The 112,104-nt window shown below is 71.5% G+C and carries 110 protein-coding genes and 3 pseudogenes (2 of these 113 running past the window's edge); 46 read left to right on the top strand and 67 right to left on the bottom strand.

Annotated elements, in window-relative coordinates; genetic code table 11:
• Positions 1–314, top strand: partial view of a hypothetical protein gene (locus AB0J21_RS17680; protein ID WP_363146902.1) — the 3' portion only. Its footprint begins 157 nt before the window's first position; the window shows 314 of its 471 coding nt (coding positions 158–471); its start codon lies off the left edge, out of view; its stop codon occupies positions 312–314.
• 140 nt (positions 315–454) lie between these two features.
• Here AB0J21_RS17680 and AB0J21_RS17675 read toward each other — a convergent pair whose 3' ends face one another.
• Together AB0J21_RS17675 and AB0J21_RS17670 are read right to left on the bottom strand one after the other, a co-directional pair.
• Positions 455–784, bottom strand: a complete 330-nt coding sequence (locus AB0J21_RS17675) for a hypothetical protein (protein ID WP_363146901.1) — start codon at positions 782–784, stop codon at positions 455–457.
• A gap of 61 nt (positions 785–845) precedes the next feature.
• A complete protein-coding gene (locus tag AB0J21_RS17670; RefSeq protein ID WP_363146900.1) occupies positions 846–1,568 on the bottom strand; it encodes a winged helix-turn-helix domain-containing protein in 723 nt (240 codons plus the stop codon).
• Positions 1,569–1,805: 237 nt separating this feature from the next.
• Here AB0J21_RS17670 and AB0J21_RS17665 point away from each other — a divergent pair, with 237 nt between their 5' ends.
• Together AB0J21_RS17665 and AB0J21_RS17660 are read left to right on the top strand one after the other, a co-directional pair.
• Positions 1,806–2,306 carry a GNAT family N-acetyltransferase gene (locus tag AB0J21_RS17665; protein WP_363146899.1) on the top strand — a complete coding sequence of 167 codons (501 nt, stop codon included), beginning with the start codon at positions 1,806–1,808 and terminating at the stop codon, positions 2,304–2,306.
• A gap of 290 nt (positions 2,307–2,596) precedes the next feature.
• A complete protein-coding gene (locus tag AB0J21_RS17660) occupies positions 2,597–3,100 on the top strand; it encodes a DinB family protein (protein WP_363146898.1) in 504 nt (167 codons plus the stop codon).
• A 112-nt stretch (positions 3,101–3,212) separates the two neighbouring features.
• Here the strand turns inward: AB0J21_RS17660 and AB0J21_RS17655 are convergent, their stop codons facing one another.
• Positions 3,213–3,713 carry an ATP-binding protein gene (locus AB0J21_RS17655; protein WP_363146897.1) on the bottom strand — a complete coding sequence of 167 codons (501 nt, stop codon included), beginning with the start codon at positions 3,711–3,713 and terminating at the stop codon, positions 3,213–3,215.
• Between the two features lie 194 nt (positions 3,714–3,907).
• On the opposite strand from AB0J21_RS17655, the gene AB0J21_RS17650 reads away from it, so the two are divergent.
• From AB0J21_RS17650 to AB0J21_RS17635, 4 genes are all read left to right on the top strand, one after another.
• Positions 3,908–4,810, top strand: coding sequence for a helix-turn-helix transcriptional regulator (locus tag AB0J21_RS17650; RefSeq protein ID WP_363147218.1), 903 nt, complete (start codon positions 3,908–3,910; stop codon positions 4,808–4,810).
• A gap of 10 nt (positions 4,811–4,820) precedes the next feature.
• Positions 4,821–5,024: a DUF397 domain-containing protein gene (locus tag AB0J21_RS17645; protein ID WP_363146896.1), complete on the top strand. Its 204-nt coding sequence runs from the start codon at positions 4,821–4,823 to the stop codon at positions 5,022–5,024.
• A gap of 251 nt (positions 5,025–5,275) precedes the next feature.
• Positions 5,276–5,488, top strand: a complete 213-nt coding sequence (locus tag AB0J21_RS17640) for a hypothetical protein (protein WP_363146895.1) — start codon at positions 5,276–5,278, stop codon at positions 5,486–5,488.
• Between the two features lie 157 nt (positions 5,489–5,645).
• The gene (locus AB0J21_RS17635) at positions 5,646–6,176 is read left to right on the top strand and encodes a hypothetical protein (RefSeq protein WP_363146894.1); all 531 of its coding nucleotides are present in this window, start codon (positions 5,646–5,648) and stop codon (positions 6,174–6,176) included.
• Between the two features lie 20 nt (positions 6,177–6,196).
• Here the strand turns inward: AB0J21_RS17635 and AB0J21_RS17630 are convergent, their stop codons facing one another.
• A complete protein-coding gene (locus tag AB0J21_RS17630) occupies positions 6,197–6,910 on the bottom strand; it encodes a TetR/AcrR family transcriptional regulator C-terminal domain-containing protein (protein WP_363146893.1) in 714 nt (237 codons plus the stop codon).
• 79 nt (positions 6,911–6,989) lie between these two features.
• Between AB0J21_RS17630 and AB0J21_RS17625 the strand changes: the two genes are divergently transcribed.
• Positions 6,990–8,507 carry an MFS transporter gene (locus tag AB0J21_RS17625; protein WP_363146892.1) on the top strand — a complete coding sequence of 506 codons (1,518 nt, stop codon included), beginning with the start codon at positions 6,990–6,992 and terminating at the stop codon, positions 8,505–8,507.
• Positions 8,470–8,970: a cupin gene (locus AB0J21_RS17620; RefSeq protein ID WP_363146891.1), complete on the top strand. Its 501-nt coding sequence runs from the start codon at positions 8,470–8,472 to the stop codon at positions 8,968–8,970. Before AB0J21_RS17625 ends, AB0J21_RS17620 begins: the two co-directional genes overlap by 38 nt.
• Before the next feature lie 92 nt (positions 8,971–9,062).
• On the opposite strand, the gene AB0J21_RS17615 is transcribed toward AB0J21_RS17620, so the two are convergent.
• Both AB0J21_RS17615 and AB0J21_RS17610 read right to left on the bottom strand, forming a co-directional pair.
• Positions 9,063–10,313 (bottom strand): MFS transporter, encoded by a 1,251-nt coding sequence (locus tag AB0J21_RS17615; protein ID WP_363146890.1) that lies wholly within the window; start codon positions 10,311–10,313, stop codon positions 9,063–9,065.
• Between the two features lie 484 nt (positions 10,314–10,797).
• On the bottom strand, positions 10,798–12,084 hold the full coding sequence (locus tag AB0J21_RS17610) for a geranylgeranyl reductase family protein (protein WP_363146889.1): 1,287 nt from the start codon (positions 12,082–12,084) through the stop codon (positions 10,798–10,800).
• Between the two features lie 98 nt (positions 12,085–12,182).
• On the opposite strand from AB0J21_RS17610, the gene AB0J21_RS17605 reads away from it, so the two are divergent.
• Positions 12,183–12,743, top strand: a complete 561-nt coding sequence (locus tag AB0J21_RS17605; protein WP_363146888.1) for a GNAT family N-acetyltransferase — start codon at positions 12,183–12,185, stop codon at positions 12,741–12,743.
• 122 nt (positions 12,744–12,865) lie between these two features.
• On the top strand, positions 12,866–13,228 hold the full coding sequence (locus AB0J21_RS17600; RefSeq protein WP_363146887.1) for a PASTA domain-containing protein: 363 nt from the start codon (positions 12,866–12,868) through the stop codon (positions 13,226–13,228).
• A gap of 65 nt (positions 13,229–13,293) precedes the next feature.
• On the opposite strand, the gene AB0J21_RS17595 is transcribed toward AB0J21_RS17600, so the two are convergent.
• Positions 13,294–14,001, bottom strand: coding sequence for a demethylmenaquinone methyltransferase (locus AB0J21_RS17595; RefSeq protein ID WP_363146886.1), 708 nt, complete (start codon positions 13,999–14,001; stop codon positions 13,294–13,296).
• A 212-nt stretch (positions 14,002–14,213) separates the two neighbouring features.
• Between AB0J21_RS17595 and AB0J21_RS17590 the strand changes: the two genes are divergently transcribed.
• On the top strand, positions 14,214–15,221 hold the full coding sequence (locus tag AB0J21_RS17590) for a chitinase (RefSeq protein ID WP_363146885.1): 1,008 nt from the start codon (positions 14,214–14,216) through the stop codon (positions 15,219–15,221).
• A 321-nt stretch (positions 15,222–15,542) separates the two neighbouring features.
• Here the strand turns inward: AB0J21_RS17590 and AB0J21_RS17585 are convergent, their stop codons facing one another.
• The 6 genes from AB0J21_RS17585 to AB0J21_RS17560 all read right to left on the bottom strand — a co-directional run bounded on the left by AB0J21_RS17585 (position 15,543) and on the right by AB0J21_RS17560 (position 21,413).
• Complete coding sequence (locus tag AB0J21_RS17585; RefSeq protein ID WP_363146884.1) at positions 15,543–15,983, bottom strand: MarR family winged helix-turn-helix transcriptional regulator; 441 nt, start codon at positions 15,981–15,983, stop codon at positions 15,543–15,545.
• 612 nt (positions 15,984–16,595) lie between these two features.
• On the bottom strand, positions 16,596–18,236 hold the full coding sequence (locus AB0J21_RS17580; RefSeq protein ID WP_363146883.1) for a tannase/feruloyl esterase family alpha/beta hydrolase: 1,641 nt from the start codon (positions 18,234–18,236) through the stop codon (positions 16,596–16,598).
• A gap of 431 nt (positions 18,237–18,667) precedes the next feature.
• Positions 18,668–19,564, bottom strand: coding sequence for a fumarylacetoacetate hydrolase family protein (locus AB0J21_RS17575; protein ID WP_363146882.1), 897 nt, complete (start codon positions 19,562–19,564; stop codon positions 18,668–18,670).
• A 443-nt stretch (positions 19,565–20,007) separates the two neighbouring features.
• Positions 20,008–20,406: a YciI family protein gene (locus tag AB0J21_RS17570; RefSeq protein WP_363146881.1), complete on the bottom strand. Its 399-nt coding sequence runs from the start codon at positions 20,404–20,406 to the stop codon at positions 20,008–20,010.
• Positions 20,407–20,499: 93 nt separating this feature from the next.
• Entirely contained in the window at positions 20,500–20,886 is a 387-nt protein-coding gene (locus tag AB0J21_RS17565) for a YciI family protein (protein ID WP_363146880.1), read from the bottom strand.
• A gap of 26 nt (positions 20,887–20,912) precedes the next feature.
• A complete protein-coding gene (locus tag AB0J21_RS17560; RefSeq protein ID WP_363146879.1) occupies positions 20,913–21,413 on the bottom strand; it encodes an OsmC family protein in 501 nt (166 codons plus the stop codon).
• A gap of 123 nt (positions 21,414–21,536) precedes the next feature.
• On the opposite strand from AB0J21_RS17560, the gene AB0J21_RS17555 reads away from it, so the two are divergent.
• Complete coding sequence (locus AB0J21_RS17555) at positions 21,537–21,848, top strand: winged helix-turn-helix domain-containing protein (RefSeq protein ID WP_363146878.1); 312 nt, start codon at positions 21,537–21,539, stop codon at positions 21,846–21,848.
• Positions 21,849–22,127: 279 nt separating this feature from the next.
• Here AB0J21_RS17555 and AB0J21_RS17550 read toward each other — a convergent pair whose 3' ends face one another.
• On the bottom strand, positions 22,128–22,268 hold the full coding sequence (locus AB0J21_RS17550; protein ID WP_363146877.1) for a hypothetical protein: 141 nt from the start codon (positions 22,266–22,268) through the stop codon (positions 22,128–22,130).
• Between the two features lie 186 nt (positions 22,269–22,454).
• Here AB0J21_RS17550 and AB0J21_RS17545 point away from each other — a divergent pair, with 186 nt between their 5' ends.
• The 3 genes from AB0J21_RS17545 (at position 22,455) to AB0J21_RS17535 (ending at position 25,960) form a co-directional block, all read left to right on the top strand.
• Entirely contained in the window at positions 22,455–24,056 is a 1,602-nt protein-coding gene (locus AB0J21_RS17545; protein ID WP_363146876.1) for an FAD-dependent monooxygenase, read from the top strand.
• Between the two features lie 144 nt (positions 24,057–24,200).
• Complete coding sequence (locus AB0J21_RS17540) at positions 24,201–25,076, top strand: cyclase family protein (protein WP_363146874.1); 876 nt, start codon at positions 24,201–24,203, stop codon at positions 25,074–25,076.
• A gap of 260 nt (positions 25,077–25,336) precedes the next feature.
• The gene (locus AB0J21_RS17535) at positions 25,337–25,960 is read left to right on the top strand and encodes a hypothetical protein (RefSeq protein ID WP_363146873.1); all 624 of its coding nucleotides are present in this window, start codon (positions 25,337–25,339) and stop codon (positions 25,958–25,960) included.
• Here AB0J21_RS17535 and AB0J21_RS17530 read toward each other — a convergent pair.
• From AB0J21_RS17530 to AB0J21_RS17515, 4 genes are all read right to left on the bottom strand, one after another.
• Positions 25,890–26,333 (bottom strand): hypothetical protein, encoded by a 444-nt coding sequence (locus tag AB0J21_RS17530; RefSeq protein WP_363146872.1) that lies wholly within the window; start codon positions 26,331–26,333, stop codon positions 25,890–25,892. The two genes, AB0J21_RS17535 and AB0J21_RS17530, sit on opposite strands and share 71 nt — an antisense overlap.
• A gap of 7 nt (positions 26,334–26,340) precedes the next feature.
• Positions 26,341–27,540, bottom strand: coding sequence for a cyclic dehypoxanthinyl futalosine synthase (gene mqnC, locus AB0J21_RS17525; RefSeq protein ID WP_363146871.1), 1,200 nt, complete (start codon positions 27,538–27,540; stop codon positions 26,341–26,343).
• Positions 27,541–27,772: 232 nt separating this feature from the next.
• Positions 27,773–28,516, bottom strand: a complete 744-nt coding sequence (locus AB0J21_RS17520; RefSeq protein ID WP_363146870.1) for an A24 family peptidase — start codon at positions 28,514–28,516, stop codon at positions 27,773–27,775.
• 107 nt (positions 28,517–28,623) lie between these two features.
• The gene (locus AB0J21_RS17515) at positions 28,624–31,659 is read right to left on the bottom strand and encodes a BTAD domain-containing putative transcriptional regulator (protein WP_363146869.1); all 3,036 of its coding nucleotides are present in this window, start codon (positions 31,657–31,659) and stop codon (positions 28,624–28,626) included.
• A gap of 317 nt (positions 31,660–31,976) precedes the next feature.
• On the opposite strand from AB0J21_RS17515, the gene AB0J21_RS17510 reads away from it, so the two are divergent.
• A complete protein-coding gene (locus AB0J21_RS17510; RefSeq protein ID WP_363146868.1) occupies positions 31,977–32,255 on the top strand; it encodes a hypothetical protein in 279 nt (92 codons plus the stop codon).
• Positions 32,256–32,355: 100 nt separating this feature from the next.
• The gene (locus tag AB0J21_RS17505) at positions 32,356–34,635 is read left to right on the top strand and encodes an ABC transporter permease (RefSeq protein WP_363146867.1); all 2,280 of its coding nucleotides are present in this window, start codon (positions 32,356–32,358) and stop codon (positions 34,633–34,635) included.
• Positions 34,636–34,752: 117 nt separating this feature from the next.
• Here the strand turns inward: AB0J21_RS17505 and AB0J21_RS17500 are convergent, their stop codons facing one another.
• The 4 genes from AB0J21_RS17500 to AB0J21_RS17485 form a co-directional block, all read right to left on the bottom strand.
• Positions 34,753–35,808 carry an iron-siderophore ABC transporter substrate-binding protein gene (locus tag AB0J21_RS17500; protein WP_363146866.1) on the bottom strand — a complete coding sequence of 352 codons (1,056 nt, stop codon included), beginning with the start codon at positions 35,806–35,808 and terminating at the stop codon, positions 34,753–34,755.
• A gap of 50 nt (positions 35,809–35,858) precedes the next feature.
• The gene (locus tag AB0J21_RS17495; protein WP_363147217.1) at positions 35,859–36,659 is read right to left on the bottom strand and encodes an ABC transporter ATP-binding protein; all 801 of its coding nucleotides are present in this window, start codon (positions 36,657–36,659) and stop codon (positions 35,859–35,861) included.
• Between the two features lie 160 nt (positions 36,660–36,819).
• Positions 36,820–37,842 (bottom strand): iron chelate uptake ABC transporter family permease subunit, encoded by a 1,023-nt coding sequence (locus tag AB0J21_RS17490; RefSeq protein WP_363147216.1) that lies wholly within the window; start codon positions 37,840–37,842, stop codon positions 36,820–36,822.
• Positions 37,843–37,910: 68 nt separating this feature from the next.
• Complete coding sequence (locus AB0J21_RS17485) at positions 37,911–38,894, bottom strand: iron ABC transporter permease (RefSeq protein ID WP_363147215.1); 984 nt, start codon at positions 38,892–38,894, stop codon at positions 37,911–37,913.
• Between the two features lie 402 nt (positions 38,895–39,296).
• Here AB0J21_RS17485 and AB0J21_RS17480 point away from each other — a divergent pair, with 402 nt between their 5' ends.
• Together AB0J21_RS17480 and AB0J21_RS17475 are read left to right on the top strand one after the other, a co-directional pair.
• Positions 39,297–39,926: a hypothetical protein gene (locus AB0J21_RS17480; protein ID WP_363146865.1), complete on the top strand. Its 630-nt coding sequence runs from the start codon at positions 39,297–39,299 to the stop codon at positions 39,924–39,926.
• A gap of 58 nt (positions 39,927–39,984) precedes the next feature.
• Complete coding sequence (locus AB0J21_RS17475) at positions 39,985–40,359, top strand: hypothetical protein (RefSeq protein ID WP_363146864.1); 375 nt, start codon at positions 39,985–39,987, stop codon at positions 40,357–40,359.
• 41 nt (positions 40,360–40,400) lie between these two features.
• Here the strand turns inward: AB0J21_RS17475 and AB0J21_RS17470 are convergent, their stop codons facing one another.
• From AB0J21_RS17470 to AB0J21_RS17415, 12 genes are all read right to left on the bottom strand, one after another.
• Complete coding sequence (locus AB0J21_RS17470) at positions 40,401–41,426, bottom strand: hypothetical protein (protein ID WP_363146863.1); 1,026 nt, start codon at positions 41,424–41,426, stop codon at positions 40,401–40,403.
• Positions 41,423–41,893: a hypothetical protein gene (locus tag AB0J21_RS17465; protein WP_363146862.1), complete on the bottom strand. Its 471-nt coding sequence runs from the start codon at positions 41,891–41,893 to the stop codon at positions 41,423–41,425. Before AB0J21_RS17465 ends, AB0J21_RS17470 begins: the two co-directional genes overlap by 4 nt.
• Positions 41,894–42,257: 364 nt before the next feature.
• On the bottom strand, positions 42,258–42,725 hold the full coding sequence (locus AB0J21_RS17460) for a pilus assembly protein TadG-related protein (protein ID WP_363146861.1): 468 nt from the start codon (positions 42,723–42,725) through the stop codon (positions 42,258–42,260).
• Positions 42,722–43,210, bottom strand: a complete 489-nt coding sequence (locus AB0J21_RS17455) for a TadE family protein (RefSeq protein WP_363146860.1) — start codon at positions 43,208–43,210, stop codon at positions 42,722–42,724. The genes AB0J21_RS17460 and AB0J21_RS17455 overlap by 4 nt, the downstream gene beginning before the upstream one ends.
• The gene (locus tag AB0J21_RS17450; RefSeq protein ID WP_363146859.1) at positions 43,207–43,695 is read right to left on the bottom strand and encodes a TadE family protein; all 489 of its coding nucleotides are present in this window, start codon (positions 43,693–43,695) and stop codon (positions 43,207–43,209) included. Before AB0J21_RS17450 ends, AB0J21_RS17455 begins: the two co-directional genes overlap by 4 nt.
• A 127-nt stretch (positions 43,696–43,822) precedes the next feature.
• Positions 43,823–44,077, bottom strand: a complete 255-nt coding sequence (locus tag AB0J21_RS17445) for a hypothetical protein (RefSeq protein WP_363147214.1) — start codon at positions 44,075–44,077, stop codon at positions 43,823–43,825.
• 181 nt (positions 44,078–44,258) lie between these two features.
• Positions 44,259–45,185, bottom strand: a complete 927-nt coding sequence (locus AB0J21_RS17440; protein WP_363146858.1) for a type II secretion system F family protein — start codon at positions 45,183–45,185, stop codon at positions 44,259–44,261.
• Entirely contained in the window at positions 45,182–46,267 is a 1,086-nt protein-coding gene (locus tag AB0J21_RS17435) for a type II secretion system F family protein (protein WP_363146857.1), read from the bottom strand. The genes AB0J21_RS17440 and AB0J21_RS17435 overlap by 4 nt, the downstream gene beginning before the upstream one ends.
• Complete coding sequence (locus tag AB0J21_RS17430) at positions 46,264–47,565, bottom strand: ATPase, T2SS/T4P/T4SS family (RefSeq protein WP_363146856.1); 1,302 nt, start codon at positions 47,563–47,565, stop codon at positions 46,264–46,266. Before AB0J21_RS17430 ends, AB0J21_RS17435 begins: the two co-directional genes overlap by 4 nt.
• Complete coding sequence (locus tag AB0J21_RS17425; protein ID WP_363146855.1) at positions 47,562–48,464, bottom strand: hypothetical protein; 903 nt, start codon at positions 48,462–48,464, stop codon at positions 47,562–47,564. Before AB0J21_RS17425 ends, AB0J21_RS17430 begins: the two co-directional genes overlap by 4 nt.
• Before the next feature lie 21 nt (positions 48,465–48,485).
• Positions 48,486–49,226: a hypothetical protein gene (locus tag AB0J21_RS17420; RefSeq protein WP_363146854.1), complete on the bottom strand. Its 741-nt coding sequence runs from the start codon at positions 49,224–49,226 to the stop codon at positions 48,486–48,488.
• Between the two features lie 620 nt (positions 49,227–49,846).
• Positions 49,847–50,155 (bottom strand): WXG100 family type VII secretion target, encoded by a 309-nt coding sequence (locus AB0J21_RS17415; protein ID WP_363146853.1) that lies wholly within the window; start codon positions 50,153–50,155, stop codon positions 49,847–49,849.
• A gap of 437 nt (positions 50,156–50,592) precedes the next feature.
• On the opposite strand from AB0J21_RS17415, the gene AB0J21_RS17410 reads away from it, so the two are divergent.
• The 4 genes from AB0J21_RS17410 to AB0J21_RS17395 all read left to right on the top strand — a co-directional run bounded on the left by AB0J21_RS17410 (position 50,593) and on the right by AB0J21_RS17395 (position 58,435).
• Positions 50,593–51,849 carry an enoyl-CoA hydratase/isomerase family protein gene (locus tag AB0J21_RS17410; RefSeq protein WP_363146852.1) on the top strand — a complete coding sequence of 419 codons (1,257 nt, stop codon included), beginning with the start codon at positions 50,593–50,595 and terminating at the stop codon, positions 51,847–51,849.
• 66 nt (positions 51,850–51,915) lie between these two features.
• Complete coding sequence (locus AB0J21_RS17405; protein WP_363146851.1) at positions 51,916–52,818, top strand: hypothetical protein; 903 nt, start codon at positions 51,916–51,918, stop codon at positions 52,816–52,818.
• Positions 52,819–52,829: 11 nt separating this feature from the next.
• Positions 52,830–53,531, top strand: coding sequence for a hypothetical protein (locus tag AB0J21_RS17400; RefSeq protein ID WP_363146850.1), 702 nt, complete (start codon positions 52,830–52,832; stop codon positions 53,529–53,531).
• A gap of 218 nt (positions 53,532–53,749) precedes the next feature.
• Entirely contained in the window at positions 53,750–58,435 is a 4,686-nt protein-coding gene (locus AB0J21_RS17395; protein ID WP_363146849.1) for an FtsK/SpoIIIE domain-containing protein, read from the top strand.
• A gap of 512 nt (positions 58,436–58,947) precedes the next feature.
• Here the strand turns inward: AB0J21_RS17395 and AB0J21_RS17390 are convergent.
• Positions 58,948–59,835, bottom strand: a complete 888-nt coding sequence (locus tag AB0J21_RS17390) for a menaquinone biosynthesis protein (RefSeq protein WP_363146848.1) — start codon at positions 59,833–59,835, stop codon at positions 58,948–58,950.
• A gap of 286 nt (positions 59,836–60,121) precedes the next feature.
• Between AB0J21_RS17390 and AB0J21_RS17385 the strand changes: the two genes are divergently transcribed.
• Positions 60,122–60,325 (top strand): cold-shock protein, encoded by a 204-nt coding sequence (locus AB0J21_RS17385; RefSeq protein WP_018528239.1) that lies wholly within the window; start codon positions 60,122–60,124, stop codon positions 60,323–60,325.
• 332 nt (positions 60,326–60,657) lie between these two features.
• Entirely contained in the window at positions 60,658–62,673 is a 2,016-nt protein-coding gene (locus AB0J21_RS17380) for a glycoside hydrolase family 6 protein (protein WP_363146847.1), read from the top strand.
• A gap of 117 nt (positions 62,674–62,790) precedes the next feature.
• Here the strand turns inward: AB0J21_RS17380 and AB0J21_RS17375 are convergent, their stop codons facing one another.
• The 3 genes from AB0J21_RS17375 to AB0J21_RS17365 all read right to left on the bottom strand — a co-directional run bounded on the left by AB0J21_RS17375 (position 62,791) and on the right by AB0J21_RS17365 (position 64,744).
• Complete coding sequence (locus tag AB0J21_RS17375; protein ID WP_363146846.1) at positions 62,791–63,864, bottom strand: hypothetical protein; 1,074 nt, start codon at positions 63,862–63,864, stop codon at positions 62,791–62,793.
• Positions 63,865–64,052: 188 nt separating this feature from the next.
• Positions 64,053–64,283: a hypothetical protein gene (locus AB0J21_RS17370; protein WP_363146845.1), complete on the bottom strand. Its 231-nt coding sequence runs from the start codon at positions 64,281–64,283 to the stop codon at positions 64,053–64,055.
• Positions 64,271–64,744 carry an ATP-binding protein gene (locus tag AB0J21_RS17365; RefSeq protein WP_363146844.1) on the bottom strand — a complete coding sequence of 158 codons (474 nt, stop codon included), beginning with the start codon at positions 64,742–64,744 and terminating at the stop codon, positions 64,271–64,273. The genes AB0J21_RS17370 and AB0J21_RS17365 overlap by 13 nt, the downstream gene beginning before the upstream one ends.
• 203 nt (positions 64,745–64,947) lie before the next feature.
• On the opposite strand from AB0J21_RS17365, the gene AB0J21_RS17360 reads away from it, so the two are divergent.
• Both AB0J21_RS17360 and AB0J21_RS17355 read left to right on the top strand, forming a co-directional pair.
• On the top strand, positions 64,948–65,853 hold the full coding sequence (locus AB0J21_RS17360) for a helix-turn-helix transcriptional regulator (protein WP_363146843.1): 906 nt from the start codon (positions 64,948–64,950) through the stop codon (positions 65,851–65,853).
• Positions 65,850–66,050 carry a DUF397 domain-containing protein gene (locus AB0J21_RS17355; RefSeq protein WP_363146842.1) on the top strand — a complete coding sequence of 67 codons (201 nt, stop codon included), beginning with the start codon at positions 65,850–65,852 and terminating at the stop codon, positions 66,048–66,050. The genes AB0J21_RS17360 and AB0J21_RS17355 overlap by 4 nt, the downstream gene beginning before the upstream one ends.
• An 82-nt stretch (positions 66,051–66,132) precedes the next feature.
• Here the strand turns inward: AB0J21_RS17355 and AB0J21_RS17350 are convergent, their stop codons facing one another.
• The 5 genes from AB0J21_RS17350 to AB0J21_RS17330 form a co-directional block, all read right to left on the bottom strand.
• Positions 66,133–66,750, bottom strand: a complete 618-nt coding sequence (locus tag AB0J21_RS17350; protein WP_363147213.1) for a TetR/AcrR family transcriptional regulator — start codon at positions 66,748–66,750, stop codon at positions 66,133–66,135.
• Between the two features lie 192 nt (positions 66,751–66,942).
• Positions 66,943–68,325 carry a dicarboxylate/amino acid:cation symporter gene (locus AB0J21_RS17345; protein ID WP_363146841.1) on the bottom strand — a complete coding sequence of 461 codons (1,383 nt, stop codon included), beginning with the start codon at positions 68,323–68,325 and terminating at the stop codon, positions 66,943–66,945.
• A 405-nt stretch (positions 68,326–68,730) separates the two neighbouring features.
• Positions 68,731–69,069, bottom strand: coding sequence for a DUF4229 domain-containing protein (locus AB0J21_RS17340; RefSeq protein WP_363146840.1), 339 nt, complete (start codon positions 69,067–69,069; stop codon positions 68,731–68,733).
• Between the two features lie 187 nt (positions 69,070–69,256).
• Positions 69,257–69,778 (bottom strand): GNAT family N-acetyltransferase, encoded by a 522-nt coding sequence (locus AB0J21_RS17335; protein WP_363146839.1) that lies wholly within the window; start codon positions 69,776–69,778, stop codon positions 69,257–69,259.
• Positions 69,779–69,940: 162 nt separating this feature from the next.
• Positions 69,941–70,303 carry a nuclear transport factor 2 family protein gene (locus AB0J21_RS17330; protein WP_363146838.1) on the bottom strand — a complete coding sequence of 121 codons (363 nt, stop codon included), beginning with the start codon at positions 70,301–70,303 and terminating at the stop codon, positions 69,941–69,943.
• 150 nt (positions 70,304–70,453) lie between these two features.
• Here AB0J21_RS17330 and AB0J21_RS17325 point away from each other — a divergent pair, with 150 nt between their 5' ends.
• Positions 70,454–70,981, top strand: coding sequence for a helix-turn-helix domain-containing protein (locus AB0J21_RS17325; protein WP_363146837.1), 528 nt, complete (start codon positions 70,454–70,456; stop codon positions 70,979–70,981).
• 138 nt (positions 70,982–71,119) lie between these two features.
• Here the strand turns inward: AB0J21_RS17325 and mqnE are convergent, their stop codons facing one another.
• The 3 genes from mqnE to AB0J21_RS17310 all read right to left on the bottom strand — a co-directional run bounded on the left by mqnE (position 71,120) and on the right by AB0J21_RS17310 (position 73,680).
• Complete coding sequence (gene mqnE, locus AB0J21_RS17320) at positions 71,120–72,286, bottom strand: aminofutalosine synthase MqnE (protein WP_363146836.1); 1,167 nt, start codon at positions 72,284–72,286, stop codon at positions 71,120–71,122.
• 98 nt (positions 72,287–72,384) lie between these two features.
• Positions 72,385–72,846 carry an Lrp/AsnC family transcriptional regulator gene (locus AB0J21_RS17315; RefSeq protein ID WP_363146835.1) on the bottom strand — a complete coding sequence of 154 codons (462 nt, stop codon included), beginning with the start codon at positions 72,844–72,846 and terminating at the stop codon, positions 72,385–72,387.
• Positions 72,847–73,002: 156 nt separating this feature from the next.
• The gene (locus AB0J21_RS17310; protein WP_363147212.1) at positions 73,003–73,680 is read right to left on the bottom strand and encodes a UbiX family flavin prenyltransferase; all 678 of its coding nucleotides are present in this window, start codon (positions 73,678–73,680) and stop codon (positions 73,003–73,005) included.
• Positions 73,681–73,826: 146 nt separating this feature from the next.
• Here AB0J21_RS17310 and AB0J21_RS17305 point away from each other — a divergent pair, with 146 nt between their 5' ends.
• Both AB0J21_RS17305 and AB0J21_RS17300 read left to right on the top strand, forming a co-directional pair.
• Positions 73,827–74,444 (top strand): rhomboid family intramembrane serine protease, encoded by a 618-nt coding sequence (locus AB0J21_RS17305; protein ID WP_363146834.1) that lies wholly within the window; start codon positions 73,827–73,829, stop codon positions 74,442–74,444.
• A gap of 143 nt (positions 74,445–74,587) precedes the next feature.
• Complete coding sequence (locus AB0J21_RS17300; RefSeq protein ID WP_363146833.1) at positions 74,588–74,995, top strand: hypothetical protein; 408 nt, start codon at positions 74,588–74,590, stop codon at positions 74,993–74,995.
• Positions 74,996–75,058: 63 nt separating this feature from the next.
• Here the strand turns inward: AB0J21_RS17300 and AB0J21_RS17295 are convergent, their stop codons facing one another.
• The 4 genes from AB0J21_RS17295 to AB0J21_RS17280 form a co-directional block, all read right to left on the bottom strand.
• Positions 75,059–76,129, bottom strand: a complete 1,071-nt coding sequence (locus tag AB0J21_RS17295) for a glycoside hydrolase family 43 protein (protein WP_363146830.1) — start codon at positions 76,127–76,129, stop codon at positions 75,059–75,061.
• A 290-nt stretch (positions 76,130–76,419) separates the two neighbouring features.
• Positions 76,420–76,980: a Uma2 family endonuclease gene (locus AB0J21_RS17290; protein WP_363146829.1), complete on the bottom strand. Its 561-nt coding sequence runs from the start codon at positions 76,978–76,980 to the stop codon at positions 76,420–76,422.
• Between the two features lie 45 nt (positions 76,981–77,025).
• Entirely contained in the window at positions 77,026–77,952 is a 927-nt protein-coding gene (gene mqnP, locus AB0J21_RS17285) for a menaquinone biosynthesis prenyltransferase MqnP (protein WP_363146828.1), read from the bottom strand.
• Entirely contained in the window at positions 77,949–79,400 is a 1,452-nt protein-coding gene (locus tag AB0J21_RS17280; protein ID WP_363146827.1) for a menaquinone biosynthesis decarboxylase, read from the bottom strand. The genes mqnP and AB0J21_RS17280 overlap by 4 nt, the downstream gene beginning before the upstream one ends.
• 87 nt (positions 79,401–79,487) lie before the next feature.
• Here AB0J21_RS17280 and AB0J21_RS17275 point away from each other — a divergent pair, with 87 nt between their 5' ends.
• The 6 genes from AB0J21_RS17275 (at position 79,488) to AB0J21_RS17250 (ending at position 85,154) form a co-directional block, all read left to right on the top strand.
• A complete protein-coding gene (locus AB0J21_RS17275; RefSeq protein ID WP_363146826.1) occupies positions 79,488–79,934 on the top strand; it encodes a PLDc N-terminal domain-containing protein in 447 nt (148 codons plus the stop codon).
• A gap of 188 nt (positions 79,935–80,122) precedes the next feature.
• Positions 80,123–81,535 (top strand): cytosine permease, encoded by a 1,413-nt coding sequence (locus AB0J21_RS17270; RefSeq protein ID WP_363146824.1) that lies wholly within the window; start codon positions 80,123–80,125, stop codon positions 81,533–81,535.
• Positions 81,532–82,044 carry a nucleoside deaminase gene (locus AB0J21_RS17265; protein ID WP_363146823.1) on the top strand — a complete coding sequence of 171 codons (513 nt, stop codon included), beginning with the start codon at positions 81,532–81,534 and terminating at the stop codon, positions 82,042–82,044. Before AB0J21_RS17270 ends, AB0J21_RS17265 begins: the two co-directional genes overlap by 4 nt.
• Positions 82,045–82,073: 29 nt before the next feature.
• A complete protein-coding gene (locus tag AB0J21_RS17260) occupies positions 82,074–82,550 on the top strand; it encodes an NUDIX domain-containing protein (RefSeq protein WP_363146822.1) in 477 nt (158 codons plus the stop codon).
• A 58-nt stretch (positions 82,551–82,608) separates the two neighbouring features.
• Positions 82,609–83,433 (top strand): class I SAM-dependent methyltransferase, encoded by an 825-nt coding sequence (locus AB0J21_RS17255; RefSeq protein WP_363146821.1) that lies wholly within the window; start codon positions 82,609–82,611, stop codon positions 83,431–83,433.
• 290 nt (positions 83,434–83,723) lie between these two features.
• Complete coding sequence (locus AB0J21_RS17250; protein WP_363146820.1) at positions 83,724–85,154, top strand: alkaline phosphatase family protein; 1,431 nt, start codon at positions 83,724–83,726, stop codon at positions 85,152–85,154.
• An 81-nt stretch (positions 85,155–85,235) separates the two neighbouring features.
• Here AB0J21_RS17250 and ccsB read toward each other — a convergent pair whose 3' ends face one another.
• From ccsB to hemL, 7 genes are all read right to left on the bottom strand, one after another.
• A complete protein-coding gene (ccsB, locus tag AB0J21_RS17245; RefSeq protein ID WP_363146819.1) occupies positions 85,236–86,315 on the bottom strand; it encodes a c-type cytochrome biogenesis protein CcsB in 1,080 nt (359 codons plus the stop codon).
• Positions 86,312–88,189 (bottom strand): cytochrome c biogenesis protein ResB, encoded by a 1,878-nt coding sequence (locus AB0J21_RS17240; protein ID WP_363146818.1) that lies wholly within the window; start codon positions 88,187–88,189, stop codon positions 86,312–86,314. Before AB0J21_RS17240 ends, ccsB begins: the two co-directional genes overlap by 4 nt.
• Positions 88,190–88,192: 3 nt before the next feature.
• A complete protein-coding gene (locus tag AB0J21_RS17235; protein ID WP_363146817.1) occupies positions 88,193–88,966 on the bottom strand; it encodes a cytochrome c biogenesis protein CcdA in 774 nt (257 codons plus the stop codon).
• On the bottom strand, positions 88,966–89,592 hold the full coding sequence (locus AB0J21_RS17230) for a TlpA disulfide reductase family protein (RefSeq protein ID WP_363146816.1): 627 nt from the start codon (positions 89,590–89,592) through the stop codon (positions 88,966–88,968). Before AB0J21_RS17230 ends, AB0J21_RS17235 begins: the two co-directional genes overlap by 1 nt.
• A gap of 66 nt (positions 89,593–89,658) precedes the next feature.
• Positions 89,659–91,071 (bottom strand): hypothetical protein, encoded by a 1,413-nt coding sequence (locus AB0J21_RS17225; protein WP_363146815.1) that lies wholly within the window; start codon positions 91,069–91,071, stop codon positions 89,659–89,661.
• Between the two features lie 251 nt (positions 91,072–91,322).
• Positions 91,323–91,988, bottom strand: a complete 666-nt coding sequence (locus AB0J21_RS17220) for a histidine phosphatase family protein (RefSeq protein WP_363147211.1) — start codon at positions 91,986–91,988, stop codon at positions 91,323–91,325.
• 107 nt (positions 91,989–92,095) lie between these two features.
• The gene (gene hemL, locus AB0J21_RS17215) at positions 92,096–93,415 is read right to left on the bottom strand and encodes a glutamate-1-semialdehyde 2,1-aminomutase (protein ID WP_363147210.1); all 1,320 of its coding nucleotides are present in this window, start codon (positions 93,413–93,415) and stop codon (positions 92,096–92,098) included.
• A gap of 367 nt (positions 93,416–93,782) precedes the next feature.
• On the opposite strand from hemL, the gene AB0J21_RS17210 reads away from it, so the two are divergent.
• On the top strand, positions 93,783–94,391 hold the full coding sequence (locus AB0J21_RS17210; protein ID WP_363146813.1) for a hypothetical protein: 609 nt from the start codon (positions 93,783–93,785) through the stop codon (positions 94,389–94,391).
• A 67-nt stretch (positions 94,392–94,458) separates the two neighbouring features.
• Here AB0J21_RS17210 and AB0J21_RS17205 read toward each other — a convergent pair.
• Positions 94,459–95,281 (bottom strand): annotated as a pseudogene (locus AB0J21_RS17205) (site-specific integrase); the annotation flags it as partial.
• Here AB0J21_RS17205 and AB0J21_RS17200 point away from each other — a divergent pair.
• The 3 genes and pseudogenes from AB0J21_RS17200 to AB0J21_RS17190 form a co-directional block, all read left to right on the top strand.
• Positions 95,282–95,989, top strand: a pseudogene (locus tag AB0J21_RS17200) (mobilization protein); the annotation flags it as partial.
• 157 nt (positions 95,990–96,146) lie between these two features.
• Entirely contained in the window at positions 96,147–96,947 is an 801-nt protein-coding gene (locus AB0J21_RS17195) for a hypothetical protein (RefSeq protein ID WP_363146812.1), read from the top strand.
• Positions 96,934–98,103 carry an XRE family transcriptional regulator gene (locus tag AB0J21_RS17190; RefSeq protein ID WP_363146811.1) on the top strand — a complete coding sequence of 390 codons (1,170 nt, stop codon included), beginning with the start codon at positions 96,934–96,936 and terminating at the stop codon, positions 98,101–98,103. Before AB0J21_RS17195 ends, AB0J21_RS17190 begins: the two co-directional genes overlap by 14 nt.
• A gap of 153 nt (positions 98,104–98,256) precedes the next feature.
• On the opposite strand, the gene AB0J21_RS17185 is transcribed toward AB0J21_RS17190, so the two are convergent.
• Genes AB0J21_RS17185 through AB0J21_RS17170 form a run of 4 tightly spaced genes read right to left on the bottom strand, consistent with a single transcriptional unit; the run spans position 98,257 to position 102,519 of the window.
• Entirely contained in the window at positions 98,257–98,694 is a 438-nt protein-coding gene (locus AB0J21_RS17185; protein WP_363146810.1) for an NUDIX domain-containing protein, read from the bottom strand.
• Between the two features lie 30 nt (positions 98,695–98,724).
• Positions 98,725–99,516 carry a 3-oxoacyl-ACP reductase FabG gene (gene fabG, locus AB0J21_RS17180; protein ID WP_363146808.1) on the bottom strand — a complete coding sequence of 264 codons (792 nt, stop codon included), beginning with the start codon at positions 99,514–99,516 and terminating at the stop codon, positions 98,725–98,727.
• Positions 99,497–100,561 carry a hypothetical protein gene (locus AB0J21_RS17175; protein ID WP_363146807.1) on the bottom strand — a complete coding sequence of 355 codons (1,065 nt, stop codon included), beginning with the start codon at positions 100,559–100,561 and terminating at the stop codon, positions 99,497–99,499. Before AB0J21_RS17175 ends, fabG begins: the two co-directional genes overlap by 20 nt.
• Positions 100,562–100,611: 50 nt before the next feature.
• Positions 100,612–102,519: a nucleotidyltransferase domain-containing protein gene (locus AB0J21_RS17170; RefSeq protein ID WP_363146806.1), complete on the bottom strand. Its 1,908-nt coding sequence runs from the start codon at positions 102,517–102,519 to the stop codon at positions 100,612–100,614.
• Between the two features lie 869 nt (positions 102,520–103,388).
• On the opposite strand from AB0J21_RS17170, the gene AB0J21_RS17165 reads away from it, so the two are divergent.
• From AB0J21_RS17165 to AB0J21_RS17150, 4 genes and pseudogenes are all read left to right on the top strand, one after another.
• Positions 103,389–104,492, top strand: coding sequence for a tetratricopeptide repeat protein (locus AB0J21_RS17165; protein WP_363146805.1), 1,104 nt, complete (start codon positions 103,389–103,391; stop codon positions 104,490–104,492).
• Between the two features lie 164 nt (positions 104,493–104,656).
• Positions 104,657–105,893 (top strand): annotated as a pseudogene (locus AB0J21_RS17160) (IS701 family transposase).
• Positions 105,894–106,026: 133 nt separating this feature from the next.
• The gene (locus AB0J21_RS17155; RefSeq protein WP_363146804.1) at positions 106,027–106,251 is read left to right on the top strand and encodes a hypothetical protein; all 225 of its coding nucleotides are present in this window, start codon (positions 106,027–106,029) and stop codon (positions 106,249–106,251) included.
• Entirely contained in the window at positions 106,244–106,996 is a 753-nt protein-coding gene (locus AB0J21_RS17150; RefSeq protein WP_363146803.1) for a hypothetical protein, read from the top strand. Before AB0J21_RS17155 ends, AB0J21_RS17150 begins: the two co-directional genes overlap by 8 nt.
• Positions 106,997–107,170: 174 nt before the next feature.
• Here AB0J21_RS17150 and AB0J21_RS17145 read toward each other — a convergent pair whose 3' ends face one another.
• Positions 107,171–107,548, bottom strand: a complete 378-nt coding sequence (locus AB0J21_RS17145; RefSeq protein WP_363146802.1) for an ArsR family transcriptional regulator — start codon at positions 107,546–107,548, stop codon at positions 107,171–107,173.
• A 150-nt stretch (positions 107,549–107,698) separates the two neighbouring features.
• Here AB0J21_RS17145 and AB0J21_RS17140 point away from each other — a divergent pair, with 150 nt between their 5' ends.
• Positions 107,699–109,021 carry an MFS transporter gene (locus tag AB0J21_RS17140; protein WP_363146801.1) on the top strand — a complete coding sequence of 441 codons (1,323 nt, stop codon included), beginning with the start codon at positions 107,699–107,701 and terminating at the stop codon, positions 109,019–109,021.
• 16 nt (positions 109,022–109,037) lie between these two features.
• Here the strand turns inward: AB0J21_RS17140 and AB0J21_RS17135 are convergent, their stop codons facing one another.
• The 4 genes from AB0J21_RS17135 to AB0J21_RS17120 all read right to left on the bottom strand — a co-directional run.
• Positions 109,038–109,475, bottom strand: coding sequence for a cupin (locus tag AB0J21_RS17135; protein ID WP_363146800.1), 438 nt, complete (start codon positions 109,473–109,475; stop codon positions 109,038–109,040).
• Between the two features lie 207 nt (positions 109,476–109,682).
• Entirely contained in the window at positions 109,683–110,357 is a 675-nt protein-coding gene (locus AB0J21_RS17130; protein ID WP_363146799.1) for an FMN reductase, read from the bottom strand.
• Positions 110,354–111,505, bottom strand: coding sequence for an LLM class flavin-dependent oxidoreductase (locus tag AB0J21_RS17125; RefSeq protein WP_363147209.1), 1,152 nt, complete (start codon positions 111,503–111,505; stop codon positions 110,354–110,356). Before AB0J21_RS17125 ends, AB0J21_RS17130 begins: the two co-directional genes overlap by 4 nt.
• Before the next feature lie 230 nt (positions 111,506–111,735).
• On the bottom strand, positions 111,736–112,104 hold the 3' portion of the coding sequence (locus AB0J21_RS17120) for a TIGR03086 family metal-binding protein (RefSeq protein ID WP_363146798.1). 279 nt of this gene lie beyond the right edge of the window; only the last 369 of its 648 coding nucleotides appear in the window; its start codon lies beyond the right edge, outside the window; its stop codon occupies positions 111,736–111,738.

The following is a 112,104-nucleotide window of genomic DNA, read 5'->3' as shown; positions in this document are numbered from 1 at the left end:
GTTCCGACCATCGTCGGGCCCTGTTGATGCGCGCGGAGGCTCGGCTTCGCGACGCCGGCAACGAGGAGCTGGAGAGACTGCGGGCCGAATCCCACATCACCCGCTCAGCCATCACCCGCCCCTTGGTCACGTTGCGGCTCCTCGTGCCCGACACGACTGTCCACAACACCGCACAGGCGATGGTCGTCGCCACATACGACATGGTCGATGCCGTCACGAGTACCGAAGATCTCACCGCCGCGCAGGAAACCGCCCGGGCCGCACACGACCGCTTCATCGACGCTGCCGCCGCGTTCTTCAGAGCCAATACTTAAGAATTCACTGCCCGCCGCCTGGAGCGGCGGCACAGCAGTGCCGCTTTCCTCACCTCACCGACAGCAGCGAGGCCGCGTACCCGTCGCGCAGGGTGCAACGGCCGGCATCCAGCGAGGCAATCCCTTCGGAGAGGGAATCGTCAGTTCGGGACTCTTCCGAGTGCCGTGATCCTGAACGTGCTGCCGTTCGCCGGACCGAGCCGCGCGGTCAGGCCGACGCGCCGGTCAGCAGGTGCGACGGTGATGTCGACGCTCGACTCCCCGAGGCGCGCCGTTCGCCGCACCCGGTAACGGAAGTACACCGCGACGCGGTGCGCACCCGGGGTCAGCGGGATCTCCCAGGTCCCCCAGCGCCCCTCGTATGCGGCGCCGTCCACCTCGACCACCGGGCGGGTGAGGAGCTGGTGAAAGAGAGCGGCGAAAGCCGACGGCTTGACGGTCACGACAGCAACTACCGCTTCTGCACTCACCAGTTGACCATAATCTGGGACACGTCCCCTATCCAAGGAGCCGGAGGGAGGGACCGCGAGGTCAGAGGTCGGCCGGTGGCAGGCCGAGGTGGTCGTGCCACGCCCGGCGACCGGCAGAGGTCACGACGAGGGCACGTGTCGTGCCGACGCGCGCCATCCATCCCGCGCCGAGGGCGTGGGCGCACAAGGCGGCACCTACCGCACCGGCCAGGTGGGGGCGCCGCTCGGTCCAGTCGAGGCAGGCGCGCACCGGCGGCCGTCGTGAGCCGTCCGGCACCGCGATCCCGGCTTCGGCGAGCCACTGGGCACCCTTACTGGTCAGGCCCGGCTGAGGACCCCATTCCAGCAGGCCCCGCCCGACCATGGCATCGGTGATCGCCAACGCCACGGCGCCGGCCAGGTGGTCGTAGCACAGCCGCGCCCGGGCCAGGGCCTGCTGACGCCCGGAGGCCGACAGCGAACGCGGCCGGGGGCTGTCCTGCGGGGCCAGCGCGGCAAGGCTCTCGATCAGCTCGACCACCCTGCGGTCGGCCACCCGGACGTACCGGTGACGTCCGTGCCGTTCCTCGACGAGGAGTCCGCCACTGACGAGCAGGTTGAGATGCGAGGTCGCGGTCGACGGTGCGACCCCGGCATAACGCGCGAGCTCGTTCGCCGTCCACGCCCGCCCGTCGAGCAGCGCCACGCAGAAAGCGGCCCGGGTCCCGTCAGCCAGCAGCCTGGCCACGTGAGCCAGGTCCACGCCCACATCCCGACCTGCGCGTTCGACGTCCACGTGGCCCATTGTCGCCGACCTCGCTCCGCCACCGGCCTCCCCCGACTCGTCGCCGACGTCCCTACGACTCGTCGCCGACGTCCCTACGACTCGTCGCCGACGTCCCTCCGACTCCTCACCGACGTCCCTTCGATGCCCGTCGAAGCGTCCCGGGTCTAGCGTCACCACGTGCGCCGGGCATATCGGCCCCGCGTCTGCGCCCGCCCGCGAGGTCGCACCACCCCCACTCCCGCACCGGAGCACTTCATGGCCACGTCCGACACGTCTGCCACCGCGTCCCCGCGTCCTGTACCCCGGACGGACCTCGTGGTCACCGACGCCCCCGCGCGGGCGGACCTCACGGTGATCTCCGATGCGCTGGACCGCTTCAACACGGAGGAGACGGGGGTCGCCGACCGCAGGCCGCTCGCCGTCCTGATCCGTGATCCCGAGACGCACCAGGTGATCGGCGGACTGACCGGACGCACCTCGCTCGGGCTGTTCTTCGTCGATCTCTTCTACCTGCCGCCTCACCTGCGCGGCGGCGGGCTGGGGAGCGAGATCCTGCGGCGGGCCGAGGACGAGGCCCGCACCCGTGGTTGCCGCGCGGCCGTGCTCTACACCATCAGCTTCCAGGCCCCCGGCTTCTACCGGAAACAGGGGTGGGAGCGGATGGGTGAGGTCCCCTGCGATCCACCGGGCACCAGCCGCGTCTTCATGACCAAGGAACTCACCGCACCGACCGGCGATCCGGGCCGGCCTCGGTAGGTCGCCGTGCGCCACGGCCCGGAGCGTCGTTCCGGAGCGTCACGGCCACCTCACCCGCACACTCCAGCGTTCTCGTGTCATCAGCACAGGACGGCTCATGGGTCGTTCTCGTCATGGACGGAGTACGGGAATCGTGGGGACTCGCCCCGCCACCCCAGTCGGGGCCCAGGGCGCCCTGCAAGCGGTCCACTGCCACAGCGGTGGCGAAACCCGTGTGCCTCGCGTGCCGTTTCCTGTCCACTCCCCGGACCTGGCGACCTCCCCAACCGGGCCTTTGCCATGATGACTTGATGACGGAAGACCAGCGGGTACTCCCTTCCACGGTGGCCGACGACCGGACGTCGCTCACCTCGTTCCTCGACTATCAGCGCGCCACTCTGGCCATGAAGTGCCAGGGGCTGACCAGCGACCAGCTGAAGCGAGAAGCCGTCGCGACCTCAAGCCTGACCCTCCTGGGCCTCGTCCGGCACGCGGCCGAGGCGGAGACCAGCTGGTTCCGTTGTGTGCTGAATCAAGAACGACTCACGCCTCGATGGCCTGCGGTCGACGGCGTCCTCGGCGAGTTCCTCGTTGCCGACGCGGACGTGGACGAGGCGTTCACGCTCTGGCGACAGTCCTGCGAAGAATCCCGCACCGTGACGGACGCCTTCGAGGCCCTCGACGACACGGTGGACTTCCGGGGCGAGACCATCTCGCTGCGCTACGTCCTGACGCACATGATCGAGGAGTACGCGCGTCACAACGGCCATGCCGACCTGTTGCGGGAAGCGATCGACGGGGCGGTCGGCGAGTAGGGCGCCCACAGGCCGGACCCGGCGCGATCTGCGGATCCGGTCCGGAGCAGTACGGGACGAACACACCGCGGCTGGTGTCATCACGCGCCGGGGCCTTCGTGGACAGCCCCCTTCAACGGGTTGAGTCCACCCCCGACACGGGCCGGCCGCCCTTCAGCACGAACCACACCGTCTTCTCGTACGGCCGCCCGTCCCGCGTGTGCACGCGGTGGCCGGTGCGGTGCGCGAGTGCCCGTACGAGGGCCAGTCCCCGGCCGTGTTCCGCGTACGGCTGTCCGTCGCGCCGCGCGGGGAGCGCCGAGGGGGCGCCGTCCGTGACGGCGACGAGGACGCGGTCGCGCCGCACCGCGATGTACAGCCGGACCTGTCCGGCACCCGTATGCCGGTACGCGTTGCTGACGATCTCGCTCAGACACACTTTGGCGTCCGCGACGAGGCCGTCCTCACCGGCGAGTCGCAGCACGGCTGCGAGGAAGTCGCGCAACAGCCGTGGAGCGGCGGCGTCGTTGGGGACCGTGAGGCGATAGCCGGCCGGGGGCCGGGGGTGGTGGGGAGCGAGTGATTCCGGCGCCCTGGGGCCGGGCGGGTTTCCCGCAGCGATCGAGACGGCCATGACGTGCGTCAGCCTCTCCAGTACGGAGTCGTTGGAGTGCGCGGCGAACGAAGGCCCGTGTCCCTGGCCACCGGTTGCTTCGCAAGGGCCTTGCGAGTGGCTGCACTTCGGACCAGAAGCGTTCGCTGTGCGTGACCAGCAAGCTAGGGCACAATATTGGTACGGCGCAACCGTGGTACGGCAGTCCCACTCGTATGGGTGGAACGTGGCACAGTGGTCCCGCCGCGCCCGCCACGCAAGGAGAAGGCATGCCACCAAGGCCGTATCCCACCGCCCGCCAACGGCGCCTCGGCGCGGAGTTGCGCAAACTGAGGGAGCAAGCGGGGCTTTCTGGTAGCCAAGTGGCAGCATTTCTGGGCGGCGAGCGTGCCCAAGTGAGCCACTTGGAGTCGGGCCGCTACGGAGTGAGCGCGGAACGCGTACGCCGGATCGCCGCATACTGCTCAGCTTCTGACAAGCACCTCGTGGACGCACTCGCGGGCATGGCGGAGGAACGCGGCAAAGGCTGGTGGGAGGAATATCGCGGAATGCTCTCGCCAGGCTTCCTTGACCTTTCGGAGCTTGAGTACTACGCGACATACATGCGGGCCATCCAAATGCTGCACGTGCCAGGTATCTTCCAGACGGCCGCCTACGCCAAGGAACTGATACTGAGCGGAATTTCCACACTCCCCGCCAACGAGGTAGCAGCGAGAGTCGAACACCGGATGCGGCGTCGCGAGGTGTTCGACCGCCCGGCGCCGCCGAGGTTCGAGGCGTACATCCACGAAGCCGCACTACGCATGCGGTACTGCTCGGCGGACGTCATGATCGAGCAGCTCGATTACCTGCGCGAGATCTCTCGATGGCCGAGCGTATCCATCAAAGTGATCCCCTTTGACGTCCAGATCAGCGGGTCCGTGCATTCCATGCTGTACGCGGGTGCGTCGATCCCCAAGCTGGACACCGTTCAGCTGGACAGCGCTTTCGACGGCGGTTTTCTCGACGCGGAGGCCCAGTTGACCAAGTACCGGGAACTACTTGACTCAGTGGGGCACATCTCGCTGAGCGAGACCGAATCGCGGGCATTCATCCGAAACATCGCACAGGAAATGTGAGTTCATCGGCATGACCGAATCCATCGTCTGGCAGAAGTCCTCGTTCTCCGGAGCCGACAACAATCAGAACTGCGTAGAACTGGCGGAGGTGAACGGAGAGATCAGGATGCGCGAGGGTGAGGCCCCCGAGGCCGTCGTCACTACCTCGCGCGCCAACCTCGCCGCCTTCCTCAAGGGAGTGAAGGCGGGAGAGTTCGACCACTTGGCCGACTGATCAACCCCAGCAACCCCCAACCAACGAGCGCCCCCGTTCACGCGGGGGCGCTCACTCCTTTCCGGCACACCTTTGGGACGTACCACTGTTGCGCCCAGGGCTGGAGTAACGCTACGTTCACTCTGCGTCGCACAGTCGGTCCGCGCTGCGGCCGGCCTATGCGCTGCGAGGCAATGCACTACGCCCTGAGCGGGCTTCGGTTCCGCCAGCGGTCCTCTCACACCCTCTCGCCCCACGGCAGGACAGTGACCATGCATCTCCCTCACGCCCTCTCCTTCGGCTTCCGGTTCGAAGCCTCGCTGGCATCCCCTCGCAGCAGCAGTCGTCATCCTCGATCCCAGCCCCGAGACTTACGGGTCCTCCCCTCCCCCCAGGAAGCCCTTCGCCTCGTGCGCCACCAGGTGCGGGACAACAAGCTGTTCGCCCTCAACGAGCGGGAGTTGGGCCGGGCCACCGCGCCCTGAACCGAGGCGGCACCGTCCCCGCGCTCGCCGCTCTCCTGCGGGGTGAGCCCTGCGGGTTCTCCGTCCGGCTGGACGACGGGACCCGGGCCGAGTGGCGGGTGCGGCCCGTTCAGGTGCTGGTCCTGGGGTGCCTGTGCGAACCCGGGCCAGGTGGCCCGTGAACGGCCCGGACGGTCAGGTCGGCCAGGGCGGACAGGTCGGCCAGGGAGACCAGGTCAGCGAGGTCGGCCCGTGCGACGTGGCCGGTCTCGGCGCCTGGACCTGGGTTACCTTCACCGCGCGCGGGCCCGTCCCGCATCTTCTCCTCGCCCCGCATCCCACGCACGAGACCTCCGATCAAGTCGATTTCCGCATGCGGCTGTTGTGCCATCGGATCAGGCTCGGCCCGCTGCTCGACGGCCGGCCGTCCCCCGTCCCGCTGCCCGACTGCCGCGTCTCCCTCGGCACCGGGCCCACCCCGGAGGCCGTCCTCCGCCTCGGGAACGGCGAGGCCCCCGTACCGCTCTCCGTCGGCTCCACCTGGTTCGCCTGCGCGAGCATCGGCGCCCCCGTCCTCGTACTCGCCGGCCTCGACGCCCTCCCGGCAGGTTCCGCACAACGGCACGTCGATCGCTACATCGCCGCACGCGGGCCGTGCGGACGGCTACGCGGCGGACTGACCCGCGCCGGAGTCCCGAAGGGCGTCTGACTGCGGGGACAGATGCCGCGTCACCCCCCGGCGACGCGCCGTCCCAGCCGTCCGGCCAGCAGGTCCCGCAGGCCGTCCTCGTACGTGTCCTGGGCCGTCAGCTCCTGCCAGCGGGGGGCGACCGCCGCCAGACGCGGGTGGGTCGCGCAGTCCTCGGCCAGTTCCGCGAACACCTGGTCGCGGTGGCTGGGGGCCTGGTCGGCGCGGCGGCGTGCGGCGGTGGCGCGGACCTGGAGTTCGCCCACCGTGAAGTACCAGAGCTGACGGTAGAGCCGCACCGCCTCCTCCGGCGGCAGTCCGCACGCGGCGGCCGAGTCCAGCACCGCCTCCACGAACCACAGCGCGCGCCGTGCCATCAACGCGTCCGTGGCCAGCACCTCCACGGTCCACGCGTGGGCCGCCAAGTGGTCGCGCAGGGCGGTGAAGAGAGTCACGACGCGCTCCCCGGGCTCCGTCGGCAGCACCGGTCTCGGCATGGACGCCGCCACGTCGTCCAGCAGGCGCAGCAACAGGTCGTCCCGGTCCCGTACGTGGTGGTACAGGGCCATCGGTGTGGAGCCGACCTCCTTGGCCAGGCGCCGCATCGTCAGCTTCGACGCGTCGTCCCGCGCGAGCAAGTGGTGCGCGGCCGCCACGATGCGCTCCAGGGAGAGCCGGGGCGGGCGGCCGGTGCGCGCCGGCGCCTCCCCCGGCTCGTGCGGGGTGGGGGACGGCGTCGGCTCGCTGCTCGGCATGCCCCCATGAAAGCACCGCGCAGGGCTCGCCCCCGGCCCTCCCCTCGACAAAGGGATCGCCCGCGTCTAGTTTTCTTACATGTATAAAAACTTAGTCGGGCGGCCGGGTGCCGTCCTGGCCGCCGTGTGCGTCGCGCAGTTCATGGTCTCGCTGGACGTCGCGGTGGTGAACGTCGCGCTGCCCTCGGTGCGCTCCGCGCTGGGATTCGCACCGCTGGACCTGTCGTGGGTCGTGCACGTCTACGCGCTGACCTTCGGCGGCTTCCTGTTGCTGGGCGGTCGCCTCTGCGACGCGTGGGGCCGCCGACTCCCGTTCACCGGCGGGCTCCTCGTGTTCGGCCTGGCCTCCCTCGCGGGCGGACTGGCCGCACACCCCTGGCAGTTGATCGCCGCGCGGGCCGTCCAGGGTGCGGCCGGCGCCGCGCTCGCCCCGGCGGCGCTGTCCGCTCTGACCGACGCCTTCCCGCCCGGCCCGGGCCGGGTCCGCGCGCTGGGGGCCTGGAGCGGGGTCACCGGCGCGGGCGGGGCGTTCGGGGTCCTGCTCGGCGGGCTCCTCACGGAGTACGCGGGCTGGCGGTGGGTCATGCTGGTCAACGTCCCCGTCGCGGCCCTCGCGCTCGTCCTCGGCCTGCTCGCGCTGGACCGGCGTGAGCCGCGTGGACCGGGGCGGCCCGCAGGCGGGGCGTCCCGGATCGACCTGCCCGGCGCGGTCCTCGTGACCGGTGGGCTCGGGCTGTTCGTCCTCGGCGTCGTCCGGACCGACCGGGCCGGATGGGGCTCGGCCACCACGCTCGTCACCCTGGCGGCGGCCGTTGTCCTGCTGGTGCTGTTCGTCGTGGCCGAGCGCCGTTCCCCGGCCCCCTTGCTCCGGCTGGGACTGCTGCGCTCGCGGTGGGTCGCCGGGGCCAACGGCTTCGTGCTGCTCGCGGCGGCAGCGCAGTTCTCCGCCTTCTACTTCGTCTCCCTACATCTTCAGCAGGTCCTCGGGCTGGGGGCGGCCGCGACCGGGCTCGGCTTCCTGCCCTTCTCCGGCGGCATGGTGGCGGGGACCGTACTCGCCACCCGGCTCGCCACCGGCCGGAGCCGTCCGCCGCGCTCCGTCCGGCTCACCCTGGGCGGGGGCGGCCTCCTCGCCGCCGCGGGGCTCGGCTGGTTCGCGCTGCTGAGTCCGTCGGGCTCGTACGCCACTGACGTCCTCGGGCCCTCCCTGGTCACCAGCCTCGGGCTGGGCCTGTGCTTCGCCCCGGCCGCCTCCGCCGCCACCACCGGCATCGCCCCGCACGAGACGGGTACGGCCTCCGGTCTCTTCAACAGCGCGCGACAGCTCGGTGGTTGCCTCGGGCTGGCCGCTCTCGCGACCCTCGCCGCCGCCCGTACCGGGTCCGGCACGGGGCCGCGAGCCCTCGATCAGGGCTACGCCCTCGGACTGGCCGTGAGCGCCGCCCTGCTCCTGGTCGCGGCGGTCCTCGCCCTCGCTGTCCTGCCCGCAGCATGTACGGCTTCCCCCGAGACGCCCGACCGCGAAGCGTCCCGGGCCCTCCACCACCGAAGGAGTTCTCATGCCCCCGAAGCCCCAGACCCCCGGGTCCACCCCTGACGCCGCCCCCGCCCCCGACGCCGTTCCCCGGACGCTGGACCTGCTCGCCGAGGGCGTACGGCTCTTCGAGGACGGCAGGGTCGAGGTCGGTGAACGACGGATGACGGACGACCCCGGGGCCTGGCAGCTCGCGACCTTCGCCGTACGGACGGACGCCGACGTGCACGCCGACCACTGGGAGATGCACCCCGGGGCGCAGGAGGTCGTCGCCGTCCTGAGCGGCGGTCCCGTGCGCTTCACCCTCCGGGCCCAGCCGGACCCGTCGGACGGTTCGCCGCTGCCCGCGGTGACGACCGTCCTGACGGAGAACCGCGCCGTGGTCGTCCCCCGGGGCCGCTGGCACCGCCTCAGCCTCGACGCGCCCGCGACCCTCATGTCCGTCACGCTGCGGCGGGGCACCGTGGTCGAGAAAGTGCGGGCAGAGGAGGGGGACGGGGAGGCCACCGGAGCGCGGGACGCGTAGCGGCCGGGACGCCGGGGGCCGGGCGGTCCGTTCTCCCGGCCCCCGGCCCCCGGCCCAGGCGCCGGTGACCCCCATGACGAACAGGCGCGCCGTCAGCCCGACTTGGCGCCCCCCGCGAGCGCGTGCCGTCCGCCCCACGTCGCCAGCGCCGTCGCGGCCAGCGCCAGGGCCGGGACGGTGAAGCCCGCTCGGGTGCCGTCCGGGCCGTCGACGAGGTGGCCGACCACGGCGGCGGAGGTGGCGATGCCCGCCGCGCTCGCGGAGTTCGTCCAGGTGAAGGCCTGTGTCAGGACCGTTCGGTCCACCACCGACTCGACCAGCGTGGACGAGACGATGAGGCACGGGGCCACGCCCGCGCCCGGGAGCAGGAGGGCGAGGCCGAGTTGCCAAGGGTTCCGCGCCAGGAGCGGCAGCAGTGACGCGCAGGCCAGGAAGGCCATGATCAGGGGGAGTTGGGCCGCCGGAGGGGTACCGGCCCTGAGACGCCCGTACGCCAGGCCGGCCAGCAGGCTCGTCACGCTCATCAGCCCGTACAGGAGTCCGGCCGCCGACGCGGCGTGGTGGGCGGCGGCGAAGGCGCTCACCGAGACCTGCGTCGCGCCGAAGAAGCCGCCCAGGGACAGGTTGACCGCCAGCAGGGTCGCGAAGTTCCGGGTCAGCAGCTTCGCGCGCCGAACCGGTACGGCCCTGGGGTCCCCGGCGGGCCTCCCCGCCGGTGCCGGGGCCGTACGCCGCAGTGTCGCGAAGACCAGTCCCGCGCCGACGACGAGCGCGCCCGCCAGCACCGTACCGGCGGCCGGGTGGACCCTGGTCGCCGCCAGGACGGTGAGGGCGGGGCCGAGGAGGAAGGCGGCCTCGTTGCTGAGCGTTTCGAGGGCGAAGGCCGGGACGAGTTCAGGTCTGCCGTGCAGCAGGGCCGACCAGCGGGCCGCCGAGAGCGCGCCGATCTGCGGGACGGTCGCCCCGGCCGCGAGCCCGGCCGCCGCCAGCCACGGCGCCGGCATCCCCGTCAGGGTCAGGGCGACCAGTACGGCGACCGCCACGGCGTGGGCACACAGGAGGGGGACGAGGACGCGTGGCTGTCCGAAGCGGTCCACCAGGCGGGCCGTCTGCGGGCCCGCCAGGGTCTCCGCCACGGCGAAGGAGCCGGTGACCAGGCCGGCCGTCCCGAAGGACCCGGTCTCGGCACGGACCAGCCAGACGATGCCGAGTCCGGCCATGGCCACCCCGAGCCGGGCGGGGGCGGCGGCCAGGAAGAAGGCCGGGGCGCCCGGAATGCGCAGGGCCGAACGGTAGGAGACGGCGCCCGCCCGCACAGGCCCGGCACTGCCGGCTGCTGACACGGTGCGACGGGCTTCGGGTGCGGTACGACGGAACCGGTGCCGCGCTGTCACGGCGGGGGCCTTCCGCTGCCGGTGGGACGGTCCGGGAGAGCGGGGCCCCTCGTGGGCGCCGTCCCCCGCCGCCAGGAGTCGTCCAGGTGACGCGGGCGAGGCGGACGCGCGGTCCGTCCAGGTCGGCGTCGGCTCCAGCGCCGGCAGAGAGTTGAGGGCCGAGACCGGGGAACCGGGCTCGGCGGATCGGTCAGGAGGGTGACCTTAGCGGCGACGGCGGGCAGAGGGAAGACCGTACGGGAGCCACCCGGAGGCGATCCGGGAGCCGCCCCAGGGCACCCGGGAGACAGCCTGGCCTCCGGACCCGGCCCGGCCAGGCCCGGCCCCGGCGCCCGCGTCGCCCCAAGCCCGTCAGCCGCCATCCCCAGGGAAGCCCGACTACCCGCCACCCCCAGGGAAGCCCGACGATCCGCCACCCCAGGGAAGGCCGCGATTACGCCTTCGGCGCGACCTTGCTCAGTCCGTTGATGACGCGGTCCATCGCGTCGCCGTGGGTCGGGTCGGTCAGGTTCGCGAGCAGCTTCAGGGTGAACTTCATCAGGATCGGGTGGGTGAGGCCCCGTTCCGTCGCGAGCTTCATGATCTTCGGGTTGCCGATGAGCTTCACGAAGGCGCGGCCCAGCGTGTAGTAGCCGCCGAAGGTGTCCTTGAGGACCTTCGGGTAGCGCTGGAGGGTCATCTCGCGCTGGGCGGGGGTGCGGCGGCCGTGCGCCTGGACGATGACGTCGGCGGCGATCTGGCCGGACTCCATGGCGTACGCGATGCCCTCGCCGTTGAACGGGTTGACCAGGCCGCCCGCGTCACCGACCAGGAGCAGGCCCTTGGTGTAGTGCGGCTGGCGGTTGAAGGCCATCGGGAGGGCCGCGCCGCGAATCGGCATCGTCATGTTGTCGGGGGTGTAGCCCCAGTCCTCGGGCATCGAGGCGCACCACGCCTTGAGCACCTCGCGCCAGTCCAGTTCCTTGAAGGAGGACGAGGTGTTGAGGACGCCGAGGCCCACGTTGGACGTGCCGTCGCCCATGCCGAAGATCCAGCCGTACCCGGGCAGCAGCCGGTCCTCGCCGGGGCCGCGCCGGTCCCACAGCTCCAGCCAGGACTCCAGGTAGTCGTCGTCGTGGCGCGGGGAGGTGAAGTACGTGCGCACCGCGACGCCCATCGGGCGGTCCTCGCGGCGGTGCAGGCCCATGTTGAGGGACAGCCGCGTCGAGTTGCCGTCGGCGGCGACGACGAGCGGGGCGTGGAAGGTGACCTCGGTCTTCTCCTCGCCGAGCTTCGCGTTGACCCCGGTGATGTGGCCGGTACGGGGGTCGGTGATCGCCGTACCGACGTTGCAGCGCTCGTAGAGGCGGGCGCCCGCCTTCTGCGCCTGGCGGGCCAGTTGCTCGTCGAAGTCGTCGCGCTTGCGGACGAGCCCGTAGTCCGGGTAGGAGGCGAGTTCCGGCCAGTCCAGCTGGAGCCGGTTGCCGCCCGCGATGATGCGCAGGCCCTTGTTGCGCAGCCAGCCGGCCTCCTCGGAGATGTCGATCCCCATGGAGATGAGCTGTTTCGTGGCGCGCGGGGTGAGGCCGTCGCCGCACACCTTCTCGCGGGGGAACGCGGTCTTCTCCAGCAGCAGGACGTCGAGTCCCGCCTTCGCGAGGTAGTACGCGGTGGTGGAACCGGCGGGTCCGGCCCCGACCACGATCACGTCTGCGCTGCGTTCGGACAGGGCCTCGGCCACGACTTGTCTCCCGACGACTTGAAATCACGTGCCGAGCGGCACCGGACATGGGCAGTCTATTCAGGCGCCTCGTCCCCCGAACCGAAGGGCTGCCCGGAATGACCCTCTCCTTCCCCGCCCCGCCGTCCCCGCGTCCTGACCAGGAGCCGGGCACCCGTCCCGCTCCCGTCGTGGGGCTCCGGGTGCCGACCGAGGAGGACGCGTACGTGTGGCACGCCCTCTTCGCCGATCCCGAGGTCATGCGCTTCCACGGCGGGCGCCCCGCCGAACTGTCCGTCTACCAGGAGCTGACCGCGCGTCAGCGCAGACACGACGCCGAACTCGGCTACTGCTTCTGGACCGTCCTCGACGCGGAGGGGCACGCCCTCGGCTTCACGGGCGCCCAGCCGTGGCCGCACCAGGACTTCGGGCCGGTCGGCGGCGTCGAGATCGGCTGGCGTCTCGCGCGCCCCGCGTGGGGGCGGGGGCATGCGACGGCCGCCGCGCGGCTCACCCTGGAGCGGCTGCGGGCGGCCGGGGTGCCGGTCGTCCACGCGATGGTCAAGAGCGACAACCTGCGGTCGGCTCAGGTGGCCCGGCGCCTGGGCATGACCCTCGCCGAGGAGTTCGTACTGCCCCGTACGGGGGAGGCGGGGCAGCGCTTCGAACTGCCTCTCTGACCCGGCCCGGTCATCGGCAGGGGTGCGAGGGCCCGGCGGGGGAACGTTCCCTTCACCAGTCCCCACCCGGGACACCGGCCCCGCCGGTGCCCCCGGTACCACCCGCGTCCCTGGGAGTGATCATGACGGCGGAGATTCCCGATGCGCCGGAGACCGTCCTCGTGCCGAGGCTCGTCGGACTGATGAGCCTGGACGCCGTGGAACAGTCCCAGTCCCGTGGCCTCGTGACGGAGACCCCGGACCGGCCCGAGGCCCCGGACCCGGTCGCCTACGTCGTACGGCAGTACCCGGCGCCGGACACGGTCGTACTGAAGGGCTCCGTCGTCACCGTGTGGTTCGACGCCGGGCCCGGTCCCGGTGAGGACGGGGGCGGTTCGGGCGTACGCGAGCCGCTGCGGCCCGAGCCGGGCAGCGGCGGGATGCTCCGCGAGGCGAACGAGCCGGACGAGGACGGCGGGACGGAGGAGCCCGCCGTACTGAGCTGAGGAGCCCGCCGTACTGAGCTGAGGACGGGCCGAACGGCCGCCGGAGGGGGGAGCCCCCGCGCCCCTCAGCGCCCGGCCACCGGCTTGAACCCCCGGTGGAGGGCCACGATGCCGCCCGTCAGGTTGCGCCACGCGACCTTCGACCAGCCCGCGTCCTGGAGCAGCGAGGCCAGGGCGGGCTGGTCGGGCCAGGCGCGGATGGACTCGGCGAGGTACACGTAGGCGTCCGGGTTCGAGGAGACCGAGCGGGCCACCGGCGGCAGCGCCCGCATCAGGTACTCGGTGTAGACGGTGCGCAGCGGGCCGAACACCGGCTGCGAGAACTCGCAGATGACGACGCGTCCGCCGGGCCGGGTCACGCGGTACAGCTCGTGCAGCGCGGCCCGGGTGTCCTGGACGTTGCGCAGGCCGAAGGAGATGGTGACCGCGTCGAAGGTGTCGTCCTTGAACGGCAGCCGCGTCGCGTCCCCGGCCGTGAACGGCATCCACGGGTGGCGGCCCTTGCCGACCTTCAGCATGCCGAGGGAGAAGTCGCAGGGCACGACGTAGGCGCCGGTGCGGGAGAAGGGCAGCGAGGAGGTCGCGGTGCCCGCCGCGAGGTCCAGGACCTTCTGCGCGGGGCGCGCGTCGACCGCTTTCGCGACCTCCTTGCGCCACAGGCGGGCCTGTCCGAACGACAGCACGTCATTGGTGAGGTCGTACCGTTCCGCGACGCCGTCGAACATGGAGGCGACTTCTTGCGGCTGCTTGTCCAGGGATGCGCGTGTCGTCACCCGGTCATTGTGGCAGGCGCCCGCCGCCGCGCGGCCCGGGGGCGGGCGGCGGCGGGACGGGAGCGGCCCGGGAGCGGTCCTGCGGCGGGGCGACGGGCCGGATTCCCGGAAGCCGCCCGGCCGTGCGGTCCGGCATGGGACATTCGTGACGTACAGCCCGAAGGGCCCCGGCAGTCCCGCGCGGCCCGTCCCCGCCGAGAGCGAGTCCGTCCGTGCGCCGCCCCTCCTCCCCCGTTCCGCGCCGCGCCCTCGCGGCCGCTCTGCTCGCCGCCCTGACCGCGTCCTGCGCGTCCCCGGGGCACGGGCAGGACAGGACGGACGACACCCCCCGGCATCGCGGCGTGGACTGGGCGCCGTACGTCAGCGCCGAGGAGCCGAGCCCGCTCGACGCGACGGCGGACCCGGCGACGTACAACCTGGCCTTCGCGGTCGCCGACGGCGCGGACTGCGTCCCGGTGTGGGGCGGTACGGAACCGGTGGACGACCCGGCGGTACGGGCGAGGATCGCGAAGCTGCGCACCGGGGCGGACGTACGGGTCTCCTTCGGCGGACAGGCGGGGAGCGAACTGGCCCGGGTGTGCGAGGACGCCCCGGCGCTGGCCGCCGCCTACACGCGGGCGCTGCGCGCGGCCGGGACCCGCCTCGCCGACTTCGACGTGGAGGGCGGGGCGCTGAAGGACCGGGCGGCCAACGCGCGACGGAACGCGGCAGTCGCGCGGCTCCAGAAGGAGGGGCGGCTCGGCGAGGTCACGTACACCCTGCCCGTCATGCCGGAGGGCCTCGACGCGGACGCCCTCTCGCTCCTGCGCGGGGCGCGCGCGGCCGGGGCCGGGATCACCGCCGTCAACCTCATGGTGATGAGCTACGGGGAGGCGTACGACGAGCGCTCCATGGCCGAGTACGCCGAACAGGCCGCCCGCGCGGCGCACCGGCAACTGCGGACCGCGCTCGGCCTGTCGTCCACCGCCGCGTGGAAGGCGCTGCGGCTCACGCCGATGCCCGGCGTCAACGACGTCACCACGGAGACCTTCACCCTCCCCGACGCCCGCCGCCTGCACACCTTCGCCGTACGCAACGGCCTGGGCGGCCTCTCGATGTGGGCCTCCTTCCGCGACCGCCCGTGCCCCGCGCCGGCCACACGGAGGACCGCCCAGGAACACTGCTCGGGGCTCGCACAGAAACCGGGGGACTTCGCGCGGGCGCTGGCGGGACACCGGTAGCGCTCGGCGAAGCGGACGTGGGCCGGGGCGCAGCCGTTCCGGCTGTTCCGGCCGCTCTGGTCTGTTCTGGCCGGCGGCGAACGGCCGGACGGCGTCCCACGCGCCGGACTGCTTCGCCCGTCGCGATGACGGGACGGCCGTGGTCGTCGACTGCCGCCCGGCCGAACGCCTCGGCCCGCCGGACGTGGTCAAGTGCGAGGCGACGGCGGCGGGGTGCGGCAGCCGGTGGTACGGAGCCGCCGGTCGCGCTCCGTGGAGAACGTCTGCCGCGCGGCCCCCGGTGGGCGTCGACGCGGGTGACGTCAAGGGTATGGGTGATCCTCAGCGCGGCCACGCTCGCGTCAGAGTGTCGCGAAGCTCCGCCACCCTCGCGGGTCCCAGCCGGCTGCCGAGCTCCTCTTCCAGGTCATGCAGAATTCCCAGGGCGACGTCCCGGCGCCGGCGTCCGGCGTCGGTCAGCCGGATGAGGGTGCTGCGCGGAAACCCGGGCCCCGGCGTGCTGGTCAGGAGTCCTTCGTCGACGAGCTGCGTGACGGCGCGGTGCATCGTCTGGCGGGTGACGCCCGCACGGCGGGCCAGCTCGGCGATGCTGAGGGGCGTGTCGCGGCCGAGGTGCGCGAGCACGGTCGTGTGCGCCGGCGTCACGGGGGCCACTTCCGCGGCCTCCAGACGCGCCACGAGCTCGTCGGAGAACCATCGCTGGCCCCGTTGCATGAGTACGGGCAGCGGCAGATACGCGTCCGCGCGGTCCTGAGCCGTCATGGTGCGGGGGTCTCCTCGCTCGTGGGATAACGCCCCTGCGCCGGCAAGGCTAATGCGGGGAGCGTGATTGCCCGACAGGCTATGACGTGGACGTCCTGGTGGCAGGGACCGGACCCGGCGGGCGGATGGCGGCATCACGGCCGGCACGGTCGGGGGTGTCGGTTCGCCTGGTGGTGCTCCGGGCGGTCCGGCGACCACCAGCCGCGCGCTGGGTGCCCACGCCTGGAGTCCGGAGATCCACGACCAGCTCGGGACTGTCGGCGAGATCGCGCCGCGCGGAACGCGGATCAACACGTTCGTCGTCCATCAGGACGGCCCGTCCCAATCGGCTCAGTGGGGGGCGACCCACCGTTCGTGCCGTACTACGACGTGAGACCCGGCGACCAGCCCTTTTCGGCTGGACACCGGGCCTCGCGTTCCCGGGTGGCGCCGGGGCTGGAACCCGGGAAGAGGCCGAGTCGGCAGATGCGCGGCGGGCCGCTTCCACCGCCGCTGATCCGCGTCCGCGTCTGCGTCTGCGTTCATCGAGTCACACAGATCACACAGGCGCGCAGGCGCGGCGGCGAGTGCTCACGCAGCGTCAGCGTGCGCTGCTCTGAAGAGCTCTCGCGGTCAGCCGCAAGCGAAGTTGCCGGCGACATTCGGGTTTCCTGCGCCCGCGTAAACAGCCTTCATCGGGTACGGGCAGACTGGGCGCTGCATCGTGACGTCCCCATCCGCTTCGGACTTCGTGGCAATGAACTTTCCTGGCGCCCGGCCCTTCTCCACCCAGTCCCGCAGTGCTGTGACGGCGTCGTGCTCCGCATCGCGCGAAACGGGAGGAGCGACGTCCTGGCCGAAGTTGTCCGGCCCGCTTCCCAGACCTTTATGGGACCGGCCCGGCACCATGAAGAGCCGGTAGAAATTCCCGAGTTCCGAGCGGTCACCGCGAGCCGTCCTACTGAGCACAGAATTGTAGTACTCCACGGTCGATTCTGGAGAAACAACTCCGTCTTCCCAGTTCTGGTACTGAATGAGCTTGCCGCCGGCGGCCCTGAACGCCCGAAGATCGGGGTTCGTGGCATTGACGAATCCGAGCGCGTCCTCCACCGCCGTGAAATCGGTGTGCAGACTGAATGATGAGCCATCCCAGTCGGGATCGTTCAGGCCCATCTGATACAACGCGTTGGAGAACTCGGAGGTCGGGATGAGGTCGAGCCAGTCGATCTGGGAAGAGATGGCCTGCCCGACGTACAGCCTCTGGTTCGTTACCGGGTCCAGCAGCGGCGCCGTGATCTCAGCCACAGCGTCGGCTTGAGCGGTTGAAAGACATGTGCCTTTCTCCTGACCGGCCTGGCAGGCAAGACTGCGGGGGCTCCAGTCACAGGTCCGCGGATCGCGAATGATGCCGTCCGTCACCCCGTCCTCGCCGTCGCAGGCGGCAATCGCCTTGCGCCTCACCAGCCCAAGCAGCTCGGCCCCTTCTTCTCCCTTGAACCCCGCCTCCGCCAGACGCTTGCTCGCCACCAGCATCTGAGTTCCGCTGCGGGTGAAGTTCTGGATTGCGTTACCCGCCAGTATTCCGTCGAAGTCACGCGGAAACCTCTGCGCCGACATCATTCCGTCACGACCGCCGGTGGATGAGCCGACATAGTACGAGTAGGCGGCCCGTTGCCCGTAGAACGATCCAATGACGCGTTGAGCGTTCACAGCTGTCTCATGAACGCTGCGCCACGCATAGTCGGTGACACGCTGCCGCGACTCGAATGCCCAAGTCGAGTCGAAAACACCTGCTGGGGCCGTGTGTCCACTGTCGGTCGCTGCGGTCGCGAACCCGCGCCGGAGCTGGGGCGCCATCTCCTCCCGGTGGATCACCCCTCCGAAACCGTGTGTCCCGACCTGCATGTAACGCCCGTTCCAGCCGTCTGCCGGAAGCCACAGCTCCATCGAGACCGAAGAGCCCGGTACCCGCGTGACGGTTGCGGTGACCCTGCAGAAAGCAGGCAGGTGAGGGAAAGCCTCCCCGCCCCCTGGTGGGTAGTACGTTCCAGCAGGGACCGGCTGCGCGACATTCACCCTGACGCGGGGAAGGCGCAGGGCTTTCACGCCCTCGCAGAGAGCGCTGCGCTGCACGGCGGCAGACGATGCCCGCGAGGTGGCCGGCGAGCGTTCGGCGCTCCCCGCGTCAACGCTCGTCGCCGCGATCATGACGACGGTGACGAGCGTGACCGCGAAGGTCCTTGATGCTTTGCCGACGAGGCCGCGGAAATCCATTACTCGCACAACTCACCTTCAAACGGGGACAGTTCGACAGAGTCCTTACGGGGAGCGCTCTCGGACGGCTTCTTCCGGGTCCGCTGTCCGCATCCCACCCGGGCGGTTCAGGGCGGCTCGCGTCACGATCGCTTCGAAGGCGTCGCCCGGACGGCTTCAGGTGGAGGGTGGGACCGCCCTCGGCGAGCCGCCACCTCCGAACGGTGTTCTTCCTCATGGCCGCCTCGCGGAACGTCCCGGTCTGCGCGTCCGCCCCTGTCGCACCGCCAGGCGCCCGGCGCTCGGCGCTCGGCGCCCGGCCCGCACGATCGCCCTGCTGCTGCCGTTCCACGCGGTGTCTTCACCGAGCGTGCCGACGGGGCGGGAACCGCTGTTCTCCCGTTCCTTCGGCCGGCGGGACGCTGTCGAGATGAGGGCCCCCGGCCGGGTGATCACCGTCCTTCCTCCACCGGGTTGTGCAGTTCGCCGACGCCGCCGACGACGGTATGCAGGGTGTCGCCGGGCCGGAGATAACCCGGCGGGGACATGAAGTGGCCGACGCCGGCGGGCGAGCCGGTCACGAGGATGTCCCCGGGTACCAGCGGCACGCACTCGCTGACCGACGCGATCAGCGTCGGCAGGTCGAAGACGAGGTCGCCGAGATCACTGTCCTGGCGGAGTTCGTCGTTGACGTAGGTCCGCAGCGTGATCTTCGTCGGGTCGGTGACCTCGTCGGCGGTCAGCAGCCAGGGCCCGGTCGGCAGGAACGTCGCGTAGGACTTGCTGCGGAAGTGCTGCCAGTAGAAGTCCGTGTCCTCGTCCTCGCCGGTCTGGATGTCGCGGGCGGTGACGTCGCTGCACGCCATGAAGCCGGCGACGTGGCTCATCGCCTCGTCGGCGCTCACGTGCGAGCCGGCCCTGCCGATCACCACGGCCAGTTCGGTCTCGTAGTCGAGCTTCCGGGTGTCAGCGGGTCGCACGATCGGGTCGTGAGGCCCGCACAGGGCGGACACCGCCTTCGTGATGAGCATCGGCCGTTTGGCGATGTGCCCGCCCGTGTGGGTGGATGCCTCCGCCACGTGCGATCTGGTGTTCGCTCCGACAGCGACGATGCTGCGTGGGCGGGTGACGGGAGGCCCGAGCCGCATCCCCTCCAGCGGATGGCTCCTCGCCGTGTCCGCCCAGTCCGCCAGAGCCTCGCCGAGCACCGGCAGCAGTCCCAGTACGGCGTTCATACCGGCCGAGACGCCGTACCGGGCGAGGAACGGCGTCAGCGGCACCCACCGGTCCTCCTCCACCAGCAGGGCGGGCTGTTCACTCTCCTGCGGTCCTACGCTCAGAAGTTTCACTTCGGGTCCCTGTTCTTCGGTCGGTTCGTACGCCCGTACGGAGACGAGGTGCGAGGTGCGAGCGGCTGTGGAGCACTGGTTCATTCGAATCCGGCACCGGTTCCGTGCCGTCCGGCCCGCCCCGTCGGGCCCGGGCAGGCCGGCACGGTCGATCCCGCAGCACCGCCCAGGACAGTGAGGCGGCGGGCCGCCGGAGTTTCCTGCTCGCCCTGGCGTCGCCCCGGATCAGCGGCACCACCGGGCTCGTCGTCCATCCGATCGCGCTGCTCCGAACCGGCTCGGGGGCCGCTCCGCGCACAACGGGCCGCGCCCGCGGCGAGAAGGAGTTGCCCTCCGGCAGCAGCCCCTCACTGCCGCGGCATGACACCGGCCGACACCGTCCCCCGGAGGCCGGCCGGTCGCAGCACTGGAAGGCCCGGCGCCCGCGCCCCCGGGCCGACGGGTCAGGTGATCTTGGGGCGGCCGGCCGAGTAGAAGACCTGGACCGTGTAGGTCCCCTCGTTCAGCATCCACTCCCGGATGGTGAAGGTGCGCGCTCCGCTCTTGTGCATCGGGTCGTCCTCGGCGATCCTGACCGCCTCCTCCATGGACTCGGCGCGGTAGATGAACAACCCCTCGCCCAACCACTCCTGCAAGTCCTCGCTCGCGAGCGGACCGGCGGCGAACATGGTGCCGCCGACCTCAAGCCGGGTCTGGAACTTCACGTGCTCGTCCAGGACTTCCTGGATCGGCCCGAGACCGTTGGCCGGTTTGGACGAGACGACGTACAACCGCTTCGCCAGCAGGCCGTGGGACTCGGAGAAGGCGACCATCTCTGGCCAGCTCATTCGTGGTGCGGTCATGTGCAGGGACTTCCTCTCTGGTGCGGAATCCGGATTCCGGGGTGTGGGGAGGTGGCTGCCGGGAGGGGTGGGCCAGGGGTGGAGGGCCGGCGGTCAGGAGATCGTGAAGCTGTTGTCGAAGAGCTTCAGTTCCAGGGTGAGACTGCCCTCGTTGAGCTGCCATCCGCGCACGGTGTTACGCCGGAGGCCCGCCCGGCAGAACGGCTCCGTCCGGGCGTCGGCCTCGGCGGCCGCCCGGGACTCGGCCCGTACGATCGCCATTCCACTGCCGTCCCAGCCGGTCTCGTCGCCGAGTTGGCCGGAGAGGAAGAGCGTCCCGTTGTTCTCCCGCTCGATCAGCCACGCGAGGTGCTCGTCCAGATGTGGCCCGAGGACCGACAGGGGATCCCCGGTGGGTGCGATCATGATCATGTCCAGCAGGTAGAGCTGCTGCTGACGGAGTTTCGCCAGTAGGTCCTGCGGACCCGGTGTCCCTGCCATGCGCGTTCCTCTCTGTCTCAGCCGTCTCAGCCGTTGCGGACGTCTCGGCCGTTTCGGACGGTGATCTCACTGGTGATCTCGATGCATCCGCCGATGCTGCGAGCGATCGGGCAGTAGCGGGCATGGGTCTCGTGGGCCCGGCGAACCTTGGCCTCGTCGACGTCGTCGTCCAGCGTCAGCGTGTAGGCGACGTGGATGGCCCGGACGCGGATCACGCCCCCGTCGACGACGAGCGCGCCCCTTCCCTCGGCGGTGAGCCGGCCGTTGGCGGTGCTCTGCCCGATCGCGCCCAGGCGCCCCCCGAGGGTGCCGCTGAGGCAGGCCACGGTGGCACCGACGAGGTAGTCCAGCGTGGTCGCCATCGGCTCGAACTGGCCCTCGGCCAGTCCGTAGTGCTCGGCGACCTCGTCCCGGACACCCATGGGGACCTGCTGTGGAGTCAGCGGCAGGTCGACGAGCTTGGCGCGGCCGGGGGCGCCGGCGACACGGACGATCGAGGTACCGAGTAGTTCATCGGACGTTGTCACTGCGGGTCCTCCGTCGAAGTGGCGGATGCGCGGATCGCCGGCGAGCCCAAGCGTTAAGGTATGCCTGGAGGCGTACGTAAGGAAGGTACGCATCGACACGTACCTTGTCCAGGGGGTGAACCGATGGCGGAAGACGAGTTGGCGCATCCACCCGTCGAGGAGTTGCAGGTGGGGCCCGTCCTCCTGGCGCTGGCCGACGCCAAGCGGCGCCGGGTCGTGGCCGAACTGGCCGAACGGCCGGACGAGGAGCGCCTGTGCGCCTCCTTCGAGCTCACGGTGAGCAAGTCCAGTCGCACCCGTCACTGGCGAGTGCTGCGCGAAGCGGGCCTGGTGTACCAGCGGGACGCCGGTAACGGCCTGTACATCCGTCTCCGCAAGACGGACCTGGACCGCCGGTTCCCGGGCCTCATCGAGGCCGTGATCGCCGCGGACTGACGGCGGCTGCCGACCTCGGACGCGCGGCGTCGTCAAGGTGGGCGAACGGCTCGTCGCCGAGTGGCGGCGGCGATGCCCGGCATCGACGGCGCGGGTGGGCCGTCCGGCCCGGCCACGCTCGCGTCAGGGTGTCCCGCGACTCCGCCGGCGCCGGACCCGGCCGGCCACCGGGTTCCCGTTCCAGGTCGCGGAGGGTCCGGGGCGACGTCGTGACGCCGACAGCCCGCCGCGGCCAGCCCGACGAGGGTCCGCGCGGAGACCCCGACCCCGGCTCACCGGTCAGGAGCCTCCGTCGATGAGCTGCCGGACGGCGCGGCACGTCGTCCGGCGGGTGACGCCCGCACGGCGGACCGGCTCGCCGATGCCGAGGGACGTGTCGCGGCCGAGGTGCGCGAGCACGGTCGTGCGCGCGCACGCCACGGGGCCACTTCCGCGGCCTCCAGACGCGCCACGAGCCCATCGGAGCACCACCGTCGGCCTCGTCGCACGGGCACGCGCAGCGGCAGTTACACCTCCGGGCGATCTTCGGCCCTCAGGGGTTCGCAAGTCTCCCGCCCGGAGTTACAGTCCCAGTGTCAGTAAAGCTAACACTGGGAGTGTGGTTGCATGACGGGCTATGACGTGGACGTCCTGGTGGCAGGGGCCGGACCGGTCGGGCTGATGGCGGCCTCACGGCTGGCACGGTCGGGGGTGTCGGTTCGCCTGGTGGATGCCGCGGACGGTCCTGCGACGACCAGTCGTGCGCTGGGTGCCCATGCGCGGAGTCTGGAGATCTACGACCAGCTCGGGCTCGTCGGCGAGATCGCGCCGCACGGCACGAGGATCAACACGTTCGTCCGCCACCAGGACGGGCGCGGGAGGCGGCTCGACTTCGATTTCGCAGGTCTGCCGACCCGGTTCCCGTACATGTTCAACGTCGATCAGGTGATCATCGAACGGGTGCTGCGTGGGGCCGCCGCGTCGGCCGGGGTCGCGGTGGAATGGGGCACGCGGCTGGAGTCGTTCGAGCAGGACGACGACGCCGTCACGGCGGTGCTGCGCGGCGGCGACGGCTCCGGTGCGGCGCACGAGACCGTACGGGCCCGGTACCTGTGGGGCTGCGACGGCGGGCACTCGACCGTCCGCAAGACCCTCCAGCTACCCCTGACGGGCGAGCCCGCGCACACCTGGCTGATCGCCGACGCGATCGTGCACACCGACGTGGACCGCGACGGCGTGCACTGGCTTTTCCCTCCAGGCGGCGCGCTGATGCTGTTCCCGTTTCCGGAGCCGGGCAAATGGCGGCTGCTGGACACCACCGGCGAGGGGCGGCCGGAGGACCCCGAGCAGATCGCCCGGCAGTTCGGCACCAAGCTGTCGCAGGCACTGGAGCGCGAGACCGTCGTCGAGAACCCCAGCTGGGCTTCGAAGTTCACCATCCAGCAGCGCGCGGTACCCGCGATGCACGTCGGGCGGTGCTTCGTCTCGGGCGACGCCGCCCATGTCCATTCCCCCGCGTCGGGGCAGGGCCTCAACACCGGTGTCCAGGACGCCTACAACCTGGCGTGGAAGCTGGCCATGGTCGTCCACGGCCAGGCCGACGCCGCCCTGCTCGACACCTACGACGGCGAGCGCGTACCCATCGGCCAGGCCCTGCTCGCCTCCACCGGCGAGGTCATGGGAACCGTGATGGTCGACACCGCCGGCGGCGGCACCTCTCACTCCCTGGATTCGATGCGGGAGTTCCAGCACCAGCTCATCCGGAGCATGTCCGGTCTGGCCATCGCCTACCCCGACAGCCCGCTGACGGTCCCCGACGACGAGCCGGGCGAGGGCCCGCGCCCCGGCGAGCGGCTCACGCAGCTCTCAGCCGCCGACGCGCAGTCACCCGGCTGGACGGTCCTGCGGGCGAGGCTCAGGGCGCCTGCCTGGCACCTGCTCGTCTTCACCGGGAGCGAGGACGCCACCGGGCGGGATCACCTCACCGCCGTGACCGGGACGCTACCGGCCTGGGTGGACACCGTGACGATCAGCCGGGACCCGGACGACGGCCACGGCGTGTGGGACCCCGACGGCCGGGTCCACGACACCCTGGCCGCGACCGGCGGGGACTGGATCCTCGTCCGCCCCGACGGCTACCTCAGCGCCCGTGGCACCGCGGGCACCAGCCTCCGCGCCGCCCTGGACCGGCTGACGAGCCTCCACTGGCCGGGGTCGGCACCCGCGTGATCAGCGGATACCGCCTTCCGAGGGTCGGGGAGCACGCAGCGCGGGTGGATTCGGTGGGGCTTCGCGCGCCACGAGGCCGCGCGGAGCCCCAGGACACGGAGCCCCAGGGCACGAAGGCACAGGACACGAGGAAAGAGATTCGGGATGACCGAGAACGATCTGCCCCTCAACTGGGGACGCTGGGGTGACACCGACGAGATCGGTGCGCTCAACCTCATCGACGGAGCGGCACGGTCACGCGCCGCGGCCGAAGTACACGACGCGACCTCGGTGAGCCTGGCGCGTCCCACTGCCCCCATACCGCTCACCACGGGCCTCGCGCCCGTCGGGAGCCCCGCCACGGTGCCCGCGCCCGTCATGCAGGTCGTGAACTTCAACGGGGCCCGGCCCGTGGCCCTCACGGACTCCTTGCTCATCAACACGCACAACGCCGGACTGACGCACTTCGACGCCCTCTCCCACATCCCTGTCGGCGACAAGGTCTATCCCGGCGTCCCGTTGCAGGACGCCGTCACCCCGACCGGGGTACGCCACGCCTCCGCTGACCACGCCGCTGGAGGTGTCGTCACGCGGGGCGTCCTCCTGGACCTGGCCCCCGATCACGGGAGGCTCGACGCGGACCACCGCGTCAGCGGAACAGACCTCGACGCGGCGCTCGACCGAGCGGGTACGTCGGTGCACCCGGGCGACGCGATCGTCGTCCGCGGTGGCTGGGACGTGAACCAGCCCATGGCGCAGCCCGTACCAGGGCTGGACCTCAGCGCCGTCGACTGGCTGGACGAGCACGGTGCGGCCCTCTACATCGGTGACATCAGCGACGCCCGCCCGCCGAGCTTCCCGATGCCGATGCATCAGGTCGCCCTGGCACGGCTCGGCCTGCCGCTGGTGGACGGCGCCAAGCTCGACGACCTCGCCGACCGGTGCGCCCGGCTACGGCGGTGGAGCTTCATGCTCGTTCTCGCGCCGCCTCGCATCACGGGCACCACGGGGCTCGCGGTCAATCCGATCGCGATCTTCTGACCGCGAACCGGTCAGGTCCACCGCGGTTCGCTCTGCGTGTGTCGCCGTCCACCTGACACGGGCTCCGCGCCTGACAGGCCATCCGGACACGTCACGAGGACACGGACTGCCGAGCGGATCGGGCAGTCCACCCGGGGGACATCGCGCGGGCGCTCGCGGGGCGGGGCGTCACCGCGCTGCCAGATCGTCCCGGCCCTGAGGCGTCCAACCGTCACCAAGGGGTACCCGGCCCTCCACAACACGGCCTGAAAGTGGGGGAGATGGCGGAGAAGAAGTGGGGTGAGCGGCTGCTCGGGCCGGAGGCCGGTGCGGTGCTGGCCTTTGTGCTGGTCCTGGCCCTCCGGCTGCTCATGGGCAGCGACGTCTACAAGGCGGCCGGCAACGCGCTGTGGCTCGCGGGCGTCGGCTACGTGGTCACGCGCGGGCGGTGGCGCTCGGACGCCAAGCGGCTGGGCACCACGAGCGAGCGGGTACGGGCGGCCGACGAGTACATCCGCAAGGCCGAGGTGCCCGGTGATCCGGAGGAGCGCCGGGTGGTCGCGGCCGTCGTGGCCCGCCGCCGGGAGCAGTTGGGCGGGCGGCGCGCGTGGGTGGCCCTCGCCTTCCTGATCGTGCTGTTCACCGGTGTCGCCGTACTGGGCCTCGTGTCCGGGGAGCCGTCCCTCGTGGCCGTCATGGTGATCGGTGCCGTGGGCATGGCGCTACTGGTGGTCTTCACCCGCCGGCGCACCGGGCGCAGGCTCGGGGAGATGGAGCGGCGTCCGGGCGAGGTGGCGGGCGGCGGGGACGCGGAGCGACGGGTGCCCGGGCGGTTCAACGCCTCCGGTGCACCAGTCGCCCCGCGCACACCGTCGCCACGCACTCCGGGCCGTCCAGCACGCTGAAGTCGGCCCGCGCCCCGACGGTGAGCGGGGCCGGCACGGCGCTCGCCACGAGGCGTACGTCGGCGCGGGCGGCGGCGGAGCGCAGGGCCTGGTCCTGGCCGACGCGGTCGGCGAGGACGGCGGTCGCCCCGGACTTGAGCAGTTCGTGGACGGTCTCGCGCGGGCTCGGCGCCCCGGGCAGCGGCCCCGTGTGGACGCGGGCCGGTCCGAGCAGTCCGGGCCACTCCCGTACGCGTGCGGCGGGGTGCAGGGCGCGGGCCTCGGCGAGCGGGCCGACGTGGACGATCCGGTCGCCGGACACGGCGACGGCGCCCTCCTTCAGGAGAGTGCCGTCGCCCGCGTCCAGCACGGGCGCGGTGTGCAGGGTGAGCACGGCCCGCTCAGGTGGTGGGCAGGAGCTTCAGCTCCGGGTGCGCGGTGCCGCCCGCGATGGCGGTCGAGGAGATGTGCGAGGCGACGCGGTCGTCGACCGGGTCGTTCGCCGGGTCCTCGTGGACCACGATGTGCTCGTACGTCGTGGTGCGCTGCGCGGGTACGCGGTCGGCGGTGCGGATCAGCTCGATCAGCTCCTGCCGGTTGGAGCGGTGCTTGGCGCCCGCCGAGGAGACGACGTTCTCCTCCAGCATGACCGAGCCGAGGTCGTCGGCGCCGTAGTGCAGGGAGAGCTGGCCGATCTCCTTGCCGGTGGTGAGCCAGGAACCCTGGATGTGGTTGACGTTGTCGAGGTAGATGCGGGCGATCGCGATCATCCGCAGGTACTCGAACATGGTGGCCTGGGTCTTGCCCTTGAGGTGGTTGTTCTCGGCCTGGTAGGTGTACGGGATGAAGGCACGGAAGCCGCCCGTACGGTCCTGGACGTCCCGGATCATGCGCAGGTGCTCGATGCGTTCGGCGTTGGTCTCGCCGGTGCCCATGAGCATCGTGACGGTCGACTCGACGCCCAGGTTGTGGGCGGTCTCCATGATCTCCAGCCAGCGCTCGCCGGACTCCTTGAGCGGCGCGATGGCCGTGCGGGGGCGGGCCGGGAGGAGTTCCGCTCCGGCGCCCGCGAAGGAGTCGAGGCCGGCCGCGTGGATGCGGCGGATGGCCTCCTCGGCGCTGACCTGGGAGATCTTCGCCATGTGCGCGATCTCGGAGGCGCCCAGGGAGTGGATGACGAGCTGCGGGAACGCCTTCTTGATCGCGGAGAAGTGCTCCTCGTAGTACTCGACGCCGTAGTCGGGGTGGTGCCCGCCCTGGAACATGATCTGCGTGCCGCCGAGTTCGACGGTCTCCGCGCAGCGGCGCAGGATGTCGTCGAGGTCGCGGCTCCAGCCCTTCGCGGTGTCCTTGGGGGCCGCGTAGAACGCGCAGAACTTGCACGCCGTGACGCACACGTTGGTGTAGTTGATGTTCCGCTCGATGATGTACGTCGCGATGTGCTCGGTACCGGCGTACCGGCGGCGGCGGATCGCGTCGGCGGCGGAGCCGAGGGCGTGCAGCGGGGCGAAGCGGTAGAGGTCCAGCGCTTCCTCGGCGGTGATCCGGCCGCCCGCGGCGGCACGGTCCAGGACGGACTGAAGGCCGGTCTGCTCGGTCACCGGGCTGTCACCTTTTCCCTACGGGTTCGGGGCGGTCGCTTCCTCGTCTCACCGGGCCCGCCGTGTTCTGACGTGCGCCACAAGACCGATTCAGCCTACGCCAGCCACCGGGGGGCGCCGGGCGGGGGCACGAAACGGGCAGTCCGGGCCGGATTCCCGGGCTCCCGGGCCCTCGGGCTCTTGGCCCCTCGGACTCCCGGGTTCCCGCCCCGCGGCCGCACGCCGCCCCGCCTCACACCCCGAGCGCCCCTGTCGCCAGGCCCAGGAACGCCCCGGCCAGCAGGAACGGGCCGAAGGGGATCGCCGTGCGCCGTCCGGCCCCGCGCAGGGCGACGAGGACGAGCCCGTACAGCCCGGCGAGCACGAACCCGGCGAAGGTGCCGAGCAGCAGGACGCCCCAGCCGTACCAGCCGAGGACGACACCGAGGGACAGCGCGAGCTTGACGTCGCCGAAGCCCATTCCGGCCGGGCTGATCAGGAACATCACGAAGTAGCCGCCCGCGAGCGCCGCCCCGCCGAGCAGGGCCCCCGTCCAGGAGCCGCCGTGGCCGGGCAGCAGCGCGGCGGCGCCCAGCAGCAGGGCGGCGAGGGCGGCGGCCGGGAGGGTCAGCGGGTCGGGCAGCCGCTGCACGCGCAGGTCGGTGCGGAAGAGCAGGACGCCGAGGGGCGCGAGCAGCAGCCACACGCCGAGTTCCGGCCGGGGCCCCGTCGCGGTGGCGAGCAGCGCGCACACCAGGGCGCAGGCCAGGGACAGCGCGAGGGCGGCGGGACCGTACCGTTCGCCGGACTCCTCGGGGCATACGGCGGGACCGGCCCAGCCCCGTATCGGATGGCCCCGCGGACAGCCGGAGGCCCACGGCTCCCCCGCCGGTACGGCGAAGCGGTGCGCGGCGCGCGGCAGCAGGGCCCCGGTGACGGCACCCCACAGCGCGCCGCCCAGGACGAGGGCGAGGTCGGGGGCGAGGCCGGTACTCACGGTTGTCCCGTCCGTTCCGTCAGTTCCGTCAGTTCGGTAGGTGCCGTCGGTCACGTCGGTCACGTCGGTGCCGTCAGATACGTCGGTGCCGTCTCGGTCGCGCGTGCTCAGCCCGCGGTGCCCGAGGTGGGGGCGCGTCCGCCGGGCAGGAGTTCTTCGAGCAGCGCCTCGGTGCGCGGCGGCAGTCCGCGGGCGCCGGCGCGCGTGGTGAGGTCGGCGGCCAGGGCGCGCAGCCGGTCCTCGTCGCCGGTGGCGTGGGTGGCGCGCAGCAGTTCGTTCCACAGGCGTTCGTCGAGCGGCGAGGTGGACAGGGCCCGTTCCAGCGCCTCAATGGCCTTGGTGGCGCGGTCCTTCTCCAGATGGAAGGCGGACAGGGCGAGCCCGATGTCCGCGACGAGCAGCGGGAGTTGGGCGTCTATGATCTCGTGCCCGAGCCAGCCGTAGCGGCCTTCGGGGCGGTCCGCGAGCAGGGGGCCGCGGACGAGGCCGAGCGCGTCGGTCAGCAGCCGGCCGCGTACCGCGCGGTTCCGCGCCCCCTCCCCGGCGGTCGCCTGGTGGTAGAGGGAGCGCAGGACGTCGAGGTCGGAGACGACGGACGCGTCGAGCAGGAGCCGGCCGGTGTCGTCGGCGCGCAGCCGGGGCGCGCCGTCCTCGGTGGTGCCGAGCCATTCCCGCAGCCGGGTGAGGATCGCCTCGCGCACGTCGTCGGTGACGCCGCGCGGCCACAGCGCGGAGGCGAGCACCCGGGGGTGGACGCCCTCGCGGTGCAGGAGGAGCAGGGCGAGGGCCTCGCGCAGCAGCGGGCTGCGTTCGGCGTCGGGGGTGTCGAGGCCGATGAGTTCGTAGGGGCCGACGAGCCGCGCGTACACGGCGGGCCGCCCCTGTTCGCTGATGTCGACGAGGAACGGGGGGCGCTGCGCGGCGCCGCCGGGGCCTTGTCCGTCGGGTCCTTCGCCGTCCCCCTCGCCGTCCCCCTCGCCGCCCGCCTCGGCGAACAGCCGGGCCAGCGCGCGGTGTTGTGCGGCGGGCACGAGCTGCGCGTCGAGTTCCAGGCCGAGCAGCGGGGCGAGCAGCCTGCCCTCGGCGGTGATCTCCATCTCCCAGGCGGCGCCCGGCAGTTCGCCGCTGTCGGTGCCGACGAGGTAGCCGATGCCGAGGCGCGCGGCGTCGACGGCGAGTTCGGCGAGCCGGGCGGCCTCCTCCGCGTCGGGTTCGGCGGCGAGCAGGACGAGGTGCGGGGCCCAACGGGCGCTGTGCGCGGGCCCGGTGCGGCCGGTGAGCACGGAATCGACCCCGGCGGTGCCGAGCGCTCCGCGCCGCTGCCGGGTCTCGGCCTCCATCGTCTCCAGGAGCGCCTCGACGTCGTCGAGGTGGCGCAGCCGGGACGGGGCGAGCGGCAGCAGGTCGGCGCCGAAGCCGACGAGGGTGATCGTCATGCGGTCGGACCAGCCGTTGGTGGCGAGTTCGGCGGCGACCGAGGAGAACACGGCCTGCCGGTCCTCGGGGGCGCCGCTGAGCGAGACGAGCCCGGGGACGGCCTCCAGGTTGAGCAGGAGCCGTGACCCGTCGAGGGTGCCGAGGCCGACGAGCCCCGGGTAGGGCGCGGCGGTGTCGCGTCCGCCGCCGTCCCGGTTCTCCGCCGCCTCCTCCTCGGAGGTCGCGGCGAGGTGGTCGGCGTCGGTGCGGGCGAGCCGCCAGAAGGTGTGGTCCTGGCCGAGCTGCCAGGGGGCGGGCGGCTGCCCGGCGGGCTGGGCGAGCTGGAGGTGCAGGTCGCCCTCGCTGAGCCACGCGGCGTACACGACGGGCAACGGCCTTGACTGCGCGCCGAGTTCGGCGGCGAGGGAGCGCAGCGAGCGGTCCAGCAGCCGTACGGCCCCGGGGTCGGCGCCGACGAGCAGCGCGTCCTGGACGTCGGCGACGTCTCCGGTGGGCGTGGGCGGTTCCATGCCGCGCCGCCCGCCGACCGCGTCCGTCGCCGACCGCCACAGGGCGGCCCGGCGGCGCCGTCCGAGCGCGCCGAGCAGTCCGGCGGCGAGCAGCGGGGCGCCGAGCAGCGCCTCGGGGAGCCCGAAGGAGTGCGCGGAGGCGTCCCCGGCGGTGGCGCGGGCACCGCCCGGGGCCGCCTCCCCGGCCTCGCCGGCCGGGCGCTGGGCGGGCACGGTGAACTGCCCGGTGCGGGTGTCCCCCGCGCCGTCCCGCTCCTGGCTGTGGGCGGGCTGCTGCCGTACGGCTCCGCCGCGCTCCTCGCCGGTCTTCGCGTAGTCCCCGATCTGCTGCCGGACCTCCTCGGAGACCTTCGGCGCCTCGTCGGGCATCTCCACGAGTTCCCCGCCGTGCGCGTCGGCGGGCATCTCCATGATCCAGCCGGGCCGGATGAGGCTCGCCTCGGACAGCTTCGAACCGTCGGGCTGCACCCGGTCCTTGTTGAGGGCGTAGATCTCCTTGTAGCGGCGGCCGTCGCCCAGGTGGCGCTGCGAGATCTCCCACAGCGAGTCGTGGTGCCGGCCCTCGGGCGGCTGGATCCGGTAGAACTTCGTGTTCCGGTGCGCCGAATCCCCCGCGTGATCGCCCTGCTGGGCCGCCGAAGCCTGCTGGGCGGCCTGTTCGGCGACCGCGCTCGCGGTGTCCCGGCTCTGGCCGAGCAGCCCGCCGGGGGTCTGCTGCGCGGCGGCGACGGGCGGCCGGTGGTTCTCGTCGTACTGCGGCTGCCCCAACTGCGAGACGCCCGGGGCGAAACTCGCGGCGGTGGCACCCAGCAGCAGGACGGCGGCGACGAGTTGCCGGGCGAGCAGCTGACTGCCCCCGGCCCCCGGCACCCGGGACGGCAGCCCGACCCCGGACACGGCGGCCTTGACCTCGACGAGGACGCACGCGGCGAACTGCGCCCAGGCGATCCACACGACGACGGTGAGGATGCCGAGGAAGGTGTCGACGTCGATGTCCCGCTGGAGCCAGTCCATGGACGGCGCCCCGGAGGGGAACGGCGAACCGGCGTACACGAGCAGCGCGAACGGCACCCCGCCGACCAGCGCGAGCAGCGCCACGAAGGCCAGCAACGCCTTGAGCACGTCACCGAAGGTACGGCGACGCCGCGACGGAACGGGGCCCCGGGAGGCCGGAGTGCGGGACGACGTGCGAGCCATGACGGGTTTCCTGTGGGGTGGACGGGACCGGCGGGGGGACGAGAGCAGGGCCCGAGCCTAACGGGAGCGGGTACGGGCGCGCAGGGGCGAGGAGACGACAGCCGCAGCGGCCGGGGGATTTGGGGAGCGATGGACCGATACGGCCGGGCCTGGCGCCGGGGGGCCGCGGGCCCGAGGACCCCCAGGGGTGACGAGCGACGCGACGTCACGCCCTCGACGTCGACTAACTCATGCGAGTGACTCCCCCGCACAGACCGTGCCCTTGGGCAACCTTTTGAGTACTCTGCGTAATTACCCTTCTCGTTCTCGGAGGCACCGTGCACACATCAATCGGCACCCAGCACGGCGGCTTCGGGTTCAGGGGAAAGCTCACGGACGACCCGGACGACGACAACAACGTCTACATCCAGGCGAAGGTCGAGGGCTACAGCTGGAGCCGGTTCAACGGGAAGCAGAAGAAGACGGTCTCGCTCAACAAGGTCGTCTGGGACGGCGCGATGCTCTACGTGCGCACCGCCGACATCCGGGCCTGCCGGGATCGAGGATCGCTGCACCCCGACAACTGCTCCCCGACGGTCCACAGGGTCCGGCCATAGCCGAGGGAGACCGGGCGGGCGCGGCGTTCGCCGGCCGGGAAGGGGCGCTTTCCCGATGTCCGCATCTGTACGCCGACCGCCGACGTAGCCGGAGTCGCCTGTGACCACCCTTGCCCTGGGGCTGCGCCTCGTCCTGCGGGGTGGCCGGGGCTCCCGCGTCCGGTTCCTGCTGATGACGGCCGGTTGCGCGGTCGGGGTCGCGTGCCTGGCCGCCGTGCTCAGCATCCCCACGATCCTCGCCGCACATGACGGCCGCTCGGCCGCCCGCACCGCCCAGTCCGCAGGGCACGCGCAGCGGCAGGAGTCCGCCCGGCTGACGCTGTCGCTGGAGCGTACCGACCCCTTCGGGAGCCGTCCTCTGACCCGGGTCTTCGTCGCCCGCCCGGCGCACGGCACCGGCCCCACCCCGCCCGGAGTGCGCCGGCTGCCGGGGCCCGGCGAGATCCTCGTGTCCCCCGCGCTGTCCGACCTGCTCAGCGAGGCGCCCGGGCTCAAGGGCGGGCTGCCCGGCCGGATCACCGGCACCATCGCGCCCACCGGGCTCACCGGGCCGCAGGAGTTGTACGCGTACGTCGGCCGCGCCCACCGACAGCTGCCGGTGGCGGAGGCAGTGGCCGTCCGCGGCTACGGCAGCGCGTACTCCCGTACCCCCGCCGTCGACGAGACCACCCTCGAACCGCTCCGCTTCACCCTCTGCTGCCTGGTCCTGCTCCCTCTCTTCGTCTACTTCTCCGTATGCGTCCGGCTCTCGGCTGAGTCCCGCTCGCGCCGCCTCGCGTCCCTGCGGCTGCTGGGCCTGAGTGCCCGCGACACCGTGCGGGTGAGCGCCGTCGAGACGGTGTGCGCGGCCGTGATCGGCGCGGTGGCCGGTCTCGGCCTGCACCGCCTCGTCAACGCCGCTGTGGCCGAGACCGGTTGGGCCGGTTTGGCCTGGTACCCGGCCGACGGGCGTCCCGGTGCCGCGACCCTCGCCGCCTGCCTGCTGGGCTGCCCCGCCCTCGCCTACGCCGCCGGCCGACGCCACGCCGGAGAGGCGGCGCTGCGCCCCCTCGCCGTACGCCGCCACGAACGCTCCCCGGCGCCCCGGCGCTGGATCGCCGCCGCCACCCTCCTGCCCGGACTCGGCATCGTCAGCACCTACTGCGTCCTCGGCGTTCTCGGCGAGAAGGTCCAGCCGAGCGCCCTGACGTCCGTCCTCGTGCCCGCCGGAGCGCTGCTCACCGGCGCCGGGCTCGTCCTCGCCCTGCCCCCGGCGACGACCTGGCTCGCCGGCCGGGTCGCCGAGGCCGCGCAGAGTCTCCCGCTCACCCTCGCCATGCGCCACCACGAGGCACGTCCCGGCGCCGCCCTCCGCGTCGTAGGGGGTCTCGTCCTCCTCGTCTACGCCGCCTCCCTGACCCAGGGGGTCCTGGTGGAGATCGACCAGGTCAGCCGCAGGGACGCGCCGAACCAGGAGTACGCCGTCCCTTACGAGACGCTGTCCGCGTCCCAACGGGCGGGAATGGCCGGGGCGGAAGGGGTCGAGGGCCGGATGGTCTCCGCCGCCGCGGCCGGTTACGACTCGGGCCTGCTGGTCGCGACCTGCGCCCAGCTCAGCGCCTTCGCCGTACCGGGGAGTGTGCGCGGCTGTGTGGACGGCAAGGTCCTCGCCCTTCGCGGTGCGGGGGTCCTCACGGACAGCCGGCCCGGCGACTCCCATGCCGTGCGCCTGCGCGACGAGGACGGCCGGGCCGCGGGCCGGATCACGGTCACGGTGCCCCACGAGGCGGTGACCCTCAGCGTCGTCCAGCCCTCCGACGTGGCCTCCGCGATCCTCCTCGTCCCCCCGGCAGCCCTCCCTCCGGGGACCCATCCCGCCCGGGCCCGGCTCCTGCTGAGTGGCGCACCGCAGCCCGAAGCCGTACGCGCGGTACTCGACCGGCTCGCCGCGATCGCCCCCACCGCCAGTATCGAACCCACCGGGATCGTCATCGGATCGCTCAGTCAACTCGCCGTGATCGAGGGCCTCCTGGACACCGGAATGGTCCTCGGGCTGGCCATCGGGGTGGCCGCCTTCCTGGTCTCCGCGGCCGACAGCGCCATGGACCGCCGGGGCAGAACGGCCACCCTCACCCTCCTCGGCATCCGCACCGGCACCCTGCGGGCCGCCCAGTGCGCCCAGGTCCTGCTGCCCCTCGCTCTCGGCATCGGCGGCGCCCTCCTCGCCGGACGCCTCGCCGAGTCCAGCTACCTCGTGACCGGCGGCGGCACCGTCTTCTGGGACGGCGAGGGACTCCCCCTCCTGCTCCTGAGCGCCCTCGGCGTCCTGCTCGTCGCGGGCCTGGCCTCCCTGCCCATGGCCAGACGCCATCTCGACCCGCGCCTACTGCGCCGCGACTGAGGCCCCTTCGCCGCGAAAAGGCCGTCCGAAAGGCCACCCCAACGCAAAGGGCCACCCCAACGCGAAGGGCCGCCGGGCGTACCCGGCGGCCCTTCTCCCCTGGCGGGGGGTGCTGGTCTACTTCAGTTTCGCGGCGAGTTGGGGGACCACGTGGTCCAGCGCGTACTGGACGGAGAGGACCGAGTCGGTCGCGAAGGCCTGGCTGGACTTCTCGTCGAAGATCAGGGAGTGGCCGGCCTTGACGGAGGGGACCGCCTTGTACAGCGGGTCGTTCTCGATGGTCTTGTCGGGGACGCCGATCGCCGTCATCACGGTCAGGTCGGAGTCGAGCAGGTCCAGGTTCTCCTTGGAGATGTTGACGGAGAACCCGGCGCCCGCCTTCGCCTCGACCTTCGGGTTGTTCTTGAAGCCGAGGCGCTCGACGAAGTCGGTGCGGCCGGTGCCGTGCACGTAGGCGCCGAAGCCGTCCGAGGTGCGCGAGCCCAGCGTGATCGTCTTGTTCCTGAACTCGGGGTGCTCCTTGCGGACGGCGGCGAACTTGTCCTCCGTCTGCTTGATGAGCTGGTCGCCCTTGTCCTTCAGGCCGAGCGCGGCCGAGATCATCTGGGTCTGCTTCTTCCAGGAGATCATGTACTGGTCGCCGCCCTTGGGGACGTCGACGGTCGGCGCGATCTTGCTGAGCGTGTCGTAGCGGGTCTTGTCACCGCTCGACTTCGTGTCGAGGATCAGGTCCGGCTTGAGTTCGGCGATCTTCTCGAACTCGGGCTCCATCGTGCCGATCAGCTGGGGCTTCTGGTCGTACATGCCCTTGGCCCAGGGGCCGACGCCGTCGCCGCCGAAGGGCAGCCAGTCGCTCGCGCCGACGGGCTGCACGCCGAGCGCGAGCGCCGTCTCGGCGTCGCCCCAGCCGAGCGCCACGACGCGCTTGGGCTGCTTGTCGACGGATATCTCACCGAACTTGGTGGCGACCTTGGCGGGGAAGGCCCCCGCCGCCGCCTCGGCTCCGCCGCCGGAGCCCGACGACGCGTCCGTGTCCCCGTCGTCGGAGGAGCCGCAGGCCGCGAGGGCGACCAGGAGAGCGGCGACCCCCGCGGACATCAGGACCGGGGTACGACGGCGGGAACGGCGGGGGGTGCGCTGCCCGGGGGCGTCCGAGGCGGAGGAATGGTTCATACCGCTTAGGTTAGCCTCCCCTTATTCCCCTCGGGAACCCGGGGCGCCCCTCAGGCGGCCGTCGACTCCGTCACATGGTGCCGTCCCAGCGGTACGACCATGGGGGTGCCGGACGCCGGGTCGGGCACGACCGAGCAGCGCATCCCGAAGACCTCGGTGACCAGTTCCTGCGTCACGATGTCGTTGGGCGCGCCCTCCGCGACGATCTCGCCGTTCGCCATCGCGATGAGGTGGTCGGCGTAGCGGCACGCGAGGTTCAGCTCGTGCAGGACGGCGACCATGGTCACCCCCCGCTCCCGGTTGAGGTCGGTGAGCAGGTCGAGGACGTCGAGCTGGTGGCTGAGGTCGAGGAAGGTCGTCGGCTCGTCGAGCAGCAGGATGTCGGTGCGCTGCGACAGGGCCATCGCGATCCACACGCGCTGCCGCTGCCCGCCGGAGAGTTCGTCCACGGGCCGGTCCGCGAGGTCGAGCACGTCGGTGGAGAGCAGCGCCTCGGCCACCGCCCGGTCGTCCTCGGCGGTCCACCGGCGGAAGAAGCCCTGGTGCGGGTAGCGGCCCCGGCCCACGAGGTCGGCGACGGTGATGCCCTCGGGTGCGCTCGGCCCCTGCGGCAGGATGCCGAGCACGGCGGCGACCTCCTTCGTCGGCATCTCGCGCACCGAACGGCCGTCCAGCAGCACCGCGCCCGACAGCGGCGGCAGCAGCCGCGCCATGGACCGCAGCAGCGTCGACTTCCCGCACGCGTTGGGCCCGACGATCACCGTGAAGCTGCCCGGCGGGATGCGCACGCTCAGCCCGGGGACGATCTCCCGCCCGTCGTAGCCGAGCCGCAGGTCCCGCGCCTCCAGCAGGTGCCCGGGGGCGCTCCCCGTACCGCCGGGGGCCGCGCCCTTGTCCGGGGTGGTGTGTTCCGCGTTCACCGGCGGCGCTCCTCGTCTCGTTGGTGGCCGTGTCCGTACGGCCGGTCGGCCGCTGTCCCCGCGGCTGCCCCGGTCCTCGTCGTCCGTGCGCTCATCCGCCGCGCCCCACCCGGTTGGTGCGGGCCAGCAGCCACAGCAGGTACGGCGCGCCGACGATGCTCGTGACGACGCCGACCGGCAGCTGCACCCCGGGCAGCGCGTGCTGGGCGGCGAAGTCGGCGAGCAGCACGAGCAGCGCCCCGGTCAGCGCGGAGTGCGGCAGGACCGCGCCACGCCCCGGCAGCAGGGCGCGCGCGACGGGCGCCGACACGAAGGCGACGAAGCCGACCGGTCCGGCGGCGGCCGTCGCGACGCCCGCGAGCGCCGTACCGCACGCGAGCAGCAGCAGCCGGTCGCGTCCCACGCGGTTGCCGAGCCCCGCGGCCGTGTCGTCGCCGAGTTGCAGCACGGGCAGGGAGCGCGCGAGGAACAGCGCGGCCGGGACGAGGACGACGAGCGCGCCGAGCAGCGGCCACACCTGGGTCCAGGACCGCCCGTTGAGGCTCCCGGTCAGCCACAGGAAGGCTTCCTGCGCCTCGCGGACGTCGGAGCGCGTCATGACGTACGAGATGACGCTGACCAGTCCGGCACCGAGACCGACGCCGACGAGGACGAGGCGCGAGCCGACCACGCCCTCCCGCCAGGCCAGCAGGTAGATCGCGGCGCCGGTGACGAGCGCGCCGGTCAGGGCGCTGCCGGACAGGGCGGTGCCGCTGAGCCCGAGGATCAGGGAGCCGAGGACGGCGGCGGCGCTCGCCCCGGCGCTGATGCCGATGACGTCGGGGCTCGCGAGCGGGTTGCGCAGCAGGGTCTGGAAGAGCGCGCCCGCCATCCCGAAGCCCGCGCCGACGAGGATCGCGAGCAGTGCTCTCGGCAGCCGCAGTTCGACCACGACGAAGTGCGATCCCGCGTCGCCGCCGCCGAGCAGCGTCGACACGACGTCGCGGAGGGGGAGGACGTAGTCGCCGACGCTGACCGACACGCACAGCATCACGAGGACCGCGAGGAGCAGGACACCGCCGACCCACAGGGACCGGACCCGTCCGTGCCGCCGTACGCCGTCGACGGTGCGCACCGCCGCGTCGAGCCGGGCCGCGGCCTCGTCCTTGCCGGGCTTCGCGGGCGTCGCGGGGGCGGGCGCGCTCACAGTTCCACCAGCTTCCTGCGCCGGACCAGCCAGATGAACGGGATGCAGCCCAGGCCCGCCGTGATCACCCCGACCTGCACCTCCCCGGGCCGTGCGACGACCCGGCCGAGGATGTCGGCGAGCAGCAGCACGGTGGGCGCGAGGACCGCGCTGTACGGCAGCACCCAGCGGTAGTCGGGGCCGGTGAACAGGCGCGCGGCGTGCGGTACGGCGAGCCCGAGGAAGCCGATGGGCCCGGCGACCGCGACGGAGGCCCCGCACAGCAGGACGACGGCGGCGGCCGAACCGGCCCGCACGAGGCCGACGCGCTGGCCGAGGCCGCGCGCGACGTCGTCCCCGAGCGACAGCGCGTTGAGCTGCGGGCCGAGCAGCAGGGCGAGCACCCCGCCGGCCACGACGAAGGGGAGCGCCTGCCACAGCACGGCCCCGTCCCGGGCGCTGAGCGAGCCGACCTGCCAGAACCGGAACTGGTCGTAGCTCTGGCGGTCCCTGAGCAGGACGGCGTTGGTGAGCGCCTGGAGCACGGCGGTGGTCGCGGTGCCCGCGAGGGCGAGTTTGACGGGCGTGGCGCCCTCCCGGCCGAGCGAGCCGACCCCGTACACGAGGAGCGCGGCGAGCAGCGCGCCGAGGAAGCCGAACCAGATGTACTGGGAGGAGGAGGTCAGTCCGACGACGCTGATGGCGAAGACGACGGACAGCGAGGCGCCCGCGTTGACGCCGAGCAGCGTCGGATCGGCGAGCGGGTTGCGCGCGACGCCCTGCATGACCGTCCCGGCCAGCCCGAGGCCGACCCCGGCGAGCAGTCCGACGACGGTACGGGGCACGCGCACCTCGTGGACGACGAGCTGCCCCTTGTCGGCCGGGTCCCGGTCGAACACGGCGTGCAGGACATCGCCGAAGCCGACGTGGCCGGAGCCGATGAGCAGGCTGGCCGCGACGGTGAGGAGGAGGACGAGGAGGCAGCCGAGCAGCCCGAGCACGAGAGCGCCCCGGCCGCGCGCGGTACGGGACTTCTCCGCCTTCGGGCCGTGGTCGACGGGCTGCGGAGGGTCGCGCCGCACGAGCGGCGTGCCGCTCACCGCCGCACCGTCCGGGCGCCTGTCGTCCGCTCACGCACTGTCTCTCACCCTTGCACCCTGGCTCTTGGGGGCCCACCACCACCGGTCTGAAGTAAGGCAAGGCTAACAGTGCCTTTCCGGCCAAGCGGGCCCACCACCTGCGCCGGGCCTGGGGCGGGGGCCGGGGGCGGGGCCCGGTGCCCCCTCCCCGTACCGGCCCCGTACGCGTTACGCTCGCGCCGCCCGCCGTCCGCCCTGGGAGGCGGCCGGACCAGCACACAGAGGCAGGGGATCACGTTGCCGCCCTCGGACCAGCCCGCACCCGTGCCCGCGCCCCGGCGGGAACAGCCGGTCGGCTTCGCCCTCTCCGTCCCGGAGACCTGGTGGGAGTTCGACATCCGCCCGGAGGGCCGCGAGGCGACGGTCCGCGCGCTCGTGGAGGAGCGGACCCGCCAGGTCCCCGAGCTGACCCCGTACCGCACCGAGCTGTCCACGATGCTGCGCGGCATGGCGAAGGACGCGTGGGCCTCGGGCGCGGTCTACCTCGGCTGCATGGCGGAGAACTTCGACGGCGTACCGCTGTCGGCCACGGTGAGCGTGACGATGGCCGGCGCCCGCACGAAGGACGGCACGGCCCTGGACACCGACCCGGCGGCGATCGCCCGTTCCCTCGGCACGATCACGGCCCGCCGCGAGGGCGACGCGTGGCGGAAGGTGACGACCGTCGAGATCCCCGAGGTCGGTCAGGTCGCGCGCACCTACGGCGTCGAGGACGTCCCCGTGGAACGCGGCGACACCCGCACCCTGCGCATGGCGCTGACCCAGACGTACATCCCGGTCCCGGGAACCACCGAGCGCGTCGTCCTCGTCTCCGGGGCCAGCCCCGTCCTGGACCTGGCGGAGGCGTTCCACGACATCTTCGACGCGGTGACCAGCACCTTCCGCTTCGTGTGAGCGGCACCCGGAGCACCGGCGGCAGCAGGAGCAGAAGGACCAGAAGGAGAGGACGGCCATGGGCAAGGGGAAGAGCGACCTGGCGCTCCCGCTGAGCGAACTGGAGGACTACGGCGACCGGCTCCGCTCGGTCCGCACCCGCCTCAACCGCACGAAGAAGCTCTTCGAGTCCTTCCGGGACGACCTCGGCGACGGCAGCGTCTACGACGCCCTCGACGACTTCGAGTCCCACTGGGAGGACGGCCGCGAGGACATCACCCAGCAGCTCGACGCCCTCGCCGACATGTCCGACGCGGTGGTCCGCGAGTTCAAGAAACTCGACGACGACCTCGCGAGGGAGGCGGAGAAGGGGAGCCGGAAGAAGGAGTCGGGGTCGGGGTCAAGTGGTGGGTCCAGTGGCGGGACCGGTGGCGGGTCCGGCGCGGGGAAGTGACGCGGCCGGTGTGACGGGGAACGGGCCGATCAGCGGGCCCTTCATCTCGCGCCCGCGACGGGCTGCCGCACCACCGACTGGATCTCCTGGACCGTCACGTCACGGGTCTGCCCGTAAGTCCCGCCGGGCAGCTCGCCCCCGGTGCCCCCTGAACCGGCCCAGTCGACGCGCCAGTTGAGCGTCGCGCGCAGGGCGTACGTCCGGCCGCCGGAGGAACGCAGGTACGTCACGCCGCAGGGCGGCAGGTCCGCCGCGTCGGCCCCTCCGCGACGCGGCGCGCCGATCGTCCCGTCCGGGCCGGTCGGGCACTCCCCCGAGGCCGGATACGTGACGGCCCGCGCCGCCCCCGGGTCCACACGCAGGCCCACGGGCCGTGCGGTGGTCCGCGCCCACAGCCCGGCCTGCGGGAGCCGCGCGGTGACCGAGACAGGGGTGAAGCGGGAACGGTCGAGCCAGATCCACGACGGCAGGTTGACCACCGAACGGTCCGCCGGGGTCATCCCGACCTCCGTCCCCGGCACCCTCGTCGACTGGTAGGCGAGGGCCGCGAGCATGGCCGGTGTCATCGCACGCGGCACGGAGGGGACGGTCCCCCTCGGCACCCAGAAGGGCTTCCGCGCGCACTGCCCGGCCCGCGCGTCCCCCGGGATCTCCGGATTGTCGACGGCGACCCACCACATGCCGGGCCTCTCGTCACGGGTGTGGAAGTCGCCGTACCGCCGCCGGTCGGCCGCGAAGTCCCCCGGGGCCCCGCCGGTCGCGGTGTGCATGGCCCACTTGGCCTCGGTGAACGTCCGGAACGCCTCGGCCGTCCAGAACGGCTCGTACCAGCAGGGGGGCGGGGACCAGTGGGGGGTGGTGGGGGTGAGGGGGCCGGTGGGGGTGCGGCTGGAGAGGGCGTGGGGGTGGGGGGACGCCGTGAGGGTTACTCGGGAGGTGATGGTGTGGGGGCCTGAAGTGGCGGACTGGGTGGTTCCGACACTGCTGCGCTCACGCTCGGCGCGAGCCTGTGACGCACCGCTGAACATCGCGGCCATGATGACCACGGCAACGGTCCATGACTTCACGGTTGGCATCGCGCGGCTCCGCGTTCCGAATCCACGGAAACCGTCTGCCAGATTCCCCGGGCGTTCTTCTTGAGGCTGGTCTCGTATGCGACATAGGCCGTGGCGGCCACCTTCGTGGTCCGGTGGATGCGGTGAGTTCTGACCTCTTCGGTGAACGCCTTGCTCTCGTCCCCGCAGTACGTCAGCCGAGCCGCCGAGCGACTCATCAGCTGCACCTGTCTGTCGTAGTACCGGGTCACACCGGTCCACGTCTCCTGATGCTTGTGGTAATCCGTGACGAACGCGTGCCCGGACTCAATGGCCTCGTCCGCCGCGTAGTCCGTGAAGTGCGAGCCGTCGAACGTTCCGCGCTCGATCGCCAGGTCCATGGAGTTGATCCAGTTCGCGCTGTCCGCGAGAACCTCCCCCGCCACCCCCGACCGCGGACCGCCCTCGAAAACATTCCGCATCCCCGTCGGCAGCACCACCCGGGGCCTCTCCCCGCGTTCCGCTCCCGCGGGCGGGGTCGAGGAGGGAGAAGGCCGTTCCGTCTCGGCGCCCTTGATGGTCTCCGCCCTCGGCTCTCCGGGGCCTGTGCAGCCCACGGTGGTCAGTAGCGCCCCGACCACTCCCGCCAGTCCCAGTACGACCCTCGTCACCGCTCGCGCACCGCACCGCACCACGCCGCCCACCTCCGTACCGCCACGGGCACCCTGCCCCCGGCACAGAGCCCAACGAGGCGCGAGCGCATTGGTGGGCGGCAGGGGGCGGGCCGGACCCGACCGCGTGAGAGTGCGGCGGACCAGGTTGACCCGGGCCAGGTTGCCGCGAGGCGGGAGCGGGGCTGCCCGGTCAGCCCACCTCGTTGCGCGCGACCGCCGTCCCGGCGACCCGTACCGAACCCCCGTAGAAGATCCCCGTGAAGATCGGCTGGTAGGTGAGCTGGATGCGGACCTCGACCTCCTCGGCGTCGGCCGCGACGCAGCCCGAAGCGGCCGTGTCCGCGCCGGACATGCCCATCTCCCGGGCGAACTCGGCCACCCGTGCGCCGCAGTTGCCCGCGTTGATGGGCGCCTCGCCGCCCTTGCCCTCGTACAGGGCCTCGCGGTCTATGTCCTGCGCCGCGTAACGGGCGGCCTGTTCCGCGATGTCGGCGGCGCGTTCGCGCTGGGAGATGGACAGCCCGCCGTCCACGACGAAGGCCGCGAGGGACAGGAAGACGAGCGCGAAGATGATGACCGCCCCGGCCCCCGACCCCCGGTCGTCGAGGTCCCGGACCTGTGACAGCCTCCGGACGCGGTCCCGCACGAACTCCCTCATCCTGCCTTCCTCTTGTACGGATCGAGCGGCGAGGTCGAGTGCCCGGTGAGCGTCGTCGGGATGTCGAGGCCCAGGATCGCGAGGCCGCGCACCTGGCAGCTCACCTCGACGGAGAAGAGGTCCGCGTCCTCGAAGCCGGCGCTGGTCTTGCTGACCTCGACCGGTCCCGAGCAGATGTCGGTGAGGTCGGCCTCCGCCGCGCGTCGCGCCTCGGACATCGCCGTGCCCTCCTCCCACTGGAGGGAGCCGGAGCGGGCGGCGTCGCGGGCCGCACCGTCCACCGCGCCCCGCCCGTCGACGAGTTGACCGAAGGCGACGAGCACGAGGATGAACAGGATCATGACGGGCGCGAGGATCACCACCTCGACCGTGGAAAGCCCCCGGTCCCGGTCCGTCCCCCGCCCCCGGTCCCGGCCCGACCACCGGACCGCCTCGCACAGGTCTCGCAGAGCGCGCGGGCGTCGTACGACTCGGCGGCCCCTCATCCCTGCCCCTCCGTGACGAACCGCTCGACCGGACCCACCGACTGCGCGTGCACCGTCAGGTCCAGCCCGGGGAAGACCGTCGGGACCCGGGCGGTGATCTCCACGCCCACGGTGTCCGCCTGCGGCTGGACCAGCTTCACGTCCGGGCCCAGGACGAGCTGCGGGCCGAGCTGCCGTATGTACTGGTCGGCCGCGCCCCGCGCCTCGCCGCGCCACTGCCCGGGGTGCTCGTCGGCGGTCGCGCGCGCCTTGCGGGCCCCGGCCTGCGCGGCGGCCTGGGCGACGTGGTCGGCGAAGGAGTACAGCGCGAACTGCACCGAGGCGAAGATCATGAAGAACAGCAGCGGGGTGAGCACGACGAACTCGATCGCCGTCATCCCGGCGTCCGGGGCGCGGCGCCCGGGCCGCGCGGCGGGAGGGGAACCGGCGGCGGCCGGCCCCCCGCCGCCGTCCCCGTGGCAGCGCGCGGCGAGGCCACGCAGCACGCCCCGGCCACCGTCACCGCCCCCGCGCCTCACGTCGTCCGCCCCGTCCCGGTCTCCGAGGCCGCTGCGGCCTCATTGCTCACGTCGTCCCGCATTGCCGTGCCCCCGCAGGGGCGTACGGCGGGCATCAGCAGGTCTTGCCCGCGTCCGCTCCCTTGATGCAGTTGCCGACCTTGTTCGCGCCGTCACTGAGGGCCGCGTTGAGGATGGCGGCGACGACGCCGACGATCGCGACGACGACGGCGGAGATGATGACCCACTCGACGGCGGAGGCGCCCCGGTCCAGTTCGCCCGAGCGGATGCGCTGGTAGCGGCCCTGGATGAAGGTCAGGAGGAAGTCGACGGCGGGGTGGCTGAAGCGGCGCGAACCGGCCCGGCGCATGCCAGGGACGCCCGTACCGGTACCGGTCTCGTTGATGTTCTCGGTCTCGTTCACGGTGTCTCGTGTCCTCTCTGGTCGGGGAGAAGGAGAAGAAAGAAGGAAGAAAAACAGGAGAGGAAGTGGAGGGAAGGGGGGAAACGGAGCGATGGCGATCCCCGGAGGCCCGCGGCCGGCCGCCGCCCTACACCTGGAACACCCGCATCGCGGCCGGGAAGATCAGGAACACCAGGAAGCCCGCACACAACAGGAGTTGGGCGACCAGCATGGACTGGGACTTCTCCCCCGCGCTGCCCTCGATCTCGGCGAGCTCGCGGTGCCGCATCGTCTCGGCGCGCGAGGCGAGGGACTCCCGTACCTTCGCCCCGTCGTCGGCGACGAGGGCGAGCGAGGCGGACAGGTCCTTGAGCTCCTCGACGCCCAGCTCCTCACCGAGCCGGCCGAGCGCCTGCCACTGGCTGTGCCCGGTGATGCGGGCGTCGGCCAGCGCGTTGCGGATACGGCGGGCCGCCCAGCCGTCACTGACCTCGGCGGCGGCCATGAGCGCCTCGGGCAGACCGCGACCGCCCGCGAGGCTCATCGCGACCAGGTCGAGGTACGCGCCGATGACCCGTCGCAGGTCGCGGCGCTTGTCCTGCGCGTCGCGCCGTACTTCGAGGTCGGGCAGGAAGAAGAACAGGGCCGCGCAGCCGAGCGCGAGCCACACCGGGATCAGCGGGCTGCGGCCGAAGCCGAGGACCGCGACGACGGCGAACACGGCGGGGCCGAAGATCAGTCCGGCGGCGGCCAGCAGCACCTTCGTGGCGAGGAACTTCTCCCAACTGCGGCCCAGCACCGCCAGGTCGGAGCGCAGGGAGCGCAACTCCCAGCCCTGCTGCCTGTACAGCTCGGCGACACGGGCACCGGTACGGGCACGCAGCGAGTCGAGACGGCCGCCGCCCTCCTCCTCGTGACCGGAGCGCGCCGACTCGTAGGCGCCCCGGGCGCGCAGCGCGTCGACGCGGGCCACGGCCTGCACCGGGTTGCGGCCGGACGGCATGAGGGCACGGATCAGCGCGTAGACGCCGAGGCCGAGGAGGGCCCCGATGAGCAGCGGTGGCCAGAGGTTCACCGGCGTACCGTCCCGTCGTTCTCGGTCCCGGGCCGCGGCAGCGGACTCTGCTGCGGAACACCCGCCCCGCGTACGGGAGTCGTACCCGCCGCGCCGCCCGGGCCGGTCGGCCGGACGAAGAGGACGGACGGATCGTCGCGGACGAGGAAGCGTTCGGGGGTCTCGATGGTCGACAGCTTCCGCAGCCACCAGAAGCCGAGCGCGAACAGCCCGCACACGCAGCCGAGGACGAGCTGCCCCACGGCCGTGTTGTACGGCGACACGAAGTCCCGGTTGAAGACCGACAGGCCGAGGACGAAGAGCACGGACACGGCCACGACGATCTGCACGCTGCGCCGCGTCGAGGAGCGCTGCGCCATGACGCGCTGACGCATGTCGACCTCCTCGCGCGCCGACTTGGCGAGGGCGCCCAGCACTTGGCGCAGGCCGGGGCCGCGCAGCCGGGCGTTGAGGATGAGCGCGGCGACGATGATGTCGGCGGAGGCGTCGTCGATCTCGTCGGCGAGGTGCTGGAGCGCGTCGGGCAGTGGCGTACGGGAGCGCAGCCGGTCCACGAGCGCGTCGAGGTGCGGCCGCAGGACGGGCGCTGCGGCGCGGGCCGAGGCGGGGATGGCCTGTTCGAGGCCGACGGCGCCCGCGATGGTGTCGCGCAGCGACTCGGTCCACGCGGCGAGCGCCTCGACGCGCCGCATCCCGGCCCGTTCCTCACCGGCCCCGCCGAACAGCTTGTCCCAGAAGAAGACGAGGACCCCGGCGGCGATCCCGGTCACAGCCCAGCGCGTCGCGAGCAGGACGACGAGACCGACGCCGATCGCGAGGGCGCCGCGCCGTCCCACGAAGCGGGCGAGTTCGGCGGCCCGGCGGCCGGCCCGGGCCTTCTCGTGCTCGGGCTTGGGCGGCAGCCCGTACAGCGCGACGATCAGCAGCGCGAGCCCGCCACCGGCGGCGATGCCCGCGCCGAGCCCGCCGAGCACGGGCAGCGAGAAGAGTTCACCGAGCGAGCCGAGCCCGTCGAAGGCGCCGGAGAGCCCGTCGGCGAGCGGCTGTGCCCGCTCCACGACGGCAGTGGCGGTCGTCGTCATCCCCAGGCCCCCCGGTATCCCTGGGCGACGAGGTCCTCCAGGCAGGAGACGGGCGCGTGCGGCACGATCGAGCCGTCCGGGGCCTCGGCGAAGACCTCGCTGGACAGGACGCGGCCGTCCACACCGTTGACCTCGCGGATGGAGGTGACCATGCGCTGGAGCTTCCCGCCGCTCTGGTAGAGGTTGCGCCGCTGGATGAACACGACGAAGTTCACGGCGCCCGCGACCAGCATCTGGCTCGCCTCGATGGGGAGGCGTTCGGCGGCCTGGAGCGCGTACGTCGAGATGCGGTTGAACACCTCGCTGGAGCTGTTGGCGTGGATCGTGGACAGCGAGCCGTCGTTGCCCTGCGACATCGCGTTGAGCATCGTGACGATCTCGTCGCCGAGCACCTCACCGACGATGACCCGGGAGGGGTTCATACGCAGCGAGCGCCGCACCAGCTCGGCCATCGAAATGGTGCCCTGCCCTTCGGAGTTGGGCAGCCGTTCCTCGAAGGCCACGACGTTGGGGTGGAGTTCGGGGAAGGTGTCGAGCCCGAGTTCCAGGGCCCTTTCGACGGTGATGAGGCGTTCGGCGGGCGGGATCTCGTTGGCGAGGGCGCGCAGCAGCGTCGTCTTCCCCGCGTTGGTGGCCCCGGCGATCATGATGTTCTTGCGGGCGCGGACGGCGCACGCGAGGAAGTGCCCGATCTCGGGGGTGAGGGTGCCGTTGCCGACGAGGTCCGACATGAAGACCTTGCCCATGCGGGCGCGGCGGATGGAGAGCGCGGGGCGCCGGGTCACGTCCATGACGGCGGAGAGCCGGGAGCCGTCCGGCAGCCGCAGGTCGAGCTGGGGGTTGGCGGAGTCGAAGGGGCGCGAGGAGAGACCGGAGTAGGCGCCGAGTATCTGGATGAGTTCGACGAGTTCCTCGTCGGACTCGGCGACCGGCTCGGCGACGCTCTCGTGGCCGTCCGCGTATCCGACGAAGACCTGGTCGTAGCCGTTGATGTCGATGTTCTCGACCTCGGGGTCGTCCAGCAGCGGCTGGAGCCGGCCCACGCCGAACAGCGCGGCGTGCACGGCGGCCGCGTACTGCTCCTCGGTCTCGGCGTCCAGCGGGGTGCGGCCGGCGCCGATCTCGGCGCGCGCGTACTCCTCCAGGATCTGCGCGATGACGGCGCGCGCGTACTGCCGCTCGTCCTCGCCGGTCATGGGGGTGACGCCGCCGGCCTGGTCGATGCGGCGCTGCTCGGCGATGCGGTCGCCGGCCTCCTGGCGGAAGCGTTTGACCAGCGAGTGGTCGACGGTGCTCATCGTCCGGCTCCGGCGGGACGGCCGCTCGCCGGGTCCTGCGCGGTACCGCCGGGCCCTGCGGTACCGGCGGCTGCCTGCGGGCCGGCGGCGGGCCCGGACGCCCACAGACCGCCGTACTGCTGCTGGATGTCGACGACGACCTTGCGGGCGGAGCGTACGAGCAGCGACTTGTCGAGCCGTCCGCGCCGCCGCCCGGCGAGCTGTTCGGCGCCCGCCGGGTCCTCGGCGAAGCTGCCGACGACGCGGGCGCCGGTCTGCGCGGCCATCAGCATGTCGTTGACCTGGTGGACGAGCTTGGCGGCCCCGCCCGCCTCGGTGACCAGCAGCACCCCGATGAGGGGCGTGCCGAGCTGGGCGGCGCCGCGCTGGTGTCCGTGCAGCCGGGCGCCGAGGGCGGCGGACCGGTCCCGTACCCGGGCCAGCGCCTCGGGTGTCGTACGGGACACCAGCAGGACGAGCGAGGCGTGCGGCAGCAGGTCCAGTACGGGGCTGTCGCCGTTGATCCGGCCGCAGTCGGCGATGACGTCGGCGGGGGCGTGCGGGGAGTCGCCGAGCTGCGCGAAGGCCCGCCCGAGCGTCGGCCAGGTACCGGCGAGCCCGGCGGCCTGCTCGGAACCGCCGATCCCGACGAGCACTTCGAGCCCGCCGGCCAGGGGCTGCGCGTGGTCCCAGAGCTGGTCGGCGGCGAGGCCCCGGCGGGCGGTCGCGGCGATCGACAGCATGCCGGTGTTGGGGTCGAGCTGTCCGCCGTGGGCGGCGGCGCTGCGGTAGACGAGGTCTCCGCCGGCCGGGTCGGTCTCGGCGAGCAGCGCGCGGCGCGGCCATACGGCGGCGAGGGCGACGGCCGTGGTGGTGACGCCGGGCGAACCCTTGTCGGCGGCGAGAGCGATGAGCGCCATGGTGGTCCCCGTCCTTCCGGCTCAGCCCTTGGAACGGCCGGGGACGAGAGCGACCGCGGCCTCTCCGGCGGAGGACGCCTGCGCGAGGGCCTGGGCGTCGGCCTCGTCCACGACGACGGTCAGGGTCCGGTCCCCGACGTCGAGCGCGTCGGCGCCCTTCGCGCTGCCGCTGACGGACTTGACCTCGGCGTTGTCGGCGATCAGCGAGTTCTGGCCACCGGTGGAGCCGCCGCTCGCGCCGGAGGAGCCGCCCGTGGACGTACCGCCCGCGTTCTTGCTGACGCGGTACACGGCGACGGTCTCACCGCTCTTGAGGCCGCCCGGGTACTGCCCCTCCTTGAGGGCGATCCCGACGAGCGCCTTGCCGTCCGAGACGGTCGCGGCGCTGGCCCCGAACATCTCCCCGACGACGACGGCGCCCGGCGGGATGTCGGCCTTCGCCTTGAGCGTCCTCGTCACCGTGCCGCGCTGGCTCCACGGGATGTAGTTGATCCCGGTGTCCTCGGCGACCATCACGGAGGTGGTGTTCTTGTCGTTGATGGTCTCGCCCGCGGCGATGGGCGCGGTCGTGCGCACGACGGAGATCCGGTCCCCGGCCCGCAGCACGAGCACGGTGGCGCCGAGCGCCCCCACCAGGATCAGCAGTACGGCGAGCGCGGCGAGCGCGGGCTTGCGTTCCCTGGGCGGCGCGGGCAGGCGTTCACCCATGCCGTTCTGTACGGGTGTCGCGGCCCGGTCGGCCGTACGCTCCCTGACCTTCACGCGACTGCTCCCCGTGTCCCCGACTGCCCCTGAACCCCGCCCGCTTCACCGGCGGCGACCCCGCCCGGCCCGGATGTCAACACGGACCATGACAAGTCTCCGCACCGTACCAGGGGCCCATGACCCCCTCAAGACGCGTACTTACGGCGCCGGACGGCACAGACCACCGTGAACCGGGCCCCCGATCAGGCGGGTTGACACCCTCCACCGGACCACCCGCCACCGACCCGGCCGAGGTCTCCATGCAGCCTGCACCAACCCGTTATCCAAGCGTCATGAAGTGACACGACATCAGCGGGACACTCCCACCACAGGCCCGGAAAACCCGCGAGTTCGCCCCTTTCGGTATACCGGAGGGCAAAGGGGCCGAGTCACCCGAAGGAGCGAGGCGAGATCGCCGCGCGTCCCGGACACTGCGCAGGGCGACTGGCGCCCGACTACCACCGGCCACCGGCCGACAAGCAGGCCGGCCATGCGTACTGGTCCACATCACCCGCACCACCAGCGGATTCCGAGACCCCGCGCAGACGGCACGAACGGGCGGGGACCGGTCCGTTGTTCGCCGTTCCCCGCCCGCTCGTGTGATCTCGCTCCGCGTGGTCTCGCTCCGGCGGCGGCCGTTACTTGCCGCGCACGCCCTTCGAGAGTTCGTCGTCCAGGTCCTCGTACGCCTTCGCGGCGTTGGTCAGGAACTTGCCCATGCCCTGAAGGCCCTCGATGGTGTCCTTGGCGCCCTTCTTGAACTCCTTGAAGGACTCCTCGAACGCCTGCGAACCCTTGCGGGTGGTGTAGCCGTCCTTGACGAGGCCCTCGATGTAGCGCTCCAGGGAGTCGAGCTTCTCGTCGATCTTGTCCTTGGCGTCCGTCAGCTTGCCGGCCGCCCGGTGCATCTCGTCATATGTGATATCCGCGTCTTTGCCACCGGCCATCAGGCTCTCCTCCGTCGATCGACTCCACAGCCGGCCGCAGGGACAGCCCCCGTGGCCCCTCGAACAACCAGCCGGAGACTCCGCACCGCCTGTTCGGCCCCAGCAGCTTACGGGCGACGGATGCGGCTGCAAACCCTGAGCGGTTCTGTGACCGAACAGGGTCATCGCGGCAGGAGTTGGCGAATGTCATGTCCCGCCCTGTCCGCACAACCCGCCACGTTCCCCTCCGGACTCCTCCGAACTCCCTGGACGGCCCGGACCTTCTCAGGTCTTTCCGGGATCTTTCCGGGATCTTTCCTGGATGCGTCCTGAATCTTTCCCGCCCCCTGCCGGTCCTTCCCGGTCTCCGCGCGCCCCGGCTCCGCTACCGTTCGGTCCGGAACGCAAGGTGGTCGAGAGCCGGCCACGACGACCCGCGGCACCAAGGAACTCCGGACATGGCCCGACCCTCGTTTCCTCACATCGGCTGGGACCCGACCCCGGGAGATCCCACGGACACCCGCGCGCTCGCGCGGAAACTCGGCTCGCTCGCCGGGGAACTCCAGGAGTCCCTGGATGATTTGGGGCGGATAGAGTGCGGCGCCTGGAAGGGAAAGACCGCGCACGCCTTCGTCGAGTACCTGTCCACCGACGTCACCCCCCTGGTCCGCAAGAGCCACGACTCCTTCGCGAAGGCCTCGCGGGCCCTGCACCGCTGGGCGGGTCAGCTGGAGGACTTCCAGGACGAGGCGGACCGCCTGGAACGCGAGGCCGGCGAGGCGCTGTCCGCCGACGCGGAGGCCGAGGCCAAGGGCAAGGACCGCAGCGAGACCTCCGGGGACGTCAACAAGGCCACCGGGAAGGTCGACGACCTGGAGCGGCGTTACCGCGAGGCGGCGGACGCGATCAGCCGGGACCTCGACAAGGCCGCCGACATCGCCCCGGACGAACCGGGGTTCTGGGACAAGCTGGGTTCCGGGATCGCGGACGCCTGGAAGGCGACCAGTGACTGGCTGGAGGAGCACGCCGACCTCATCGCCTTCATCGGCGACCTGCTCAGCGACCTGACGGCGATCCTCGGCACGCTCGCGATCCTCACCATCCCCTTCGAACCGCTCGGCGCCATCTTCGGCGCCGCCGCCCTGATCACCAGCGGACTCGCACTCGTCACCCACTCCGTGGCGAAGCTGGCGGGCGGGGACGTCAGCTGGATGTCCCTGGGGACGGACGCACTGGGGCTGCTGCCGGGCATCGGGCTGCTCAGCAAGGGGGTCAAGGTCGTCGACGAGGCGGCAGCCGCGGGTCGCGTCACAAGGTTCGGCTCCGGCTTCAAGTCCACGACGCTTGGCGCAGGCGCACGGAACTACTTCGCGACCAGCGAAATGGCAGGTCATGTGCAGGGCGGCCTCAAACTGTTCGGCAAGGTCGCGCTCGGTGGCACCTTCGACGAGATCGGGCTCATCAGCAAGGGTTCGGGGACCATGGACCGGCTCGCGGGCCTCGCCGAGGCCGGCTACCACCAGGGGCAGTGGATCGGCACCAAGGGCCTCAAGCTCATCACCCGCGAGAAGCTGGCCATCGACCCGGAGAAGGGGCTCGGCGTCGCCATCGACGCCGCAGGCAAGATCGGAACGAAGATACCGGCTCTGGTCCAGCACACCGGCGAACTACTGCACCCCGGCGACCGCTTCCAGCAGGCGGCCGGTGCCCGATAGATCCCTCGGCACAGCCGCCGCGCCGGACGCGGTGACCGCCCTTCCCCCTGTCTGGAGCTGAACGTCATGCCTGTCTGGCAGCCCGAACCCGGCGAGACGCTACTCGCCCGCAACCCCTGCTTCTTCGCCTCCGGCCTCGCCCCCACCCTGCGCGGGAAACGCTGGTTCCGCGACCCGGAGGGCCGCGACATCCAGAGCGAGCTGACCGAACAGGCAGGCTGGCCCGAAGCCCCGACGATGGAACCGCTCGACCCCGGAGAGGCGAAGAAGAACGGCTTCGTACGCGGCCTCGGTACCGCCGCCTTCGGGGCCATCGGCCTCGCTGTCGGCGTCCTCGGCGGCAACCTTCCCGGGGACTCCGGCGGAGGCAAAGGGGGCCGCGTCACCGACCGGCCGAACGAGATCGACGACTTCCCGGTCCTGTGCGGCGCACCGGGCACCCTCGCCCGCACCCTCCCCTGGCAGCTCGACCCCGGCAGGCAGCCCGAGGACTACACGACCCACCTCGCCGTCACCGACCGCCGCCTGCTCGTACTCGGGCTCCCCGGCAAGGACGCCGAGCGGGACGAAGTCCTGTGGCAGGCTGAGCGCGAGGTGATCGCTTCGGCGACCCGGATGCCCTACAGCCCGACCCGCCACGACCTCAAACTCGTCTTCAGCGACGGCTCCTGGTGCCGACTGGTCGGCACCAGCGCCTTCTGGCCCGGCTCCAACCAGATCCGCCAGCCCCCGGACATCATCCCGGAGGGCGACTACACCCCCGCGCTGCGCAAGGCGATCGCCGAGGTCCAACGCACCTTTCCCGACAGGGAGGTGTTGTTCGTGCAGCGGCGTCGCAGCGGGAACTACGTGATTCGCGGACGTCACCCACACGACAAGCCCAGCGCGAACAGCGGCCTCTTCCTGCATCCCGCGATCGTGAACGAATCCGGTCGACGGGTACGTATGCCCTCGGACGACGACATCTGATCGGCGGCTCCATGACCACCTCCACCACCCCACTCCCCCCGCCCACGGACCTCCCCACCGACCCCGACGTACCGCCCCTCTACTTCTCCGTACCCGACGGCTTCTTCGCCCTCCCCGTCGCAGCGGACCCGCAGGAACGCGCCGCCCGCGCCGAGTTGTTCGTGCGCCAGTTGTACGCGGAGGGGAGTCCGGAGCTGTGGGAGCCGGCCGCCCCGTACTACGAGGGGCTCGCGCGCTTCCTCGCCTCGGACGGGGTCTCGTACGCGGCGCTCGGCCTCTTCGCGCTGAGTCCCGAGGACGAACGGCCGGGCCCAGGTGGCCCGGAGGGGCGCAAGGTCGCGCAGTGTGCCTTCACGGTCGCCGCCGTACGCACCGACCACGAGGACCCGGAGGTGGCCGTGCAAGGGGTCCGTGCGGCACTCGCCCGCGACCCCGGGCACGACGCGCGCCTGCTCGAACTGCCCTGCGGTCCCGCCGTCTCGTGCGTCACCCTGCGCGAGATGCTGATCCAGCCCGAGTCCTCGGCCTCGGGCGCCCAGGAGCGGCTGGCCACCGGGCAGATACAGGTGCACGTCCCGTTCCCCACCGGCCCGTACACCGCCGTCTTCACCCTGCACACGGCCGCCACGGAGTACTGGGGCGAGTTCAGCGACATGTTCGCCGCCGTACTGCGCAGCGTCGAGTTCACGCGAGCCACGGAGCAGGCGAGCTGAGCAGGGGGGTGCTGGTCTCGCCTGACACCGGTACCGGTGCCGGTACCGAAACCGACACTGAATGCCGTGCGACCGGGCCGAACCGGCCGACCGGCGTCCCGCTCCGGGACGAGGGAAGCCCCCACCCGTTGCCCCCTCCCCGCCCCCTCCCGATATCGTCGGCGGGCGAGCGCGGTCCGCTCAGGAGGGCCGCCGGGGGGCTGTGAAAGGACCGCATCGTGCGTCTGACCGTGACCGTCGTCGATCCGCTCGGGGGCGGCGAGGCCGATGTGGTGCTCGACGCCGACCCGGAGTCACCGGTCGGTGAGATCGCCAAGGAGCTTGCCGCGCAGGCCGGTTCGGGCGAGGGCGCGCAGATCATCCCGATCGGGCACCACGGGCCGACGGCCGGTGCCCCGGTCGCGTACGTCGACGGGTATCCGCTCGACCCCGCCGCGACGGTCGGCACCACCCCCCTGCGCGAGGGCGCCGTCGTCAGTCTGCACGATCCGGCGGGCTGTCTGCCCGGGGAGCCGACCGGGCTGGTGGAACTGCGGGTCGCGGGCGGTCCGGCCGCCGGGGCCGTGCACCGGCTCGGCATCGGCCGCTACGACATCGGTTCAGGACCCGCCGCCCACCTGCGCATAGCGGACCCCGAACTCCCGTCCCGCGCCGTCACCTTGTCGGTGGCCGCCGACGGCACCTGCCGCTACACGCTGCCCGCCACCGGCCTGCCCACCCGCTACGAGGGCGCCGACACCGCCGCACGCGCGGAGGACACCTGGGAGCTGGGCGCCCAGCTCGCCGTCGGCAACACCCTCCTCGAACTCGACCGCTACGAACCGCCGAACGCGGCCCTCAAGTGGTCCGAGGACGGCACCGGACTCGACTACAACCGGCCGCCCCGGCTGCGCCCGCCCGAGCGGCAGACCCGGTTCAAACTGCCCACCCCGGTACGGGACTACGAGGCCCGTCCGCTGCCCTGGCTGATGGCGGTGACCCCGCTGGTCGGCGCCGTCGTGTCGGTCGCGATCTTCGGGCGCTGGTACTACCTGATCATGGCGCTGCTGAGCCCGGTCATCCTGTTCGGCAACTACTTCATGGACAAGAAGCACGGCCGCAAGTCCCACGCGCGGCTGGTCAGGGAGTACGAGGAGCACAAGGCGCGCATCGAGAAGGACGCGCAGGACGCGCTCGTCGCCGAACGCCGCGACCGCAGGCACGCCGTCCCCGGCCCGGCCGCCGTCCTGTCCCTGGCCACCGGCCCCCGTACCCGCCTGTGGGAGCGCCGCCGCACCGACGCCGACCACCTGCTGCTGCGCTTCGGCACCGGAACCCAGCCCTCCGAGGTGGTCCTCGACGACCCCGAACAGGACGACCACAAGCGGGAGGTGACCTGGGAGATCGAGGACGCCCCGGTCGCCCTGCCGCTCGCCGAGCTGGGCGTCCTGGGCCTGGCCGGTCCCGGTGACGCGGCGCGGGCCCTGGGCCGCTGGGCCGTCACGCAGGGCGCCGTCCTGCACAGCCCGCTCGACGTCGCCTTCTACGTCCTGACCGAGAACGGCGGCCGTCCGGACTGGGACTGGGTGCGCTGGCTGCCGCACGCCCGGCCCTCCGGCGGCGCCGACGTCAACGTCCTCATCGGTACGGACGCGGAGACCGTCGCCGCGCGCATCGGCGAACTGACCCAGATCCTCGACGCCCGGCTGAAGGCGGCGAAGGACAACGGCCGCGAGACCACGTTCAGCGATCCGGACCTCGTCGTGGTGTGGGACGGCTCGCGGCGGCTGCGCTCGATGCCCGGCGTCGTACGGCTGTTGCGCGAGGGCCCGCGCGTCGCGATCTACGCCCTGTGCCTGGACACCGAGGAACGCTTCCTGCCCGGCGAGTGCCAGGGCGTCGTCGTCGCCGAACCCGTGAGCGACGCCGACATCCTGCCCGCGCCCCGCGAGGGCGGCGGCACGGAAAACGCGAACGGTGCGGGGAAGACCGGCAGGAGCGGCCGGCGCGCGAGCCGCAAGGCCACCGCCGCCGCGAGCGCCGCCCCCTCCCCGCTCTCCGCGCCCCTCCCCTCCGCGTCCGCGTCCGCCGCCAACGCCCCGTCCGCTGCCCCGGCGTTCCCCTCCTTCCACGCCTGGCACGCCGCCTCGGCGCCGTCCGAGGCCGACGAGGAGGGCCCGCGCAAGCTGCGACTGCGCGTGGAGCGCACCGGCTCCGCGCGGCTGACCGGCGTACGGCCCGACTTCGTGTCCCCGGCCTGGAGCGGGCGGCTGGCGCGCGCCCTGTCCCCGCTGCGGGACATCAGCGGGGAGACCGAGGACTCGGCGCTGCCCGCCGCCAGCCGGCTGCTCGACGTGCTCCAGCTGGAGCCGCCCACCGAGGGCGCGATCCGGGCCCGCTGGCAGAGCGGCGGGCAGTCCACCACGGCCGTCATCGGCGAGTCCTACGACGGGGCCTTCGGCATCGACCTGCGCCGCGACGGCCCGCACGGCCTCATCGCGGGCACCACGGGTTCCGGCAAGTCGGAGCTGCTCCAGACCATCGTGGCGGCTCTCGCGGTGGCCAACACCCCGGAGAACATGACCTTCGTCCTGGTCGACTACAAGGGCGGGTCGGCGTTCAAGGACTGCGTGAAACTCCCGCACACCGTCGGCATGGTCACCGACCTGGACGCGCACCTCGTGGAGCGCGCCCTCGAATCCCTCGGCGCCGAACTCCAGCGCCGCGAGCACATCCTGGCCGCCGCCGACGCGAAGGACATCGAGGACTACCAGGACCTCGTACGCCGCGACCCCGCCCAGCCGCCGGTGCCGCGCCTGCTCATCGTCATCGACGAGTTCGCCTCGATGGTCCGCGACCTGCCCGACTTCGTGACCGGCCTCGTCAACATCGCGCAGCGCGGCCGTTCCCTCGGCATCCACCTGCTGCTCGCCACGCAGCGCCCCAGCGGTGTCGTCTCCCCGGAGATCCGCGCCAACACCAACCTGCGGATCGCGCTGCGCGTCACCGACGGCAGCGAGTCCAGCGACGTCATCGACTCCCCCGAGGCCGGGCACATCGCGAAGTCCACGCCCGGTCGCGCCTACGTCCGTCTCGGGCACGCCTCCCTCGTGCCCTTCCAGTCCGGACGGGTCGGCGGGCGCAGGCCCGGCGCCGCCGACCCGCAGCTCCTCGTCCCGTGGGCGGGCACCCTCGCCTGGCCGGACCTCGGCCGGAACGCCCTCGTCAAACCGAAGTCGGAGGCGCCCGAGGAGGAGGAGATCACCGACCTCAAGGTCCTCGTCGACGCGGTGCGCGAGGCCAACACGGCGCTCGGCATCCCGGCCCAGCACAGCCCGTGGCTCCCGGCGCTGTCCGAGACCCTGCTCCTGGACGAGATCGAGCCGGCGCCCGCGACGGGCGGGCTGGCCCCCGCCCCGTACGGCGTCGAGGACCTGCCCGCGCAGCAGGCGCGGCGGCCCGTCTCGATCGACTTCACGAGCTTCGGCCACCTGCTGATCGGCGGGGCGCCACGCTCGGGCCGCTCCCAGATCCTGCGGACGATCGCCGGTTCGCTGGCCCGCACCCACTCGACCGCCGACGTCCACCTCTACGGCATCGACTGCGGCAACGGCGCGCTCAACGCCCTGACGCGGCTGCCGCACTGCGGGGCGGTCGTCACCCGCAACCAGACCGAACGCGTCGTGCGCCTCATGGCCCGCCTCAAGGCGGAACTCACGCGCCGCCAGGACCTGTTGGCGGACAAGGGCTACGCGGACATCGGCGAGCAGCGGTCCTCGTCCCCGCCGGCGGAGCGGCTCCCGCACCTCGTCGTCCTCCTCGACCGCTGGGAGGGCTGGCTGCCGACGCTCGGCGAGTACGACCACGGGGAGCTGACCGAGGACCTCCAGGCGATGATGCGCGAGGGCGCGAGCGTCGGACTGCACCTCGTGATCACCGGCGACCGGCAGATCCTCATCGGCCGCATGGCCTCCCTCACCGAGGACAAGTACGGTCTGCGGCTCGCGGACCGCTCCGACTTCTCGATGCTCGGCATCAACGCGCGCAAGGTCCCCGAGGAGATCCCGCCGGGCCGTGGTTTCCGCAACGAGTACGGCACCGAGACCCAGTTCGCGCTGCTCGGCGAGGACACGAGCGGCCAGGGCCAGGCCGCGGCGCTCTCCGCGATCGGGGAGGCGGCCACCGCGCGGGACGCCGCCGTACCGCGCGCGCTGCGGCCCTTCCGGGTGGACGTCCTGCCGTCCAGGATCGGTTTCCCCGAGGCGTGGGAGATGCGGGACCCGGCGACCGACGCGGCGCCGCTGTGGGCGCTCGCCGGGATCGGCGGCGACGACATCATGGCCTTCGGGCCCGACCTCGGCGAGGGCGTGCCGACCTTCGTCGTCGCGGGCCCGGCGAAGTCGGGGCGCAGTACGGCGCTGCTCAACCTGGCCCGTTCCTTCCTCGCGAAGGGCGTCCGGCTGGTCGTCGCGGCGCCCCGCCCCTCGCCGCTGCGCGCCCTGGAGGGCGAGGAGAGGGTCGTGGCGGTCTTCACGGGTGACGACATCGAGTCCGAGGACTTCGACGGGGCCGTGGAGTCCGCGAGCCCCGAGGACCCGATCGTGGTGATCGTGGACGACGGGGAGGTCCTGGAGGACTGCGACGCGGAACGCTCCCTGAAGCGCCTCGTGCAGCGCGGCAACGAGCGGGGGCTCGCCCTCGTCCTGGGCGGCGACGAGGAGGAGGTGTGCGGCGGCTTCTCCGGCTGGCAGGTCGAGGCGAAGAAGGGCCGGCGCGGTCTGCTGCTCTCGCCGCAGGACTCCGGGGCCGGGGACCTCATCGGCATCCGCACGAGCCGCAGCATGGTGGGCGGCCCGATCGCGCCCGGCAAGGGCATGCTGCACCTGGGCACGGGAGAGTTCGTCACCGTCACGGTGCCCTCGTGACCGTGCCGACAGGCGGCACGTGACCGGACGCGCCCGACCGGGCCGGCCCGGCCCGACGGCCCCGGCCCGGTGAATGCGCCGCATTCACCGGGCCGGTCGGCCGCATTGCGGACGGGCGCCGCTTGGCACACAATTCCGCGTCGCCCCCAGCACCCACGGAGCGCACCCGCTGAGCGCATCCCCGAGCCCCCTGCCACGCACTCCACGAAGGCGTCGCAGATACTCCCCGGATAATTCGGACCATACGACCAGCAAGGCGCGGGGCGGAGCGGAGAAGAACACGAAGAACGCTCCGGCAATGCGCCACCCGGCCCCACCCCTCCGGAATCCCACTGAGACGGACAGGGAACTCACCGGGAACGCACGGCATCCCTGAGGGGAATCCACGACGCTCGCCGGACGGGAATCCCCTGACGTCCGGGGACAGAAATGGCCGGGCACGGGCAAAAGCCCCGTACCCGGCCATTCGGCCATTCCGTCCGGCCGTTCCCGCAGTTCTCCGCGGGGCCCGGTTACGGCTTGCGCACGTCCACGCGTACGTCCGCCGGGAAGCCCGTGGTCGGCCCGACGCGCCGGGCGAACTCGCGGACCCCGCCGAGCTGCGCCTCCCCGAAGCGGAAGTCGAGCGTCGTGAAGTAGCGCTCCAGGAGTTCCGCGTCGAAGGACTCCCAGCGGGCGGCCTGCTCGGCGACCTTGGCGACCTCCACGAGGGACAGGTCGCGGGACTCCAGGAAGGCGCGGTGGACCTCGGCGACCATCTCCGGGTGCTGCTCCAGGTAGTCGCGGCGCGCCGCGAAGACGGCGAAGACGAAGGGGAGGCCGGTCCACTCCTTCCACATCTGGCCGAGGTCGTGCACCTGGAGGCCGAGCCGGGGCCCGTCGTGCAGGTTCGCCCGCAGGGCCGCGTCCCCGATCAGGACGGCCGCGTCGGCCTCCTGCATCATGAGGCCCAGGTCGGGCGGGCAGCGGTAGTAGTCGGGCCGTACGCCGTGCCGCTCCGCGAGCAGGAGCTGCGCGAGCCGCACCGAGGTCCTGGACGTGGAGCCGAGCGCGACCCGGGCGCCGTCCAGGTCCTCCAGCGGGACCTTGGAGACGATGACGCAGGACATGACGGGGCCGTCGCAGCCGACCGCGATGTCCTGGAGGGCGACGAGGTCGTCGCTCGCCTTCAGGTACTCCACGAGCGTGATGGGACCGATGTCGAGATCCCCGGCGACGAGCCGCTCGCTCAGCTTCTCGGGAGTGTCCTTGGTCAGCTCCAGATCGAGCAGGGTCCCGGTCCGCGCGAGCCCCCAGTAGAGGGGCAGGCAGTTCAGGAACTGGATGTGGCCGACACGTGGCCGGCTGGGCAGTTGACCGGCCGGTCCACCGGTCGCTGGGTCCGAAGGAGAATTGTCCACATCGCGAGACTAGACCCATGCGATACGGTGCAACCGTGAGGGTCCCCCGGGTGGATCTGTCAAGACTCCGTCAGAGCCTTTCAGACATCCGGGTGAAGTGATCTTGCCCTCTATCCCTTTCGGCTGCCCCCATGCTACGCTCGCCGCAAGTTGCAGTTTGGTTTCCCTTGCAGTACAGAGCCTGCGGAGCATGTGACCGCGGGCTCTCGTCGTTTTCAGACGTATGCATTTGTTTTGGCACGTGCAGGTTCTGGAGCAGGGCAACCCTTTGGCCCAGGGAGGGCTTATGGCTACCGGAACCGTGAAGTGGTTCAACGCCGAAAAGGGCTTTGGATTCATCGCCCAGGAAGGCGGCGGCCCCGACGTCTTCGTTCACTACTCCGCGATCAACGCCAACGGCTTCCGCTCCCTTGAGGAGAACCAGGCCGTGAGCTTCGACGTCACGCAGGGCCCGAAGGGCCCGCAGGCGGAGAACGTCACCCCTCAGTAAGCCCCACCTGTGTGGTGCCTCTGATTCGGTGACGGATCCGGACCCGAGTGCAGTACCCAAGGAGCCCCTTTCCCCCGCCCGGCGGCGGCGGAAGGGGGCTCCTGCCTTTTCCCCGTGCGGAAGCCGGCCCTCCACCGGACCTCCTCCCCGTGCGGAAGCCGGCCCTCCGCCGACCTCGCCCCGCCACCCCGTCCAACGTATTGACATGCTCCCTCCAAACCTCCACCGTGGGAGCGCTCCCGTTCCGCAGCGTCGTCGGTGCGGCACGGAGAGTGGATCACCCGCGCAGTCCCCGCACGTCTCCGTACCGTCGTTCTCAACGAGGAGCATCGATGAAGCTGCGAGGCCCCACCCGTCCCACCGCGCACAGACCCGTCCGGCGCCGCACCGCTGTACTGCTGAGCGCGCTGGCGCTCTCCGCGGGCACCGCCCTGGTCGCCGTCCAGCCCGCGACGGCGGCCCCCGCCGCCCGGGTCGCCAACCCCTACGCGGGCACCACGGCCTACGTGAACCCCGACTGGTCGGCCCGCGCCGCCGCCGAACCCGGCGGGGACACGGTGGCCGACGAGCCCACCTTCGTCTGGCTGGACCGCATCGCGGCCATCCAGGGCACGGCCGAACAGCGCGGGCTGCGCGCCCACCTGGACACCGCGCTCGCCCAGGGCGCCGACCTCGTCCAGTTGGTCGTCTACGACCTGCCCGGCCGGGACTGCTCCGCCCTCGCCTCCAACGGTGAACTGGGCCCGGACGAACTGGGCCGCTACGAGGACGAGTACATCGACCCGATCGCGGACATCCTCGACGACCCGGCCTATGCGGGGCTGCGCATCGTGACCGTCGTGGAACCGGACTCGCTGCCGAACATCGTCACCAACGCGGGCGGTACGGCGGGCTCCACGCCGGAGTGCGCGACGATGAAGCAGAACGGCAACTACGAGAAGGGCGTGGGCTACGCGCTGCACACCCTGGGCGCGATCCCGAACGTCTACAACTACGTGGACGCCGCGCACCACGGCTGGCTCGGCTGGGACAGCAACCTCGTACCGGCGGCCCAGGAGTTCAAGAAGGCGGCCACCACGAGCGGGGCCACGGTGTCCGACGTGGCCGGGTTCATCGTCAACACGGCGAACTACTCGGCCACCACGGAGCCGTACCTGAAGATCACCGACACGGTCGGCGGCCAGACGGTGCGTCAGTCGAAGTGGCTGGACTGGAACCAGTACGCCGACGAGACGAGCTTCGCCCAGGGGCTGCGTTCGGCCCTGATCGCCCAGGGCTTCGACTCGGGCATCGGCATGCTGATCGACACCTCGCGCAACGGGTGGGGCGGGTCCGCGCGGCCCAAGGCCCCGTCCACGGCGACCGCCGTGGACGCCTACGTGGACGGCTCGCGCGTCGACCGCCGTATCCACGCGGGGAACTGGTGCAACCAGACCGGCGCGGGCATCGGCGAACGGCCCGCGACCGCCCCGGCCGCGGGCATCGACGCCTACGTGTGGGCGAAGCCGCCGGGCGAGTCGGACGGCGCGAGCAAGGCCGTCGACAACGACGAGGGCAAGGGCTTCGACCGGATGTGCGACCCGACGTACACCGGTAACGGCCGCAACGGGAACAGCATGAGCGGGGCGCTGGCCGACGCACCACTCGCCGGGCACTGGTTCTCCGCCCAGTTCCGCCAGCTCCTCGCCAACGCGTACCCGCCGGTCGACGGCTCCGGCGGCGGGGGCGGCGACGAGGACACGCAGGCGCCCACCGTCCCGGCCGGGCTGGCCGTCTCCGGTACGACGACCACGACCGTCTCGCTGCGCTGGTCGGCCTCGACCGACGACACCGGCGTCAGCGGCTACGACGTGTACCGGGAGGGCGCGAAGGTGGCCACCGCCACGGCCACGACGTGGACGGACACGGGTCTGAGCCCGGGCACCGCCTACCGCTACACCGTGCGCGCCAAGGACGCGGCGGGCAACGTCTCGGCCGCCTCGGCCCAGGTCACCGCGACCACCGCGACGAGCGGCGGAGGCGGCGGGAACGCGACGTGCGCCGCCACGTGGACGGCGAACGCCTGGACCGGTGGCTTCACCGCCGACGTGACCCTCAAGAACACCGGGACCACGGCGATCACCGCGTGGAAGGCGGACTTCCCGCTGCCCTCCGGCCAGGCGGTGACGAACGCCTGGAACGCGACGATCACCGTCTCCGGCGGTACGGCCACGGCGGTCCACGTCGCCCACAACGCGGACATCCCCGCGGGCGGCAGCGTCTCCTTCGGCTTCCAGGGCACGTCCTCGGGCGCCTACGCGGCTCCCGCCACCCTGTCGGTCAACGGCAAGAGCTGCACGCTTTCCTGACGTACTGACGTACCGACGTACCGACGTGACGGTGCGCGGCGCCGGGCGGACGGCGGGCTGGTGCCCTGCCGGACGCCCGGCGTCCGCGCGTTCCCCGTCCGCCGCGACCCGGGGCGTCTACCGGCCGGGCGTCCCCGCGTCGGCCTCCGCCGGCCGCCCCTCGGTGCGGAGCAGGGCGAGCGCCGTGCTCACCGGCGGCATCACGAGCGCGGTCAGGAGCAGCAGACTCGCCGTGGTCGGGACGATCTTCATCACGGCGCCGGTGGCGTACGGATTGTCGTGCGTGAACCACAGCACGGCGAGGCCGACCGGGTGGGCCAGCGGCTTCCCGGCGTACAGCAGGGCGAAGAAGGCGGCGAGGACCAGGGCCGTGAGCGGCAGGCAGACACGCACCACGCGCCACCGCCGCGCACCGCCCGTCAGCGACCAGGACCGGCGTACGGCGTCCCGCGCGCCGGCCGCGCCGTTCACCGCGACGGCGGTGGCGGGGGCCAGGCGGAACCACACGAACAGCGCGGTGGCGAGGAGGACGAGGGGCAGGCCGTAGCCCAGCAGCCGGTAGGGCGTACTGGTCGCATGGGACAGCCCCTCGAAGTCGAAGTCCCAGACGCCCCCGTTCTCCAGGAACATCCACAGGCCGAGGGCCAGGAGCGCCGGGACCCCCGCGCACGCGCTCGTCAGCGCCTGCACGCGGAAGCCGAGCCACACGTACGGCCGGCTGCGCCGCCACAGCGAGCCGCGACCGGGACGCGGCCCGCCCGCCACCGCGTCGCGGACCGCCACGGCGCACCCGGTGTGCAGCAGGGCGAGGACGAGAGCGGCGAGAGGCACGAGCAGCCCCATGAAGGGGAGGCTCCTGAGGATGATCGAGTACCACTGCTCCGAGAAGTACCCCAACGGCCGGTCCTCGTAAGCGATCTCGGACTGCGCCCGCTGCCAGGTGAGGGCGAAGTTGTACCGGTTGACGGCGAACGCGCCCGCCACCAGCGCGCAGCCCACGAGCGCGGCGAACAACGCGACCCCGAGGGAGAACCCGCACAGGCCCCGCCACTCGCCCCGGAAGAGCGCCAGGGTGCGGGTGGTGAGCCGGGGCGGCGGCTGTACAGGCGTGCCCTGCGCGCCTCCCGAACCCCCCGGGAGCCCGGGGCCCCCGGCCCCGTCCCGCACCGCCGCCCGCCCGTTCTCCGGCACCACCGCTCGCACCTCTCTCCGTCCGGGGCCGACGAGAACAGCGTTCCGGCGAAGCGCACTTGTGCCAGCCCACGCCCTCTTTCACGCCCCTGAGCGCGGTTCCGGTTCCGGGCCCCCTGCCACGGGCACGAACACCCCCTCCGGACCGAGTCCGTCCGTAGAGAGCCCACTCCGCCTCTGGCAGCCCATCAGCCCCCGTCTCGCAGTGACTTGGCGACGTAGTAGCGCGTGACCACCGACCTGAAACTGGTGTGCCCTTTCTGGTCGGCGTGCGCCAGGCACCAGAGTCGCGCGACCTCCGGGTCGTCGGCCTCCGGCGACCGGTCCGCGCACAGCAGACACCAGCTCCGGGACAGCTCACCGGGCGCGTCGGCGTCCTCGCACAACACCTGGCGAGCCTGCCGCGTCACGGGTCGCACGGCTGAGCCTCCCGTCCGACAGGTACGTCGTCCCCGGACCGCCCCTCGCCCGTCGCGACGGTGGCCCACACCGTCTTGCCGACCACTTCCCGCGCGACACCCCAGTCGGCCGCCAGCTCCGCGACGACGGCCAGCCCCCGCCCGTGCTCCTCCGTGAAGGGGATGCCCTTGCGCGGCTGCGGCTCACCGTCCCCCGCGTCCCTGACCTCGACACGGACCCGCCCGGGCTCGCGGATCAACGTGAGGGCGACCTGACGGCCGGGACCGCAACGGGCGTGCAGTACGGCGTTGGTCACCAGCTCGGACACGACGAGCAGAACGCTGTCCAGCTGCTCACCCTCCAGCCCCCAAGTGGCACCGAGGGACCGCACGTAGTCCCTTGCCTTCCTGACGCTGGGCCTGCGGCGGGGGAGGCGGATACGACCCCCCGGCGGGGCACTCACCGGACTCGCGTGATCCATACGGCACCTCTCATCTTCTCCGTTGCGAAGGGGAGTTGAGCTGAAGTGAGGCATGTCTAGCACGCCAGGTAGCGACTCTGCACCTTAACGAAAAACCCCATCACTCAATAAGGTGAGTCACCACCAACGTGGATTGCTGATCGGCTTCGGCTCCGACAGACTGAGGTCCGTCCTGTGAAGGCAGCTGTGGAGCGGAGGTAGTCATGCCGGTCTCGTCGTCGGCGCCGACGATGCGTCAGCGCCGACTCGCGCGAACGCTGAAGGAGTTGCGGATCGCCGCAGGACTGAAGCACTCCGACGCCGCAGCGATCCTCACCTGTGCCGAGTCCAAGCTCACCCGCATCGAGAACGCCAAGTCCGGCATCCGGCTGCTCGATCTGCGAACACTGCTGGACGCGTACGGCGTGACGGACCAGGCCAAGCGGGACGAGGTCGAGCAGCTCGCCAAGGACGCCCGCAAGAAGGGCTGGTGGGCGCAGTACAGCCGCAAGATCGCGTCCGAGTACCTCGGCTACATCTCTGTCGAGTGGGACAGCTCGGAGATGTATTCGGTGGAGACCTTCCTGATACCCGGCCTGCTTCAGACGCCCGCCTACACGAAGGCGGTCACCCGGATGCAGATGCCGGAAAGTGGCGAGGCGTACGCGGAGGAGCAGGCCGCCCTGAAGCAGGAGCGACAGCGCATCCTGGACCGGGACGAGCCCTTTCGGCTCTGGGTGGTGATCACAGAGGCCGTTCTGCACGCGGAGGTCGGAGGTCCGGCCGTCCGGAAGCAGCAGCTCGGGCACCTTCTCACGATGAGTGAACACTCCTCGGTGGAGCTTCAGGTTCTGCCCATGTCCAGCCCCAGTAACGCGCTCCTCTTCGGCGCCTTCGCCGTTCTGCGCTTCGACGGCACGGGCGACGTCGTCTTCGCTGAACAGGAGGAGGGGACCATCTACTACGAGGAGCCCGCAGCGGCCGAGCGGTTCGGCCAGAGGTTTCGCCGACTCAATATGGCGGCGCTGTCACCGGAAGCGAGTCGATCGTTGATCGCCGAGGTGGCTGACGGCCTGCCAGCCGCCAGCGCTCCACAGCCCCGCAAGCACCTGTCTCAGGAGAACCTGTGAACCGCCGCACCTTCACCCAGGCACGTACGACACCGAACTGGTTCAAGTCCAGCTATTCAAGCGCCGATTCGTACTGCGTCGAGGTCGCCGACTTCGGCCCGCGTCTCGCCGTGCGCGACTCGAAAGTCACGGACAGCCCCCGGCTCTCCTTCTCCCCCGCGAGCTGGGACAGGTTCGCCCGGACCGTGGGCGGCTGACTCGCCGCACGGTCACCTGCTCGACCCGGCGCGGGTGCAGAAGGCTCCGTTCACCACGGGCGACTCGGCCGCATCAGCCCCCTCACTCCCCCGCCGCCCACCGCCGTCCCGCGACCAGGCCCTCAAGGCCCGTCCAGGCGAAGGCCATCAGGGTGCGGGCCGATTCGGCGGGGGTGAGGGAGGGGTCGGAGCCGGCGCGGGTGGCGAGGGACTCGGCGGCGCCGACGAGGGCGTGGGCCAGGCCCTCCACCTCGCGGACCGGCAGGTCCCGCGTGCCGTGCGCCGAGTGGGCCGCGTCCGCGATGAGGGCGGTCACCAGGGTCACGATCTGTTCGCGCATCGCGTCCGCGAGCCGGGCGAAGGGTTCGCCGTGTGTGCGGGCCCTGATGTGCAACACCTGCCAGCCGTCCCGGCGTTCGTCCGCGTACCGGAAGAACGCGGTGAGTCCGCGCCACAGTTGGCGGTCCGGCGGGTCCCCCGCGCGCACCCCGGCCTCGACCGCGCCCACCAGGGTCCGCGCCTCACGTTCGACGCAGGCGGTGAACATCTCCTCCTTGGAGTTCAGGTACAGGTACACGAGCGGCTTGGAGACTCCGGCGGCCTCCGCGATGTCGTCCATCGAGGCGGCCTGGTAGCCGCTGCGGCCGATCACCCGGACCGCCGCGTCCAGCATCTCCTGCTCCCGCTCGGCCCGGGGCATCCGCCGTGCCCGCCCCTTGACCTTGCCTTTCGCCACCTGCGTACTTTCGCCGTCCACCCGGTAAGCGTACGTGCGTACGAAGGCTTCCCGGGCCGCCCCGGCCACCGTCCTGGACCGTCCCAGGGAAACGCCCCGGCCCCCGGAGTGGCTCCGGGGGCCGGGGCGTTGATGGTGCGTTGGTGGTGCGGTGCGTCAGACGGCGACCGGTTCGGCCGGGCGGTCGGCCTTCTCGGCGGGCACCTCGTCGTCTCCCCAGCCGTCGAGCGGGGAGGAGTGCGCGGAGCCGTACGCCGTGAGGTCGAGCAGCTTCTCGCGGGCCGACACGATGATCGGGACCACGATCTGCCCGGCGACGTTGGTCGCCGTCCGCATCATGTCCAGGATCGGGTCGATCGCGAGGAGCAGGCCGACGCCCTCCATGGGCAGGCCCAGGGTGGAGAGGGTCAGGGTCAGCATGATCGTCGCGCCGGTGAGGCCGGCGGTGGCCGCCGAGCCGATGACCGAGACGAAGGCGATCAGCAGGTAGTCACCGAAACCGAGGTTGATGTCGAAGATCTGCGCGACGAAGATCGCGGCGATCGCCGGGTAGATCGCGGCGCAGCCGTCCATCTTGGTGGTCGCGCCGAACGGGACGCTGAAGCTCGCGTACTCCTTCGGCACCCCGAGGCGCTCGGTGACCCGCTGGGTGACCGGCATGGTGCCGACCGAGGAGCGGGAGACGAAGGCCAGCTGGATCGCGGGCCAGGCGCCCTTGAAGAACTGGAGCGGGCTGACCTTGGCGACCGTCGACAGCAGCAGCGGGTACACGCCGAACAGGACGATCGCGCAACCGACGTAGATGTCGGCGGTGAAGGTCGCGTACTTGCCGATGAGGTCCCAGCCGTACGTCGCGATGGCTTTGCCGATCAGGCCGACCGTGCCGAGGGGGGCGAGGCGGATGACCCACCACAGCGCCTTCTGCAGCAGTTCCAGGACGGACTCGCTCAGCGTCAGGATCGGCTGCGCCTTGTCGCCGATCTTGAGGACGGCGATACCGGCGACGACCGCGAGGAAGACGATCTGGAGCACGTTCAGCTCGGTGAACGGCGCGATGACGTTCTGCGGGATGATCCCGGTGAGGAAGTCGATCCAGGAGCCGGCGTGCTCCGGCTTGGCGCCGTCGGCCGGGGTCAGGTCGGTACCCGAGCCGGGGTTGGTGACCAGGCCGATGACCAGGCCGATCGCGACCGCGATGAGCGAGGTGATCATGAACCAGAGCAGGGTGCGGACGGCCAGCCGGGCCGCGTTGTTGACCTTGCGCAGGTTGGTGATCGACACCAGGATCGCGAAGAACACGAGCGGGGCCACGGCCAGCTTCAGCAGCTGGACGAAGATCTCGCCGATCTTCGACAGCGTGGTGCTGAGCCAGGAGACGTCCTGGCCGCGGGCGAGCCAGCCGAGCAGGGCGCCCAGGACGAGACCGCCGAGGATCTGCGCCCAGAACGGGACCTTGGGCAGACGGCGGCCGGCGGGCGGCGGGGCGGTGGGCTGCCGGTCGGCAGCTTCGCGGCCCGCCGGGGATATGTTCGCGGACACGACACACTCCGGTGGGGACAGAAAGGCGAGAAGGGGGACGGGGGCGTACGCGGGAGAGTGCTCAGCCGCGACGACAGGCCGCGGTGACCCGGCGGCACAGGTCGACATGCAGGCGCGCCACGAGCGCGGGGCTCATGGGGTGGCGGTCGCTCACTGCACGGGTCATGCCCGACACGTTAACACCAGCGCTTTGGGTTAATCAAAGCATTCCTTTGGGACAGTCCTGGGGCACGGGCCGTCATGAGCGGCTTCCGGACGGCCCCGGCGCGGCTCCCCATCGCTTCCCGGCCGGTTCCCGGGCATGAAAAAATCGCCGTATACCGAGGTATACGGCGATCAGGTACGGGAGTTGGGCCCATCGGCCACGGAGGGCGGGCGCCCCTCGGGCGTACGCCCCGCTACGGCTCAGCCGGCCTGGCTCTGCGCGCCCTGCGGAGTGCGGGCCGCCTCCTGCTCACGCTCGGTGCGGGCGACGTCGTCGGCCTCGTCCTCCATGGAGCGGTTCGCGGCCAGGTTGGTCTTCGCGCGGTCGACGCGGGCCACGATGGTCTCGGCGGCCCGGTCCCGGACACCGCGCAGGACGACGAAGCTGATGGGCGCGGAGATCACAAGCGCGAGCGCGATGATCCACAGGTAGTTGGAGTCGCCGAGCCCCTTGGGCAGCACCCCGCCGTAGACGAGCCCCCAGACCACCACGAAGCAGCCCGCGAAAATACCGAGACGCATCAGCGTGTAGCGGAGCATGTCTATCCACTCTTCCGTGTCGAAAGGGGCCCTCAGGGGCAGGGCGCCATACCAGTGAAGCATGTAAGGGGCGGCCCGCCGTCAAGGGGGGCCGCCCCTTTCGTACCGGCTCGCGCACCCACGCGTCACCGGCTCACTCAACCCCAGGTCACCCCGGGCCGGGGCCATGCCAGTCCAGCCGCCCGGGTCAGCCGAGGGTCTTGAGCATGACGATGTCGTCGCGGTCGTCCCCGGGGGCGACGCGGATGGCGCCCGGGACCCGGCCGACCTCCTTGTAGCCGCAGCGGGCGTAGAAGTTCTCCAGGCCGGTCCCGCCCCGGCAGGTCAGGCGGATCGCCTCGACGCCGTCCATGCCACGGGCCGCCTCGGCCGCCGCGTCCAGGAGGGCCCGGCCGTCGCCCTGCCCCTGGAGGCCGGGGTGGACCATCACGGTGTAGAGCCAGATCCAGTGGCGCATGAGGCGGTGCCGGTTCAGGGTCAGGAAGGCGGTGGCCCGCACCACGCCGTCCGCGTCCCGCCCGACGAGGAGCCGGTCGCCCTCGACCATGCCGATGAGCTGCTTGACGAGCTGGGGCCTGATGTCCTCGGGGGTGACGGGCGGGACGAAGCCGACGGAGCCGCCCGCGTTGCTGACGTCGGCCCACAGGGCCAGCACCTCGTCGCGCAGGGTCGCGTCGACCGCCGGATCGAGCGTGAACGTAAGGGTCATAGAGGAAGGGTAGCCATTACTCGGCCGGGAATCCAAGCGGCGCCGGAGCGGTCAGGACCTTCCCTGCGCTCCGGAACGGTCCCGACCGCACGACGGCTCCGCACGGCCGTCGGGGCGCGACGACTCCGCACGGCCGTCGGGGCGCGACGACTCCACCGGCCGTCAGGGCGCGATGACGAGTTCGCCGATCAGCCCCTCCCCCGCGAGGAGGAAGCGGTAGCGCAGGTCGACGCTGCCGCCGGGGAAGTCGCCTTCGAGGTGCCGGACGACGGTGTACCCGCCGGAGTCGTCGCGCTCGGCCCGCACGAGGGTGGTGGTGTAGGTGTACTCGGAAGCGGTCCGCCCCAGCCAGCCTTTGATGGCCTCGGTCCCCCGGTAGGAGCGGCCGTCGTCCGTGACGGCGGCCTCCGGGGCGAACGTGGCCACGGCGGCGGACAGGTCCCGCGCGTCGTGGGCCCGCAGATAGCGTTCGATCACCTCCGGCAGGTCTCCGGTGACGTCGACGGGTCCGGGTCGTTCGGTCATGACTGCCTCACTCGTGTGCCGGGGATGCCGGGAAGCCGGTGGCCCGGGCGAGCACCGGCCGCCGCGCGGACGCGCGACACGGCACAGCCCAGGACGCTGCTAAAATAGAAGTGACTGACTTCTACTTTAGCAGTAACTCGGGAGGGTGCCATGTCGCGCAAGATCCGGCTGGAGGACCGCCAGTGCCCGCTGTCGACCACGGTGCGGCACGTCGGCGAGTGGTGGACGCTGCTGATCCTGCACGACGCCTTCGACGGCTACACGCGCTTCGACCAGTTCCAGCAGAGCCTGTCCATCTCCACCAGCATGCTCACCGCACGGCTGAAGACCCTGGTGGCCGACGGTCTGCTGGAGCGGCGGCCCTATCAGGAGAACCCGGTCCGCCACGAGTACGTCCTGACCGAGCGCGGGCGTTCCCTGCGGCCCGTGATCGTGGCGCTGGCCGCCTGGGGCAACCGGCACCTCGCCCCCGAGGACCGGACCATGATCCTGGTCGACGCCGAGACCGGCCGCGAGACCGAGCCGGTCGTGGTGGACGCCCGCACCGGGAAGAGCCTCGACGACAGCGCGGCGTACGTCTTCACCGCCGGCCCGGCCGCCGACGGCGAGATGCGGGCGCGCTACGCCGAACTGGGGCGGCAACGGCGGGGCGACGGGCCCGGGCCGGGCACGGCGTGACCGCGCCATCGCCCCGTCCCACGACAGGACCCCGGCACCGCCGCCGTACGGGCGCGGTGCCGGGGTCCTGTGCGCAGCTCGCGTGCTTCGTGGTGCGCGTGCTTCGGGCTTCGCGAACGGGGGTGACCGGGCGGCCGGTCAGACGCGCATCGCCTGCGGGGCCTCGCGGCGGTCGCGGTCCGGGCCCTCGTACTCCTTGAGGATCTCGTAGTGCGTGTTGCGCTCGACGGGGCGGAAACCGGCGTCCCGGATGAGGTCGAGCAGGTCCTCGCGGGTCAGCTTGTTGGGCGTGCCGTAGTTGTCCGCGTCATGGGTGATCTTGTACTCGACGACCGAGCCGTCCATGTCGTCCGCCCCGTGCTGGAGGGCGAGCTGCGCGGTCTGGACGCCGTGCATGACCCAGAAGACCTTGACGTGCGGGACGTTGTCGAACAGCAGCCGGGAGACCGCGAAGGTCTTGAGCGCCTCGGCGCCGGAGGCCATCGTGGTGCGCGCCTGGAGGCGGTTGCGGATCTTGCCGTCCTTCATGTCCACGAAGTCGTGCTGGTAGCGCAGCGGGATGAAGACCTGGAAGCCGCCGGTCTCGTCCTGGAGTTCCCGCAGCCGCAGCACGTGGTCCACGCGGTGGCGGTGCTCCTCGATGTGCCCGTAGAGCATGGTCGAGGGGGTCTTGAGGCCCTTCTCGTGGGCGAGGCGGTGGATGCGCGACCAGTCCTCCCAGTGGGTCTTGTGGTCCACGATGTGCTGCCTCACCTCCCAGTCGAAGATCTCGGCGCCGCCGCCGGTGAGCGACTGGAGCCCCGCGTCGATGAGTTCGTCGAGGATCTCGGAGGCGGGCAGCCCTGAGATCGTCTCGAAGTGGTGGATCTCCGTCGCGGTGAACGCCTTGAGGGCGACCGTGTCGGGCAGCGCCTCCTTGAGGGCGCTGAGCGAACGCGGGTAGTAGCGCCACGGCAGGGTCGGGTGCAGGCCGTTGACGATGTGCAGCTCGGTGAGGTTCTCGCCCTCCATCGTCTTCGCGAGACGGACGGCCTCCTCGATGCGCATCGTGTACGCGTCCTTCTCGCCCGGCTTGCGCTGGAAGGAGCAGTAGGCGCACGAGGCGGTGCACACGTTGGTCATGTTGAGGTGACGGTTGACGTTGAAGTGGACGACGTCACCGTTCTTGCGGGTGCGCACCTCGTGGGCGAGACCGCCGAGCCAGGCCAGGTCGTCGCTGGCGTAGAGGGCGATCCCGTCCTCACGGCTCAACCGCTCACCGGCGCGGACCTTCTGCTCCAGCTCACGCTTGAGTCCCGCATCCATGCGGCCGCCTCCCAAATGTCTACGTACCGGACCACCACACGGTACTCCCCGCCGCGCGCCGCGCTCGGGGCGGGCGGCGCCCGCCCCGTCTCCGGCGGCTACTCCTCCGACTCCTCGGGGAGTTCGCCGACCCGGTTCTCCCACTTGGTGGAGAGGACGACGGTGGTGCGGGTGCGCGAGACGCCGCTCGTGCCGGACAGCCTGCGGATGGTGCGCTCCAGGCCGTCGACGTCGCTCGCGCGGACCTTGAGCATGTACGAGTCGTCGCCCGCGATGAACCAGCAGTCCTCGATCTCGCTCAGGTCGCGCAGCCGCTGCGCCACCTCCTCGTGGTCGGCGGCGTCGCTCAGCGAGATCCCGATCAGGGCGATCACCCCGAGGCCGAGGGAGGCGGCGTCGACGGTCGCGCGGTAGCCGGTGATGACCCCGGCGGCCTCAAGACGGTTGATGCGGTCCGTGACGCTCGGTCCGGAGAGGCCGACGAGGCGGCCCAGTTCGGCGTAGGAGGCCCGTCCGTTCTCGCGCAGAGCCTGGATGAGCCTTCTGTCCACGGCGTCCATAATCCCCGTAACCTTTCATTGTTCGCGGCCCTGCGAGCTTACATACGGATTCGAAGGTACGTAGGGGCCGAATCCTACGAAACAGCGCACCGATCGGCGGGTTTCTCGGAGCCTCGGCGCCCCGGCGGCCCCGGTGTGCGCGGTGTCCTGCCCGGCTCAGGTCTGCCGGGCGGCCCCCAGCTCCCCGCTCCAGCGACGGTAGAGGCCGTGCTCGACCCCGGCCGCGTCGAGGGCCCGTCCCGCGACGAAGTCCACGAGGTCCTGGATGTGGGTGGCGCCCGCGTAGAAGGCGGGGGACGCCGGGAGCACCACGGCGCCGGCCTCGTCGAGGGCGAGGAGCTGCTTGAGGGTCGCGCGGCCCAGCGGGGTCTCGCGTACGGCGACGACGAGCGGGCGCCGCTCCTTGAGGGTGACGCTCGCGGTGCGCTGGAGCAGGTCCTTGGACAGGCCCAGCGCGATCCCGGCGACGCTCGCGGTGGAGGCGGGCACCACGATCATCCCGCGCGCCGGGTACGAGCCGGAGGAGGGCCCGGCCCCGAGGTCCCCGGCGGGCCAGTGGCGTACGGCGCCGAGGTCCGGCACCGGGAAGGTGCCGGGTTTGCCGTCGGCGCCCCGGGCGAGCCACTGGGAGAGGTCCTCGCGCCAGTGGGCGTCCCGGAAGGAGATGCCGGTCTCGTCCAGCAGGGTGAGGCGGGCGGCGCGGCTCACGACGAGGTCCACGCTCTGTCCGGCGGCGAGCAGGGCGCGCAGGACGGCGGCGGCGTACGGGGTGCCGGAGGCGCCGGAGACCCCGACGATCCACGGGCGGCGCGGCGGGCCGCCGGGACCGGGCACGGGGTCACGGGCTTCCCGCGGCTGGTTCGTCGTCCTCGCTGGCTCCACGCCGTCGAGCCTAACCGGCGGCCCCCGCCCGCGCCCCGGGGGGCGGAACCAGGGCGGGGCGCCGGACGTTCCAGGGGAACAGGGGAGGGAGAGCGCCCATGGCTTCGGACACGACGACCACCACGGCCAACGCGCGCGGGGGCCGGATCAGGACGGCGGCGCTGCTGTCGGGCGGCTGGCTCGCGCTGCTGTGGTTCCTGGAGATCGTGGACTCCGCGACGCACCACGCGCTGGACACGTACGGGATCAGCCCGCGCGAGGCCGGCGAGATCCGCGACATCGTCCCGGCCGCGTTCCTGCACTTCGGCTTCGACCACCTCGCGGCGAACAGCATCCCGCTGCTGGTCCTCGCCTTCCTGACCGCGCTGTCGGGCGCGGGCCGCCTGATAGCCGTCTCGACGGTGGTCATCCTGATCAGCGGCGCGGGCGTGTGGCTGCTGGCGCCCGCGTACTCGGTGACGGCGGGCGCCTCGGGCGTGGTCTTCGGCCTGTTCGGCTACCTGCTGGTGCGCGGTTTCGTGGACCGGCGGCTCCTCGACGTCGTCCTCGGCCTGGTCGTCGCCGTCGTCTACGGCTCGATCCTGTGGGGCGCCCTGCCCACCGCCGAGGGCGTGAGCTGGCAGGCCCACCTGTTCGGCCTGATCGGCGGCGTGGTCGCGGCCTTCGTCGTCCGGACACCGAGGGGGCGGCCGGCGGTGAGCAGCGGCGAGGGGTAGCGGGGGCCGCGCCTGCCGTTCGGCCCGATGGTCGGGGGCTTCGACTGCGCGATCCGGTGCGCCCTGGTCTCCCGGGAGCCGCGCTCGTCCTCCCTTCCGCTCCGGCAGTCCGGTGCCGTGCCGTGCCTGTCATCCTGCTGCCCATGTCCGCACGACGCCGAAGACTGCCCAGGGACCGCGCCTGGCCACTGACCGCCACCGACATCGACGCGTGCCTGGGCGCCCACCGGGACCACGTCACCGAGCTGCGGTTTCTCACCGGGCAGGACAGCGGGACCCTCGTCCTGGGCGCGGCGTGGGTCGCCCCGGCCCCTTCGAACCACGGCCGCGGCACCCACCCGGACGCGGTCGGTCTCTGGATCGACGTGCACCCCGTCGCCGCCGCCGACCGCGCGGCGACCCGCGCCCTCCTGCGGACGCTCGCCCTCCCGCAGCTCCACGAGTGGGTCACGCGGGGCATCGACGCCGACGAGACCTGGCGGCTGACCTCCCACCAGCACTACTGGCGGCTGTCCGGGGGCCTGCTCAGTCACGGGGACGAGGCGGGGTGACCGGCCGGCCGTCGGGGCGCGCGGTGTCCGGCGTCGTCGGGCCCCCGGTCACCCCGGCGGGACTCACTCGAAGAACTTCAGGCTCCAGCCGGTGTCCGAGGCCGCGCCCGGGGAGTTGGCGCGGGTGTACGTCGTGTCGCCCCACCAGGCGAAGCTGCCGGTGTACCAGTAGCGGTTCTCCCAGGCGTACGGGGTGCCCTTGGGGACGGCGTGGAACATGAGCGGGAACCGGGGGCCGGCGGGCGGGCTGGTGTTGATGTCGCCGTCGGCGAGTACGAAGCTGTGGTGGCCGGGGCCGTTGACGTTCAGCGTCGGGTCCCAGCCGGGCATCATCGTGGACCCGTTGGAGCCGAACAGGCAGCCGTTGGACTTGTACCAGTCCCATACGGAGCCGGGGTCGCCGCCCGCCTTCAGCCGCAGGTCGCCGAGGCAGTACTGCTCGCTCCAGCTGCCGTTGGCGGAGTACACGACGTGCAGTTGCCCGTTCGGGTCCCTGATCGGCTCGGGGCCCTCGTTGATGAACGGGTCGCCCACCACCCGCTCCCAGCTCTCCCGGGGCTGCGAGATGAGGTGACGGTCGCCGGTCGGCGTGGTGGGGCTGCTCATCCTCGCCACGTACAGGTTCTGCTCGACGTTGGTGTCCCCGGCCCAGCCGGACCACACGAACCAGCGCTGCCCCTCGAAGGTGAACAGCGCCCCGTCGATGGCCCACTTGTCCTCGGGCAGGGCCAGCTTCGTCTCGGCGCCGTACCCGCTGTCCGGGCTGTCGGAGCTGATGACGTACATCCGGTGGTCCGGTCCGCGCCCCGCCGAGAAGTAGATGTAGTAGCGGCCGCCGTCGCGCACGATCTCGGGGGCCCACACCTCGCCGTGCCCCGCGTCGTCCGACCAGACCTTGCGGGCGGGAGCGGCGGCCAGTCCGTCCGTGGAGGACGCCTGCCGTACGACGATCCCGCCGTCCGCGGACTGCACCGCGACGTACGTGTCCCCGACGCGCAGGACGCTCGGGTCGGCGCCCCGCAGGCCGGTCTGTGCCGCCTGGGCGTGGTCGGCGGCGGGTGGGCACACCACGGCGGCGAGCGCGGCGGTCAGGGCGAAGGCGGCGGCGCTGAAGAAACGGCGGGAGGTTCGCATCGTCAAGTCCCCTGCTCGGCCTCCGTTTCGACGCCGGTCCCCGGTCCGGCGCGCACCGGACCGGGGACGACGTCCGGGGCGGGGCCGCAGTGGAGGCGGCGGTGGGGGACGGCCCCGGCCCCGGGTGTCTCTCCCGCTTCCGCACCGCCCGGCGACACCGGGATTACCCGGCGACCCCCGGATTACATCGATGCAAAAGCGCTCCCCCAGCTTCAGGAGAGGGCCTGAACATGTCAACCCGTTGGACAGGAGAAGCGGAGGCAGGGGCGAACCGGGGCGGACCGGGAACCTCAGCCCGCGTCCACCGGCAGGCCACTCAGGTCGACGGTGAGCCTGCCGAAGACCTCGGTCTCAACGGTCAGCTTCCCCCCGTAGGGGATGGTGTCCCGCCCCAGGTAGCCCGCCGCGCCCGGGTTCCAGAAGGTGACGCACTCGGCGCGGTACGGGTCGAAGACCAGATAGTGCCGGATGCCACGCCCCGCGTACCGCACCGGCTTCAGATCGTAGTCGCGGCGGACACTGCCCGGCGAGACGACCTCGACGACCAGTTCGACGAGGTCGGGGGCGTAGACGCTGCGGTTCGCCTCCACCTCGGGGCGGGGGAGGACGGCGAGGTCGGGGCAGAACTCGGTCTCCCCGTCGAAGAGGAAAGCGACGTCCGTGGTGAAATCCCAGTCGTCGGACAACTGTGCTTCAAGCGCCTCCCACACCAGCTTGATGGTCTTGCCGTGGTGGGGTCGAACCGGACTCATCACGATGCTGCCCTCGACGATCTCTGTCCGGTAACCGGGGAACATGTCCTCGAACCGGGTGAGCTGTGAGTGCAGGCGCTCGGCCTCTGTGAGGGACACGGTGAGCCTCCCTTTCCCTGCTCCTCATGGTAGAGGCGACCGTAGCTAAACCGTCAGCCCCCGCACCAGGAGATCCAGCAGCGCGCACACGAACAGGGCGATGCCGATGAATCCGTTGACGCTGAAGAAGGCCCGGTTGAGGCGGCTGAGGTCGTGCGGGCGGACGATGGAGTGTTCGTAGACGAAGGCGACGGCGACGATCACGAGGCCGATCCAGAAGAACACCCCGGCGCCGGTGGCCAGCGCGTACCAGACGAGGAGGCCGGTGGTGACGACGGCGGAGCCGCGCGCGCCGTACAGCGCGGCGGGGATGCCGAAGCGGGCCGGGACCGACTTCACTCCGTGGGCGCGGTCGGCCGCGACGTCCTGGCAGCCGAAGATCAGGTCGAAACCGCCGATCCACACGCCGACGGCGACACCGAGGATCACCGCGTGCCAGGACCACTCGCCCGTGACCGCGATCCACGCGCCGATCGGTCCCATGGCCTGCGCGAGGCCGAGGATCGCGTGCGGGAAGTTCGTGAACCGCTTGCCGTACGGGTAGACGACCATCGGGACGACCGCGACCGGCGCGAGCGCCAGGCACAGCGGGTTGAGCAGCGCGGCGGCGCCCAGGAACACGACGAGGGCGACGAGCGCGCCGGTCCACGCCGACTTCACGGAGACCGCGCCGGTGACCAGTTCCCGGTTGGCGGTGCGCGGGTTACGGGCGTCGATCTCGCGGTCGATGATCCGGTTGGCGGCCATCGCGAAGGTGCGCAGCCCGACCATCGCGACGGTCACGAGCAGCAGCCGGCCCCAGTGGATGTTCTCGTCCAGCGCGAACATCGCGGTGAGCGAGGCGATGTAGGCGAAGGGCAGGGCGAAGACCGAGTGCTCGATCATGACGAGCCGCAGGAACGCCGAGACGCCGCCCCTGGACTGCGGCGGCCGGGCCGCCGTTCCCCCGCCGACCGTGGCCTCTGAACTCACAGCCCGTACTCCTTCCAGCGCTTGGTGACCCGCTCGGCGACCTCCGGGTCGGAGGCGACCATCTCCGGCCAGCCGCCGTCCCGGGTGTAGCCCTCCTCGGGCCACTTCCGGGTCGCGTCGATCCCGGCCTTGCCTCCCCAGAACTGCTGGTAGGAGGCGTGGTCGAGGTGGTCGACGGGGCCTTCGACGACGGTCAGGTCGCGCGCGTAGTCCGTGTTGCCGAAGGCGCGCCAGGCGACCTCGTGCAGATCGTGCACGTCGCAGTCGGAGTCGACGACCACGATGAGCTTGGTCAGCGACATCATGTGCGCACCCCAGACCGCGTGCATCACCTTCTGGGCGTGCTTCGGGTACTTCTTGTCGATGGAAACGATCGCACAGTTATGGAATCCGCCCGCTTCGGGCAGGTGGTAGTCCACGATGTCGGGCACGATCACCTTGAGCAGCGGCCGGAAGAAGCGTTCGGTGGCGCGGCCGAGCGGTCCGTCCTCGGTGGGCGGCCGGCCCACCACGATCGACTGGAGCAGCGGGCGGCGGCGCATCGTGACGGTGTCGATGGTGAGCGCGGGGAACGGCTCCTGCGGGGTGTAGAACCCGGTGTGGTCGCCGAAGGGGCCCTCGGGCAGCATCTCGCCCGGCTCCAGCCAGCCCTCCAGGACCACTTCGGCCCGGGCGGGGACCTGGAGCGGGACGCTCACGCAGTCGACCATGTCGATCCGCTTGCCCTGCACGAAGCCCGCGAACAGGTACTCGTCGATGTCGCCGGGCAGCGGGGCGGTCGCCGCGTAGGTCACGGCGGGCGGGCAGCCGAAGGCGATGGCGACGGGCAGGCGCTCCCCGCGCCGCGCGGCGACCTGGTAGTGGTTGCGGCTGTCCTTGTGGATCTGCCAGTGCATGCCGATGGTGCGCGCGTCGTGGCGCTGGAGGCGGTAGAGGCCGAGGTTGCGCACCCCGGACTCGGGGTCCTTGGTGTGGGTGAGGCCGAGGTTGAAGAAGGAACCGCCGTCCTCGGGCCAGGTGAAGAGGGCCGGCAGCCGGTTCAGGTCGACCTCCTCGCCGCGCAGCACGACCTCCTGGACGGGCGCGTCCTTCACCTTCTTCGGCGGGACGTGCACCATCGAGCCGAGCTTGCCGAAGGCCTCGCGGACGCCGACGAAGCCGTGCGGCAGCTCCGGCTTGAGCAGTCCGCCGATCATGTCGCCGATGTCGTCGTAGGACTTCAGGCCGAGCGCCTTGAGCAGCCGCCGGTCGGTCCCGTAGACGTTCATCGCGAGCGGCATCGCCGAGCCCTTGACGTTCTCGAAGAGGAGGGCGGGCCCGCCGGCCTTGTTGACCCGGTCGACGATCTCACCGACCTCCAGGTGGGGGTCGACTTCAGCCTTGACGCGCCTGAGGTCGCCGTCGCGTTCCAGGGCCCTCAGCAGCGAGCGGAGATCGTCGTAAGCCATGCGGTCCAGTATCCGGCACCGGATAACCTGGCCGGGTAACGGGGCCCGTACCGGAGGCTCACGCCGCGACCCGCGAAGGAGAGCGCCATGCTCCGGGTACTGATGATTCTCGTGCCGCTGGCACTGAGCATTTTCGCGTTCATCGACTGTGTGACGAGCGACGAGAAGGAGATCCGCTACCTGCCGAAGCCGCTGTGGGCGATCCTCGTGCTCCTCTTCCCGCTCGTCGGCTCGATCTCCTGGCTGATCATCGGCAAACAGCGCACCTTCGCCGGTGGCCCGGGCGCGGCGCGCGGCGGCTGGGTCGCCCCCGACGACAACCCGGAGTTCCTGAACTCGCTCAAGAAGAACCCGCCGACGGCCGACACGCCGTCGGCGAAGGCCCCTGAGTCCGCCGCGCCGTCCGGGCCCCCGAAGGCGTCGGAACCCCCGGAGCCCGGTCAGGACGACGACCGGCTGACGACCTGGGAGGCGGACCTGCGCCGCCGCGAGGAGGAACTGCGGCGCCGCGAGGCGGGCGAGGAGAACTCGTAGGCGGCGCTCGCCACGCCGGTGCGACCTGGACGATCGTCCAAGGCGTTCGACGGACGTCACACCGTCCTGTGTAGCTACCACCCGTCCTCGTGCCCGAGACTGGTGGACGAAACCCGGCGTGCGGAATCCGGCGTACGACGCTGTCGCCTCCAGCCGTATGTCCCTCGTCCCCCGTACTCCCCGAGGCCATGAACAGCACCCCTTCCGTCACCCTGCCCGAAACCGGCGGGGTCCCGCCGGTGTCCGAGAAGCCCGAGAAGCCGCTGACCGTCGAGGCGGGCGGCGCCGAACCGGTCCCGGAGAGCGGCCGGCACGGGCACCCGCGTCAGCTCCTGTGGACCTGGGCCTCCCCGCAGGTCGGCTGGGCCACCGCCTACATCGGGGTCCTCGCGGTCGCGGTGTTCGGGCTGGGGTTCTGGGAGGCGGTCGCGGCCCTCGTCCTGGGCGCGCTGCTCGGCTCGCTCGCGCACGCGGCGCTCTCCACGGACGGCCCGCGCTTCGGCGTCCCGCAGATGGTGCTGGGCCGGCTGTCCTTCGGGTACCGGGGCAACGCGCTGCCCTCGGCGGTGAACGCGCTGGTCGCCGGTGTCGGCTGGTTCGCGATGAACACGCTGGGCGGGGCCTTCGCGCTGAACTCGCTGACAGGTCTGCCGCCGCTGGCCTGTCTGCTGCTGCTCGTGGCCCTGGAGATCGTCGTCGGCTACGTCGGCCACGATCTCGTGCACCGCTTCGAGAAGTACGCGCTTCCGGTGCTCGCGGTGGTCTTCCTGCTGGCCGGGGTGTGGATCTTCAAGGGCGCGCACCTGTCGCACCCCGGGACCGGGGGCGGTTTCGGCGCGTTCCTGCTGGCGTTCAGCGCGTCCTTCGGTTTCACGGCGGGCTGGAACCCGTGCGCCTCGGACTACTCGCGCTACCTCCCGGCCTCGACCTCGCGCCGTGCGACGGCGCTGTACTCCGGTCTCGGCCTCTTCCTCTCCGTCTCCCTCGTCTCGGTGATCGGCGCGGCCTCGGGCACGGTGCTGGCCCCTGCGGGCGCGAGCCCCACGGACGCGTTCACCGGCCAGCTCCCCGGCTGGCTGTCGAACCTCACCCTCCTCGCGATCATCATCGGCGCGATGGCGGCCTCGACGCTGAACGTGTACTCGGCGGCGGTCTCCCTCTCCTCCCTCGCGGTGCGCCTGCCGCGCTTCCTGAACCGGGCGACGCTCACCGCGCTGACCGGCGCGGTCGGCCTGATCGCCGGCTGGGCCTCGCTGTCCGACGCGGGCCACGCCTTCGAGTCCTTCCTCCTGGTCATCGCGTACTGGACGGCTCCGTGGCTCGGCGTCGTCCTGGTCGAGCAGTGGCTGCGCCGCCACACCCCGCACACCCTGGTCCGCGACCGCCTCACGAGCCGCGCCCACGGCGGCGCGGCGGGCCTGACCGCCCTGCTCGCCGGTGTCGCGGTCTCCGTCCCCCTCTTCTCCAACCAGGAGATGTACGTGGGCCCGCTGCCCGCCCACTGGCCGGGCCTGGGCGACCTGACCTGCCCGGTCGGCTTCGCGGTGAGCGCCCTGCTGTACGCGGCGCTGCGGACCCGCACTCCCCGGAACCCCGTATGAACGAGAAAGGCACCGTTGTCGTGGACTCTGTGAACCCTGTGGCTTTTGCCGACCCCCTGGACCGGGACCTGGCCCGTACGTGGCTCGCGACCGCCGTCGCGGAGGCGCGGCAGGGCCTCGCCGAGGGCGGCGTCCCGATCGGCGCGGCCCTCTACGGGGCGGACGGCACCCTGCTGGGCCGGGGCCACAACCGCCGCGTCCAGGACGGCGACCCGTCCTCCCACGGCGAGACCGACGCGTTCCGCGACGCGGGCCGCCAGCGCACGTACCGGGGCACCACGATGGTGACCACCCTCTCCCCCTGCTGGTACTGCTGCGGCCTGATCAAGCAGTTCGGCATCACCCGCGTCGTCGTCGGCGAGTCCACGACCTTCAGGGGCGGCGAGGACTGGCTCGCCGAACAGGGCGTGGAGATCGTCCAGTTGAACGACCCGGAGTGCGTCACGATGATGACCGACTTCATCGAGCAGCACCCGGACGTGTGGAACGAGGACATCGGCGAGGACTGAGCCGGGGGCCCGCGGGGGAAGGGTCCGGCATGGCCCGCGCCGAGTTCTACGACGATCCCGGGGCGCCGCCGCCGCGCCCCAACTCCCTGGTCGTGGCCGCCTCCGCGTTCGTCGGCGACGCGCGGGGGCGAGCACTCGTCCAGCGGCGCGCCGACAGCGGCCTGTGGGCGCTGCCGGGCGGCGCGATGGAACCGGACGAGTCCCTGCCGGACGCGGCGGTGCGCGAGGTGCGGGAGGAGACCGGGTTCGACGTGGAGATCGCCGGCCTGGTCGGCACCTACACGGACCCGCGCCACATCATCGCGTACGACGACGGCGAGGTCCGCCGCCAGTTCGACGTGTGCTTCCGCGCCCGCGTCCTCGGCGGCACGCTCACCGCCTCGGACGAGAGCACGGACGTACGGTTCGTAAACCCGGAGCAGATCGCCGCACTGCCGATGCACCACACGCAGCGGTTGCGGGTGCGGCATTTTCTGGAGGAGCGGCAAGAGCCCTGTCTCGGGTGACACGCACGCCCCGCCCAGGAAGCCTGGCCATGCTCTCCCATCCACCGGAGGATCTCCCATGCCGCCCACCAGCCCCACCCCCCTCTCCCCCGCCGTCCTGGAGTTCTACGGCTCGACGGTGGACGAAGGGCGGCGACTGTCCGCATCCGGGGACGGGGTGCTCGAACTCGTCCGTACGCAGGAGCTGTTGCTGGACCGGCTGCCGCAGGCCCCCGCCCGCGTGCTCGACGTCGGTGGTGGGCCAGGGACGCATGCGCGCTGGCTTCAGGAGGACGGGTACCGGGTGCGGGTCGTCGATCCGGTCGCCCGGCATGTGAAGGCCGCTCGGGCGGCGGGGTGCGTGGCCGAAGTCGGGGACGCCCGCGCCCTGGACGCCGGGGACTCCTCGTACGAGGTCGTGCTCCTGCTCGGGCCGCTCTACCACCTGATCCGCTCCGGGGACCGGGCCGCCGCGCTCGCCGAGGCGTTCCGCGTGGTGCGGCCCGGCGGGCTCGTCGTCGCGGCCGGGATCAACCGGTACGCCTCGCTGTTCGAGCACGCCGCGCTCGCGCACCTGGACCGGGAGCGGCTGCGGGAGAGCGTCGGGCGGATTCTGGCGAGCGGGGTGCACGACGGGCGGGGCGGGTTCACCGAGGCGTACTTCCACACCGGGCAGGGGCTGGCCGAGGAGGTGCGGGCCGCCGGGTTCGCGGAGGTGGAGGTGCGCGGGGTCGAGGGGCCCGCCTGGGGCATGGTGAAGGCCGCCGAGCAGTACACCGGGGGCTCCGTCGTCGGCACCCCGCTGTTCGACTCCGTACTGGCCGCCGCGCGCCTCGCCGACTCGTACCCGGATCTGCTCGCCGCCGGTTCCCATCTGCTCGCGTTCGGGCGGCGGCCCGCCTGATCGGCGGGGGCGCGGACCGGGCCCGCGCCCCCGGACGGCCACCGGACGCCCTCCCGGACGGCCTTCCGGGAGCCCCGGCCCGCCCCGGCCGCCCCCGCCCGCCCCGCCACACTCACGCCACACTCACTCTTTGCTCACCCTTGATTGCTTTGCGATAACTTGATGTGCCGTTCACGTAAGTTCATCCAACTGCCCTGATCCGCTTTCCCCGGCGCCGGGTTCAGTGATCGACGGCCCCCGGGCCACCGTTCGCAACAGCCCCCCGCATGTCAAAGGGAAGTGGGACAGCCATGCCCGGAATGACCCGTCGCAGACTTCTCGGTTCGGCCGCCGCCGCGACCGGCGGTGCCGCCGCGCTCAGTCTGCTGCCGCCCAGCGTCCAGGAGGCCGTGGCCGCCGGGCCCCGGCCCGGTGGTTCGCTCGACGACGTCGAGCACGTCGTGATGCTCATGCAGGAGAACCGGTCCTTCGACCACTACTTCGGCACGATGCGCGGCGTGCGCGGCTTCTCCGACCCGCAGGCCCGGCGCCTGGACACCGGCAAGTCCGTGTTCTACCAGCCGGACGCGGAGAACCCGGACGGCTACACGCTGCCCTTCCACCTCGACACGCACACCACGAGCGCGCAGGCCATCCCCTCCACCAGCCACGCCTGGGCCGTGCAGCACGAGGCGTGGAACAACGGGAAGATGGACGCCTGGATGCCCGCGCACCGCAAGGCGGACGGCAAGAACGGGCCGTACGTCATGGGGTACTACACGCGGGAGGACATCCCCTTCCAGTTCGCGCTGGCCGAGGCGTTCACCGTGTGCGACAACTACTTCTGCTCGGTCATGGGCCCGACCTGGCCCAACCGCATGTACTGGATGACCGGCACCCTCGACCCGAACGGGCAGCACGGCGGCCCGATCCTCAACAACACCGCCCCGGCCGCCGGTTACACCTGGACCACCTACGCGGAGCGCCTGGAGGCGGCCGGGGTGAGCTGGAAGGTGTACCAGCAGGAGGACGACTACGGCTGCAACATGCTGGAGAACTTCGCGAACTTCCGTAACGCGAAGCCCGGCGAGCCGCTGTACGAGAAGGGGGTGCGCCCGCAGGAAGAGGGCACCTTCGAGGCGGACGCGCGGGCCGGGAAGCTGCCCACCGTCTCCTGGATCATCTGCACGAGTGAGCAGTCGGAGCACCCCGACTACCTTCCGGCGGCCGGCGCCGACTTCGTCGCCTCGAAGATCGAGGCGATCGCCTCCAACCCGGAGCTGTGGCGCAAGACCGCGTTCATCCTCAACTACGACGAGAACGACGGCCTCTTCGACCACGTCGTACCGCCCACCCCGCGCGCCGGGACCCCCGACGAGTTCGTGCAGGGGCTGCCGGTCGGCGGCGGTTTCCGGGTGCCCTGCGTCATCATCTCGCCGTGGACCGTGGGTGGTTTCGCGGCCGGGGAGGCCTTCGACCACACCTCCGTCCTGCAGTTCCTGGAGCGGGTCACCGGGGTGGCCGAGCCCAACATCAGCCAGTGGCGCCGCCGTACCTTCGGCGACCTGACCTCGGCCTTCGGTTTCCGTGAGGCCGCGCACCAGCCGCCGCGACTGCCCGATGACACCGCCGAGCAACTCGCCGAGGCCGAACGCGAGGTGGCGACCCTCCCGAAGCCGGCCCTGCCGGGCGGCGGCCAGCGTCCGCCCCGCCAGGAACCGGGGCGCCGTCCGCGCCGCTGAGGACACCCCCGTACGACAGCGCCGCCCGGTCCCTCCTCGCGGGGGACCGGGCGGCGCTGTCGAGTCACGGGGTCGTGCGGCTCAGCCGACACCCGCGTACGAGTGCTTGCCGGTCACGAAGATGTTGACGCCGTAGTAGTTGAACAGCCAGCAGGCGAAGGCGATGAGCGCCAGGTAGGCGGCCTTGCGGCCCTTCCAGCCCGCGGTGGCCCTGGCGTGCAGGTAGCAGGCGTAGGCGACCCAGGTGATGAAGGACCAGGTCTCCTTCGGGTCCCAGCCCCAGTAGCGGCCCCACGCGTCGCCGGCCCAGATCGCGCCCGCGATGATCGTGAAGGTCCACAGCGGGAAGATCGCCGCGTTGATGCGGTACGAGAACTTGTCCAGGCTCGCCGCGGCGGGCAGCCGGGACAGCACGGAGTGCGCGAACTTCCCGGGGGTGCCACCGGTGGCGATCTTGTTCTCGTACGCGTCGCGGAACAGGTAGAGCAGGGTGCCCACACCGGCGACGTAGAACGCGGCCCCGCAGAAGATCGCGGTGGAGACGTGGATCCACAGCCAGTACGAGTGCAGCGCCGGGACGAGCTGGTCGCTGGAGGTGTAGAGCACCGTCGTCGCGAGCCCGAGGTCCAGCAGGACGGTGGTGACCAGGGGCAGCGTCAGCCAGCGCACGTTGGTCTTGGCGATCAGCAGGCCGAGGAACACCGCGACGGCCACCGCCGAGAAGGTGACCGAGAACTCGTACATGTTGCCCCACGGCGCCCGCCGCACCGAGAAGGCGCGGGCGAGGACACCGCCGACGTGGACGACGAAGGCGAGGGTGATGAGCGAGACGGCGATCCGGCCCCAGATGTCGCCCTTCTCGGTCCCGCCGGCCGCCCCGGGCCCGTCCGGGACGTCCCGCGTACCGGCCGCCGAGCGGGTGACGACCTTCGGCCGGTCCAGGACGGCGGTCGAGCCGGCCTTGCGGACGGTCACCGCGGGGGCCGCGGCGACGGGCCGTTCGGTGACGGCGGCGGCGGTACGGGCGACCCGGCTGCGGCTGCCGAAGATCCACTCCGCGATGCTCGCGAAGAAGGCGAGCATGTACACGGCCATCGCGGAGTAGATGAGCACGTTGCTGGTGTGCGCCAGGCTCTCGTTTGTTCCGGCGGCGAGATTCACTTCTCAGCCCCTTCGGCTTCGGCTGGGGTTACTGCGGGGGTACCGGCTCGCGGCGTGGGGCCGGCCACCGGATCGGTTCCGGACGGCGAGGGCACGTGGGGCTGCCCCTCGGCTTCCGGGTCGGGGCCGGGGGCCGTGGGCGCCCGGTCGTGGAGGGTGCCCGCGAGCGAGGACAGCTCCTGCGGGAGCTTCGCCGACTCGCTGCGGCCGAGGCCGGCCATCTCGACGACGGTCGTTCCGTCCGCCCCGGCCGTGGCCCGCACCCAGACGCGGCGGCGCTGGATGAACAGGGACCCGGCCAGTCCGGCGATCGCGGCCATCGCGCCGCCGAGCGCGAGTCCCGCGCCGGGCTGCTGGCTGATCTGGAAGCTGGCCCACTCCTTGATGTCCTTCTCGAAGGTCACCGAACCGGCGCCCCCGGGAAGCTTCATGGTCTCGCCCGGCAGGAGCAGCTTCTTGTAGAGCTGGCCCTTGGAGTTCTTGAACTCCTTCAGCTTCGTCTTGTCGAGCTGGTAGACGTTCTGCGCGATCCCGGAGTCGATGCCGAGGTCGCCGTGGTACGCGGACAGTGCGAGCACGGGGTAGCCGAGGCCGGGGAAGGTGGACAGCATCCCGGTGTCCCGCCCGAAGGTCGGCACGAAGAAGGCGTTGAAGCCGAGCTGTTCCGGCTTGCCCTGCTTGTCGGTGTAGCCGTCGGCGACCTTGATCGCGCCCTGCGCGGAGCCGTTCGCGTCGAGCGGCAGCAGGGCGGAGGCCCCGTGGAAGATGACCTTGCCCTTGCGGTCCCGGACGGTGACGACGGGCGCGTATCCGTGCCCGTTGAGGAAGACCTTGGAGCCGTCCACCTCCAGCGGGTGGTTGGGCGAGATGGTCTGCTTGTGCTCCTTGCCGTCTGCGCCCTCGCTCCACGTGACGTCGGCGGTGTAGACGCGCGGGGTGCCCTTGTTCGGCCCGGAGGTCTCGTACGTACCGGTGAACTTGTCGAGCGTGAAGTGGTACGGCGCGAGGTCGTCGTCGCTGAACAGGCTGCCCGACTTGAAGTCGTCGTACTGGGTGCGGGTGTTGGAGAACCCCTCCCCCTCGATGACGAGCTTCCCGCCCTCGGACTTGAACAGGGAGCCGGTGGCGAAGGCCACGAGCATCACGATGAGCGCGACGTGGAAGACCAGGTTCCCGGCCTCCCGCAGGTAGCCCTTCTCGGCGGCGACGGCCCTGCCGCCCTGACCGGGCTCGTAGGCGTCGGCCCGGTAGCGGCGCTTGCGCAGGAGGGCGCGGCCCCAGTCCTGGACCTGCTCGGGCGTGGCCTCGGTGCGCCAGGTCGTGTACGCCGGCATCCGGTCCAGGCGCCCCGGGGCGCGCGGCGGGCGGCCCCGCAGCTGGCCGACGAACTGCCAGGTGCGCGGGACGATGCAGCCGATGAGGGAGACGAACAGCAGGATGTAGATCGCGGAGAACCACACCGAGCTGTAGACGTGGAACAGGCCGAGCTTGTCGTAGACGGGCCCGAGGGTGGTGTGGACCTTCTGGAAGTCGGCGACCTTGAGTTCGTCGGTGCCCTGCTGCGGGATGAGCGATCCGGGGACGGCGCCCAGCGACAGCAGGAACAGCAGGATCAGCGCGACCCGCATCGAGGTGAGCTGCCGCCAGAACCACCGCACCCAGCCGGTCAGCTCCCGCCAGGTCCAGGCGAGCGCCCCGCCGAACCCGGCGCGCCGCACCCCGCCGAAGGAACCGGGGACGGTCCTGTCGACCGGGGCGGTGGACAGCTGGGCCCCGGCGGCGCCGAGATCCTGTTCCTCGGCGTTCCGGGCGGCGCGTTCCCGCTCCTCGGCGTTCCCGGCGTGGGTGTCCTCGTGCTGCTGTGTACCGCTCATGGTTCAGATCCCCACCGTGAAGCCGGCGGCCCAGCCCTGCATGTGCTGCACCAGAACATTCCAGACACCCGTGAGCAGTAGCACGCCGGTCGCGATCATCATGGTCCCGCCGATCCGCATGACCCACATGTAGTGCCGCTTGACCCAGGAGAAGGCACCGAGGGCCTTGCGGAAGGCCACGGCCGCCAGGACGAAGGGGATGCCCAGACCGGCGCAGTAGGCGACGGTGAGCAGCGCCCCCCGGCCCGCGCTGGCCTGCGTCGAGGACAGCGCCAGCGCCGAACCGAGGGTCGGGCTGACGCAGGGCACCCAGCCGACGCCGAAGAGCGCCCCCAGTATCGGCGCGCTGACCAGCCCGGCGGTGGGCCGCTTGTGGAAACGGAACTCGCGCTGCGTCATCCAGGGCATGAGGCCCATGAAGAAGCCGCCCAGCAGGATCATCAACACGCCGAGGACGCGCGAGATCGTCGACTGGTGCCCCTGAAGTTCCTGTCCGAAGTACCCGAACAGCGCCCCGCCGGACACGAAGACGACGGTGAACCCCAGCACGAACAGGGAGGCCCCGGTGACCATCCTCCCCCGCCTGGCCTCCGCCAGGTCCGTACCGCTCACGCCCGTCACGTAGCTCAGGTAACCGGGGACGAGCGGCAGCACGCACGGCGAGAAGAACGAGACGAGCCCGCCGAGCACGGCGACCGGGAGCGCGAGCAGCAGCGCCCCGCTCAGCACGGTCTCGTTGTACCCGGGGGCGGCGGCCAGCGCGCTCACCGCACTCATCACTTCTCCGCGATCAACGGGTCGATCATCTTGCGCATCTTCTTGTCGTCGAGCGCCATGAGCGCGCGGGCGGCGATCCGTCCGTCCCGGTCCAGTACGAGGGTGGACGGGATCGCCTGCGGGTTGAGGCTCCCCTTGGGGAAGCGCAGCATCAGCTTGCCGCTCGGGTCGTACAGGCTCGGGTACTCCACGCCGAACCGCTTCTCGAACTGCTGGGCCGGGCTGCGGTCGGGGTCGCGGGTGTTGATGCCGACGAACCGCACGCCCTTGTCGCGCAGCTCCTTCTCGACCTTGACGAGGTAGGGGGCCTCGGCCCGGCAGGGCGCGCACCACGAGCCCCACACGTTGACGACCACGACCTCGCCCTTGTAGTCGGAGAGGTCGAGCTGCTTGCCCTCGATGGTCTTGCCGCCGATGTCCGGGGCAGGTTTGCGGTCAGCCGCCTTGACGGTCGAGATGCCGCCCGTGCCGGTGACGAAGTTCGTGCCGCCCGAGCCGCTGGAGCTGCCCGAACCGCACGCGGTGAGCAGCAGCGCGCCGACCGCCGCACCGGCCGGCAGCAGTGCGGCGCGGCGGCGGGAGAGGCGGAGTGGGGCGCGGTTGCCCTGGGCGGAGCGAGCACTCATGTGAAAAGTTTCGCATGTCTGTCTCAGGGATCTTCCGCACCCCCCTCCGCAGGGGAAAACCCCATTTCAGACCGTGTTTTCCGAACTGCCGGAAGGGCCTGGGGACGCCCCGTTACGAGTCTGTGCGGCACCTGCGAGGTAGCTGTGCCAGCCGCCCGCCGGACGCTCCCCTACGTTGAGGGAGCGCAGCCGTTCCAGGACCGCCGGGTCCTGCGCGTCGAGCCAGTCGGTGAGCTGGCGGAAGGAGACCAGGCGGACGTCCTTGTGCCCGGCGATGCCCTTCAGCGCCTCCTCGACGGCGTCCATGTAGATGCCGCCGTTCCACTCCTCGAAGTGGTTGCCGATGAACAGCGGGGCCCGGTTGGTCTCGTAGGCGCGCCGGAAGCCGTTCAGGTAGGCGCCGGCCGCCTGCGCCCTCCAGCCCGGGTAGTGGATGGGCGGGGCCTTCGTGGAGTTGCGGGACTGGTTGAAGAGGATGTTGTAGTCCATCGACAGCGGCTCGAAGGAGTGCCCGGGGAAGGGCACGGCCTGGAGCGGGTAGTCCCACAGGCCGAGTTTCTTGCCGGGCCAGACCTGGAGGCCGCCGGGGCTGGAGGCGTCGTAGCGCCAGCCCTTGGCGCGGGCGGCGGGCAGCAGGTTGTCCTGGCCGAGCAGGCAGGGGGTGCGGCCGCCGACGAGTTCGTGCCCGTAGTCGAAGGGCAGCGGCGGCAGCTCGTGCCAGCCGCTGTGGGTGCGCCAGGTGGTGACGAAGCTCTCGGCCTGCTCGATCTCGCTGGCCCACTGCTCGGTGGACCAGTTCGCGACGGAGCCGGAGCCCGCGCAGAAGTGCCCGTTGAAGTGGGTGCCGATCTCGTGTCCGTCGAGCCAGGCGTCACGGACGTACCTGAGGGTCTCCTGGATGTGGCCGTCCGTCAGGTAGCCGATGTCGGAGGCGCCGACCGGGTTCCCGGGCGGCCGGTAGACGTGCTTCTTCTCCTCGGGCAGCAGGTAGAGACCGGACAGGAAGAAGGTCATGTGCGCGCCGTGGTCCTTGGCGAGCTTGAGGAAGCGGGGGAACAGCCCGTTGCCGACCTCGCCGGCGCCGTCCCAGGAGAAGACGACGAACTGCGGCGGGGTCTCGCCCGGCTCCAGCCGTACGGGGGCGGCGGGCTGGTGGGGCTGGAGCCCGGTGAAGGCGGTGGACCCGTCGCCGATCAGGCGCAGCGGACGCGCGCCGCCCTGCCCGCCGGTCCCCGCTCCCCCGCTCCCGCCGGACGCGTGCGCGGACGGGCTCGGGGTGCCCCGCGAGGTGTCCGCACCGCCGCTCGCCCCGCACGCGGCGAGGGCCGGGGCGGCGAGCGCGCCCGCGCCCAGACCGATCAGTTTCCGCCGCGACAGGTGGCCTTCGCCGGGCGGGGAGGGCTGCTCGCCGACCCTGGTTCCGCTCTCGCCCCTGCCGTCCGCGTCCCCGCCGCCCACGGCGTTCGTTGCTCCGGTCATGCCAGATACCGCCTTTCCTGTGAGTGCCCCACCAGGAAAGACCGATTAATACGATAAAGCGATTATGACACGAAAGGTCGGGGTGATCCCGAACCGACTCTTTACCCTCGGCCCGGGGAGTCGGAGCGGCCGGGGCACCGGGAACGGATATGGCGAGAGGCCCTCTGACCAGGTCAGAGGGCCTCTCGCCGTACTGCTTCGTCTTACTGCTTAGGGGAGTACCGTTCTCCGCTTCGGGACGCGCCGGTCTCCTACGCGCCGAACGCCTTCGACTGCTGTCCCGCCCCGCCCGAGGTCTTCGCGGGCCTGGCCCCGGCCCGCAGGTGCGCCGGTACGAGGTCGATGGCGGGCTCCGAGTAGCCGACGGACACGATCGTGTCGCCCTTGAAGGTGAAGCTGGTGAGCGAGGCGAGCGTGCACTGCCGCTTGCGCGGGTCGTGCCACAGCCGCCGCCGCTCGACGAAGCTGCGCAGCATCCACACGGGCAGCTGGTGGCTCACGCACACCGCCTCGTGGCCGCGCGCCGCGTCCTTCGCGCTCTCCAGCGCGCCCCGCATCCGCACGACCTGCTCGACGTACGGCTCGCCCCAGGACGGCTTCATGGGGTTGACGAGGTACTTCCAGTTCTGCGGGCTCTTCAGGGCGCCGTCGCCGACCCCGAAGGTCTTGCCCTCGAAGATGTTGGTCGCCTCGATGAGCCTGCGGTCCGTCGCGAGGTCGAGTCCGTGGCTCTTCGCGATCGGCGTGGCCGTCTCCTGCGCCCGCTCCAGCGGGGAGGCCACGACGTGCGTGATGTCGCGGGACGCGAGGTGCTCGGCGACCCGGTCGGCCATCTCGCGGCCGAGCGCCGACAGGTGGTAGCCGGGCAGCCGCCCGTAGAGCACGCCCTCCGGGTTCTCCACCTCTCCGTGCCGCATCACGTGGACGACCGTGATCTCGTCGCCGCTGCTGCTCTCGCCCTTCACACCCACACCCGTCTCTGTCGGTACTGCCGGTACTGCCTGCTCGGCCGGTCCGGTTCCGGTCACCGGGCATTCTCCGGGGTGGCCGCGGCGGCGGCGCGGGCGGCCACCGGGAGGGCGGCCGCGACCCGCTCCAGGGCCTGCTCGTCGTGGGCCGTGGACACGAACCAGCACTCGAAGGCGGACGGCGGCAGGTACACGCCCTCGGCGAGCATCGCCTGGAAGAACGCCGTGTAGCGGAAGGACTCCTGGGACTTGGCGTCCTCGTAGTTCCGCACCTCGCGGTCGGTGAAGAACACGGAGAACATGTTGGAGGCCGTCTGCACGCGGTGGGCGACGCCCTCCTTGGTCAGCGCCTCGCTCGCGAGGGCCTGGAGCCGCGTGGAGACCGCGCCGATCGTGTCGTACGCCGCCTCGTCGAGCAGCCGGAGCTGGGCGACGCCCGCGGCGGTCGCGACCGGGTTCCCGGACAGCGTCCCGGCCTGGTAGACGGGCCCGACCGGCGCGAGGTACCGCATGACGTCCGCGCGCCCCCCGAAGGCAGCCGTCGGGAAGCCGCCGCCCATGACCTTGCCGAAGGTCATGAGGTCGGGCACCACGCCGTCCACCCCGAACCAGCCGGCGCGGCTGGTGCGGAAGCCGGTCATGACCTCGTCGGAGACGTAGAGGGCGCCGTTGTCCGCGCACAGCTGCTTGAGGCCCGCGTTGAACCCGTCGAGCGGCGGGACGATGCCCATGTTGCCGGGGGACGCCTCGGTGATGACGCAGGCGATCTCGCCGGGGTGCGCGGCGAACGCGGCCCGCACCGCCTCCAGGTCGTTGTACGGCAGGACCAGCGTGTCCCCGGTCTGCGCACCCGTGACGCCCGGCGTGTCGGGCAGCCCGAAGGTCGCCAGGCCCGAACCGGCCGCGGCCAGCAGGGCGTCCACGTGGCCGTGGTAGCAGCCGGCGAACTTCACGATCTTCGCCCGGCCGGTGAACCCGCGCGCGAGCCGGATCGCCGACATCGTCGCCTCGGTGCCGGAGGACACCAGCCGCACCTGCTCGACGGGGGCGATACGGGAGACGATCTCCTCGGCGAGTTCGACCTCGCCGCGCACCGGCGTACCGAAGGAGGTGCCGTGCGCGACGGCCTCCCGCACGGCGGCGAGCACCTCGGGGTGCGCGTGGCCGAGGATCATCGGCCCCCAGGAGCACACGAGGTCGACGTACTCCCTGCCGTCCACGTCCGTCAGGTACGCGCCGCGCCCCGAGGCCATGAAGCGGGGGGTACCGCCCACGGCGCCGAAGGCCCGCACCGGGGAGTTCACGCCGCCGGGGGTGACCCGGGAGGCGCGGTCGAAGAGGCCCTGCGAGACGGGGGCTTCGTAGCTGTAAGGCACTTTGGTCACGTCGGTCACTTCGATCACTCGGTCGCTTCGCTTCTGACCTGCGAAAACTTCGGGGTGTAGGGGCGCGGGCGGCTCCGGCGGGAGAGGCCGGGCAAGGAACTGCGGATCCCCGTCCCCGGTCCGCTCCACAGGCCCCCCGCGTCTGCGAAACTGGGGGCTCGTACGGAACAGCTCACACCAGCCATGGTGTCAGAGCCCGCCGCCAAGGCATCGACGTGCCCGGCGGCGGGGCCTGGATCACGGTTCCGGCCGACACCGCGGCACACGTTTCGGCGGGCTGACGTGGGGGAGGTCAACTGACACGATGATCGGGTTGTACGGCGAGGCCGTACGACGCTGAGGGCAATCGGGTGGAAATATGCAACGCGGTGGCGGACTGGGCGAGGGGACCGGTGACCTCGGGCCTCGGCGCGCCCGGCGGGGACGGCACCGGCGCGAGACGGAAGAGCAGTGGCCCGAAGGGGCGGCCGGCGGCGGCCCCGGGGCGCCCGCGCCGGACGGATCAGTGGCACGGACGGGGAGTGGCCGCGTGGGGGTGACCTACAAGTACTTCGGCGCGCCCGACGGAGCCACGGCCGCCCGGGTCCCGGTGTCGATGCGCCCCGAGGAACTGGGCGGCGACGAACTGGGCATGGGCGGCATGTTCACCAAGATCAAGCCGGAGACGATGGCCGCGATGGTCCTCACCGGCATCGAGGGCATCCCCCTCTACCGCGTCCCACCCCTCGAACTGGTAGTCCTCCACCCCGACTACGCGGTCGTGAAACTCCCCATGACGGTGGTCGACCCCCTGCGCGGCGTCGGCGAGGAGTCCGTGGGCGCGGCCGCCTTCATCTGGTCCACGGTCCCCGACCGCGGCGGCCCCCGCGACGCCTTCAACATCTACCAGCTGCTCCACGAGTGGCAGGACTTCAGCCATCGGTTGCATGAGGCGGGGCATCAGCCTTATTGCCTGGTGTGGCCGTGAACTGGGGTTTCTTGGGATTCGGGCGGGGCTTTCGGTCTCCGCCCTCGTCATGTACCGGTAGGGGCCGTCAGGCGGCCAGGGCACATTGAGGGCACATGGGTTTTGGCGGGGGCACTGATGTGCCCTGAGCCTTCGGCGCACCGCCGCCCTCTCCCGCCTCGGCTTCGGTAAAGGCGTCGTCGATCGCCTTGCGGGTCCGAGTCTCGCTGGACGGCAACAGGTGCGTGTACGTGCGCAGCGTGAAGCCGGGGTCCGAGTGACCCAGGAACTCGGAGAGCGCCTTGATGCTCTCCCCCGCGTCCAGGAGCACGGAGGCGTACGCGTGCCGGAGGGCGTGCATGCCGTCCTCCGGAGCCGCCTGGAGGTACCTCGCACCGCGCTCGCGGGGAGGGATTACACCGGCGGCGGCCAAGGCCAGCTTCCAGGCACCCATGTTGAAGACGCTGCGGTTGTAGGCCCGGCTCTTGTCATCGACGAAGAGGAGGCGGACGGTCTTCGGTTCGCCGTCCGCCTTGGCCCAGGGCAGGGTGACGGCGACAGGCGGGAACGTCTTCATGTGGGCCTTGAGGGCAGCGGCAAGTTGAGCCGACAGGGGCACTGACCGGATCTTATTGTCCCTTGGGCAGGGCGAAGACGGCCTTCGTGCCGACGAGCCGCACCTGGCGGTTGACGTGGATCCAGCCGCCCTTGAAGTCGATGTCCTCGACGGCGAATCCGAACACCTCGCCCTGGCGCAGGCCGCAGCCAAAGGCGAGCTTGCCGCCGGCCTGGAACCGTTTCGGGAGCCCGGCAATAACAGCACGCACGCGCTCCAACGGCCAAGGGATGATCTTCTTCTTGGTCACGGTCGGTAGCTTGACCGACTTTGCCTTGCAGGGGTTCTTCGGCAGCCGCTCACCGCACCGGCCGAGGCGAAACGGGAACTCGAACGAGCCGCCACCGCCTTCGAGCGCGCCACCCGCTCCCGCATCACCGCCGACCTCCACAGCACCCGCGTTCTGCGCCGCAGCATCCAGACCATCCTGCTCGTCCCCGGCACAACACGCGACGGGACCGGACTGGCGATGCTGCTGGACGCCGTCCTCATCGCCGTGGCCTTCGCCCGGCACTGGCACCAAACCCACCAGCACGCCCAGCAGGAAGCCGCCGCCGAACAGACCCTCACCCACCTCCAGACCGCCTACGCCCACGTCGCCGTCCCGGTCCTGGACGGTATCGCCCGCCGCACCCCCGGCCCCCAGACCACACACCGCTACGCCCGCCACCTCCAGCAAGCCGCCCCCGAGCACGCCGACCGCATCCTGAAAGACCCCGCCTGGGACGCCCTCGCCACCGTCCTCGCCGACGCCGAAACCGCCGGCCACAATTCCGCCACCCTCCTCAACCAGGCCCTCGGTCAACGCACCCTCGACGACGCCCGCAACCCCGCCCGCACCCTGACCTGGCGCATCCACCGCCTCGGCCAACGCCACACCCCCAGCCCCCGCGCCCAAGCAGCCACGGCCCGCAGCACCGCACGCCGCCCCGACGCCGCGATCGAACTGCCGGCAGTCGCACCAGCCGCTGCCCTTCAGCGACCACAAGTACGGCGTCGTTGACCGGCTCAGCCGCGCTGTTGCCTGATCGTTCTCCAGGGACAAAGAGGCAAGAGACGCGCCGAACACCAAAGTGGTTGTGCAAATTCCAAGACATCAACTAAAGTCAGTGGCGCACTGGAATGCTTCGATGCGTAGTCCGACCTGAGGAGTCGTCCGCATGGGTATGCCTTCGTCGTCGTGGACGACCGACGTGTTCGCCGAGCAAGCAGCAGACGCGCGCCGCCGCGTCGGGCAGGGCCTTCGCAACATGCAGGCCAACGCACAGGCCGCACAGGAACAAGCCGCCTCCCGCACCACCCGCGTTTACGGAACCAGTCGGTACGAGAACCAGTACGAGCGGCTCCAGGACGAACTCAAGCAGGTCCCCGGCGCCCGGGCGGTCAAACCGTTCGGCTTCTCGTACGAGCTGATGCTCATCGGCAAGGGGCTGATCTACCCGTTCCGGTACTCCAACACCAAGTCGGACGTACGTAGCGCACGCATTCCCAGCCAGTCCCGGCTGGTGCGGGAACTCTTCACGTTCGCACCGGCGCCGAAGCACACGCAGGACCCGTTCGACTTCGACTTCGACTTCGGACCGGCCGTTCCGATCGCCGAACCGCGCGGCGCTCTGGCGACCGTCCCGGAGGGCACGCAGTTGGTCCTGGTTCCCTTTGCCTGCAACGCCTCCGAACTCCTTGAGGCGTACTGGGGCATCGCGGCGCTCGGGGTGAACCGACAGCTGGAGTGGGCAACCGACCCGGAGCCGCTCCACCTGCCTCAGGAGATCACCTCGCACACCCTGCGCCCGATCAGCATTCCGGGCCAGGTCATGGCACACACCGGCTTCGCCGAAGGACTCGAACCCACCCTTACGCTGTCCTCTCGTACCGCCTCGGACCAGGCCCTGCACGTACCCGTGCAGACCGAGGCAGAACCCGTTGAGGACCAGAGCAGCGAAGACGATGCGACCCACTAAACAAGACCTCATTCCCGGTACAGAAGAACGTGGCGCCACGCCCCGCGCCGTCTACGACGCCTTCGATCCCACGCGTGTCACGCAAGCTCGTCGTCTGGCGGAGATGACGAAGAAGGACGTGGCGGCCGGGCTCGGGGTGACGCCTGCCGCCGTGGGGCAGTACGAGACCGGGGTGTCGAAGCCTCGACCCGATTTGATCCCCCGGCTCGCAGAGGTCCTCGGGGTTCCGGTGACGTTCTTCCTGCTGGGCAGGCCAGCTAATCGACTTGACGCCTCCATGGCGCATTTCCGAAGTCTGCGCAGCACACCGAAGTCCCAGCGGGAACGTGCGCTCGCGTTCGCCGAGCAGGTCTGGGAGCTCACGTACGCGCTGGAACAGCGAGTCCAGTTGCCCCTTGTCGACCTCCCCGGTTTCGCCGGCGGGGAGGTCCACCCCGGCGAAGAGCTGTCTACCGACCCTGTATCCGCAGCCCGTGAGCTTCGCCGTCGTTGGGGCCTCGGCGACGGCCCTGTCACGCATCTGGTGAGGCGGATGGAGTCCCACGGGATCGTGGTGGTCATGCCGCCTGCCAGCGATCCCTCTGCCGCGAGCGTGGACGCCTTCTCCACCCGGGCAGCCCGGCCGCTCGTCGTTCTGACCGCCGCCCGGGCCGACGACATCTACCGGCACCGGTTCACGGCTGCCCATGAGCTGGGCCACCTTGTGCTTCACGCCGATGCCACCGGTGACAGCCGTCAGGAGAAGGAGGCGGATGCCTTCGCCGCCGAGTTCCTGACCCCCCAGGACAGCATCCTGCCGTTCCTGCCGGGGCGAATGGATCTTGCACGCCTGGCCGAGCTAAGGGGGGTCTGGGGAGTCTCCCTCCACTCGCTTGTCTACCGATGCCGCGAGCTGGGGCTGATCTCCGACGCGACTGCCAGCCGGACGTATCAGCGTCTACGCGCTCTCGACGGCCAGCCGGGCTTCACCGCCGAATCCGTCTCGAACTTCCCCGGTGAACGGCCTTCGCTGCTTCGGCAAGCCTTCGAGCTGGCTGCCAAGGAGGCGGGCCTATCGGTTTCCCAACTGGCTCATGAGCTGGCGTGGACAAGCGGGAGAGTGCAGGACCTGCTGGGCGTTCAGGAACAGAGGCCGGTGCTCCGGCTGGTCCAGTAGCAGCGTCGTTCGACCTGAGTAGCCGTGGGGCACGGTCGTTTCCCGATGCTGCTGTCAAGAGTCTCCAGCGCCAAGCCAACAACACGTAGCGATGTCATCAGGGCCGACTCACCTCGGAGTCGGCCCTGATGACCTGCTGACGCACTCGGAGGTTCAGAGCGATGCCTCGACTCCGAGGCTTCCGGCCCTGATGGCTCCTCGTAGGACGTGGACGATGTCCTCGGGCTTGAGGTCGATACCGTCGAGACCCGCCAGAGTCAGCGGGATCTCCTCCAGCGCGTACTCACCGCGGCCTTCGGTGCTGAACTCGGGACCGGTGCGGTCGTCGAAGGACCAGGTCGCGATGCGGGCGAGGTAGAAGAGCTGACGCTCGCCGTCAGACTCCATCGTGTGGAGCAGACGGATGATGTCGGCCTTTCCCGCGATCTCCTCGTGGATCTCGCGGTGGAGGGCGGCCTCGCGTGACTCATCGGTGGGCTCGACGCCGCCGCCGGGCAGGACCCAGTACTCGGGGATGCCGGGCCTGGTGCGGCGGATGACCAGCATCGTGTGGTCGCGGGTGACGAGGACGGCACGGACTCGTTCGATCATTTCGTTGGGTCTCCTTGCTTGTTGACGTACTCAGTGGAGCAGCCAGCCACCATCGACGTGGACGGACTGCCCCGTAATGAACGAGGCGGAAGGGCTTACGAGAAACGCCACCAGGGCGGCGACGTCCTCGGGGCGGCCACGGCGCGGGACGCACTGGCGCTTGATCTGGTCCTCCGGCCGCGCACGGTGCCGGGCGGGGAGGGCATTCTCGGCCTCGACCTGGATGGCGCCGGGCATGACGGTGTTGACGCAGATCCCGAACGGACCCAGTTCGCGGGCGAGGGAGCGGGTCAGTCCCAGCAGCCCGGCCTTCGCGGTGCTGTATGCGACGAGGTTCGTTCGGCCGGCGCGGGCGTTGACGCTGCCGATGTTCACGATCCGGCCCCAGCGGCGTTCGATCATGCCGGGGGTGAAGGCGTGGCAGGCGCGGTAGTGGGCGGTGAGGTTCACGTCGAGGGAGTAGTTCCAGGCGGTCTCGTCGGTGTCCTGCCAGGCGACGCGGGGGTAGGAACCGGCGTTGTTCACCAGGATGTCGACGGGTCCGATCTCGGCGCGGACGAGGTCGGCCATGGTCCGAACGGAGCCTGGATCGGTCAGGTCGGAGTTCACCGCGATCCCAGGGCTGCCCACGCGTTCGAAGGCGGCGAGGAGGGCGTGAGCGTCGGGGTCTTGGCCGAGGTGGTTGACCGCCACGGTTGCTCCGGCGGCCGCGAGCGTCCGTCCGATCTCGGCGCCGATGCCGGTGGCCCCGCCTGTGACGAGGGCGGTGCGCCCCTGGAGGGGCCGACTCTGGAGAGGACTCTCAAGCAGTGACAGGGACATTGCCGCTCCGTTCGCCGGGGTGGGGGTGAGAGGCCGGTGTTGTGGTGAAGAAGGTGTCGAGGGTCATGTGCGGGTCCTGACTCTCGGCCAGTTTGATCAGAACGAGCAGAAGGTCGTGTCCGGTGAGCCGGGAGGGCGGGATGACGCCGAGGACGCGCAGGGCGAGAAAGGCACGGATCTCCTCCATGCCGCCGCTGCTCTCGATGCGGAGGCCGTCCAGGGCACGAGTGATGGCCGCAGCGCGGCCGGGGCTGGTGTTCCAGGAGTGTCGGACATCGATGTGGCGACTGCTCCTGTGCAGTTCCAGGTGCTCGATGCGAGGGCGGGCCAGAGGCGGCAGGGCAAGGCGGAGGGTGCGGGCGTACACGTCGGGCTGGTAGCGGGGGACGAGCCAACCGCCCAGGGCCACCAGGTACCAGAGCAGGTTGGCGGCCTCGCCCGCGACGGTGTTGCGCCCGGCGTACTCGAAGTCGAGCCAGCACAGCGGGTCGGCGATGTTGGGTTCGGTGGGGTCGCCCTGCGTCAGGCCGGCGCGCAGGCGGCGGTCAGGGGCCAGCGCGTCACGGAGGCGCTCGATGGTGTCGGCGACATCCAGCGTCAGCGGTCTGCCGTTGGCGGTGAGGGTGAAGTCGGCCAGTTCCCGGACGGTGAGGGTGGTATCGGTGTGAGGCAGAGCGATGGGCAGGTCGCGGCGCAGGTACCAGCGGTCCAGCCGTCCCCCGGGGCGGATGCGGTCGAGGTAGAGGTCCGGTACGCACTCGGCCAGTGGCGTGTGCTTCCCGGTCTCCTCGGCCGCCGCCCGCAGGTCGGCGCAGACGCCGTCCACGAGGCGGGCCAAGCGGGGCTGGACGGTCGGATCGCGGTCGGCGAGGGCAATCACGTCGCCCATCAGCAGCTCGCACCGGCCGGTAGCGAAGACATCCTCGTAAACGAGGATCTGCCTGTCCGGTGACGCGATCTGCCCGCGGAGGGCCGGAACCGCGACGCGAGAGGCGAGCCGCGCACGCCCCTTCGCCTCGTTCTCGGCCTGCTCGCGGGTAGCCACCGGCTTGTGGAAGATACCCGTTGCTGCCGTGGCCCACCTGCCCGTCGCGCTCACCGCGTCTCTCCAGGAAGAGTGTCCAGCCATCCCTGGAGAACGAGGAGCGCAAGCGCTTCGGCAGCGAGCGGCTCGGTGCGAGCGGTGGTGACCAAGCTCGTGTCCTGCCGTGTGGCGTCGAGGAGGACGGTGAGGGCGTCGCTGTCGGAGGGGCACTCGATTCCCTTGAAGCGGAGCTGGATCTTCGCGAGCAACGCCGTGACCTTGTAGAGGGCGCGGAGGTCGGGGCTGCCTTTGAGGAACTGGCGGCGGATCTCGATGGCGGCCTGGATACCGTCGCGCAGGCCTGCTGCGATGTCGGTTGCCGCGTCCGGAGCGGGCAGAGACAGACCGGGGGTGGACCACAAGGGGACCAGCGACCCGCTACCGATGAGAGCGAGGACGTGAAGGAGTCGAGAGGTGATGGCGCCGGCCCGACACTCGGCACGGGTCAGTACGGTGATGCCCAGCTTGACCCCGCGGAGTTCGGTCGCCAGATCCGCGAGGATCTGGCGCATCTCGTCGAGGGAGGAGGTATCGGCCACGACGAGGACGTCGAGGTCGCTCCAGCCGTGCTGGTACTTGCCCCGGGCGCCGCTGCCGGTGACGGCCAGAAGATCGATCAACGGGCGGAGGCCGGTGGTGCGGTCGATGAATTCGGCCAGATAGGACTCCAGGTTCACGGGGAGTCCGAGCGCGTTGACCGGCATGGTTGAGGGCTCGTGTTCCGGCCAGCGTCGATCGAGCGCGATACGGTCCAACCGCCGCTCCAGCTCCAGGCGCGGTCCGTCGTTGCTGATGACCTCATGGGCGATCGAGACGATCTTGTCCGCGCCTCGTGCGCATTTGGTGAGGTCGCGGTCGATGACGTCCTGGGAGCCAGCAGTACCTCGCCGGATGCGTGTGGCCTCGGAGGCGTCCAGGTACGCGATGGTGAGCTGGGGCCCGAGCATCCGGGCGAGTTCGGCGGTCGAGTCGAAGTCGTGCAGCGACTCGATGCTGACGGAGTCGAGGAAGTGGTGGGCCTGGTAGAAGCGGTCCAGCGAGTCCACAATCAACTCGGCCTGCACGACTGGACCCAGTCGGTACGGGTCGCCGATTCCGGCGCGGCTGGCGGAGTTCTCGATGAGATACCCGATCTTGAGGCGGGCGTGGCCGTGCTGGGTGCGCAGATACTCGCCAGCCGTGCTCTTGCCGCTCTCCGACATCCCGCCCAGCGCGGTGACGTGCACTCCGGCCAGGGCACGGCCGGGCACCTCCGGATGCAGCGGTGCCAGAAGCTGGCGCACCTCGTCCTGGACGGCGACGGTCGGCCGATCCCCGATGCGGATGGCCATCGGGAAGCGCCCCTCGTCGACTAGGCGGTTGATGTGCTCATGGAGGTGGCGTTGGTAGGCCGCGTAGATGTCGGTGACGGACACCTCGTGGGCCAGGCTCCGGCGGGCACCTTCCTCCGGATCCTCGCAGTGCAGGAGGACGAGGGCGTGCTCGCCCTCCTCGGCGGCCCGCAGGTCGGTCTCGTACGGGGCCAGCAGGATCCGGGCTCGGTCCGTGGCCTGCGCGGCGTCCAGATCCTCCCGTACGGCGACCGTCGCGGCGACGGACGCCTCCAGCATCGGGATGCCCCGGTCCAGCAGGCGCAGGGGTGCGGAGAAGGGGAGGCGGGAGCGTTCAAGGTAGGAGGTGGCGAGGACGTCGGCGACCTCCTCCACCGGGCCGGTCTCGAACCACCAGCGAGCCATGCCGTCGGCCTTGATGACGTTCCAACGGGGGTCGTAGCGGTCGAGTGGGCCTGCTGAGGTCGCGGCCGGGCCCATGCGCCGGGCGAGGATTCCGATCTGCTTGGTCTTCCCGGTGTTGTCGGGGCCGCTGAACGCGACCGACACGGGGAGGGGGTACGTGTCGCTGTTGTACGGACTGGACATCGGCTTCCCTTCACGGGTGATGCGGAAAAGGGGGTACGTCGGTGAGGCATCGTGGATGGCCTGCGGCAAACGAGGTGGGCTCCGACCCCGGCCGGGGAGGACAGACCGAGGCCGAAGGGTCTATACGGTTCCGTCGGCCGACGGAACGTCCTCAACGCTGAGCGTCGGCTGCGCCGACGGGCCGGCGCGGAGGAGTGCTCGGTGTGGGCCAGAAGGCCGACCGCGACGAGTCCGGAGGCCGTGCCGAGGGCCCAGATCCAGCTCAGGACTGTCTCCAGCGGATCGGATAAGGGGGAACGGCTCACCGCGTCGCCTCGCGTACGACAGGATGCCGAGCGGCACTGGGCCGTCGCGTGGAAGGGATCGTGCGGGTCCGTGGGCTGTCCGTGGGCATCTCCACCATCGGGTCCTCTCACGTGTTCGGGCAGGCACCAATAGGCCCTGAATAGGGCCTATTCGAGCCATTCGGAGATCTGCGGGGTGATGTTCAGTGAACGACGGGTCGCGCTCCCGGGACAGGGCCCAGGATGTAGTCCTGCGTAATCCCGCGTAATCCAGGTGGGGAGGGCGACGGGGTGCCGAGGAACCCGGCCATCGCGGAACTGATCAAGCGGGCCTGCCAGGAACGAGGCTGGGGACCCTCGGAGTTGGCGCGCGCTCTCGGCCTAGCCGAATGCGGTGACCCGCGCCGCCTGCAGCGACAGCACGCCCGGCGGTGGATAGAAGGCGAACGAACCCCAGGCCACTGGTGGCCCTACATCGCGCAGGTGCTGGCACTGGATCCCGAGGCGATCAACCTCCCGGAGCCCACGCCTGCGGCACCCCACACAGATACCGTTGCGTCAGTCCTGCACCTGGGAAGGAGCGACGTGGAACGCCGGGAGTTCATCCTCGCCTCCAGCGGATACGCGCTGTCCGCACTCGGCCTGCCTGACATGAACAGCATCACTCGCCGGACCAAGACCGCCCTTCCCGGTGCTGTCCGAGTCGGTCAGGGCGAGGTGGCCGCCGTACGGCACATGGTCAAGGCCCTCGGCGACTCCGCCTCCGAACTCGGTGGCGGGCACGCCCGCCACCTGGCCGTCCGCTACCTCACCCAGGACGTCGCTCCCTGGCTGGAAGGTCACTTCACCGAAGCCACCGGCCGCGACCTTTTCGCCGCGACCTCCCAGCTCGTTCATCTCGCCGGCTGGATGGCTCAGGACGAGGGCGACACCCCCGAACTGCGGGGACTCGCCCAGCGCTACTACGCCCACTCCTTCCGCCTGGCCGCCGAGGCCGGCGATCCGGAACTGTCGGCAACGGCTCTCCGGGGTCTTGCTGTTCAGTGCGTCGATCTCGGCTACCGGGCCGAAGCCGTTCAGCTCGGCGAAGCCTGCGTGGAGTACGGCCGCCACCTCGACAATCCGCGCGCCGTCGCTTACTACGAGGCCACTCTCGCCAACGCCGCCGCCCAGGATGACGATCGCCGCATGGCAACCAAGCACCTGGCCTTGTCAGAGGCCGCCATTGGCAGGCCGACCGCCGCAGCCGGCGATTCCTGGGCCGCCCACTACTCCCCTGGCCGCTGGGCGCATGAATCCGGCATGATCCTCTCCCGCCTCGGCGACCTCGACGCCGCCGAGGAACACCTCCACCTCGCCCTCGACATCCACGGCCTCGACCGCCGCCGCACCCGCGCCATCGTCCTCGCCGACCTCGGCGGCGTGCGCCTGCGCCAAGGCGACGTCGACGGCGCCATGGCCACCTGGCGCGACTTCCTGGACTGCGCCGACGGCATCCGCTCGGTCAAGGTCCAGGCCGCACTCCAGGACATGCGCGTCCGCCTACGCCGGTACAGCGGAGTCCCCGAGGCCCAGGAGCTCCGGGAACGGGCAGCTCGGTTCGCCGCCTGCTCGCCTCCGTCTCAAAGATGGGGCCTCCCGTCGGATACCAACCCCTGCGATAGCCGTGCGGTTACGTCTGCCGTTTAGCGGAGCCCTAGCAGCTGTAGATCGTGATCTTGCTGGTGGGGGGCGGGTTCGGGAACGGGTACGGCCACCGATGATCATCGTTGTTTGTGAAGACGAACGAAGAGTCGGTGGCCGCAGGTCACAGCATAGATCCAGGCCGTTGGCGGGAGGCGTTCGAGGTGGTCATGGGTCGGATCGCGGGCCGGTTCACCCGGGTCGAGCCCCGGCTGCGGGCCGGCCGGTTGGTGATGGGCTTGATGCCGGACCTGCCCCGTAAGAACTGCTGGACGATCGCGGAGTGGGCTGGGGAAGCGAACCCGCACGGCATGCAGCACCTACTGTGCCGGGCCTCTTGGGACGCTGACGCCGTTCGTGACGATGTCCGCGAGTACGTCGTCGAGCATCTTCACGACGAGCAGGCGGTGCTGGTCGTGGACGAGACCGGCGACGTGAAGAAGGGCACCCACACCGTCGGGGTCCAGCGCCAGTACACCGGCACCGCCGGCCGGATCGAGAACTCCCAGGTCGCCGTCTATCTCGTCTATGCGGGCGCACGCGGGCACGCGGCTGTGGACCGGGAGTTGTACGTCCCGCGCTCATGGACTGACGATCCCGAGCGTTGCCGTGCGGCCGGGCTGAGCGAGGACCGTCTTCGCCACCAAGCCGGAACTGGCCCGCGTGATGATCGAACGGTTCCTGGACGCCGGGCACCGCATCGACCGGGTGACCGGCGACGAGGTCTACGGCGGCAACCCGAAATTGCGGACGGCCCTGGAAGAACGCGGCATGGGCTATGTCCTCGCGGTGGCCTGCTCGGCCGAAGTGACCACCGGTGCGGGAAAGTTCCGCACTGACGCGCTGGCCAGGAAGCTCCCCAAGCGGGCCTGGCAGAAGCTGTCCGCCGGACGCGGCGCGAAGGGGCACCGCTACTACGACTGGGCCGTCATCGACCTCACCGACCCGGCGCCGGGCCACCGTCAGCTGCTGATCCGGCGCAACCGCACCACCGGCGAACTCGCCTACTACCGCTGCTATTCCACCGCGCCGGTCCCGCTGCACACCCTGGTCAAGACGGCCGGATCCAGGTGGCGGGCGGAGGAAACCTTCCAGACCGAGAAGGGCCTGGCCGGACTCGATGAGCACCAGGTCCGCCGCTACCCGTCCTGGAGCCGCTGGGTCACCCTCGCCATGCTCGCCCACGCCTTCCTGGCCGTCGTCCGAGCCGAGGAACACACCCAGCGGCCAGGCCCCGACGACCTGATCCCGCTGACCTGCAACGAGATCCACCACCTCTTCCTCACCGCCACCGTCCGCCCCCTCCACGACCTCGCCCACCGGATCGACTGGTCCAACTGGCGCCGCTGCCACCAGTCACGATCACAGGCCGGCCATTACCGGCGACAAACCGCAACCCAAGCATGAAGATCACGATCTACAGCTGGAGTACTACACCGGCGGCGACGCCGTCCACATCTCCAGCACCCCGCCCCGCACGGCCTCCGGCCATGGATGGTGGGTCGACAAGAACAGCAGAGGCGCCAAAGCGAAGGTCACCGTGAAGTTGCAGGTCGTGGAGGCTGGTGCGTGGCACACCGTTGCCACCGCCGGCGAGACCGTTGCCCAGGGCGGCGGCGCGGGCAAGCGCACCACCGCCCGCAAACCCTGTTCCAGCACGAAGTCCACGACCTGGCGCAGCGTCGTGGACGTCGACATCATCGGAACGGGCGACTCCCCGAACAAGCTCTATACCCCCGCTGTGAAGAGGACGTGCAGTGCCTGACCTGGACGACGCGCCTATCACGGAGGTGATGAGCTGCGAGGTGTCCGGCACGCTGCGCCTGCACCCGTGGTTCTCCGACACCGGCCTGGAGGAAGACCTGTACAGCCTGGCTGTCAAACGCGCCCAGGCGTACGGCTGGACCACCACCCTGCACAGCGCCGGTACCGAGCCCGCCTCCATCCGCTGGCACCACGCCGACGCCGCCCAGGACTGGTCCCAGGACGGACGGATTCGCCGCCTCGCCGCCCTGGAGATCTACCCGGTCACCCCCCACGGGCAGGCCCTGCCCCTTCTCCCGGTCACCCAGGTCGTCACCGACTGCCTCGACCGCGTCGGCGAGGCACGCCTGACCGCCTACCGGTACCAACTCCCCGTCCACCTCGCCCACGACCTCGGTACCGTCGCCGCCGACGGGGATGCCTGGTTCTCCCTCTCCCCGCCGGACGCCGCCGCGCGGGCCGAGATCACTGCCGAACTTCCCCCGTCCGGGCAGGACAAGATCATCGACACCCTGGCCGGCCGGAACGCGCTGCGCCTCGGCCCGGCCCGGCCCGGCCCGCAGTCCGGCGGCAGCCACCCGCCCGGGAGCGGAGGCTCACCTACGCGCCCATGGACCTGGCCGGTTCTCCTGCCCGAATGGAGCCCGTCCGCCGCAGCCTGGGCTACGGCAGTCCTCTGCGACGTCCTGTGCGAGACGGGCGTACGGCACACCACCATCCGCGTCGGCCACCTCGACAACGGCTGACACGACGAGCTGATCCGTCGGTGGGTGACGAGACGGCAGACGCATTCCGGGACGGCGTCGATCAGCGGCGTGAGCGCACTTCGGCCGTGGATGCGCCGGTCCTCCACGCGGACGACCGGGAACCTTGGCGCGACGGACTGGGCGATCCTGGACGAGTTCCAGCGCCCCCGCCCCTCACCCCTCCTCCGTCCACTCCGCCACCAGCGCCAGCAGCCCCGGGAAGCGGGCCTCCAGGTCGGTGACGCGTACCTGGCTGCGGCGTTCCAGGCCGTACTGGCGCTGGCGGGTCACGCCGGCCTCGCGCAGGGCCTTGAAGTGGTGGGTCAGGGAGGACTTCGGGCGGTCGATGCCGAACCAGCCGCAGCTGTGGTCGAAGCGCTCCGACTCCAGGAGCAGGGCGCGCACGATGCGCAGCCGCAGCGGGTCGCTCAGCGCCGCGAGCACCGTCTCCAGGCGCAGTTGAGCGACCGCGGGTTCGGGCAGCGGTTCCGGGAGGTCCGGCGGCTCGGGGAACACCCGGAACCGCGCTCGGTCGTCGGCCGTCGCCACCATGTCCACTCCTCGCCGTCCGTCCGCACAGCAGGGACCCCTGCGGCCCCGCCCCCGAACTCGCTTGTACGAGTTCCATCGTACTTGCTGCTAAGTTCGACTCGACTCGTACAAGGCCGGCGTTTGCCGGAACGGATCGAGAGGGGGGCTGTCATGCCCGCGAACAGGGATGTGCTCGGGGACGGGGCGGCGCGCACGGGGCCGGGGTGGGAGCGCGCGCGGCGGGAGGGCACGCGGGCGAGCGGGGTGGGGCCGGTTCCGGTGCGGTGGGTGTGGCTGGCGAGCTGGCCGGTGACCGCCGTGTTCGTCCTGTCCAACGCCGCCACGCCGCTGTACGTGCGCTGGCAGCACGGGATTGGCTTCTCGAAGGGCACGCTGACCGTCGTCTTCGCCTTCTACATCGTGGGGCTGCTCGGCTCCCTGCTGTTCTCGGGCGCCGCGTCCGACCGCTGGGGCCGCAAGCCGGTGCTGGTGCCCGCGCTGCTGCTGGCCGTGGTGGCCTGCGTGCTCTTCGCGACGGCGACGACGGTGACCGCGCTGCTCGTGGCCAGGCTGTTGTCGGGGATCGCGGTCGGGGCCGTCGTCTCCGCCGGGATGGCGGCCGTGACGGAGGTGGCGGGGCCCGCCCGGCGGGCGCTCGGTGCGCTTCTCGCCTCGTGCGCGATGGTGTTCGGTGCGGGGCTCGGGCCCTTCCTGGCCGGGCTGCTGAGCGAGACGGTGCCGGGCCCGACGGTCACGGTCTTCGTGGTGGAGGCCGTCCTGCTGCTGTCGGCGCTCGTGGCGGTGTGGCGTCTGCCGCTGCCCGGCCGGGCGGGCGCGGCGCTCGCGCGCGGCGCGCTCGTACGGGTCCCGCGGGTGCCGAAGGGGGACGGGGTGCGGCTGGCCGCCGGGCTCGCGGTGTTCGCGCCGGGCATCACCGCGACCTCGTTCGTGCTCTCGCTGGGCCCTTCGCTGCTGTCCGGTCTGCTCGGCACGGACAGCGGGATCGTGGCGGGCTCGACGGCCTTCGTCATGTTCCTGAGCGCGACGGGGGTGCAGTTCGCGGTACGGCCGCTGCGCCGCCGCACCGTGCTGTCCCTGTCCTCGGCGGGTACGGCGCTCGGCATGGCGCTGCTCGTCGTCGCGGTGCGCTCGGCCTCGGTGACCGCGCTGGTGGCCGCCGCCGTCCTCGCCGGCGCCGGTCAGGGGCTGGGCCAGCTGAGCGGGCTGACGCTGCTCGGCACGAGCGTCCCCACGGACCGGCTCGCGGAGGCCAACGCCGCGTTCAACGTGGGGGGTTACCTGCCCGCGGGGCTGCTGCCCGTGGCCGTCGGCTACCTCAGTGACGCCGTCGGGCTGACGACGGGTTCGACGCTCTTCGCCGCCGTGCTCTTCGCCCTCGCGGCGGCCGGGGCGGTGTTCGTGACCGTACGCCGGGGGCAGCTCGGCGAGCCGTCGCCGTCCCCCTCGCCGGAGGCACGGGGGGCGGCGGGCTGAGGTCGCGGACCGCGCGTCAGACCGAGCGGCCCGGCCCCAGTCCCCCGGTGCCCGGCTTCGGGGCGGTCCCCGGCTGGTAGCGCGGCGCCTCCTCGTAGTTCAGCGCCTCGGCCATCGAGACGGTCAGCAGGACCACCGCGTCGTTGACCGCCTTGAGGCCGTGGAAGACCCTGGGGACGAGCAGGATCTCGCCCATGTCGAGGACCAGGTCGCCTTCGAGGCTGTTGGGCCTGGTGAGCTTCACACGGCCCTTCAGCACCTGGAGCGTGGCCTCGTCGGGCCCCTCGTGGTCGGAGAGGTCCGTACCGGCGAGCAGCGAGATGACGGTCTGGCGCAGGGCGTGGCCGGTGCCGCCGTGCAGGGTCCTGGCGGCGCGCCTGGAGGGGGCCGCGAGGGCTTCGAGGTGCAGCTCGTTCGCGACCGTGTCCAGCGAGAGGGGCTCCATCGGGTCCATGCGGACCAGCCTGGCCCAGACGCGCCGCACCCGCACGGCGAGACGTCCGTGCGGGTGTGCCTGTCGGGCGCGGTGGCCCGGACTCGGTGCCGCCGGGTGACGTGGCCTCCGGCTCGATGCCCTCGGGTGACGTGACCCCGGGGCCCCGTGCCGCCGGACGGCGCCCCCTCAGGTGGCCCGACACCGCCGCGCGCCCCAGCCCCCCGCTCAGCTCTCGCGCAGGGCCGCGAGGTGGTCGGCGAAGGGGACGACGTCCTCGAAGGCGTCCTGCGAAGCGCGCCGCGTCCCGCCCGTGCCGGTCATGAGCGCCGCGAGTTCGCCGGCCGCCCGCGCGGTACGGGCCGCGAGCGGTCCGCCGCTGCCCTCCGCGCCGGTGCCCCAGTCCTCGGAGGCCGCGTACACGGCGGTCGGTACGACCACGGCCCGCAGGTACGCGAAGAGCGGGCGCAGCGCGTGTTCCAGGGCCAGCGAATGGCGGGGCGAGCCGCCGGTCGCCGCGATGAGCACCGGCTTGCCGGTCAGCGCCTCCTGGTCCATGACGTCGAAGAACGACTTGAACAACCCGCTGTACGAGGCGGAGAAGATCGGCGTCACGACGATCAGCCCGTCCGCGCCCGTGACCTTCTCCAGCGCCGCGTCCAGCCCGGGCGGCGGGAAGCCGGTCACGAAGTTGTTCGCGATGTCCTTCGCGAGGTCGCGCAGCTCGATCACGTCGAGCCGCACCTCCCCGGCCGCCTCAGCGCTCTCCAGCGCCCTGACGGTGGCCTCGCCGAGCCGGTCCGCGAGCAGCCGGGTCGAGGAGGGGACGCTCAGGCCCGCCGAGACCACGGCCAGCCGCACCGGGGCCTTCGTCGGGGTCTCCTCGTGCGTCGCCGTGGTCATCGCCCGGTCGCCTCCGTCCTGTCGTCGTTCTTGTCGTCGTTCTTGTCGTCGCCGGTGCTGTCGCCCGTGCGCTGACCGGCGGCCTTCGCCACGAGGGAGGAGTGGGTCGGCGCGTCCGGCACCCCGGCCGGGCGGCCCTTGGCGAACTCCTCGCGCAGCACCGGCACGACCTCTTCGCCGAGGAGGTCGAGCTGTTCCAGGACCGTCTTGAGCGGCAGCCCCGCGTGGTCCATCAGGAACAGCTGGCGCTGGTAGTCGCCGACGTCCTCGCGGAAGGACAGGGTCCGCTCGATGACCTGCTGCGGGGAGCCCACGGTCAGCGGGGTCTGCGCGGTGAACTCCTCCAGCGAGGGGCCGTGCCCGTAGACCGGCGCGTTGTCGAAGTACGGGCGGAACTCCCGTACCGCGTCCTGCGAGTTCTTCCGCATGAACGCCTGGCCGCCGAGGCCCACGATCGCCTGCGCCTCGGTGCCGTGGCCGTAGTGCGCGAAGCGGTTGCGGTAGAGCCGGATCATGCGCTTGGTGTGGTGCATGGGCCAGAAGATGTTGTTGTGGAAGAAGCCGTCGCCGTAGTACGCGGCCTCCTCGGCGATCTCCGGCGAGCGGATCGAGCCGTGCCACACGAAGGGCGCGACCCCGTCCAGCGGGCGTGGCGTCGAGGTGAAGGACTCCAGCGGGGTGCGGAACTTCCCGGCCCAGTTGACGACGTCCTCGTGCCACAGCTTGTGCAGCAGCGCGTAGTTCTCGATGGCCAGCGGGATGCCCTCGCGGATGTCCTTGCCGAACCAGGGGTAGACCGGCCCGGTGTTGCCCCGGCCGAGCATGAGGTCGGTGCGGCCGTCCGCGAGGTGCTGGAGCATCGCGAAGTCCTCGGCGATCTTCACCGGGTCGTTGGTGGTGATGAGCGTCGTGGACGTCGACAGGATCAGCGAGGACGTCTTCGCGGCGAGGTAGCCGAGCATCGTGGTCGGCGAGGACGGTACGAAGGGCGGGTTGTGGTGCTCACCCGTCGCGAAGACGTCGAGGCCCACCTCCTCGGCCTTCCGCGCGATGGCCAGCATCGCCTTGATCCGCTCGCCCTCACTGGGTGTCCGCCCGTTCGTCGGGTCAGTGGTGACGTCACCGACGCTGAAGATCCCGAACTGCATACCCATGGTGCGGTCACCTCTCCGCGCTGCGTGGTGCGGTGCGCCCGGGGCCGCTGTGGACGGTCCGGCGGCGCCCCGCCTGAGTGGTCGGCCGGACAGTCACCCGATTTAGTTGACTGTTCAACCACACTCGCCCTAACGGCCTCCCCCACCCGTCTATTCCACGCCTCCCCGCACCCGCCCGCACCTGGGGGACGGGGCTACGCGCACCCGCCCGCACCGGGACGGGACTACGCGCCTGCACCCCCGCCCGGCGGCGTCCACCCCTGGTCCCGGCCCGTCCGGGCGAGCAGCCGGTCCATCGGGGAAGCCTCGGCGGGGACCGTCACCGGCTCCCCGAAGGCGCCCATCTTCCGGCCGGTCGGCCCCATCCGCGCCATGAACGCGTGCAGCACCTCGACGCCCACCGGATCGGGCGCGAACCCCTGTCCGGTGGCGCGGGCGAGGTCCCAGGCGTGCACCGTGAGGTCGACCAGGGCGAGCGTCCCCACGGTCCGCGCGGGCAGCCCCATCGCCCCCGCCGTCCCCTCCTCGGCGCCCGGCGCCGCCCAGGCCCCGACCAGCCCCCTGGCCTCCTTCTCGAACCCGGTCCGCCAGTC

Source organism: Streptomyces sp. NPDC049954, assembly GCF_040656295.1.
GTDB lineage: Bacteria > Actinomycetota > Actinomycetes > Streptomycetales > Streptomycetaceae > Streptomyces.
This window is presented reverse-complemented; position numbering and strand designations above follow the sequence as displayed.

Coding starts and splice junctions, on each gene's coding strand:
- AB0J21_RS17670 (WP_363146900.1), bottom strand. CDS start 1,568: ATGGGCCACGTGGACGTCGAACGCGCAGGTCGGGATGTGGGCGTGGAC.
- AB0J21_RS17665 (WP_363146899.1), top strand. CDS start 1,806: ATGGCCACGTCCGACACGTCTGCCACCGCGTCCCCGCGTCCTGTACCC.
- AB0J21_RS17660 (WP_363146898.1), top strand. CDS start 2,597: ATGACGGAAGACCAGCGGGTACTCCCTTCCACGGTGGCCGACGACCGG.
- AB0J21_RS17655 (WP_363146897.1), bottom strand. CDS start 3,713: ATGGCCGTCTCGATCGCTGCGGGAAACCCGCCCGGCCCCAGGGCGCCG.
- AB0J21_RS17650 (WP_363147218.1), top strand. CDS start 3,908: ATGGGTGGAACGTGGCACAGTGGTCCCGCCGCGCCCGCCACGCAAGGA.
- AB0J21_RS17645 (WP_363146896.1), top strand. CDS start 4,821: ATGACCGAATCCATCGTCTGGCAGAAGTCCTCGTTCTCCGGAGCCGAC.
- AB0J21_RS17640 (WP_363146895.1), top strand. CDS start 5,276: ATGCATCTCCCTCACGCCCTCTCCTTCGGCTTCCGGTTCGAAGCCTCG.
- AB0J21_RS17630 (WP_363146893.1), bottom strand. CDS start 6,910: ATGCCGAGCAGCGAGCCGACGCCGTCCCCCACCCCGCACGAGCCGGGG.
- AB0J21_RS17625 (WP_363146892.1), top strand. CDS start 6,990: ATGTATAAAAACTTAGTCGGGCGGCCGGGTGCCGTCCTGGCCGCCGTG.
- AB0J21_RS17620 (WP_363146891.1), top strand. CDS start 8,470: ATGCCCCCGAAGCCCCAGACCCCCGGGTCCACCCCTGACGCCGCCCCC.
- AB0J21_RS17605 (WP_363146888.1), top strand. CDS start 12,183: ATGACCCTCTCCTTCCCCGCCCCGCCGTCCCCGCGTCCTGACCAGGAG.
- AB0J21_RS17600 (WP_363146887.1), top strand. CDS start 12,866: ATGACGGCGGAGATTCCCGATGCGCCGGAGACCGTCCTCGTGCCGAGG.
- AB0J21_RS17585 (WP_363146884.1), bottom strand. CDS start 15,983: ATGACGGCTCAGGACCGCGCGGACGCGTATCTGCCGCTGCCCGTACTC.
- AB0J21_RS17580 (WP_363146883.1), bottom strand. CDS start 18,236: ATGGATTTCCGCGGCCTCGTCGGCAAAGCATCAAGGACCTTCGCGGTC.
- AB0J21_RS17570 (WP_363146881.1), bottom strand. CDS start 20,406: ATGACCGCACCACGAATGAGCTGGCCAGAGATGGTCGCCTTCTCCGAG.
- AB0J21_RS17565 (WP_363146880.1), bottom strand. CDS start 20,886: ATGGCAGGGACACCGGGTCCGCAGGACCTACTGGCGAAACTCCGTCAG.
- AB0J21_RS17555 (WP_363146878.1), top strand. CDS start 21,537: ATGGCGGAAGACGAGTTGGCGCATCCACCCGTCGAGGAGTTGCAGGTG.
- AB0J21_RS17545 (WP_363146876.1), top strand. CDS start 22,455: ATGACGGGCTATGACGTGGACGTCCTGGTGGCAGGGGCCGGACCGGTC.
- AB0J21_RS17540 (WP_363146874.1), top strand. CDS start 24,201: ATGACCGAGAACGATCTGCCCCTCAACTGGGGACGCTGGGGTGACACC.
- AB0J21_RS17535 (WP_363146873.1), top strand. CDS start 25,337: ATGGCGGAGAAGAAGTGGGGTGAGCGGCTGCTCGGGCCGGAGGCCGGT.
- AB0J21_RS17515 (WP_363146869.1), bottom strand. CDS start 31,659: ATGGCTCGCACGTCGTCCCGCACTCCGGCCTCCCGGGGCCCCGTTCCG.
- AB0J21_RS17500 (WP_363146866.1), bottom strand. CDS start 35,808: ATGAACCATTCCTCCGCCTCGGACGCCCCCGGGCAGCGCACCCCCCGC.
- AB0J21_RS17475 (WP_363146864.1), top strand. CDS start 39,985: ATGGGCAAGGGGAAGAGCGACCTGGCGCTCCCGCTGAGCGAACTGGAG.
- AB0J21_RS17460 (WP_363146861.1), bottom strand. CDS start 42,725: ATGAGGGAGTTCGTGCGGGACCGCGTCCGGAGGCTGTCACAGGTCCGG.
- AB0J21_RS17455 (WP_363146860.1), bottom strand. CDS start 43,210: ATGAGGGGCCGCCGAGTCGTACGACGCCCGCGCGCTCTGCGAGACCTG.
- AB0J21_RS17445 (WP_363147214.1), bottom strand. CDS start 44,077: ATGCGCCGGGCCGGTTCGCGCCGCTTCAGCCACCCCGCCGTCGACTTC.
- AB0J21_RS17435 (WP_363146857.1), bottom strand. CDS start 46,267: ATGACGACGACCGCCACTGCCGTCGTGGAGCGGGCACAGCCGCTCGCC.
- AB0J21_RS17430 (WP_363146856.1), bottom strand. CDS start 47,565: ATGAGCACCGTCGACCACTCGCTGGTCAAACGCTTCCGCCAGGAGGCC.
- AB0J21_RS17425 (WP_363146855.1), bottom strand. CDS start 48,464: ATGGCGCTCATCGCTCTCGCCGCCGACAAGGGTTCGCCCGGCGTCACC.
- AB0J21_RS17415 (WP_363146853.1), bottom strand. CDS start 50,155: ATGGCCGGTGGCAAAGACGCGGATATCACATATGACGAGATGCACCGG.
- AB0J21_RS17410 (WP_363146852.1), top strand. CDS start 50,593: ATGGCCCGACCCTCGTTTCCTCACATCGGCTGGGACCCGACCCCGGGA.
- AB0J21_RS17405 (WP_363146851.1), top strand. CDS start 51,916: ATGCCTGTCTGGCAGCCCGAACCCGGCGAGACGCTACTCGCCCGCAAC.
- AB0J21_RS17400 (WP_363146850.1), top strand. CDS start 52,830: ATGACCACCTCCACCACCCCACTCCCCCCGCCCACGGACCTCCCCACC.
- AB0J21_RS17385 (WP_018528239.1), top strand. CDS start 60,122: ATGGCTACCGGAACCGTGAAGTGGTTCAACGCCGAAAAGGGCTTTGGA.
- AB0J21_RS17380 (WP_363146847.1), top strand. CDS start 60,658: ATGAAGCTGCGAGGCCCCACCCGTCCCACCGCGCACAGACCCGTCCGG.
- AB0J21_RS17365 (WP_363146844.1), bottom strand. CDS start 64,744: ATGGATCACGCGAGTCCGGTGAGTGCCCCGCCGGGGGGTCGTATCCGC.
- AB0J21_RS17360 (WP_363146843.1), top strand. CDS start 64,948: ATGCCGGTCTCGTCGTCGGCGCCGACGATGCGTCAGCGCCGACTCGCG.
- AB0J21_RS17350 (WP_363147213.1), bottom strand. CDS start 66,750: ATGCCCCGGGCCGAGCGGGAGCAGGAGATGCTGGACGCGGCGGTCCGG.
- AB0J21_RS17340 (WP_363146840.1), bottom strand. CDS start 69,069: ATGCTCCGCTACACGCTGATGCGTCTCGGTATTTTCGCGGGCTGCTTC.
- AB0J21_RS17335 (WP_363146839.1), bottom strand. CDS start 69,778: ATGACCCTTACGTTCACGCTCGATCCGGCGGTCGACGCGACCCTGCGC.
- AB0J21_RS17330 (WP_363146838.1), bottom strand. CDS start 70,303: ATGACCGAACGACCCGGACCCGTCGACGTCACCGGAGACCTGCCGGAG.
- AB0J21_RS17325 (WP_363146837.1), top strand. CDS start 70,454: ATGTCGCGCAAGATCCGGCTGGAGGACCGCCAGTGCCCGCTGTCGACC.
- mqnE (WP_363146836.1), bottom strand. CDS start 72,286: ATGGATGCGGGACTCAAGCGTGAGCTGGAGCAGAAGGTCCGCGCCGGT.
- AB0J21_RS17315 (WP_363146835.1), bottom strand. CDS start 72,846: ATGGACGCCGTGGACAGAAGGCTCATCCAGGCTCTGCGCGAGAACGGA.
- AB0J21_RS17305 (WP_363146834.1), top strand. CDS start 73,827: ATGGCTTCGGACACGACGACCACCACGGCCAACGCGCGCGGGGGCCGG.
- AB0J21_RS17300 (WP_363146833.1), top strand. CDS start 74,588: ATGTCCGCACGACGCCGAAGACTGCCCAGGGACCGCGCCTGGCCACTG.
- AB0J21_RS17295 (WP_363146830.1), bottom strand. CDS start 76,129: ATGCGAACCTCCCGCCGTTTCTTCAGCGCCGCCGCCTTCGCCCTGACC.
- AB0J21_RS17280 (WP_363146827.1), bottom strand. CDS start 79,400: ATGGCTTACGACGATCTCCGCTCGCTGCTGAGGGCCCTGGAACGCGAC.
- AB0J21_RS17275 (WP_363146826.1), top strand. CDS start 79,488: ATGCTCCGGGTACTGATGATTCTCGTGCCGCTGGCACTGAGCATTTTC.
- AB0J21_RS17270 (WP_363146824.1), top strand. CDS start 80,123: ATGAACAGCACCCCTTCCGTCACCCTGCCCGAAACCGGCGGGGTCCCG.
- AB0J21_RS17265 (WP_363146823.1), top strand. CDS start 81,532: ATGAACGAGAAAGGCACCGTTGTCGTGGACTCTGTGAACCCTGTGGCT.
- AB0J21_RS17260 (WP_363146822.1), top strand. CDS start 82,074: ATGGCCCGCGCCGAGTTCTACGACGATCCCGGGGCGCCGCCGCCGCGC.
- AB0J21_RS17255 (WP_363146821.1), top strand. CDS start 82,609: ATGCCGCCCACCAGCCCCACCCCCCTCTCCCCCGCCGTCCTGGAGTTC.
- AB0J21_RS17250 (WP_363146820.1), top strand. CDS start 83,724: ATGCCCGGAATGACCCGTCGCAGACTTCTCGGTTCGGCCGCCGCCGCG.
- AB0J21_RS17240 (WP_363146818.1), bottom strand. CDS start 88,189: ATGAGCGGTACACAGCAGCACGAGGACACCCACGCCGGGAACGCCGAG.
- AB0J21_RS17235 (WP_363146817.1), bottom strand. CDS start 88,966: ATGAGTGCGGTGAGCGCGCTGGCCGCCGCCCCCGGGTACAACGAGACC.
- AB0J21_RS17230 (WP_363146816.1), bottom strand. CDS start 89,592: ATGAGTGCTCGCTCCGCCCAGGGCAACCGCGCCCCACTCCGCCTCTCC.
- AB0J21_RS17225 (WP_363146815.1), bottom strand. CDS start 91,071: ATGACCGGAGCAACGAACGCCGTGGGCGGCGGGGACGCGGACGGCAGG.
- AB0J21_RS17220 (WP_363147211.1), bottom strand. CDS start 91,988: ATGCGGCACGGAGAGGTGGAGAACCCGGAGGGCGTGCTCTACGGGCGG.
- AB0J21_RS17210 (WP_363146813.1), top strand. CDS start 93,783: ATGCAACGCGGTGGCGGACTGGGCGAGGGGACCGGTGACCTCGGGCCT.
- AB0J21_RS17195 (WP_363146812.1), top strand. CDS start 96,147: ATGGGTATGCCTTCGTCGTCGTGGACGACCGACGTGTTCGCCGAGCAA.
- AB0J21_RS17190 (WP_363146811.1), top strand. CDS start 96,934: ATGCGACCCACTAAACAAGACCTCATTCCCGGTACAGAAGAACGTGGC.
- AB0J21_RS17185 (WP_363146810.1), bottom strand. CDS start 98,694: ATGATCGAACGAGTCCGTGCCGTCCTCGTCACCCGCGACCACACGATG.
- fabG (WP_363146808.1), bottom strand. CDS start 99,516: ATGTCCCTGTCACTGCTTGAGAGTCCTCTCCAGAGTCGGCCCCTCCAG.
- AB0J21_RS17170 (WP_363146806.1), bottom strand. CDS start 102,519: ATGTCCAGTCCGTACAACAGCGACACGTACCCCCTCCCCGTGTCGGTC.
- AB0J21_RS17145 (WP_363146802.1), bottom strand. CDS start 107,548: ATGGTGGCGACGGCCGACGACCGAGCGCGGTTCCGGGTGTTCCCCGAG.
- AB0J21_RS17140 (WP_363146801.1), top strand. CDS start 107,699: ATGCCCGCGAACAGGGATGTGCTCGGGGACGGGGCGGCGCGCACGGGG.
- AB0J21_RS17135 (WP_363146800.1), bottom strand. CDS start 109,475: ATGGACCCGATGGAGCCCCTCTCGCTGGACACGGTCGCGAACGAGCTG.
- AB0J21_RS17130 (WP_363146799.1), bottom strand. CDS start 110,357: ATGACCACGGCGACGCACGAGGAGACCCCGACGAAGGCCCCGGTGCGG.
- AB0J21_RS17125 (WP_363147209.1), bottom strand. CDS start 111,505: ATGCAGTTCGGGATCTTCAGCGTCGGTGACGTCACCACTGACCCGACG.